Origin of the sequence: Actinomadura madurae (genome assembly GCF_900115095.1) — a bacterium.
In the GTDB taxonomy this organism is placed as follows: domain Bacteria; phylum Actinomycetota; class Actinomycetes; order Streptosporangiales; family Streptosporangiaceae; genus Spirillospora; species Spirillospora madurae.
This window is the reverse complement of sequence record NZ_FOVH01000008.1, coordinates 224,872-339,105: the sequence shown is the minus strand read 5'-3', so window position 1 is coordinate 339,105 and position 114,234 is coordinate 224,872. Positions and strand designations below refer to the sequence as shown.

103 protein-coding genes, 2 tRNA genes and 1 pseudogene (2 of these 106 cut by a window edge) are annotated in these 114,234 nt (G+C 72.5%); 66 read left to right on the top strand and 40 right to left on the bottom strand.

Annotated features, from left to right (window positions below):
• From BM339_RS50015 to BM339_RS23605, 7 genes are all read left to right on the top strand, one after another.
• On the top strand, positions 1–143 hold the final stretch of the coding sequence (locus tag BM339_RS50015; protein ID WP_256255427.1) for a hypothetical protein. 817 nt of this gene lie to the left of the window's left edge; the window shows 143 of its 960 coding nt (coding positions 818–960); its start codon lies beyond the left edge, outside the window; the stop codon is at positions 141–143.
• Positions 137–1,516 (top strand): S8 family serine peptidase, encoded by a 1,380-nt coding sequence (locus BM339_RS23635; protein ID WP_075022221.1) that lies wholly within the window; start codon positions 137–139, stop codon positions 1,514–1,516. Before BM339_RS50015 ends, BM339_RS23635 begins: the two co-directional genes overlap by 7 nt.
• 71 nt (positions 1,517–1,587) lie before the next feature.
• Positions 1,588–1,899: an MGMT family protein gene (locus tag BM339_RS23630; RefSeq protein WP_021599197.1), complete on the top strand. Its 312-nt coding sequence runs from the start codon at positions 1,588–1,590 to the stop codon at positions 1,897–1,899.
• A gap of 82 nt (positions 1,900–1,981) precedes the next feature.
• Entirely contained in the window at positions 1,982–5,155 is a 3,174-nt protein-coding gene (locus BM339_RS23625; protein WP_075022220.1) for an ATP-dependent helicase, read from the top strand.
• Between the two features lie 20 nt (positions 5,156–5,175).
• Complete coding sequence (locus BM339_RS51600) at positions 5,176–8,859, top strand: ATP-dependent helicase (protein WP_256255426.1); 3,684 nt, start codon at positions 5,176–5,178, stop codon at positions 8,857–8,859.
• 72 nt (positions 8,860–8,931) lie between these two features.
• Positions 8,932–9,711, top strand: coding sequence for a class I SAM-dependent methyltransferase (locus tag BM339_RS23610; RefSeq protein WP_075022219.1), 780 nt, complete (start codon positions 8,932–8,934; stop codon positions 9,709–9,711).
• 54 nt (positions 9,712–9,765) lie between these two features.
• Entirely contained in the window at positions 9,766–10,071 is a 306-nt protein-coding gene (locus BM339_RS23605) for a hypothetical protein (protein ID WP_024935758.1), read from the top strand.
• Positions 10,072–10,123: 52 nt separating this feature from the next.
• Here the strand turns inward: BM339_RS23605 and BM339_RS23600 are convergent, their stop codons facing one another.
• Positions 10,124–11,725 (bottom strand): AMP-binding protein, encoded by a 1,602-nt coding sequence (locus tag BM339_RS23600; protein ID WP_256255425.1) that lies wholly within the window; start codon positions 11,723–11,725, stop codon positions 10,124–10,126.
• A gap of 81 nt (positions 11,726–11,806) precedes the next feature.
• Complete coding sequence (locus BM339_RS23595; protein WP_075022218.1) at positions 11,807–12,391, bottom strand: chloramphenicol phosphotransferase CPT family protein; 585 nt, start codon at positions 12,389–12,391, stop codon at positions 11,807–11,809.
• A gap of 66 nt (positions 12,392–12,457) precedes the next feature.
• Between BM339_RS23595 and BM339_RS23590 the strand changes: the two genes are divergently transcribed.
• Complete coding sequence (locus tag BM339_RS23590; RefSeq protein WP_075022217.1) at positions 12,458–13,096, top strand: maleylpyruvate isomerase N-terminal domain-containing protein; 639 nt, start codon at positions 12,458–12,460, stop codon at positions 13,094–13,096.
• A gap of 12 nt (positions 13,097–13,108) precedes the next feature.
• Here the strand turns inward: BM339_RS23590 and BM339_RS23585 are convergent, their stop codons facing one another.
• The 4 genes from BM339_RS23585 to BM339_RS23570 are packed head-to-tail and all read right to left on the bottom strand — an operon-like array spanning position 13,109 to position 18,508.
• Complete coding sequence (locus BM339_RS23585) at positions 13,109–14,194, bottom strand: alanine racemase (RefSeq protein ID WP_075022216.1); 1,086 nt, start codon at positions 14,192–14,194, stop codon at positions 13,109–13,111.
• A complete protein-coding gene (locus tag BM339_RS23580) occupies positions 14,191–15,807 on the bottom strand; it encodes an IucA/IucC family protein (protein WP_075022215.1) in 1,617 nt (538 codons plus the stop codon). Before BM339_RS23580 ends, BM339_RS23585 begins: the two co-directional genes overlap by 4 nt.
• Positions 15,798–17,372: an IucA/IucC family protein gene (locus tag BM339_RS23575; RefSeq protein WP_075022214.1), complete on the bottom strand. Its 1,575-nt coding sequence runs from the start codon at positions 17,370–17,372 to the stop codon at positions 15,798–15,800. The genes BM339_RS23580 and BM339_RS23575 overlap by 10 nt, the downstream gene beginning before the upstream one ends.
• Positions 17,369–18,508, bottom strand: coding sequence for an ATP-grasp domain-containing protein (locus BM339_RS23570; protein ID WP_021595745.1), 1,140 nt, complete (start codon positions 18,506–18,508; stop codon positions 17,369–17,371). The genes BM339_RS23575 and BM339_RS23570 overlap by 4 nt, the downstream gene beginning before the upstream one ends.
• A gap of 186 nt (positions 18,509–18,694) precedes the next feature.
• Between BM339_RS23570 and BM339_RS23565 the strand changes: the two genes are divergently transcribed.
• A complete protein-coding gene (locus BM339_RS23565) occupies positions 18,695–19,303 on the top strand; it encodes an HD domain-containing protein (protein ID WP_021595744.1) in 609 nt (202 codons plus the stop codon).
• Here the strand turns inward: BM339_RS23565 and BM339_RS23560 are convergent.
• On the bottom strand, positions 19,300–19,569 hold the full coding sequence (locus BM339_RS23560; protein ID WP_075022275.1) for a DUF4031 domain-containing protein: 270 nt from the start codon (positions 19,567–19,569) through the stop codon (positions 19,300–19,302). The two genes, BM339_RS23565 and BM339_RS23560, sit on opposite strands and share 4 nt — an antisense overlap.
• 169 nt (positions 19,570–19,738) lie before the next feature.
• Between BM339_RS23560 and BM339_RS23555 the strand changes: the two genes are divergently transcribed.
• Positions 19,739–21,130, top strand: coding sequence for a dipeptidase (locus tag BM339_RS23555; RefSeq protein WP_021595742.1), 1,392 nt, complete (start codon positions 19,739–19,741; stop codon positions 21,128–21,130).
• 22 nt (positions 21,131–21,152) lie between these two features.
• Positions 21,153–22,064 (top strand): NAD(+) diphosphatase, encoded by a 912-nt coding sequence (gene nudC, locus BM339_RS23550; RefSeq protein ID WP_021595741.1) that lies wholly within the window; start codon positions 21,153–21,155, stop codon positions 22,062–22,064.
• Between the two features lie 47 nt (positions 22,065–22,111).
• Here the strand turns inward: nudC and BM339_RS23545 are convergent, their stop codons facing one another.
• On the bottom strand, positions 22,112–22,393 hold the full coding sequence (locus BM339_RS23545; protein ID WP_075022213.1) for a mycoredoxin: 282 nt from the start codon (positions 22,391–22,393) through the stop codon (positions 22,112–22,114).
• Positions 22,394–22,528: 135 nt separating this feature from the next.
• Between BM339_RS23545 and BM339_RS23540 the strand changes: the two genes are divergently transcribed.
• From BM339_RS23540 to BM339_RS23520, 5 genes are all read left to right on the top strand, one after another.
• Positions 22,529–24,595 (top strand): ATP-dependent DNA helicase UvrD2, encoded by a 2,067-nt coding sequence (locus BM339_RS23540; RefSeq protein ID WP_075022212.1) that lies wholly within the window; start codon positions 22,529–22,531, stop codon positions 24,593–24,595.
• A gap of 64 nt (positions 24,596–24,659) precedes the next feature.
• Entirely contained in the window at positions 24,660–25,529 is an 870-nt protein-coding gene (gene tesB, locus BM339_RS23535; RefSeq protein WP_021595738.1) for an acyl-CoA thioesterase II, read from the top strand.
• Positions 25,530–25,752: 223 nt separating this feature from the next.
• A complete protein-coding gene (locus tag BM339_RS23530; RefSeq protein WP_143118567.1) occupies positions 25,753–26,073 on the top strand; it encodes a hypothetical protein in 321 nt (106 codons plus the stop codon).
• A gap of 120 nt (positions 26,074–26,193) precedes the next feature.
• Positions 26,194–26,472 (top strand): WhiB family transcriptional regulator, encoded by a 279-nt coding sequence (locus BM339_RS23525; protein ID WP_052357680.1) that lies wholly within the window; start codon positions 26,194–26,196, stop codon positions 26,470–26,472.
• 95 nt (positions 26,473–26,567) lie between these two features.
• Positions 26,568–26,765, top strand: a complete 198-nt coding sequence (locus BM339_RS23520; RefSeq protein ID WP_143118566.1) for a hypothetical protein — start codon at positions 26,568–26,570, stop codon at positions 26,763–26,765.
• A 177-nt stretch (positions 26,766–26,942) separates the two neighbouring features.
• On the opposite strand, the gene BM339_RS23515 is transcribed toward BM339_RS23520, so the two are convergent.
• On the bottom strand, positions 26,943–28,274 hold the full coding sequence (locus BM339_RS23515) for an ABC1 kinase family protein (protein ID WP_075022274.1): 1,332 nt from the start codon (positions 28,272–28,274) through the stop codon (positions 26,943–26,945).
• 171 nt (positions 28,275–28,445) lie between these two features.
• On the opposite strand from BM339_RS23515, the gene BM339_RS23510 reads away from it, so the two are divergent.
• From BM339_RS23510 to BM339_RS23500, 3 genes are all read left to right on the top strand, one after another.
• Entirely contained in the window at positions 28,446–29,246 is an 801-nt protein-coding gene (locus BM339_RS23510; RefSeq protein WP_021600291.1) for an enoyl-CoA hydratase/isomerase family protein, read from the top strand.
• 182 nt (positions 29,247–29,428) lie between these two features.
• Positions 29,429–29,974 carry a M48 metallopeptidase family protein gene (locus BM339_RS23505; protein ID WP_021600290.1) on the top strand — a complete coding sequence of 182 codons (546 nt, stop codon included), beginning with the start codon at positions 29,429–29,431 and terminating at the stop codon, positions 29,972–29,974.
• Entirely contained in the window at positions 29,971–30,633 is a 663-nt protein-coding gene (locus tag BM339_RS23500) for a hypothetical protein (protein ID WP_256255424.1), read from the top strand. The genes BM339_RS23505 and BM339_RS23500 overlap by 4 nt, the downstream gene beginning before the upstream one ends.
• Before the next feature lie 30 nt (positions 30,634–30,663).
• Here BM339_RS23500 and BM339_RS23495 read toward each other — a convergent pair whose 3' ends face one another.
• From BM339_RS23495 to BM339_RS23490, 3 genes are all read right to left on the bottom strand, one after another.
• On the bottom strand, positions 30,664–31,215 hold the full coding sequence (locus BM339_RS23495) for an NUDIX hydrolase (protein WP_052357685.1): 552 nt from the start codon (positions 31,213–31,215) through the stop codon (positions 30,664–30,666).
• A gap of 233 nt (positions 31,216–31,448) precedes the next feature.
• The gene (locus BM339_RS50010) at positions 31,449–31,625 is read right to left on the bottom strand and encodes a hypothetical protein (RefSeq protein WP_161791035.1); all 177 of its coding nucleotides are present in this window, start codon (positions 31,623–31,625) and stop codon (positions 31,449–31,451) included.
• Positions 31,622–33,055: a zinc-dependent metalloprotease gene (locus tag BM339_RS23490; RefSeq protein WP_075022210.1), complete on the bottom strand. Its 1,434-nt coding sequence runs from the start codon at positions 33,053–33,055 to the stop codon at positions 31,622–31,624. The genes BM339_RS50010 and BM339_RS23490 overlap by 4 nt, the downstream gene beginning before the upstream one ends.
• Positions 33,056–33,144: 89 nt before the next feature.
• Between BM339_RS23490 and BM339_RS23485 the strand changes: the two genes are divergently transcribed.
• Positions 33,145–34,227 (top strand): NAD-dependent epimerase/dehydratase family protein, encoded by a 1,083-nt coding sequence (locus tag BM339_RS23485; protein WP_021593930.1) that lies wholly within the window; start codon positions 33,145–33,147, stop codon positions 34,225–34,227.
• Between the two features lie 26 nt (positions 34,228–34,253).
• Here BM339_RS23485 and BM339_RS23480 read toward each other — a convergent pair whose 3' ends face one another.
• Complete coding sequence (locus BM339_RS23480) at positions 34,254–37,172, bottom strand: UPF0182 family membrane protein (protein ID WP_075022209.1); 2,919 nt, start codon at positions 37,170–37,172, stop codon at positions 34,254–34,256.
• Positions 37,173–37,290: 118 nt separating this feature from the next.
• Here BM339_RS23480 and BM339_RS23475 point away from each other — a divergent pair, with 118 nt between their 5' ends.
• The 5 genes from BM339_RS23475 (at position 37,291) to BM339_RS23455 (ending at position 41,397) form a co-directional block, all read left to right on the top strand.
• On the top strand, positions 37,291–37,827 hold the full coding sequence (locus BM339_RS23475; protein ID WP_075022208.1) for a PPA1309 family protein: 537 nt from the start codon (positions 37,291–37,293) through the stop codon (positions 37,825–37,827).
• A 26-nt stretch (positions 37,828–37,853) separates the two neighbouring features.
• Complete coding sequence (locus tag BM339_RS23470) at positions 37,854–38,303, top strand: molybdenum cofactor biosynthesis protein MoaE (RefSeq protein WP_177287760.1); 450 nt, start codon at positions 37,854–37,856, stop codon at positions 38,301–38,303.
• Between the two features lie 27 nt (positions 38,304–38,330).
• Positions 38,331–39,380: a YlbL family protein gene (locus tag BM339_RS23465; RefSeq protein ID WP_024935771.1), complete on the top strand. Its 1,050-nt coding sequence runs from the start codon at positions 38,331–38,333 to the stop codon at positions 39,378–39,380.
• A gap of 51 nt (positions 39,381–39,431) precedes the next feature.
• Positions 39,432–39,505, top strand: a tRNA-Met gene (locus BM339_RS23460).
• A gap of 317 nt (positions 39,506–39,822) precedes the next feature.
• Positions 39,823–41,397, top strand: coding sequence for an acyl-CoA synthetase (locus BM339_RS23455; RefSeq protein ID WP_075022206.1), 1,575 nt, complete (start codon positions 39,823–39,825; stop codon positions 41,395–41,397).
• A 23-nt stretch (positions 41,398–41,420) separates the two neighbouring features.
• Here BM339_RS23455 and BM339_RS23450 read toward each other — a convergent pair whose 3' ends face one another.
• Positions 41,421–42,512, bottom strand: coding sequence for a PucR family transcriptional regulator (locus tag BM339_RS23450; protein ID WP_075022205.1), 1,092 nt, complete (start codon positions 42,510–42,512; stop codon positions 41,421–41,423).
• Between the two features lie 115 nt (positions 42,513–42,627).
• Between BM339_RS23450 and BM339_RS23445 the strand changes: the two genes are divergently transcribed.
• Together BM339_RS23445 and pruA are read left to right on the top strand one after the other, a co-directional pair.
• Positions 42,628–43,536 carry a proline dehydrogenase family protein gene (locus tag BM339_RS23445; protein WP_024935772.1) on the top strand — a complete coding sequence of 303 codons (909 nt, stop codon included), beginning with the start codon at positions 42,628–42,630 and terminating at the stop codon, positions 43,534–43,536.
• Positions 43,537–43,551: 15 nt separating this feature from the next.
• The gene (pruA, locus tag BM339_RS23440; RefSeq protein ID WP_075022204.1) at positions 43,552–45,183 is read left to right on the top strand and encodes an L-glutamate gamma-semialdehyde dehydrogenase; all 1,632 of its coding nucleotides are present in this window, start codon (positions 43,552–43,554) and stop codon (positions 45,181–45,183) included.
• A 7-nt stretch (positions 45,184–45,190) separates the two neighbouring features.
• On the opposite strand, the gene BM339_RS23435 is transcribed toward pruA, so the two are convergent.
• Positions 45,191–46,396, bottom strand: a complete 1,206-nt coding sequence (locus BM339_RS23435) for a cytochrome P450 (protein WP_075022203.1) — start codon at positions 46,394–46,396, stop codon at positions 45,191–45,193.
• A gap of 58 nt (positions 46,397–46,454) precedes the next feature.
• Here BM339_RS23435 and BM339_RS52335 point away from each other — a divergent pair, with 58 nt between their 5' ends.
• From BM339_RS52335 to BM339_RS23415, 4 genes are all read left to right on the top strand, one after another.
• Positions 46,455–47,147, top strand: coding sequence for a TetR family transcriptional regulator (locus BM339_RS52335; RefSeq protein ID WP_075022202.1), 693 nt, complete (start codon positions 46,455–46,457; stop codon positions 47,145–47,147).
• Positions 47,125–47,198 (top strand) — tRNA-Met (locus BM339_RS23425). The genes BM339_RS52335 and BM339_RS23425 overlap by 23 nt, the downstream gene beginning before the upstream one ends.
• A gap of 248 nt (positions 47,199–47,446) precedes the next feature.
• Positions 47,447–49,492 carry an AAA family ATPase gene (locus BM339_RS23420; protein WP_075022201.1) on the top strand — a complete coding sequence of 682 codons (2,046 nt, stop codon included), beginning with the start codon at positions 47,447–47,449 and terminating at the stop codon, positions 49,490–49,492.
• A gap of 48 nt (positions 49,493–49,540) precedes the next feature.
• A complete protein-coding gene (locus BM339_RS23415; protein ID WP_075022200.1) occupies positions 49,541–50,860 on the top strand; it encodes an FAD-dependent oxidoreductase in 1,320 nt (439 codons plus the stop codon).
• Between the two features lie 145 nt (positions 50,861–51,005).
• Here the strand turns inward: BM339_RS23415 and BM339_RS23410 are convergent, their stop codons facing one another.
• From BM339_RS23410 to BM339_RS23400, 3 genes are read right to left on the bottom strand one after another with little or no spacing between them, the layout of a single operon-like run.
• Positions 51,006–53,045, bottom strand: coding sequence for a hydantoinase/oxoprolinase family protein (locus tag BM339_RS23410; RefSeq protein ID WP_075022199.1), 2,040 nt, complete (start codon positions 53,043–53,045; stop codon positions 51,006–51,008).
• Positions 53,042–54,670 carry a hydantoinase B/oxoprolinase family protein gene (locus tag BM339_RS23405; RefSeq protein WP_075022198.1) on the bottom strand — a complete coding sequence of 543 codons (1,629 nt, stop codon included), beginning with the start codon at positions 54,668–54,670 and terminating at the stop codon, positions 53,042–53,044. Before BM339_RS23405 ends, BM339_RS23410 begins: the two co-directional genes overlap by 4 nt.
• On the bottom strand, positions 54,667–55,758 hold the full coding sequence (locus BM339_RS23400) for a tartrate dehydrogenase (RefSeq protein ID WP_024935776.1): 1,092 nt from the start codon (positions 55,756–55,758) through the stop codon (positions 54,667–54,669). The genes BM339_RS23405 and BM339_RS23400 overlap by 4 nt, the downstream gene beginning before the upstream one ends.
• 140 nt (positions 55,759–55,898) lie before the next feature.
• Here BM339_RS23400 and BM339_RS23395 point away from each other — a divergent pair, with 140 nt between their 5' ends.
• The 13 genes from BM339_RS23395 to BM339_RS23340 all read left to right on the top strand — a co-directional run bounded on the left by BM339_RS23395 (position 55,899) and on the right by BM339_RS23340 (position 71,360).
• Entirely contained in the window at positions 55,899–56,828 is a 930-nt protein-coding gene (locus BM339_RS23395; RefSeq protein ID WP_021593915.1) for a LysR family transcriptional regulator, read from the top strand.
• Positions 56,829–56,890: 62 nt separating this feature from the next.
• Complete coding sequence (locus BM339_RS23390) at positions 56,891–57,880, top strand: phosphoglycerate dehydrogenase (protein ID WP_218163730.1); 990 nt, start codon at positions 56,891–56,893, stop codon at positions 57,878–57,880.
• A 1-nt stretch (position 57,881) separates the two neighbouring features.
• Entirely contained in the window at positions 57,882–58,019 is a 138-nt protein-coding gene (locus BM339_RS50005; RefSeq protein WP_021593913.1) for a hypothetical protein, read from the top strand.
• Positions 58,020–58,159: 140 nt separating this feature from the next.
• Positions 58,160–59,278 carry an ABC transporter substrate-binding protein gene (locus BM339_RS23385; protein WP_021593912.1) on the top strand — a complete coding sequence of 373 codons (1,119 nt, stop codon included), beginning with the start codon at positions 58,160–58,162 and terminating at the stop codon, positions 59,276–59,278.
• A complete protein-coding gene (locus tag BM339_RS23380) occupies positions 59,275–61,029 on the top strand; it encodes an ABC transporter permease (RefSeq protein ID WP_021593911.1) in 1,755 nt (584 codons plus the stop codon). The genes BM339_RS23385 and BM339_RS23380 overlap by 4 nt, the downstream gene beginning before the upstream one ends.
• A complete protein-coding gene (locus tag BM339_RS23375) occupies positions 61,022–62,125 on the top strand; it encodes an ABC transporter ATP-binding protein (protein WP_075022197.1) in 1,104 nt (367 codons plus the stop codon). Before BM339_RS23380 ends, BM339_RS23375 begins: the two co-directional genes overlap by 8 nt.
• Positions 62,118–63,473: an acyclic terpene utilization AtuA family protein gene (locus BM339_RS23370; RefSeq protein WP_021593909.1), complete on the top strand. Its 1,356-nt coding sequence runs from the start codon at positions 62,118–62,120 to the stop codon at positions 63,471–63,473. Before BM339_RS23375 ends, BM339_RS23370 begins: the two co-directional genes overlap by 8 nt.
• 9 nt (positions 63,474–63,482) lie before the next feature.
• The gene (locus BM339_RS23365; protein WP_075022196.1) at positions 63,483–63,833 is read left to right on the top strand and encodes a DUF4387 domain-containing protein; all 351 of its coding nucleotides are present in this window, start codon (positions 63,483–63,485) and stop codon (positions 63,831–63,833) included.
• Positions 63,834–63,916: 83 nt separating this feature from the next.
• Positions 63,917–64,282, top strand: a complete 366-nt coding sequence (locus BM339_RS23360) for a DUF3054 domain-containing protein (protein ID WP_075022195.1) — start codon at positions 63,917–63,919, stop codon at positions 64,280–64,282.
• A gap of 106 nt (positions 64,283–64,388) precedes the next feature.
• Positions 64,389–66,038, top strand: a complete 1,650-nt coding sequence (locus tag BM339_RS23355) for an AMP-binding protein (RefSeq protein WP_075022271.1) — start codon at positions 64,389–64,391, stop codon at positions 66,036–66,038.
• Between the two features lie 73 nt (positions 66,039–66,111).
• A complete protein-coding gene (locus BM339_RS23350) occupies positions 66,112–69,069 on the top strand; it encodes an AMP-binding protein (RefSeq protein WP_075022194.1) in 2,958 nt (985 codons plus the stop codon).
• 100 nt (positions 69,070–69,169) lie between these two features.
• Positions 69,170–70,525 carry a cytochrome P450 gene (locus tag BM339_RS23345; protein ID WP_075022193.1) on the top strand — a complete coding sequence of 452 codons (1,356 nt, stop codon included), beginning with the start codon at positions 69,170–69,172 and terminating at the stop codon, positions 70,523–70,525.
• 13 nt (positions 70,526–70,538) lie between these two features.
• The gene (locus BM339_RS23340; RefSeq protein ID WP_075022192.1) at positions 70,539–71,360 is read left to right on the top strand and encodes an SDR family oxidoreductase; all 822 of its coding nucleotides are present in this window, start codon (positions 70,539–70,541) and stop codon (positions 71,358–71,360) included.
• On the opposite strand, the gene BM339_RS23335 is transcribed toward BM339_RS23340, so the two are convergent.
• Positions 71,357–72,220, bottom strand: coding sequence for an oxygenase MpaB family protein (locus tag BM339_RS23335; protein ID WP_256255423.1), 864 nt, complete (start codon positions 72,218–72,220; stop codon positions 71,357–71,359). The two genes, BM339_RS23340 and BM339_RS23335, sit on opposite strands and share 4 nt — an antisense overlap.
• A gap of 122 nt (positions 72,221–72,342) precedes the next feature.
• On the opposite strand from BM339_RS23335, the gene BM339_RS23330 reads away from it, so the two are divergent.
• Both BM339_RS23330 and BM339_RS23325 read left to right on the top strand, forming a co-directional pair.
• A complete protein-coding gene (locus BM339_RS23330; protein ID WP_021597466.1) occupies positions 72,343–72,963 on the top strand; it encodes a TetR/AcrR family transcriptional regulator in 621 nt (206 codons plus the stop codon).
• Positions 72,964–73,039: 76 nt separating this feature from the next.
• Complete coding sequence (locus BM339_RS23325; protein WP_075022270.1) at positions 73,040–74,500, top strand: carboxylesterase/lipase family protein; 1,461 nt, start codon at positions 73,040–73,042, stop codon at positions 74,498–74,500.
• A gap of 58 nt (positions 74,501–74,558) precedes the next feature.
• On the opposite strand, the gene BM339_RS23320 is transcribed toward BM339_RS23325, so the two are convergent.
• Together BM339_RS23320 and hisN are read right to left on the bottom strand one after the other, a co-directional pair.
• A complete protein-coding gene (locus BM339_RS23320) occupies positions 74,559–74,750 on the bottom strand; it encodes a hypothetical protein (protein WP_021597464.1) in 192 nt (63 codons plus the stop codon).
• A gap of 132 nt (positions 74,751–74,882) precedes the next feature.
• Positions 74,883–75,686 (bottom strand): histidinol-phosphatase, encoded by an 804-nt coding sequence (gene hisN, locus BM339_RS23315; protein ID WP_024935782.1) that lies wholly within the window; start codon positions 75,684–75,686, stop codon positions 74,883–74,885.
• Positions 75,687–75,820: 134 nt separating this feature from the next.
• Between hisN and BM339_RS23310 the strand changes: the two genes are divergently transcribed.
• Positions 75,821–76,669 carry a hypothetical protein gene (locus tag BM339_RS23310; protein WP_021597462.1) on the top strand — a complete coding sequence of 283 codons (849 nt, stop codon included), beginning with the start codon at positions 75,821–75,823 and terminating at the stop codon, positions 76,667–76,669.
• Positions 76,670–76,691: 22 nt separating this feature from the next.
• On the opposite strand, the gene BM339_RS23305 is transcribed toward BM339_RS23310, so the two are convergent.
• From BM339_RS23305 to BM339_RS47820, 7 genes are all read right to left on the bottom strand, one after another.
• On the bottom strand, positions 76,692–78,185 hold the full coding sequence (locus BM339_RS23305; protein WP_075022190.1) for an FAD-binding oxidoreductase: 1,494 nt from the start codon (positions 78,183–78,185) through the stop codon (positions 76,692–76,694).
• A gap of 50 nt (positions 78,186–78,235) precedes the next feature.
• Positions 78,236–79,780, bottom strand: coding sequence for a serine/threonine-protein kinase (locus BM339_RS23300; RefSeq protein WP_075022189.1), 1,545 nt, complete (start codon positions 79,778–79,780; stop codon positions 78,236–78,238).
• Between the two features lie 60 nt (positions 79,781–79,840).
• Complete coding sequence (rsgA, locus tag BM339_RS23295; protein WP_024935783.1) at positions 79,841–80,911, bottom strand: ribosome small subunit-dependent GTPase A; 1,071 nt, start codon at positions 80,909–80,911, stop codon at positions 79,841–79,843.
• Between the two features lie 17 nt (positions 80,912–80,928).
• Entirely contained in the window at positions 80,929–82,200 is a 1,272-nt protein-coding gene (aroA, locus tag BM339_RS23290) for a 3-phosphoshikimate 1-carboxyvinyltransferase (protein WP_033332554.1), read from the bottom strand.
• A gap of 27 nt (positions 82,201–82,227) precedes the next feature.
• On the bottom strand, positions 82,228–82,941 hold the full coding sequence (locus BM339_RS23285) for an anti-sigma factor family protein (RefSeq protein ID WP_021600279.1): 714 nt from the start codon (positions 82,939–82,941) through the stop codon (positions 82,228–82,230).
• A complete protein-coding gene (locus BM339_RS23280) occupies positions 82,938–83,543 on the bottom strand; it encodes a sigma-70 family RNA polymerase sigma factor (RefSeq protein ID WP_075022187.1) in 606 nt (201 codons plus the stop codon). The genes BM339_RS23285 and BM339_RS23280 overlap by 4 nt, the downstream gene beginning before the upstream one ends.
• Positions 83,544–83,653: 110 nt before the next feature.
• Positions 83,654–84,508, bottom strand: coding sequence for a DoxX family protein (locus BM339_RS47820; protein ID WP_235206467.1), 855 nt, complete (start codon positions 84,506–84,508; stop codon positions 83,654–83,656).
• Between BM339_RS47820 and BM339_RS23265 the strand changes: the two genes are divergently transcribed.
• Positions 84,507–85,292: an SOS response-associated peptidase gene (locus BM339_RS23265; protein WP_075022186.1), complete on the top strand. Its 786-nt coding sequence runs from the start codon at positions 84,507–84,509 to the stop codon at positions 85,290–85,292. The two genes, BM339_RS47820 and BM339_RS23265, sit on opposite strands and share 2 nt — an antisense overlap.
• Before the next feature lie 33 nt (positions 85,293–85,325).
• Entirely contained in the window at positions 85,326–85,652 is a 327-nt protein-coding gene (locus BM339_RS23260) for a TraR/DksA family transcriptional regulator (protein ID WP_021599859.1), read from the top strand.
• 247 nt (positions 85,653–85,899) lie between these two features.
• Here the strand turns inward: BM339_RS23260 and BM339_RS23255 are convergent, their stop codons facing one another.
• Positions 85,900–86,700, bottom strand: a complete 801-nt coding sequence (locus tag BM339_RS23255; RefSeq protein WP_021599860.1) for a class I SAM-dependent methyltransferase — start codon at positions 86,698–86,700, stop codon at positions 85,900–85,902.
• A 338-nt stretch (positions 86,701–87,038) separates the two neighbouring features.
• Between BM339_RS23255 and BM339_RS23250 the strand changes: the two genes are divergently transcribed.
• From BM339_RS23250 to BM339_RS51590, 5 genes are all read left to right on the top strand, one after another.
• Complete coding sequence (locus BM339_RS23250; protein ID WP_021599861.1) at positions 87,039–87,665, top strand: sigma-70 family RNA polymerase sigma factor; 627 nt, start codon at positions 87,039–87,041, stop codon at positions 87,663–87,665.
• Positions 87,662–87,958, top strand: a complete 297-nt coding sequence (gene rsrA / locus BM339_RS23245) for a mycothiol system anti-sigma-R factor (protein WP_075022185.1) — start codon at positions 87,662–87,664, stop codon at positions 87,956–87,958. Before BM339_RS23250 ends, rsrA begins: the two co-directional genes overlap by 4 nt.
• Before the next feature lie 19 nt (positions 87,959–87,977).
• Positions 87,978–88,907, top strand: a complete 930-nt coding sequence (locus BM339_RS23240) for an NAD-dependent epimerase/dehydratase family protein (RefSeq protein WP_024935787.1) — start codon at positions 87,978–87,980, stop codon at positions 88,905–88,907.
• Between the two features lie 548 nt (positions 88,908–89,455).
• Entirely contained in the window at positions 89,456–90,805 is a 1,350-nt protein-coding gene (locus tag BM339_RS23235; protein WP_075022184.1) for an HD-GYP domain-containing protein, read from the top strand.
• A gap of 10 nt (positions 90,806–90,815) precedes the next feature.
• Positions 90,816–92,144 carry an HD-GYP domain-containing protein gene (locus BM339_RS51590; protein ID WP_075022183.1) on the top strand — a complete coding sequence of 443 codons (1,329 nt, stop codon included), beginning with the start codon at positions 90,816–90,818 and terminating at the stop codon, positions 92,142–92,144.
• Positions 92,145–92,191: 47 nt separating this feature from the next.
• On the opposite strand, the pseudogene BM339_RS23225 reads toward BM339_RS51590, so the two are convergent.
• Positions 92,192–93,532, bottom strand: a pseudogene (locus BM339_RS23225) (bifunctional copper resistance protein CopD/cytochrome c oxidase assembly protein); the annotation flags it as partial.
• A gap of 483 nt (positions 93,533–94,015) precedes the next feature.
• On the opposite strand from BM339_RS23225, the gene BM339_RS23220 reads away from it, so the two are divergent.
• Complete coding sequence (locus BM339_RS23220) at positions 94,016–95,425, top strand: SPFH domain-containing protein (protein ID WP_024935790.1); 1,410 nt, start codon at positions 94,016–94,018, stop codon at positions 95,423–95,425.
• 55 nt (positions 95,426–95,480) lie between these two features.
• Here BM339_RS23220 and BM339_RS23215 read toward each other — a convergent pair whose 3' ends face one another.
• From BM339_RS23215 to BM339_RS23195, 5 genes are read right to left on the bottom strand one after another with little or no spacing between them, the layout of a single operon-like run.
• A complete protein-coding gene (locus BM339_RS23215; RefSeq protein WP_021597398.1) occupies positions 95,481–96,683 on the bottom strand; it encodes a cytochrome P450 in 1,203 nt (400 codons plus the stop codon).
• A complete protein-coding gene (locus BM339_RS23210; protein ID WP_021597397.1) occupies positions 96,680–97,273 on the bottom strand; it encodes a GTP-binding protein in 594 nt (197 codons plus the stop codon). Before BM339_RS23210 ends, BM339_RS23215 begins: the two co-directional genes overlap by 4 nt.
• The gene (locus tag BM339_RS23205; RefSeq protein ID WP_021597396.1) at positions 97,251–97,607 is read right to left on the bottom strand and encodes a DUF742 domain-containing protein; all 357 of its coding nucleotides are present in this window, start codon (positions 97,605–97,607) and stop codon (positions 97,251–97,253) included. Before BM339_RS23205 ends, BM339_RS23210 begins: the two co-directional genes overlap by 23 nt.
• Positions 97,604–98,038, bottom strand: a complete 435-nt coding sequence (locus tag BM339_RS23200; protein WP_021597395.1) for a roadblock/LC7 domain-containing protein — start codon at positions 98,036–98,038, stop codon at positions 97,604–97,606. The genes BM339_RS23205 and BM339_RS23200 overlap by 4 nt, the downstream gene beginning before the upstream one ends.
• The gene (locus BM339_RS23195; protein ID WP_021597394.1) at positions 98,035–99,354 is read right to left on the bottom strand and encodes an ATP-binding protein; all 1,320 of its coding nucleotides are present in this window, start codon (positions 99,352–99,354) and stop codon (positions 98,035–98,037) included. The genes BM339_RS23200 and BM339_RS23195 overlap by 4 nt, the downstream gene beginning before the upstream one ends.
• 330 nt (positions 99,355–99,684) lie before the next feature.
• Between BM339_RS23195 and BM339_RS23190 the strand changes: the two genes are divergently transcribed.
• The 5 genes from BM339_RS23190 to BM339_RS23170 all read left to right on the top strand — a co-directional run bounded on the left by BM339_RS23190 (position 99,685) and on the right by BM339_RS23170 (position 104,136).
• Entirely contained in the window at positions 99,685–100,500 is an 816-nt protein-coding gene (locus tag BM339_RS23190; protein ID WP_021597393.1) for a helix-turn-helix domain-containing protein, read from the top strand.
• Positions 100,501–100,550: 50 nt separating this feature from the next.
• Positions 100,551–101,276: a hypothetical protein gene (locus tag BM339_RS50000; RefSeq protein WP_177287759.1), complete on the top strand. Its 726-nt coding sequence runs from the start codon at positions 100,551–100,553 to the stop codon at positions 101,274–101,276.
• Between the two features lie 73 nt (positions 101,277–101,349).
• Positions 101,350–101,745 (top strand): hypothetical protein, encoded by a 396-nt coding sequence (locus tag BM339_RS23180; protein WP_075022180.1) that lies wholly within the window; start codon positions 101,350–101,352, stop codon positions 101,743–101,745.
• Between the two features lie 440 nt (positions 101,746–102,185).
• Entirely contained in the window at positions 102,186–102,515 is a 330-nt protein-coding gene (locus tag BM339_RS23175; protein WP_075022179.1) for a hypothetical protein, read from the top strand.
• A gap of 364 nt (positions 102,516–102,879) precedes the next feature.
• Positions 102,880–104,136 carry an FAD-binding protein gene (locus BM339_RS23170; protein WP_075022178.1) on the top strand — a complete coding sequence of 419 codons (1,257 nt, stop codon included), beginning with the start codon at positions 102,880–102,882 and terminating at the stop codon, positions 104,134–104,136.
• Here BM339_RS23170 and BM339_RS52330 read toward each other — a convergent pair.
• Positions 104,024–105,304 carry a sensor histidine kinase gene (locus tag BM339_RS52330; protein WP_075022177.1) on the bottom strand — a complete coding sequence of 427 codons (1,281 nt, stop codon included), beginning with the start codon at positions 105,302–105,304 and terminating at the stop codon, positions 104,024–104,026. The two genes, BM339_RS23170 and BM339_RS52330, sit on opposite strands and share 113 nt — an antisense overlap.
• Positions 105,301–105,957 (bottom strand): response regulator transcription factor, encoded by a 657-nt coding sequence (locus BM339_RS23160; protein ID WP_075022176.1) that lies wholly within the window; start codon positions 105,955–105,957, stop codon positions 105,301–105,303. Before BM339_RS23160 ends, BM339_RS52330 begins: the two co-directional genes overlap by 4 nt.
• Before the next feature lie 163 nt (positions 105,958–106,120).
• On the opposite strand from BM339_RS23160, the gene BM339_RS23155 reads away from it, so the two are divergent.
• The 5 genes from BM339_RS23155 (at position 106,121) to BM339_RS23135 (ending at position 110,371) form a co-directional block, all read left to right on the top strand.
• Complete coding sequence (locus BM339_RS23155; RefSeq protein ID WP_021598971.1) at positions 106,121–106,636, top strand: hypothetical protein; 516 nt, start codon at positions 106,121–106,123, stop codon at positions 106,634–106,636.
• Positions 106,636–107,766: a peptidoglycan-binding protein gene (locus tag BM339_RS23150; protein WP_083597842.1), complete on the top strand. Its 1,131-nt coding sequence runs from the start codon at positions 106,636–106,638 to the stop codon at positions 107,764–107,766. The genes BM339_RS23155 and BM339_RS23150 overlap by 1 nt, the downstream gene beginning before the upstream one ends.
• Entirely contained in the window at positions 107,763–108,467 is a 705-nt protein-coding gene (locus BM339_RS23145) for an ABC transporter ATP-binding protein (RefSeq protein WP_021598973.1), read from the top strand. Before BM339_RS23150 ends, BM339_RS23145 begins: the two co-directional genes overlap by 4 nt.
• Positions 108,464–109,669: an ABC transporter permease gene (locus BM339_RS23140; RefSeq protein WP_024935394.1), complete on the top strand. Its 1,206-nt coding sequence runs from the start codon at positions 108,464–108,466 to the stop codon at positions 109,667–109,669. Before BM339_RS23145 ends, BM339_RS23140 begins: the two co-directional genes overlap by 4 nt.
• A 126-nt stretch (positions 109,670–109,795) precedes the next feature.
• Complete coding sequence (locus tag BM339_RS23135) at positions 109,796–110,371, top strand: antibiotic biosynthesis monooxygenase (RefSeq protein WP_075022175.1); 576 nt, start codon at positions 109,796–109,798, stop codon at positions 110,369–110,371.
• Here BM339_RS23135 and BM339_RS23130 read toward each other — a convergent pair whose 3' ends face one another.
• The 3 genes from BM339_RS23130 to BM339_RS23120 are packed head-to-tail and all read right to left on the bottom strand — an operon-like array spanning position 110,372 to position 113,905.
• Positions 110,372–112,165: a choline/carnitine O-acyltransferase gene (locus BM339_RS23130; protein ID WP_083597841.1), complete on the bottom strand. Its 1,794-nt coding sequence runs from the start codon at positions 112,163–112,165 to the stop codon at positions 110,372–110,374.
• Positions 112,166–112,221: 56 nt separating this feature from the next.
• Positions 112,222–113,031, bottom strand: a complete 810-nt coding sequence (locus BM339_RS23125; RefSeq protein ID WP_075022174.1) for a methyltransferase type 12 — start codon at positions 113,029–113,031, stop codon at positions 112,222–112,224.
• Between the two features lie 10 nt (positions 113,032–113,041).
• Positions 113,042–113,905: a HalD/BesD family halogenase gene (locus tag BM339_RS23120; protein ID WP_024935395.1), complete on the bottom strand. Its 864-nt coding sequence runs from the start codon at positions 113,903–113,905 to the stop codon at positions 113,042–113,044.
• Between the two features lie 299 nt (positions 113,906–114,204).
• On the opposite strand from BM339_RS23120, the gene BM339_RS50765 reads away from it, so the two are divergent.
• Positions 114,205–114,234 carry the start of a serine/threonine-protein kinase gene (locus BM339_RS50765; RefSeq protein ID WP_075022173.1) on the top strand. 1,779 nt of this gene lie beyond the right edge of the window, so the window shows 30 of its 1,809 coding nt (coding positions 1–30); the start codon lies at positions 114,205–114,207; its stop codon lies off the right edge, out of view.

Below are 114,234 nucleotides of genomic sequence, written 5' to 3'. Positions count from 1 at the left end.
CCGACGGGCGCCCCGCGTCCGCCGTCACCAAGCGCCGGCCGGGCGAGCCGTTCGCGCCGGCCCCGCAGATCGGCCACGCCATCGCGCGGACCATGGCGGCCAAGGCGCTGCCCGACTGCGACCAGCCGGAGTGGCGATGCTGACGGGGGAGCGGGCGCGGCGGCGCGGCCTGGCGGCGGGCGTGGGCGCGGCGATGCTGGCCGGGAGCTGGCTCATGCCCGTCCATGCGCACGCCGACGAGGTCAGGGACCGGCAGCAGCCGATCTTCGGCATCCTCGGCATGGAGGCCGCCTGGAAGGTCACCAGGGGCGCCGGCGTGACCGTCGCGGTCGTCGACTCCGGCGTCGACCCGGAGCAGGCGGACCTGCGCGGCAAGGTCACCACCGGCCCCAACATGCTCGCCGAGGTCGACGCCGGGACGCAGCCCAAGCGGCTGCACGGCACGGGGATGGCCTCGCTGATCGCCGGCCAGGGCCACGGCCCCGGCGGCGGCTCCGGCGTCATGGGGATGGCGCCGCAGGCCCGCATTCTCGCGATCCGCGCGATCGGCGAGAAGGAGGACGCCAGCTACATCCGCTACCGGACGTCCGAGAAGGCCGACGAGGCGGTCGCCCGCGGCATCCGCTACGCCGCCGACCACGGCGCCGACGTCATCAACCTCTCGCTGGGCAAGAACGAGGAGGTGCCGGCGGAGCGCGCGGCCATCGGCTACGCCATCGGCAAGGGCGTCGTGGTGGTCTCGGCGGTCGGCAACGACGGCGAGGACGCGGGCGCCCTGGACGGCGACGGGTTCGCGCCGTACTCCTACCCGGCGTCCTACCCGGGCGTCATCGCGGTGGCGGCGACGGAGCCGGGCCACACCCGCGCGTCGTTCTCCAACCGGAACTACTCGGTGGTGCTGTCCGCGCCGGGCGCGGGCCTGCCCGTCGCCGGCCCGAACGGGCAGTACTTCGTCAGCAGCGGCACCAGCGACTCCAGCGCGCTCGTCTCCGGTGTCGCCGCGCTGATCCGCTCGAAGCACCCGAAGATGGCGCCCGCGCTGGTGTCGCAGGCGCTGCTGCAGAGCGCCCGGAGCGGCCCCTCGGGCGGCTACGACCCGGAGATCGGGTTCGGCGAGGTGCACGCGGCCCGCGCGCTGTCGGCGGCGGACTCGCTGGCCTCGGCGCGGCCGGGCCCGGCGCAGGCCAAGCCCGCCGAGAAGCGGTTCGGCGAGGAGGACCCCGGCCCGGTGGAGGTCATCGAGCGGCCGATGTGGGTCCGCCCGGTGATCACCGTGCTGCTGCTGCTCGGCATCGGCGGGACGATCGCCGCGGCCGGGATCGCGATCACGTTCCGCCGCCGCCACCCCAAGCACCCGGCGGGACCGGGTCCCGGCGGGCCGCCGATGGGCGCTCCCGCCCCGGCCGGGCCGCCGCTGGGCGGGCACCCGGCGGGGCCTCCCGCGGGCAGGCCGCCGATGGGCGGACCCCCGGCGGGCGGCTCCCGGCCGGACGGGCCGCCGGGCCCCCCGTCCTGACCCAGGGTGGGCTCCGCCGGCGGGCGCCGCGGTGTACCTGCGCGGTGCGCCGGGTTCGGGAGAATGATCGGATGTGGTCCGAACCTGACGAGTACGCCGAGGCCGTGCTGGACGCGGTGGAGCGGATCCCGCCGGGCCGCGTCCTGTCCTACGGCGACGTGGCCGAGCTGGTGGGGCGGGGCGGGCCGCGGCAGGTCGGGCGGGTGATGTCGCTGTACGGGGGCGCCGTCCCGTGGTGGCGGGTGATCCGGGCGGACGGCAACCCGCCGAGCGGCCTGGAGATCGAGGCCCGCGAGAACTACCGCGCCGAGGGGACGCCCCTGCGCCCGGACGGGCGCCGCGTCGACATGGGCCGCGCCCGGTGGACGGGTCCCGCGACCTGACGCCGCGGCGTTGGTTTTCTCCTGCGCGACATGCGTGCGTTGTGGTCAGAACAGCCCCGGCGATCTGTTCCAATGAACTGTTGTGCCATCTGCCTCCTACCGTCTCGTGCGCCGCGCGGGCCCCGCGCGGACCGTCCCGCCCGTGCTCGACGAGCAGCAGCGGCGGGTGGTCGAGCATGCCGGCGGGCCGATGCTGGTGCTGGCGGGGCCGGGCACGGGCAAGACGACGACGATCGTGGAGGCGGTCGTCGACCGCATCGAGAACCGCGGCGCCGACCCGGAGCGCGTCCTCGTCCTGACGTTCAGCCGGAAGGCGGCGGGCGAGCTGCGGGAGCGCATCACCGGCCGCCTCCACCGGACCACGCGGACGCCGCTCGCGCTCACGTTCCACAGCTACGCCTACGCGCTGATCCGGCGGGACGCGGTGCTGCACGAGGAGCCGGCACCGCGCCTGCTGTCCGGGCCGGAGCAGCTGCTCGAAGTGCGGCGGCTGCTGGAGGGGGAGCTGGCGGACGGCGCGCGCGACTGGCCGGAGCGGCTCCGGGCGGCCCTGGCCACGCGCGGGTTCGCCGAGGAACTGCGCGACTTCACCCTGCGCGCGGTCGAGCGGCAGTACGTCGCGGAAGACCTCGTTGCCCTCGGGCGGATGAGGGGCCGTGACGACTGGGCCGCCATCGGCGGGTTCATGGAGCGGTATGTGGACCGCTTCCTGCTCGACCCCGTCCCCACCTACGACTACGGCGAGCTGATCCACATGGCCGCCGGCATGCTGGCGGACGAGGAGGTGCGGATCCGCGAACGCGACGCCTACGACGTCGTCTTCGTGGACGAGTACCAGGACACCGACCCCGCGCAGGAGGCGCTGCTGCACCACCTGGCGGGGGAGGGGCGCGACCTCGTCGTCGTCGGCGACCCGGACCAGTCCATCTACGGGTTCCGGGGCGCCGACGTGCGCGGCATCCAGGAGTTCCCGAACCGGTTCCCGACGCTGGACGGCGACCCCGCGCCCGTGGTCGCGCTCCGGACGTGCCGCCGGATGGGCCCCGAGATCCTCGCCGCGTCGCGCCGGATCGCGCGCCGCCTGCCCGCCGGGTCGGCCGGGGCCGCCGAGCACCGCGCGCTGCGGCCCGTGGAGGACCTGGACGAGGGCGAGGTGCGCGCGGTGATCGCCGACTCCGAGAGCCAGGAGTCCGCCCTGGTCGCCGACGAGCTGCGGCGGGCCCACCTGCTCGACGGCGTGCCGTGGTCGCGCATGGCGGTCCTCGTGCGCAGCGCCGTCCGGCAGGTTCCGGTGCTGCGCCGCGCCCTCGCCCAGGCGGGCGTGCCGGTCGTCGTCGCGGGCGACGAGGTCCCGCTGATCGCCGAGCCCGCCGTCCGCCCGTTCCTCGTCCTGCTGCGCGCGGCGCTGAAGAAGGGCTTCCTGGACGAGGTCGTCGCGGAAGACCTGCTCACGGGGCCGCTGGGCGGCGCCGACGCGCTGGCCATGCGCCGCCTCAAGCGCGCCCTGCGCGACCTGGAGGAGCTGTCGGGCGGGCAGCGGCCCCTGGGCGAGCTCCTGGTGGCGGCGGTGAACGACCCGCGCGAGCTGATCCTCGTCCACGAGAGGGTCCGCGCGCCGGCCGAGCGGATCGCGCACCTGATCGAGGTGGCGCGGCGCAGCGTCCACGAGGGCGGCACCGCCGAGGACGTCCTGTGGGCCGTGTGGCAGGAGAGCGGGCAGGGCGACGTGCTGCTGGAGCAGAGCGTCAAGGGCGGGACGCGAGGCGCGGCGGCCGACCGCGACCTCGACGCCGTGGTGGCGCTGTTCGACCATGCCGCGCGGTTCGTCGACCGGCTCCCCCAGGCGGGCCCCGAGCTGTTCGTCGACAACATCGCCGCGCAGGAGATCGCGGGCGACACGCTGGCCGAGCAGGCGCCCGCGGGCGAGGCCGTCCGGATCCTCACCGCGCACCGCTCCAAGGGGCTGGAGTGGGACGTGGTCGTCGTCGCGGGCGTCCAGGAGGGCGTCTGGCCGGACGTGCGCCTGCGCGGCTCCCTGCTCGGCGTCGAGGAGCTGATGGAGCACGCGGCCGGGGCCGAACCGGACGGGGACGCCGCGGCCGGCGCCTCCCTGGCCGCCAAGATGCTGGACGAGGAACGCCGCCTGTTCTACGTGGCGGTGACGCGGGCGCGCAAGCGCCTCGTCGTGACCGCGGTCGGCGGCGACGACACGGAGGAGCGGCCGTCCCGGTTCCTGAACGAGCTGCTCCCGGGCGCGATCGAGCAGTCGCAACTGGACGAGAAGACCCGGTGGCTGTCCCTGTCCGCGCTGGTGGCCGACCTGCGTTCGGCGGTCGCGGACCCGTCCCGTCCCGAGCCGCTGCGCCGCGCCGCCGCCGCCCACCTCGCCCGCCTGGCGCGCGCGGGCGTGCGCGGCGCGAAACCCGAGAACTGGTACGCCATCACCGCGCTGTCCGACGAGGGGCCCGCGTTCGCCGAGGACGAGCCCATCACGATCTCGCCGTCCCAGGTCGAGGCGTTCACCACGTGCGGGCTGCGCTGGCTGCTCGCCTCCGCGGTCGGCGCCCAGGAGGGCGGGCCGAACGAGTACAGCACGATGGGCAAGGTCGTCCACGCGGTCGCCGAGATGGCCGGCGCCGACGACGGCATCGACGAGGTCCACGTCGCCGAGCGGCTCGACGAGATCTGGAACGACCTGGAGTTCCGCAGCTCCTGGTACTCCGACAAGCAGCGCGACCAGGCCGCGCGGATGGTCGACAGGTTCCTCGCCTGGCACCGCGACAACCCCAACGAGGTCGTCGCCCTGGAGGAGTCGTTCAAGGTCGACCTCGGCCGCGTCGTCATCAAGGGCCGCATCGACCGCGCCGAACGCGACGAGCAGGGCCGCGCGGTCATCATCGACATCAAGACGTCCTCCACCGCCGTCCCGAAGGACGACCTCGCCCGGCATCCGCAGCTCGGCGTGTACCAGTACGCGGTGATGCTCGGCGCGTTCGAGCGGCACGGGCTGATCGAGCCGGGCGGCGCCAAGCTCGTCCAGGTCGGGAAGGCCGCGTTCACGGCGAAGGCGCGGGAGCAGGAGCAGCCGCCGCCCGCCGAGGACGCCGACCCCGAGTGGCCGAAGAAGCTCATCGAGATCGTCGCGACCGGGATGGCCGGCGACGTCTTCCAGGCGCGGGCGAACGACAAGTGTCGCACCTGTCCCGTACGCTCCTGCTGTCCCGTGCACGACGAAGGCGGGCAGGTCGGCGACTGAACTAGCTCGGGGGGAGTGGGGTGATCACGCCGGGAGAGCTCGCCCGGCTGCTGGAGATCCCGGAGCCGACGGACGAGCAGGCCCGGGTGATCGAGGCGCCCATGGCGCCGATGGCGGTGATCGCCGGTGCCGGGTCGGGCAAGAGCGAGACGATGGCCGCACGGGTCGTGTGGCTGGTCGCGAACGGCTTCGTGCGCCCGGAGCGCGTCCTCGGCCTGACGTTCACCCGCAAGGCCGCGGCGGAGCTCGGCGTGCGCGTGCGCAAGCGCCTCGACACGCTGCGCGAGGTCCTGCCGGGCGACGAGCTGGAGCGCCTCGGCGGCGAGGCCCTGTTCGACGGCGAGCCGATGGTCTCCACGTACCACTCGTACGCGGCGCGGCTCTTCGGCGACCACGCCCTGCGCGAGGCGCTCGAACCGACGATGCGGCTGATCTCGCCGGCCGTCGCCTGGCAGATCTGCTCGCGGGTCGTCGACGCCTACAACGGCCCCATGGACCACATCGACTGGCAGCCCGACACGGTCACGAAGGCCGTCATGGAACTGGCCGGCGACCTGTCGGAGCACCTGCGGACGGCCGAGGACGTCCGCAGGGTCGGGGCCTGGCTGGACGAGCGGTTCGCCGCCGTGAGGAAGCCGCTCAAGGCGCAGCGCGACATCCTCGCCAAGCACGCGGTCCGCGAGCAGCTCATGCCGCTGATCGACGCGTACGCGCGCGCCAAGGCCGACCGGGAGGTCATCGACCACGGCGACCAGATGGCCCTCGCCGCCCGCATCGCCCACCGGCATCCCGAGGTCGGGATGATCGAGCGGTCCCGGTTCTCCGTCGTCCTGCTCGACGAGTACCAGGACACCAGCCAGGCGCAGCTCGTCCTGCTGCGGTCATTGTTCGCCGGCGGGCATCCGGTGACCGCGGTCGGCGACCCGTGCCAGTCGATCTACGGGTGGCGCGGCGCGAGCGCCGGGAACCTGCTGCGGTTCGCCCACGACTTCCCGCTGCGGCCGGCGGTCGGCGGGGGGCGCCCGGTCCCGGCGCCGGTCGTCCAGCTCAGCCGGTCGTTCCGGAACGGGGAGCAGATCCTGGAGGCCGCGGCCAAGATCCAGGAGGAGCTGCGGGCCGAGACGAAGGCCGTCCCGCGCCTCGTCCCCGGCGCCGGGCGCGAGGGGCGCGGACGCGTCGAGTGCGCGCTCTTCCCCACCGTCGAGGACGAGGCCGACCGCATCGCCGCGCGCATCGCCGGCCTCATGGCCGCCGACCCCGGCACCGCGCCCGACGGCGGGCCCCAGCCCGAGCCCCTCCAGTACTCCGACGTCGCCGTGCTCGCCCGGAAGCGGTCGCAGTTCCCGCTGGTCCGGCGGGCACTGGAGGCGCGCGGGATCCCGGTCGAGGTGGTCGGCCTCGGCGGGCTCCTCACCGTCCCGGAGGTGCAGGACGTCGTCGCCACCCTGCGCGCCGTCCACGACCCCACCGCCGGCGCGTCCCTCGCCCGTCTCCTCACCGGCCCGCGCTGGCGCCTCGGCCCCCGCGACCTCGTCGCGCTCGGGCGCCGGGCCCGCGCGCTCGCCCAGGAGGCCGCCCGCGACGTCACCCCACCCCCAGCCACCCCACCCGCCCTCAACTCCGGCACCGCGGGTGAACCCGGCGCCGCGGAGAAAACCGGCGCCGCGGGTGGTTCCGGTGCCGCGGGTGGTTTTGGCGCCGCGGGGGAGCCCGGTGCCGCGGGTGTTTCTGGTGCCGGGGGTGTTTCTGGTGCCGGGGGTGGATCCGGCGCCGCGGGGAAAATCGGCGCCGCGGGGGAGCCCGGCGCCGTGAGCGAATCCGGCGCCGCGAGCGAACCTGGTGCCGTGAGTGAATCTGGCGCCGCGGGGAAGTCCCGCGCTGCGGAAGAGTCCGGCGCTGCGGGGGAATTCGGCGCCGGCGACCGGGGGGACGCGGGTCGGGGGGAAAACGGCGCGGGGGAGTCCGCCGGGGAGGATCCGCTCCGGCAGCTCGTCAGCGAGCTGAACCAGGAGACCGGCAGCCTCGTCGACGCGCTCGACGACCTCGGCGACCCGGAGGCGTACTCGCCGGAGGGGTACCGGCGGCTCCGGCGGCTCCGCGACGAGCTGCGGTCGCTGCGCTCCCAGGTCGGCCTGCCGCTTCCCGACCTCGTCAGCGAGGTGGAGCGCGCCCTCGGCCTCGACATCGAGGTCGCCGCCCGGTCGGGGCTCGACCCGGTGACCGCGCGCGCCGACCTGGACGCCTTCATCGACGCCGCCGCCACGTTCGCCGGCGACGCCGAGGACCCGACGCTCGGCGCCTTCCTCGCCTACCTCAAGGCCGCCGAGACCGAGGAGTTCGGGCTGGAGGCCGGGCGGGTCGGCGAGACCAACAGCGTGAAGCTCCTCACCGTCCACGCGTCCAAGGGGCTGGAGTGGCCGGTGGTCGTCGTGCCCGGCCTGTCGTTCGTCCCGCAGAAGAACGGCGGCCCGGCCAAGGGATCGATCTTCCCGTCGCCGCCGCAGAACGCGACCCGCTGGACGGCGAACCCGCGCGTCCTGCCGTTCATGCTGCGCGGCGACCGCGCCGACCTGCCCGCGCTCACCGGCCTGGAGAAGGACGACCTCGCCGCGTTCGACCAGGCCTGCTCCGAACGTGACCTGCGGGAGGAGCGGCGGCTCGCCTACGTCGCGGTCACGCGCGCCTCCAGCCTGCTCATCACCACCGGCTACTGGTGGGGCGCGTCCGGCCGCCCGCTCGGCCCGTCGCCGTTCCTGGAAGAGGTGCGGTCGGTGTGCGGCGCCGGGGCCGGGACGGTGCCGGTGTGGGCCGAGCCGCCGGAAGAGGGCGCCGAGAACCCGCTGCTCGCCGACCCCGACGAGGCGCAGTGGCCCGTCGCCCCCGGCGAGCGCGGCCGGTCCGACCTCTCCGCCCGCGCCCGGTACGAGGCGGTCGTGGAGGCCGCTCGCATGGTCGGGGACGAGATCGCCGGGCGGACGCGCCACTGGGCGGGGGACGCCGGGCTGTCCGCCGCCGACCGGGCGCGCATGACCGCGTGGGCGCGCGACGTCGAGCTGCTCCTCGCCGAACGCGACCGGGGGCGCGGCGGCGACGGGCTCCTGGTCGAGCTGCCCGCCCACCTGTCGGTGTCGTCGCTGGTGTCGCTGGCCCGCGACCCGGCCGCGCTGGCCCGCCAGATCCGCCGCCCCATGCCGCGCCCGCCCGCCCCGTACGCGCGCCGCGGCACCGCGTTCCACGCCTGGCTGGAGAGCCGCTGGGGGCAGCAGCGCCTCCTCGACCCCGACGAGCTGCCCGGCGCGGCCGACGAGGGCGCCGCCGACGACGCGCACCTCGCGCGGCTGCGCGACCGCTTCGAGGAGTCGGAGTGGGCGGCGCGGGAACCGCTCGACATCGAGGTGCCGTTCGAGACGATCATCGGCGACCGGCTGGTCCGGGGCCGGATGGACGCGGTGTTCCGGTCCCGGGACGGCGGCTACGAGGTGGTCGACTGGAAGACCGGCGCGCCGCCGTCCGGGGACGAGGCCCGGTTCGCCGCGGTCCAGCTCGCCGCCTACCGGCTGGCCTGGGCGGAGCTGGCCGGGGTGGACGTCGCGCGGGTCAGCGCGGCGTTCCACTACGTCGCCGCCAACGTGACCGTCCGGCCTGCGGACCTGCTGGACGCCCGCGGCCTCGCCGCTCTCCTGGAGGACGTCCCCGCCGCGTGAGGAGTCTCACCGCCCCCTGTTCACAATGGGTGGTTTCGGGGATGATCCGTGCAACCATCCCGAGGAGGCGACGTGACGGTGACCCATGAAGAGAAGGTCGTACGGGAGTTCTCCAAGCAGGCGGCGGGGTTCGCCGACCCGGAGCTGAACGTCGCGTTCACCCGCCATCTGGACCGGCTCGTGCGCTTCATGGACCCCGAGATCGACCAGGACGACGTCGTGCTGGAGGTCGCGGCCGGCACCGGGCTGGTGTCCCGCGCGATCGCCCGCCGCGTCCGGCACGTCACCGCGCTCGACCTCACGCCCGCGATGCTCGCCGAGGGGAAGCGGGCCGCCGACCACACCGGCCTCATGAACGTCACCTTCGCGCACGGCGACGCCACCGCCCTGCCCTACCTCGACCGGTCGTTCACGCTGGTCGTCACCCGCTTCTCGCTCCACCAGGTCGCCGACCCGGAGGCGGTGGTGAAGGAGATGGCCCGCGTCAGCCGGCCCGGCGCCGCGCTGATCATCGCCGACCTCGTCCGGCCGGCGGACCTGGAGGGGGACCTCGACCGCGTCGAGCGGCTGCGCGACCCCTCCCACGGGGTGACGCTCACCGAGGCGCGGATCGCGGAACTCCTCACGGCGGCGGGGGCCGAGGTGAAGCGCGCGGAAACCTTCGACGTCTCGCGCCCGCTCGACCCGTGGCTGGAGTTCTCCCACACCCCGGCCGACGTCGCGGAGCAGATCAGGGACGCGCTGCGGGACGAGCTGGCGGGCGGGCCGGCCACCGGCATGCGCCCGAGCTCCGTCGACGGCGTCCTGCACTTCACGCACTCGTATCTCTTCCAGCAGGCGATCGCCGGGTAACGTTTTCGACCAAGTGTTCGACGCGTGTCGCTCGTGTGTTCTATGTTGTCGAACATGGGTTCTAGTAACGTGCGCTCCCTCGATCGCGAGCCGGCCGCGCTGGCGATGCGCATCGGCGTCGTCGCGGCCGAGGCCGCCCTCGCCACCTTCGCCCGCCACCTCGACCTGGACGACCTCGAGGACGGCGTCGACTTCCAGGGCGCCATCGGGCCCGCCGAGTGGCCCGTGTTCTCCCTGGTCATCGACACGCTCGCGGAGGCGGGCCCCGGCGACCGGCGGAGCCTGGACGAGCGCCGCGCGGACGCCCTCAACGACCTCGCCCGCATCTGCATGGCCGCCAAGAACCGCGGCGCCGCCTGACCCCGGGCCGGGCACGCCCGGGGCCCCGCGGCCTTGGGCCCGGGCGCTGCCCTCAGCGGGCCGTCAGGGCCGCGCCCTTGACCTTGCCGGTGCTGGTGCGCGGGAGTTCGCGGACGAACCGGACGTCCCGCGGCACCTTGAAGCGGGCCAGGTGCTTCTTCACGTATTCCCTGACGTCGTCCTCGGTGAGGTCGGCGTCCGCGGCGCGCACGACGTAGGCGGCGAGCCGCTGGCCGAACCGCTCGTCGTCCACCCCGACCACCGACGCCTCCGCGATGTCCGGATGCTCGCCGAGCAGGCTTTCCACCTCGCCGGGGAACACGTTCTCCCCGCCCGAGACGATCATGTCGTCGGCGCGGCCGTCGATGAACAGCCGTCCCGCCTCGTCGACGTGCCCGAGGTCGCCGGTGCTCGTCAGGCCGTCCCGCACGCTCTTGCCGCCGCCCCCGGTGTACCCGGCGAACCGCAGGCCCCCGCCGGTGTGGATCTCGCCGGTCTGGCCGGCGGGCAGTTCCCGCCCGTCCGTGCCGAGGATCCTGATCGTGATCCCGAGCGACGGCCTGCCCACCGTGCCCGGGGCCTCCCGCAGATCCCGCGGGGTCGCGATCGTCGCCCAGCCGGTCTCCGTGGCGCCGTAGACGTTGACGAGCACGTCGCCGAACGCGTCCATGAACGCGTCCGACAGGTGCGGATGCAGCGCGGAGCCGCCGCACATGACCGCTCGCAGGGACGGAGTCCGCGGCGCGCCCTCCACCTCCAGGACGCGCTGGAGCATGACCGGGACCGCGACCAGCGCCTCCGCCCGGCAGTCCGCGATGGTCTCCAGCGTTGCCCGCGCGTCGAAGCGGCGGGACAGGACGAGCGGCATGCCCATCCCGAGCCCGACCGTCATGTAGGCGAAGCCGAGGATGTGGAAGAGCGGCGGCGCGACGACGACCGGCGCCCCCGACCGGACGGGGACCCGCATCAGATGGGTGAGCGCCGCCGGCAGGACCGACGAGAGCGACAGGTCGTGGCGGGCGCCCTTCGGCGTGCCGGTCGTCCCCGACGTCATCACGACGATGTGGCTGGTTCGCTCCGGCCGTATGGTCTCGGGTTCGGTGGTGGCGACCAGCGTGTCGATCGTCTCGCCGTCGCCGTCCTCCGTCCAGGCGAGCAGCCTCTTTCCAGAGAAGCCCGATTCGTCGACGGCCGCGCCGAACTCGTCGTCGTGGACGAGGAGCTCGATGCCTTCCCGTTCGGCGACCTGGCCGAGCTGCGTGCCGGAGAAGTCGGTGTTCAGCAGCACGACGTCGTTGCCCAGGCGGGACGCGGCGAGAACCGTCTCGACGAAGCCGCGGTGGTTCCGGCACAGAACGCCGACCTTGCCGTCGTCCACGCGGTTCTTCATGGCGGTGGCCAGCGCCGACGCCCGCCCTTCGAGGTCCGCGCAGGACAGCGCGCCGCGTTCGTCGATCAGGGCCGTCCGATCGGGGAAGCGCAGCGCGGACAACGCCCCGATCGTCGCCGGAACCGGACCGAACCGCGCGTAGGGGAACAGCATCCGCACGGCCCGGTCGGGCCGGACGGGCCGCAACGCGCCGGCGTCCCGCACGGCACGCGTCGCTCTGACACCAAGGCTCACGACGTGGCGCACCCGGTCAAGCACCTGCACGCATCTCCTGTCCGGGATTCTGGGGGCTGGGGTGGACGAGTCAGGCATACCCGGGTCAGGACGAGATATCTGTCCCGGGATTCAGGGGCGGAGAAGGTTGTCGCGGAGGGCGGTGAAGGCGGCCGGGCGGGGGCGGGCTTCCAGTGCTTCGCGGATCTGGACGGCGCATTGGCGTGCGCTGAGAGTGTCCGTGTCGACGTCCAGGTCGTGCAGCTCGTGGGAGTGGACCTCGGGGAACTGCCGGGCCGCCAGGCCGGGCTCGCGGTCGCCGCGTTCGGCCTCGCGGCGTTCCAGCACCGGGAGGGGGCAGCGGACGCCGACCAGGAGGGTGTCGTCGGGGACGAGCAGGTCGAGGAGGTCGAGCAGCCGCCAGCGCCGGCTCAGCGGATAGTCGGCGACCAGGTTGTTCCCGGCCGCGGCCATCCCGGCGACGGCGCGGTGGAAGCCCTTCGCCGTGCGGTCGATCTCGGCCTGGAGGGCGTCGCCGGCGAGGGGACGCTCGTTGCGCATCGCGTGGAAGGCGTCGATCGGCATGTGGAACCAGCTGCCGTCGAGGAGGTCGAGCAGTTCCAGGGCGATGCTGCTCTTGCCGGAACTGGACGGGCCGTTGAGCAGGATGACCGTGCCGCCGGGGCCTGTGTCAGGGATCGCGTCGCTGGAATCCACCCGGACAGTAGACCAAGGGCCGCTAGGCCGCCGGGCCGCTCATGGCGTGTCGAGTAACGTCGTGCCATGCCCGACTCGATCGCCGCGGTGACCGCCGATGACCTCGACCTGGCCGTCAGGCTCGCCGTCGCCGCGTTGCGGGAGGCTCCCGCGGATGCCTGGGACGCCAAGGCCGGGTCGCTCGAATGGACGTGCTGGGAGACGGTCGAGCACCTCGGCGACGATCTCTTCGCCTACGCGGCGCAACTGGCACCGTCCACGCCGCCCATGGACGGCGAGGTGCCGTTCGTCTGGGAGAGCCGCCGGCCCGGCGGTCCCGCGAACGCGATCCACGCCGACCGGGACGCGGGGCCCGCGGGCCTGCTCCAGGTGCTGGAAGCGTGCGGCGGGATGCTCTCCGCAATGGTTCGGACGGTCGCTCCCGACGTCCGCGCCCACCACGTCTTCGGCGCAGCGGACGGCGAGGGCTTCGCGGCGATGGGGATCCTGGAGACCGTCGTCCACACCTACGACTTGGCGGACGGCCTCGGGCTGCTCTGGGAGCCGCCCGCCGACCTCTGCGCACGCGTCCTGGGCCGCCTGTTCCCGGAGGCGCCGACCGACACCGAGCCCTGGCCGACGCTGCTCTGGGCCACGGGACGTGGAGAGCTTCCCGGCCGTCCGCGCCTCACGTCGTGGCGCTGGTACGGGAGCCCCCGCCCATAAGCGCCTGACGGGTCAGCGCAGGTAGTGGAAGGCCGGTTTCGGGTGCATGAGGAAATCGTGGTGGGAGATGTTCCACGCGTAGGCGCCGGCCATGGTGAAGGCGATGATGTCGCCGGGGATCAAAGGCGGGACCAGGCAGTCGCGGGCGAAGACGTCCTTCGGCGTGCACAGCTGGCCGACCAGGGTGGCGGGGCTTTCTGGACCGTTCGCGGTGAGGACCTTGAAGGGATGGTCATGGCCTTTCGCCGCCGGAGTTCTCAGGTGGTGGGTGCCGCCTCTGAGGATGACGTAGGTCTCGCCTCGCGTGGTTTTCACGTCCAGGACGTCGGTGACGTACCAGCCGTGATAGGCGGTCATGGATCGGCCGGGCTCTACGCGGACTTTTGCCGGGATGGTGCTCAGGCCGTTTCCGTAGGTTCCCCAGTCGAAGCGGCTTTCCGGTGACGTGTAGTCGACGCCCATACCGCCGCCCACGTTGAGTTCGGGTTCCTCCACTCCACGGGCCTTCAGCCAGGGGAGCGCCCATTCGGCTATTTCGTAGGCCACATCGAGAAGGGTGGGGGCGTCCAGGCCGGAGGCCAGGTGAGCGTGGATGCCCCGAAGGTTGAGGTGGGGGTTCTCGGCCAGAAGGCGGGCGCAGTCATCGAGGGCGTCCTCGTCCATGCCGAAGGGGCCGCTCATGGTGAGGACGGCGTTCGGAATGTGCACGGGGAGGTTCGCGCGAAGAAGGACGTCGGCAGGCCCCTGGGCGGCCAAGCGGGCGAGCTCGGTGGGGCTCTCCACGTGAATCCTGTCCGCCTTGAACGTGCGGGCCAGATGTAGCTCTTCGTCTGTCTTGCCTGGGCCGCCGAAGGCCAGGGATATGCCGGGCACCGTCTCCCGGACGTGGGTCAGTTCCCCTCCGGAGGAGACTTCCATGCCGTCGACGTGAGGGGCGAGCGTGCGGAGGATCTCGGCGTCCGGATTGGCCTTGGCGGCGTAGAAGAGTTCCGTGCCCGGCAGGCTGGCGCGGATGTCGCGGACGTGGGTTTCCAAGCCGGTCAGGTTGTAGAGATAGGCCGGATAACCGTCGAGGTTCCGGGCGAAATCGGTGTTCATAGCGGTCGAGGTGCGGCCAGCGGGTTGGGGACGGGGACATAGGTCGCTCCGCGGTCGGCAGTGCGAGACCAGCGGGCGCGAAGGTTCGCCTTTGCGGGCAGCGGCACTCCGGCGAGGAGGGCCCTTATCTGAGGGTGGTCGTCGTGGGCGTGGAAATGCTTCCTGGCCGTCCGCCAGAGGGTTCGTTCCAGGGACGGGTGAAGGTCGGCCACCGCGGCGGCCATCTCCGTCAGATGGTTGACGAGGAGGCAATAGACGACGCGGTTCCAGCCCCAGTCGGGCTCGTAGGTAAGGCCTTCGGCCACGCGGGAGGGGAGGTGCGTCAGGTCCCAGCGCCCCGCGGTCAGTTTCGTCCCCTCCAGGTCTCGGAACGCGGCATGGACCGGCATACCCGTGGAGTCGACGCAGATGAGGACGTTCTGCAGGTGCGGCTCCAGCACAACGCCGTGGTCGAGGTACGCGGCGAGTACGGGTGGTGCCACCTGGGCGACGTAGGCGTCCCACCAGGCTTCGGCGCCGTCCGGGGTCGAAAGGACGGGCAGATCTGCAAGCCACCTGTTGTACGGGTCGGCCAGGGCGCCTGCCAGTAAAGGCGTTCCGGGGAGGGACTTGACGCCTTGGCGCAGGATCACGCCGAGGCCCTCGTACAGGCGGCGGTCCGGGAGAGCGATGCTGCGGTAGGCGGGCTCTGCGAGGAACGTGGCGTCCAGCTTTTCGAGAATGGGCGGCAGAAGGTCGTTGAGGGCGATCGCTCCGGTCAGCTCGTACCAGGCGTTCTTGCGGACGCAGTTGGTGATGCGCACGTCCAGGCTGAACTTGCAGAACACGTCGGCGTCCGGCAGGTACGCGGTGCGGACGGACGATGTGGGCACCGCTTCGGTGTCCGATGGGCCGAGGTTGAGCAGCAAGCCGTCCGCCAGGGCCTTCTGCAGGAGGGGGTTACCCGCCAGCAGCGAGAACTGCCAGGGATGGACGGGGAGAAGCCGCCGGCCCGGTGGCGCCGGAGGGCCGTAGGTCTCCAGGGTTTCGAAGGCCTCCGGTGTGCCTTCTTCGGCGATGAGGTGTTCCGGGACGGCCAGCCAGAGCGGACGGAAACGCGCCCGAGTCTCCGGCGCGTAGCGCAGCCAGTCGGACGGGGACCCCTGCCGGGCCTTGGGGGACGGGTGGAAACGATGCCCCGCGACGAGGGACTGCTCGGAGTCGATGTAGGCGTCCCCCGAGGGCTCGCCACGGGCGGCGATGATGGCGGTGAGCGCTCTGTGACTGTCGGCCGCCTGCGCGAGGAACTCGGGGTTCGGACGGCCCGTCGCGAGCTCCAGTTCACCGGCGACCAGGTTCGCCAGCCTGTCCCAGGGCGCCGGTGCCCATTCGTCCCCCCGGCGCTCCTCGTACGGCGGCACGAGCCGGTAGGCGGCGCCGGCCGGGGGACGGGCCAGGCCCATGCGCAGCACGACCCCGGCGCGGGGCAGCCGGACGAGGAGGTGAGCACCGCCGGGGTGCACGCCGTCCGGCCAGACCTGCTGCTCGGGCGCGCACACCTCCCGGACCAGGCAGTTGAGGAGCGCGGTCGCGGTGGCGTCGTCAGCCGAGAGGACCGGTTCTGTCAGCAGCACGTCGAGTCCCGTAGGTAGTTGGGCCCCGGTGGGCCGTAATGCTTGTTGATGTCCGCCGCGCCGGTCCGCGCCTTGTCGACAAGGGTTCCGGCGGTGACCATGGCCTTGCCCGGCAGCGTGTCGGCGTCCAGCGTGCGGGAGCGCAGGAACGCCTCGTCCCGCCCGAGCGCCTCGTCGAGCCGCTCCCGGATCATCCGCAGGCCGGTGCCCCACGGGAGCAGGCCCAGCTTGGACAGCCCCAGGGCGGGCGCGGCCGCGCACAGGTGCAGCGTGATGGTGACGAAGACGCGGGCGAGCGCCTCCGGATCCGACGTCGCCATGCGGTGGTCGACCAGGTCGCGGGGGTCGGTGCCCGGGGACGGCGGCCCCAGACGTTCGCGGAGCCGGGACGGGTCGATCAGCGCGCCGTCGTTGTCCTTGACGAGGAGGCGGAGCGGTGCCTCGTCCAAGACGAGGGCGACGTTCTGCTGATGCGCCTCCAGCGCGATGCCGTAGCGGAACAGCGTGACGTTCCAGGAGAACAGCGCCGCCAGGTAGGCGTCGAACAGGGCCTCGACGTCCCAGCGTTCGATCACATGGCCCTCGTCCGGTGCTTCGGCGAGCAGCGCCGCCACCGGGACGATGTGCGAGCGCGCGATATCGGGTGGGAAGCGCCGCACCAGATAGGCGAGAAGGGGATCGTCGGCGTGGCCGTAGGTCTGCTCGTCCGCGAGCACGACCGGTAGCACCGGTTCGTGGAGGAGCACCTGGCGCAGGATGCGTTCGACCAGGGCGCCGTCCGCCAGCGTGCCGGGCTTGATGGTGCGCGTGTTGCGGAGCCCGAGGGTGCTGGTCGGGAGCGGCGCCTTCACGTGGGCGAGCGGCGCCGCGGCCACGGTCCGCATGGACAGTGTGGGCGTGACCTGGAGGAACGCGTCGGGCGCGAGAACCGCGCCGGGCCGGTCGCGCACCTGCCGGGCCGCCAGCGGGTGGACGGGGAAGAGCGCCTCGGCCGAGGTCAGGCCCACGTCGGCGGGGGCCGGCCACCAGCCGGGAAGCGTCCCGGCGAGGGCGGGGTTCCGCACCGCCGCCCAGCGCAGCGGGAACGACGGCGCGAACTCGGGTGCGTAGCGGCTCAGATCGGCCAGGGACAGCCCGGCGCGGCTCCGGCCTGTCGGATGTACCGGGTGGTCGTTGTAGGCCGCCAGCGTCTCGTAGAACGCGCCGGGACCCGTCCGCAGCTCGTCCGGGAGGCGGCCGAGCCGCCGGTGGACGGCAGGACGCGCGTCGCCGTGCAGCTTGGCGGTCGCCAGAGCGTCCAGGCACTCGCGTTCGAAGGCCGCCGTGTCGTCGCGCGGGTCGGCCACCGTGCGGACGGCGTGGAAGGCGTCCCGGAGCGTCAGGCCCTGCCCGGGCTCCACGACGAGGTCGGAGAGGAAGGCGGGGCGTGCCTCGACCAAGCGCACCCGGCGGCCGGGAAGCTCCAGCACACCGTTCCGGACGAACCGTCGCAGGCCCGCGTAGTCCTCCCGTAGCAGCGCGTCGAGTACACGGGTGGCGAGCAGGTCTTCGTCGTCGGCGGTCACGCGATCGTCCAGTCGTGCGATGCACGGAACCGCGCCAGGGCCGCGTTGACCTCGTCCGGTCCGGGACCGATCGCGCGGACCGTGCCCAGGTAGTCGCGGTTGGTGCGGGTCACCGCGACGGAGTCGCCCACCGCGCGCTGCGGACGGTAGGCGAGCCGCACCGGGCCGTCGTCCAGGGTCAGGGGCCCCGGCGCCGCGGTGAGCGTGCCCGACCGGTCCGCGATGACCGGCTCCGCGATGGCGTGCCTCGGCCGGGGAACCCGGCGGCCCGGCAACCCCGCGCCCAGGTGGACCTGAAGGATGTGCTCGAAGAGCGGGACGCCCAGGAGATCGGCCAGCAGGAAGTCGCAGTGGTCCCCGATGAGCCTGTAGTTGACCTCGATGATGCGGGCGCGGCCCTCGTGCACGACGAACTCGGTGTGACAGGCCCCGAACCCGATTCCCAGAGCTTCCAGTTGGCGCAGTACCTGTGGCGTCTCCGGGGGAGGGGCCGTCCACTCAAGGCGCTCTTCGACGAAGAAGGGTGGCGGGGAGAGCGTCGTACGGAACGACCCCAGTACGCGTAGTTCCCGCCCGTCCCCGAGCGTCTCCAGAGTGTGGAGGTGCCCCGGCAGGTACTCCTCCGCGACAAGGGGGTCGCTCCGGCGCGCGGCGATCTCCTCCACGCGCGCCGCGAGTTCTCCTGCGTCCTGGACGAGGAACACGTCCTCGCTGGCCACCCCTTCCCGAGGCTTGACCACCAGCGGAAAGGGCGCGTCGGCCGGTACCTGGAAGGCGTCCGCGGAGAAGACCGGGTCGATGGACGCGAGATGCCGCCGCAGGAGCGCCTTGTTCTTCGCGCGGGTCGCGGCGCGCCAGTCCTTGGCGGGCAGCCCGAAGTACGCGGCGGCCAGGGCGGCGGGCGCCTGGAGGAAGTCGCTGTTGGAGAAGACGGCCGCGGGCTCCCCGTCGATGCGGGCGATGATGTCCCGGAAGTCGGAGACGTCGCACTCGACGACCGGTCCGCCGAACGGATGGGCGCCGGGACGGTCGGTGAGAAGCGTCACATCGAGGCCGAGGCGCGCGGCGGCGGGCAGGAACCCGTGCGTCACCGAGTCGGTCGCCTTGCCGGCGACCAGGTAGAGAGAGGCGGCCACGACCGGCCTTTCCAATCCGCCAATGAGTGTGCAAGCCCGTGGGTGATGACGCGAGCGCGACGGCCTCGTGGTGAGGTAAGCCTTGCCTAACTCGCGGTGATCACCATAGTGGCCGGGGGGCCGGTCGCATGCAAGAACGGTGACATCGCGTGTCCCGGCCGCCCGGCGATCCGCCACGATGGGGCCATGGACCTTGTCGACCGGTGGGTCGCACTGGCGGGACCTCACACCAGACATATCGGGACGGAACTGGACGAGCGCTACGGGGAGCCGCACCGCCGGTACCACACCCGCGAGCACCTCGCCGCCGTCCTCGACCTCGTGGACGAGCTGGCCGGGCACGCGGCCGATCCCGACCTCGTCCGGCTCGCCGCCTGGTTCCACGACGCCGTCTACGACCCCGAACGCGCCGACAACGAGGAGCGCAGCGCCCGCCTCGCGGCCCGCATGCTGGCCGACACCGACCTCGGGCGGCGGGACGTGGACCAGGTCGTCCGGCTCGTCGAGCTGACCACCACGCACGCGCCGGACGAGGACGACGCGGACGGGCAGGTCCTCTGCGACGCCGACCTCGCGATCCTCGGGGCCGAGCCCGACAGGTACGCCGCCTACGCCGCCGCGGTACGCGAGGAGTACGCGTTCGTCCCCGACGAGCTCTTCAAGGCTGGACGAGCCGAAGTCCTCAACGGGCTGCTCGCGCTGCCCAGGCTCTTCCACACGCCGGCCGCGCACGACCGCTTCGAGGAACGGGCGCGCACCAACATCCGCACGGAACTGATGCTGCTCGGCGCCTAGACCCGCGGCTGGCGAACCTTGCGGCGACGCAGACCGGCCTTCGTCAGCCGCAGGAGCAACTCCTGGCACCCCACCGCCTCCGCCCCCTGACGCACCGCCGCCTCGTACAGCTCGGACGGGACGTCGTAATGGTCGCGGTCGAACGCCCGCACCGGCATCCTCAGCTCCGCCGCGAACGCGTGCAGCTCCTCGTACGACACGTCGCTCACCATGTGGGACCACACGCGGCCGCGGGCGGGCCACAGGGGCGGGTCGATGAGGATCAAAGCCACTCCCAGGAACCAGGCAACGGGATCCCTTACTGTGAGTTTCCTGTCTTCGGGAATCCCGTGACGCGGGGGGCGGACGGAAAGCCGGGACGGAAGAGACTCAGCCTGACATTACGACATGCGCTGACATCACGGCATGCGCTGTCATCACAACGTACGGAGGGGCATGCAGGTGAACGACATAGCCGCCTACATCCGGGCCGACCGGGACCGGTTCGTCGCCGACCTCAAGGAGTGGCTGGCGATCCCGTCCGTCTCGGGTGACCCCGCGCACACCGACGACGTGCACAGGTCCGCGAAGTGGCTGACCCGGTACCTGCGCGACCAGGGGTTCCCGATCGTCGAGGTCTGGGAGACCGGCGGGCACCCCGCCGTCTACGCCGAATGGCCCGCCGACGACCCGGACGCCCCCGCCGTCGTCGTGTACGGCCACCACGACGTCCAGCCGGTCGAGCCGCTGGACGAATGGGACACCGACCCCTTCACGCCCGTCGAGAAGGGCGACCGGCTCATCGGGCGGGGCGCGTCCGACGACAAGGGGCAGGTCTTCTTCCACACCCTCGGCATCCGCGCGCTGCTGGCCGCGTCCGGGCGGCAGGCCCCGCCGGTCACCGTCAAGCTCCTGGTCGAGGGCGAGGAGGAGTCGGGGTCGGTGCACTTCGCCGACCTGCTCCGCACCCACCGCGACCGGCTCGCCTGCGACGCCGTCGTCATCAGCGACACCACGATGTGGGCGGAGGACGTCCCGTCCATGTGCACCGGCATGCGCGGCCTCACCGAGGCCGAGGTCACCCTGCGCGGCCCGGACGGCGACCTGCACTCCGGCTCGTTCGGCGGCGCCGTCCCCAACCCGCTGCACGCGATGGCCGAGCTGCTCGCCTCGCTGCACGACGCGGACGGCCGCGTCACCCTCCCCGGCTTCTACGACGACGTCGTCCCGCTGACCGACGAGGAGCGCGAGCTGTTCGCGCGGCTCCCGTTCGACGAGGACGAGTGGCTGCGCACCGCCGGCAACAGCCGCGCCGCCCACGGCGAGAAGGGCTACACGACCCTCGAACGCGTCTGGGCGCGGCCGACCGCCGAGATCAACGGCATGTGGGGCGGGCACACCGGGCCGGGCGGCAAGACGATCGTCCCCCGCGAGGCGCACGCCAAGATCTCGTTCCGGCTCGCCGCCGGGCAGGACCCGGGCACGGTCCAGGACCAGTTCCGCAGGTGGGTCGCCGAACGGACCCCGCACGGGGTCGAGGCCGAGGTCCGCATCCCAGGCGGCGGCGTCCGCCCCTGCTTCTCCCCGATCGGCTCGCCCGGCGTCAAGGCGGCGCGGCGCGCCATGGAACGGGCCTTCGGCACCGAGGTGCTGTTCACCCGCGAAGGCGGCAGCGGCCCCGAGGCCGACCTCGCCGACATCCTGGAGGCCCCGCTGATCTTCGTCGCGGTCGGGCTGGACGGCGACCGCATCCACGCCCCCAACGAGAAGGTCGAGATCCCGCTGCTCCTCAAGGGCGCCGAGGCAGCCGCGTACCTGTGGGAAGAACTCGCCGCCGCGCTGCGCTGAAACCGCCTGGAAGGGAGCACACGTGACCAACGCCCCACTGGAGTGGCTGGCGCTCGCGCGCGGGACGCTCGACCGCGTCGCGCTCAACCGCCGCGACGACGCGTGGCTGGAGAACGCCTGGGCCGAGCCGAAGACGCGCGTGCTGGTCGTCCACGACGGACGGTCGCTCGTCACCTACGAGCCCAGCGCCGCGCTGGTCCTCGTCCCGCCGGAGCAGGCACCGGACGGGGACCGCTGGCTCCTCGGCGTGGACGACGGCGGCGCCGCCTACTTCGGCGTGTCCGGCCCGCTGCCCGCCATCGAGGGGACCGAGCCCGCCGGGCTGCGCCGCGTCGGCGCCCTCCTCGGCGACCAGGACTCCGGGCTGCTCACCCACGCCGTCGCGTTGGAGCACTGGCACAGCACCAACCGGCACTGCCCCCGCTGCGGCGCCGAGACGCGGGTGACGTCCGCCGGGCACGTGCGCGTCTGCCCCGAGGACGGGTCGCAGCACTTCCCGCGCGTCGACCCCGCGGTGATCATGCTCGTGACGGACGAGGCCGACCGGATCCTGCTCGCCCGCGGCCCGCAGTGGCCCGCCGACCGCCGCTCGATCCTCGCCGGGTTCGTCGAACCGGGCGAGTCGCTGGAGCAGGCCGTCGCGCGGGAGGTGAACGAGGAGGTCGGGCTGCCCGTCCGGGACGTCCGCTACCTCGGGAGCCAGCCGTGGCCGCTGCCGCAGAGCCTCATGCTCGGCTTCACCGCCCGCACGGACGGCGGCCTCCCGCTGCGTCCCGACCCCGAGGAGATCCTGGACGCCGCCTGGTACACCCGCGACGAGCTGCGCGCCGCCATCGACGGCGGCGAGATCGTCGCCCCGGGCCCGCTGTCCATCGCCGCCCAGCTCATCATGCGCTGGTACGGCGGCGACCTGCCGAAGATGCAGCCGTTCTGACATGCGCGAGCCCGGCGTCCGCGGCGGACGCCGGGCTCGTCGCGAGGTCAGGCGAGGGAGGCGAGCTTCACCTTGACCGCCTTGGCGCTGGGGTTGGTCGCGGCCGTGCCGTCGGGGAAGACGATCGTCGGAACCGTCTGGTTTCCGCCGTTGACGCTCATCACGAACTCGGCGGCCTTCGGATCGCGCTCGATGTCGACCTCGACCATCTCGATCCCGTCGCGGGCCAGCTGGTTCTTCAGGCGGCGGCAGAATCCGCACCAGGACGTCGTGTACATGGTGAGCTGGCCGGCCGCGCCCTTGGGCTGGTCGGTCGTCGGCGTCGCCATCGCTTCCGCGTCTCCCTCGTTCGTTCGGACGATCCGTGCCCTCGCATGAACAGTGAACCAGGGGCGCGCATTCCGCGGTTGTCCACAGGTGGCGTGCCGGGTGATACGGGTGGGGCGGGCTGCGAGTATGGAGGGATGTCAGCAGAGTCGGTGCTGGAGGGACTCGACCCCGAGCAGCGGGCGGTCGCCGAAGCGGTCAAGGGCCCGGTGTGCGTGCTCGCGGGCGCCGGGACGGGCAAGACCAGGGCCATCACCCACCGGATCGCCTACGCCACCCTGACCGGTGTCGTGACGCCGCAGCGGGTGCTCGCCGTGACGTTCACCACACGCGCGGCCGGGGAGCTGCGCAGCCGGCTGCGGCAGCTCGGCGCGCCCGGCGTGCAGGCCCGCACCTTCCACGCGGCGGCGCTGCGGCAGCTCACCTACTTCTGGCCGCGCGTCGTCGGCGGCGAACCGCCCAGGATCATCGACTCGAAGATCGGCCTCGTCGCGGACGCGGCGCGGGCCTGCCGGCTCTCCCTCGGGCGGACGGAGCTGCGCGACGTCGCGAGCGAGATCGAATGGGCGAAGGTCACCCAGAACCGACCCGAGGACTACCCCGCCGCGGTCGCCGAGGCGGGGCGCAGGCCGCCCGCCGAGGTCGTCGACGTCGCCCGGGTCTACGCCATGTACGAGCAGCTCAGGCGCGAGCGCAACCTGCTCGACTTCGAGGGGATGCTGGAGCTGACCGCGGCCGTCCTCACCGAGCACCGGGAGGTCGCCGGGCAGGTCCGCGAGCAGTACCGGTACTTCGTCGTGGACGAGTTCCAGGACGTCAACCCGCTGCAGAAGATGCTGCTCGACACCTGGCTCGGCGACCGCGACGACCTGTGCGTCGTCGGCGACCCCAACCAGACGATCTACTCGTTCACCGGCGCGTCCCCGTCCCACCTGCTCGACTTCACCCGCGAGCACCCGGGCGCGAAGGTCGTCCGGCTCGTCCGCGACTACCGCTCGACGCCGCAGGTCGTCCGGCTGGCGAACGGGGTGATCGGGCAGGCGAAGGGCGTCCGGCACCGGCTGGAGCTGCGCGCCCAGCGCGACAACGGGCCCGAGCCGGTGTTCAACGAGTACGACGACGAGGTCGCCGAGGCCGACGACGCGGCGCGCCGTGCCCGCAAGCTGATCGAGGAGGGCGTCCCCGCGCGGGAGATCGCGGTCCTGTACCGGATCAACGCGCAGTCCGAGACGTACGAGTCGGCGCTGGCCGCGGTGGGCGTCCCGTACGTGCTGCGCGGTGCGGAGCGGTTCTTCGAGCGGCCCGAGGTTCGCGAGGCCGTGGTGCGCCTGCGCGGCGCGGCGCGGGCGGGCGGCGACGCCGAGACCGACGGTATGGGACTGATCCAGACCGTCCGGCACGTCCTGTCCGGGGCCGGGTTCTCCGACCGGCCGCCCGAGGGCGCGGGCGCGGCCCGCGCACGCTGGGAGTCCCTCGCGGCCCTGGCCCAGCTCGCCGAGGACATGGCCGCGGACAACCCCAAGGCCGGCCTCCCCGACTTCGTCGGCGAACTGGAGGAGCGCGCCGCCGCGCAGCACGCGCCGCCCCTGGAGGGCGTCACGCTCGCGTCCCTGCACGCCGCCAAGGGCCTTGAATGGGACGCGGTGTTCCTCGTGGGGCTCGCCGAAGGCAAGCTGCCCATCGTCTACGCCAAGACACCCGAGCAGATCGAGGAGGAGCGGCGTCTGCTCTATGTAGGTGTGACCCGCGCCCGCGTGCACCTCAACCTGTCCTGGGCGCTGTCGCGCTCTCCCGGCGGCACGCAGATGCGCCGCCCGTCCCGGTTCCTGGACGGCCTCACGGGCAAGACCACCACGCACGTGCCCGCCCGCGTCGACCGGTCGAAACGGCGTCCGACCAAGGGGCCGCAACCGTGCCGGGTGTGCGGCCGGCCGCTCACCGCCGCCGTCGAACGCAAGCTCGGCCGCTGCGAAGACTGTCCCTCCGAGCTCAACGAGGAACTCCTCCTCGCCCTCAAGGACTGGCGTGCCCAGGTCTCCGCCGACCAGAAGATCCCCGCCTACGTCGTCTTCACGGACGCGACGCTCCAGGCGATCGCCGAGCGCTGCCCCGAGTCGATGGACGAGCTGGCCCGCATCCCCGGCGTGGGCAAGGTCAAGCTCGACCGCTACGGCGACGCCGTTCTGACCCTTTGTGGCCATTGACGCCGTTTCGCGCGTTCTGGGGTGAGATCCGGCTCACTGGAGGCGATAGGGAAGACTGGCGGCCGTGAAGCAATCGCTGAAGGAACTGCTGGACCTGCTCGACCTGGAGCAGATCGAGAACGACATCTTCCGCGGCCGCAGCCCCGAGGAGCGGCGGCAGCGCGTCTTCGGCGGGCAGGTGGCGGGGCAGGCGCTCGTCGCCGCTGGGCGCACCGTCCCGGCGAACCGGCCCGTGCACTCCCTGCACGCCTACTTCATCCGGCCCGGCGACCCGCTGGTCCCGCTCGTCTACACCGTCGACCGGGTCCGGGACGGGCGGTCCTTCACCACCCGCCGCGTCACCGCCGTCCAGCACGGCAAGGCGATCTTCACGCTGTCCGCCTCGTTCCAGATCACCGAGGACGGGCCGTCCCACCAGGCGCCGATGCCGGACGCGCCCGAGCCCGGGACGCTGCCGGACGGGCTGACGCGCCTCACCCCGCTGTTCGGCGAGGTCGGCGCCCGCGAGTTCGTCAACCGCCGCCCGTTCGACATCCGGCACGCGACGCCGCTGACGTGGGAGGCGGCGAAGGACCCGTCCCTCGCCACCCCCGAGTCCAAGGTGTGGCTGAAGGTGGACGGCGAGCTGCCGGACGACCCGCTGCTGCACGTGTGCCTCATGACCTACGCCTCGGACATGACGCTGCTCGACACCGTCCTGCTCAACCACGGCCTGGCCTGGGGCGACCAGCGGACGATGGGGGCCAGCCTCGACCACGCCATGTGGTTCCACCGGCCGTTCCGCGCCGACGACTGGCTGCTGTACTACCAGGACACGCCGTTCGCCGGAGGCGCGCGGGGCCTCGCCCGCGGCCAGGTGTTCACCCACTCCGGGGAGCTGGTCGTCTCGGTCATGCAGGAGGGCCTGATCCGGGTCTCCGACACCCGCCCGTGAGATGATCGCTCCATATGGGGCTCCCGGGAGGGTTCGACGCTCGGCGGGCGCCTCCGGTTCTGCGGAACGAGGGTGAACTGACCCACAAAACCGCAGGTCAAAAATATCTTGTTGATTTCGCGGGATCCCCGTACGCTCGTCGCGAGCAATCAACCGGCCGACCGGTGTGGATCTTGGATCCGCCGGCCCGGCCCGAGGTACCAGAGAGGTGGTGTGCAGTCCGGTGAGCAACACGTTGATGAAACTCGGGTCTTCCTGGACCGCCGCATGCCCTGGTGCCTCGATCTCCCGCGCCCTGATGACGCGCGTCTCGGAGCCCGGCCTGCCCGCCTACGGCGCGGCGTACGGCACGCGACTGCGTGACCAGCGCGGCACGAATTGGCGCGAGCAGCGCTTTGAGCAGCGAATCCAGGATGACCTGGGGCGGAGTGTCTTCGAACACCTTCTCGAGGACATGAGCGTCCCGGCTCCGGCCACGGCCCACGTGGGCGTCACCGCCAAGGGTGGCGTGTCGGGTCCGTACCCCTGGAGGCGACCGGTTTAGCACGACGACCGGCAAGCCCCCAGGCCGCGGATCCAGACCGGATCCGCGGCCTTCTTCTTTGCCCAGACAACCCACCGACACGCCCGTTGAGATCCAACGAGAGGAACAAGGGTGACTGTGATGCAGGGGGCTCTCGCAGTGAGCGAGGAGGACCTCACGCTTCCGTGCCGGACCGACCCGGAGCTGTTCTTCGCCGAGGCTCCCGCCGACGTCGAGCTCGCCAAGGCGCTGTGCCTGGAGTGCCCGCTCCGCAAGGAGTGCCTCGCCGGCGCGCTCGAGCGCAAGGAGCCCTGGGGCGTCTGGGGCGGCGAGCTCTTCGTCCGCGGAGTGATCGTCCCGCGCAAGCGGCCGCGCGGCCGCCCGCGCAAGCACCCGCGCCCGGACGAAGTGGCGGTGTGAGGCACCTGATGCCCGCCACGACACTCGACCGGACCGACCCCGGAGGCGCGGCCCCCGTGCGGGGACCGCGCCTCCGGGCCGCCAGGGAGAACGAGATGACATTGCTCAGCCAGGACCTGTCCCGGGAGCGAATACCGGCGACCGTGCCCGACGAGCTGGCCGCCCGCGTCCGCGCGCTGCGGCGGGCCCGCCGGCAGGCCCGCACGAGGGCGTCGCGCGTGACCCGCGTCCTGCTCGCGCCGACCACGGGGGAGGCGTACGCGCAGGTGCCGGCGCCGCGGCACCGCCACTGAAGCCGACGGCCCGCCCGGTCGCAGGCCGCCGTCCGTCCTTTCTTGGATGGTTTGGCGGACGGCACGCCTCCCGGCGGGCACATGGAGCGCGTCCGGTGGCCCACTCACCGGTCGCGCGAAAGCCGAGGCCCCGCGCACCCCACCAGTGCGCGGGGCCTCGCTACGAGCGGAGGCCGCCTAACTGGTGATCAGTTCGCCGTCTTCGTCGTCGGCGAAGCCCGGGACCCACTTCAGGGACTCGGCGCGGGCGGGGATCTCGCATTCCAGCTGGCACAGGACGCCGGTGCCCGCCGACAGGACGCGGTGGATGATCACGTACTCGGGTGGCAGGTTCAGCTGCCGGACGACGTTGGAGGGGCGGAGGTCGGTGACCCGCGCGGCCATGTCGCGCAGCCACTCCCGGCTGAACTTGAAGGTCTCGTTGATGAACGGCTCGGTGATCGGGGCGAGGAACGCCTGCAGCGACTCGGCGTCGATCTGCACGCCCTCACGGATGAAGTCCTCCCGGCGCAGGGCCTCCTCGACCTCGTCGATGTCGGCCATCGTGCCGATGCGCAGCAGCAGCCCGAGCCGCCGCTGGAAGCCGCCGGGGATGCGGTCGACGGCGCCGAAGTCGAGGACGCCGAGCCGGCCGTCGTCCAGCAGCCGGAAGTTGCCGGGATGCGGGTCGCCGTGCAGCATCCCGGAGCGCTTCGGCCCGGAGAGCAGGAACCGGCAGTACAGCAGGGCCGCGTGGTCGCGGGTCTCCTGGTCGCCCGCACTGATGATCTTGGAGAGGGCGGTGCCGTCCATCCACTCGGTGATCAGGATGTCGCCGGACTGCGCGATGACCTCGGGGATGTAGAAGTCGGGGTCGTCCAGGTAGGCGTCCCGGAAGAGCCGCTGGGACTCGGCCTCGATCGTGTAGTCGAGCTCCTCGGCCACCCGCTCCTTGAGTTCGGCGAGCATCGCCTTGACGTCCAGGCCGGGCATCAGCACGCCGAAGAGCCGGCCGAGCCGGGCGAGCTGGTTGAAGTCGCTGATCAGCGCCTTGCCGGCGCCCGGGTACTGCACCTTCACCGCGACGGCCCGGCCGTCGTGCCAGACGGCGCGGTGCACCTGCCCGATGGACGCCGCCGCGGCCGGCTGGTCGTCGAACGACTCGAAGTAGTCGCGCCAGTCCTCGCCGAGGAACTGCTCCAGCACCGTGTGGACGGTCGCCGCGGGCAGCGGGGGAGCGGCCTCCTGCAGCCTGGTCAGCGTGGCGCGGTACGGCCCGGCGATCTCCGGCGGCAGCGCCGCCTCGAAGATCGAGAGCATCTGGCCGAGCTTCATCGCCCCGCCCTTGAGCTCGCCGAGCACCGTGAACAGCTGCTCGGCGGTCCGGGTCTGGATCTCCATCGCCACGGCCTCGGCCGATCGCCCGAAGGTGCGCTTCCCCATGCCGAGGGCGGTGCGCCCCGCGAAGCCGATGGGGAGGGACGCCAGCTTTGCTGACCGCGTCACCGCGCGGCGGGGAAGATCGCTCACGCCGACCATTGTCGGTGATGCACTGTCGTTCACGCCACAACCAAGCGCAAGTATCGCCGTTGTCAAACCGTGCGAACCGCTGTGACCTGGACGAACGCTGTAAGTGTGCGCTTTCTCACGCGGCCGGGGGCGGGCGGCGCGGGGCAGGGCGGGCACGATACGGTGCCAGCCATGTCCGAAACGCCTGCCGACGCGCTGCTGGTCGAGCGCCGGTCCGACGGGGTCGCCGTCCTCACGCTCAACGATCCCGATCGCCGCAACGCGATGTCGGACGAGCTGACCGCCGCGTGGAAGCGGACCATCGCGGAGCTGCGCGCCGACACCGGGCTGCGGTGCGTCGTGGTGACCGGCGCGGGGAGCGCGTTCAGCTCCGGGGGCGACCTGTCCTGGCTCGCCGACACCGGGGCCGTCGCCGTCCCGCCGCTGCGCGACCGGATGCTGGGGTTCTACCGGACGTGGCTGGCGATCCGCGACCTTGAGGTTCCGACGATCGCCGCCGTCAACGGGCACGCCGTCGGCGCCGGCCTGTGCCTCGCGCTGGCCTGCGACCTGCGGTACGCGGCGGACGACGCCAAGCTGCTCGCCCCGTTCACCGCGCTCGGCCTGCACCCCGGCATGGCCGCGACCTGGCTGTTCCCCGAGGTCGCCGGGCTGCCGCTGGCCCGCGAGATGCTGCTGGCCGGACGCGTCCTCACCGGCGCCGAGGCGGCCGAGCAGGGCCTGGTCAACCGGGCCTTCCCGCGCGCCGGCGTGCTCGCCGAGACGATCGGCGTCGCCGAGCGGATCGCCGGGCAGGCGCCGATCGCGACCCGGCTCACCAAGGTCGCGCTGTCGAACGGCGGCCACCCCGACATGGAGTCGGCGCTGCGCTGGGAGTCGCTCGCGCAGCCGGTCACCATGTCGTCCCGGGACATGTTGGAGGGGCTCGCCGCGCAGCGCGAGAAGCGCAGCCCGAATTTCACCGGCGACTAAAGCCGGGCATGCCGATCACGTCCTCTGCCGGGTTTGTGGAAACCCTCGAAGAACTGTCAAAAACATAGGGGTTGACCTGCGGTAACGTCAAACACCCCCTGTGGAGGACGCAAATTTTCGAGTACGGTTCTGGCGTGCCCCCAAACGTTGAGGTCCGCCGCAGCGCCAGACGGCGGCGAACCGTGTCCGCCTACCGTGACGGTGACAAGGTGGTGGTGATGGTTCCGTCCAGGCTGAGCAAGGCCGAAGAGGAACAGTGGATCGCGACCATCCTGAACCGGCTGGAAGAGCGGGAACGCCGCCGGCGGCCGTCCGACGCCGACCTTGAGGCCCGTGCCCGCGAGCTGTCCCGCCGCTACCTGGACGGCCGCGCCGACCCGGTCAGCGTCCGCTGGGTCGCCAACCAGCGCGCCCGCTGGGGATCGTGCACGCCCGACGACGGCACCATCCGGCTGTCCACCCGGCTGCGCGGCATGCCCGGCTGGGTCGTCGACTACGTCCTGGTCCACGAGCTGGCGCACCTGCTCATCCCCGGGCACGGCGCCGACTTCTGGGAGCTGGTCGGCAACTACCCGAAGGCCGACCGCGCCCGCGGCTACCTGGAGGGCGTCGCCGCCGCCGCGCACCTGCCCCTCGAAGCCGACAGCCACGAGGACGACGTCACCGGCATCCACCACGGCGACGGCCTGCACCCCGGCGACGAGTTCCCGCACGAGGCCGCCGGGTGACCGAGGCCCCCGGCCCCACGGCGCGTTTCGCCGCGGTGTTCGCCAGGCCCGCCCCGGAAGGGGCCCGCCCGGTGCCGCCCGGGATCGACCCGGAGGAGTTCCGGCTCGCGCTGCTGGAGGACACCTACGAGGTCGTCGCCGGGCTCGAACTGGTGACGTCCGCCCTTGTCCTGGACCCGCCCGACCAGCCGGACGCCGAGGCGGTCACCTGGCCCGGTACGCCGATCCTCCGCGAGCCCTCCCCGGCCGGAGCGTTCGCGGCCCTGCACGCCCTCGGCGCCGGCGCCGCCGCGCTGGTCGCGCCGGACGCCCCCGACCTGCCGCCGCTGCTGATCGGCAAGCTCTTCCGCGCGCTCGGCTCCGCCCCGGCCGCCGCCTGCCGGGCCGAAGGCGCCCTCGCCGGGGGGCACGGCCTGGTCGCCCTCGCCGCTCGCCTCCCGCTGCCCGGATGGCTGGTCACCGCCCTGCGGGACGTCGACCTCGACACCCCCGACGCGCTCACCCGGCTCCGCGCCGCCGCCCCCCGCCCCGGCCTGGTGCCGCAGGGGCCCGCCTGGCATCGCCTCCGCACCCTCGACGACCTGCGGCTTCTCGATCCCGGGCTGGAAGGGTGGGAGAACACCCGTGCCCTCCTGGAAGGGCATCCGCTCGGCCGCTGACGACGGCCCTCGACGGACGGGGCGAACGCCTCAGCCGCTCTGCGGCACCGCTCTCGCCACCAGCCGCCGGACGGCCTCGTCGGCGGACTCGGGCAGCTCGTCCACCGGGAACCAGCGAAGATCGTCCGACTCGTCCGACAGCGCGTGCCGGGCCCCGGGCGGGGCGACCGCGACGTACTGGACGTCCAGGTGCCAGGTGCCCTGCGGATGGCAGCGCACCTCGTGCCGGTCCAGCTGGACGGGCTCGGGCAGCAGCCGCAGGCCCGGGATGCCGGACTCCTCGGTGGCCTCCCGCAGCGCCGCGCCCGCGAGCGACAGGTCGCCGGGCTCGCAGTGCCCGCCGAGCTGGAGCCACGCCCTGACCTTCGAGTGCAGGGTCAGCAGCACCCGGGTGCGGGACGCGTCGAGGACGGCGGTGCTGGCCGTGATGTGCCCGTCCGCGCACTCGCGCCACAGGCCGTCCGCGGGATGCTCCTCCAGGTGGCGCAGGAACCGGAGCCGCAGCCGCTCCTGCGGGTCGTCCGGCGCCTCCCAGGACGACAGCACCCGCACGGCGTCCCTGTACAGGAACCCCGGCGTCAGCGACCACGATCCGGACGCGTCCGGCGACCGGAGCACGGCGCCCGCGTCGGGCTCCGCGGACGGCTCGCCCGGTTGCCGCCGGGCACCGGGCGCCGCCGCGGGCGGCTCCGCGTCCGGAGTGCGGCGGACGGGGCCCGCGGCCGGCGAACCGGCGCCGGGCAGCCCGGAGGCCGGAGGCTGCGGGTCCGGCGGCCGCGCGTCCGATCGCTTGCGGCCCCTCCGCGACACGCGCCTCATGCGCGGCCGATACGCGGGTAGCGGGAGTTGTCGGGACGGCGGCGGCGGCGCTCCTGGTCGATCGGCCGCTGCCAGCACAGGCTCGCGCGCGCGATCCGCCGCCTGATCACGTTCGTGGACGAGCCCGGCTCGTACCGGCAGCCGTTCACGCGCGACGGACGGGACCTGCTCATGCGCGCGGCCCGCCGTCGCCGTCCGGGCCCCCGGCGTCGTCGTCGGGCTTGGCGTCGTCGTCAGGCTTGGCGTCGTCGTCAGGCTTCGCGTCGTCAGCCGGCTCGGCGTCGTCAGCGGGCTTCGCGTCGTCGCCCGGCTCCTTGGTCAGCTTGGACAGGTCGAGGTCCGACAGGCCCTCGATCTCGTCGTGCCCGTGGACGAACCCCTCGGGATCGTCGAGGTCGGACGCCGTCGGGAGCAGGTCGGGATGGTCCCAGACCGCGTCTCGGCCCTGGGTGCCGCGCGCCTCGGTCAGCGACCGCCACAGCGCCGCCGCCTCCCGCAGCCGGCGCGGCCGCAACTCCAGGCCGACCAGCGTCGCGAACGTCCGCTCCGCCGGGCCGCCGGTCGCGCGGCGCCGCCGCACCGCCTCCGCCAGCTTCACCGATCCGGGCAGCCGGCCCTCCGCGGCCTCGTTCACGACCGTGTCGACCCAGCCCTCGACCAGCGCGAGCGTGGTCTCCAGGCGCGCCAGCGCCGCCTTCTGCCGCGGCGTCTCCTCAGGCTGCAGCTGGATCTCGCCGCCGAGCGCCTCCTGGATCGCCTCCGGGTTGCTGAGGTCGAGCCCCTGGACGGCCTGCTCGATGCCCGACAGGTCGACGGTGATGCCCCGCGCGTACTCCTCGACCGCGCCCAGCAGGTGCGAGCGCAGCCACGGGACGTGGGCGAACAGCCGCTGGTGCGCCGCCTCGCGCAGCGCCAGGTACAGCCGCACCTCGTCGCCGGAGACCTCCAGCCCCTCGCCGAACGCCTCGACGCCGGCGGGCAGCAGCGCGCCGACGCCGTCCGGCGCGAGCGGCAGCCCCACGTCGGCGGAGCCGGTCACCTCGCGGGCCAGCGCGCCGAGCGCCTGCCCGGCCTGGCCGCCGACCATCGCCCCGGCCATCTGCTTGACCATCCCGATCAGCGGGCCCGCCATCGCCTGCACGTCGGCGGGGATCTCGCCGCCGCCGAGCGCGCCGCCCATCGACTCGACCATGCGGGACGCGATCGGGTCGCACACCTTCGCCCACACCGGCAGCGTCTGCTCGATCCACTCCGACCGGCTCCACGCCTGCGGCGTCCGGATGCCGGCCGGCAGCGTCGTGCGCTCGTCCAGCCACAGCTCGGCCAGGCGCAGCGCCTCCTCGACCTGGCGGCGCTCGGTGTCCACCACCGAGGGGTCGCCCTGCTCCACCACCGAGTGCCGGGCGATGTTCTTGGCCAGATCCCAGTTCAGGGGGCCGCCACCCGCGCCGCCCGCACCCTGCGCGCCGATCATGTCGGCGAACCGGTGCAGCATGTCGGCGAACTGCGCCATGTCGCCGCCCATGCCCTTGAATGGATCCTGGGGCCGGTCGTCGTCGTCACCGTTGCCGGGACGGTTGAAGCCGAACGGAGTGTCACTCATCGGTTTGCCCCTGGGATGCATGATGGGCTCATATCCGCAACGTTAGCCGGTCCCGGCAAGGTCGCGTACACAAGGAAGGGGGCACCTCCGTGGCAACGGGCAAGGTTCGCCCTCGGCGTAGCAAGGGCCCGGTCGTCGCCGTCACCGGCGCGGCCACCGGCGCGGGGCGGCTGCTGGCCGCCCGGCTCGCCGAACGGGAAGAGATCCGCAAGGTCGTCGCCATCGACGGGCACCGCGGCGACGTGCCCGGAGTCACATGGCGTGTCGTCGACATCCGCGACCCGCTGCTGTCGGGACGGCTCTCCGACGTGGACGTGATCGTCAACCTCGACATCGAGCACTCTCCGGACGTGGACCCCAAGGAGCGCCGCACCCACAACGTCCGCGGCGCGCAGACCGTCGTCACCGCCGCGGCCGCCGCCCGCGTCCGCCGGGTCGTGCTCGTGACCTCCGCGATGGTGTACGGGGCGGGTCCCGCAAACGAGGTGCCGCTCGACGAGGACGCGCCGCTGCTCGCCGAGGCCAGCACCTCCATCGCCGGCGACCACCTGGAGATCGAGGAGCTGGCCGCCGCCGCGCCGCTCACCCACCCGGGGCTGGACGTCACCGTCGTGCGCCCCGCCGCGCTCGCCGGGCCCGGCGTCGACACCGTCATCACCCGGCACTTCGAGTCGCCCCGGCTGCTGTCGGTCAAGGGCAGCACGCCCGGCTGGCAGTTCTGCCACGTCGAGGACCTCGCGTCCGCCCTCGACGTCGTCGTCACCGGCGAGGTGACCGGGCCGGTCGCGGTCGGCTGCGAGGGCTGGCTCGGCCCCGAGGAGGTCGGCGAGATCACCGGCAAGCGGCCCATCGAGCTGCCCGCGGCGCTGACGTTCGGGATGGCGCAGCGGCTGCACCGGCTCGGCATGACCCCCGCCCCCGCCACCGACCTGCACTATGTCGCCTACCCGTGGGCCGTGGACTGCGCGCGGCTGCGGGCCGCCGGCTGGAAGCCGATGTACGACAACGCCGCCGCGCTCCGCGCCGTGATGGAGGAGACCGCCGGACGGCACGCCGTCGTCGGGCGCCGCGTCGGCGGCAAGGAGGCCACCATGGCGACCGCCGCGGGCGCGACCGTCGCCGCGATCGGCGCCGCCGCCGCGATCCGGCGCGCCCGCAAGCGCCGCCGGTAGGCCGGGCCGGTCGGGCCCGTGCCCGCTCAGTCCGACGGCGGCGTCGCGCTCGGCGAACCTGACGGGGACGGCGAACCCGACGGGGACGGCGAACCGGACGGGCTCGGCGACGGGCTGGGCGCGGCCTTGCCCGCGGCCGCCAGCGCCGCCTGCGCCTCCTTGATCCGCTTCCAGGCGTCGCCCATGCCGGGATAGTCGCCCTTCTTCTGGGCGTTCTCGTAGTCCGTCACGGCCTTCTGCAGATCGCCGATCGCCTTCTGCGCCTCCGCGCTCAGCTGCTGCCCGGACGGCGGCGCCGTCGGGTTGGCCGGCGCCGCGCTCGCCCCGCCGAGGACCTGCTTCAGCGCGTCCTCCAGCGTGTCGGCCGCGGCGATGCTCTCCCCGTAGCGCACCAGGATCTTGCCGAGGATCGGGTACGGCTGCTGCTCGGAACCGCCCGCCGCCTTCGTGTACATCGGCTCGACGTACAGCAGGCTCCCCCCGAAGGGGATCGTCAGCAGGTTGCCCGGGACGGTCTTCGTCCCGCCCTGTCTCAGGTAGAACAGGTCGTTCTTCACCTTCGAGTCCGTCTCGAACGAGTTCTGCACCTGCCCCGGGCCCGCCGGCTGCGCGTTCCGCGGCATCTGCAGGATCTCGATCTGCCCGTAGTCGCTCCCCGGCGTCGACCCGACCGCCATGAAGGCCGCCAGTTGGGGGTTGCCCCGCGGGTTGAACACCGTCGTCAGCGAGAACGCCGCGGCGTCCTGGCCCGGCATCCGGAGGCTCTGGTAGTAGGGCGGCTGCCGCTTGCCCTTGGCGCTCGGGTCCTGCGGGACCTCCCAGAAGCCCTCGCCGTTGTAGAACGCCGACGGGTCCGTCACGTGGTACTTCGTGAGGATCTTCCGCTGCACCTTGAACTGGTCCTGCGGGTAGCGGAAGTGCGACTCCAGCTCCGGCGGGATCGACGAGCGCGGCTGCACCGTCCCGTCGAACACCTTCATCCACGTCTTGGTGATCGGGTCGTTCTCGTCCCACTGGTACAGGTGGACGGTGCCGTCGTAGGCGTCCACCGTGGCCTTCACCGAGTTCCGCAGGTAGTTGATGTGGTCGTCGGCCTGCCGCGCCACCGCCGACCGCGTGTCGGTGATCGTGTCGCGGGTGGCCTCGCCGAGGCTCATCTCCTCCGAGTACGGGTAGCTGTTGGACGTCGTGTAGCCGTCCACGATCCACAGGATGCGGCCGTTCACCACCGCCGGGTACGGGTCGCCGTCCAGCGTCAGCCACGGCGCGGCCTTCTGCACCATCTCCCGCGGCGACCGGTCGTAGAGGATCTTGGCGTTCTTGTTGATCGCCCCCGACAGCAGCAGGTTCTTGTCCCCGAACTTCGCCGAGTACAGCAGCTTGTGCATGAACGAGTCGATGGGGACGCCGCCCTGCCCGTCATAGGTGTTGCTCTGCTGCCCCGACTGGCTGTTGTCCGGGTAGTTCAGCTCCTGCTGGCCGCGCCCGCCGACCACCGAGTACCGCGGCGACCGCTCCCCGAAGTAGATCTCCGGCTGCGCCACCCTGATCCCCTGGTTCGGGGACGCGGGCATGTCCCGCGTGATGAAGCTCGGCTCCCGGGACGCGAACCGGTCCCCGAAGGCGGACACGAACCCGTAGCCGTGCGTGTAGACCATGTGGTCCTTCACCCAGCTGCGCTGCCCCGCCGGAGCACCGGACAGCTCGCGCAGCGCCACCACCGTGTCGACCGGCTTGCCGTCCACCTGGTAGCGGTCCACGTCCAGCGTGTCGGGGAACCGGTAGAACGGGCGGATCCGCTGCAGCTGCTGGAACGTCTCGCCCACGACGTTCGGGTCGAGGACGCGCACGCCGCCCAGGCTGTCGGCCTCCTTCTGCAGCTTCGTCTTGTCGGTCACCGGCTGCGACCCGTACGGGACGACCCGCGCCCCGTCCACCCCGTAGGCCATCCGGGTGTACTTGATGTTCCGCTCGATGTACCGGCGCTCCTTGGCCAGCTGGTCCGGCTTCACCTGGAACTGCTCGATCAGCAGCGGGTACACCCCGCCCAGCAGGATCGCCGACAGGACCAGCAGCGTGAACCCGACCCCGGGCAGCATCATGCCGCGCCGCAGCAGGTTGCCGAAGAACATCGCCGCGCACAGCAGCGCGATCACGAACAGGATCGTCTTCGCCGGCAGCAGCGCGTTCACGTCGGTGTAGGCCGCGCCCGTCGCCACGCCCCGCTCGGAATGCACCAGCCCGTACCGGTCGAACCAGTACGCGACCGCCTTCAGCAGGATGAACACGCCGAACAGCACCGACAGATGCGCCCGCGCGGGCGGGCTCGCCTTGTCGCCCGGCCCCTGCAGCCGCAGCCCCCCGTACAGGTAGTGCACCATCACCGCGGCGATGATCGACAAGATCACCGTCGCGAAGACCACCCCGAGGACGAGGCGCAGGAACGGGTACGTGAAGACGTAGAACGACACGTCCTTGTGGAACTGCGGATCCTCCACGCCGAACGGCGTCCGGTTCAGGAACGCCAGCCACACCGGCCACTGGCCCGCCACCGACGAGCCGGTCAGCACCCCGAGCAGGCCGAGGAGCGCGCCCGAGATCAGGCGCCGCCGCGGATCGATCACAGCCCGGTACCGCTCCAGGCCCTGCTGCTCGACCGACAGCGGCCGGTACGCCGGGCGCAGCCGGTACGCGACCAGCACGTTCGCGCCCACCACCACCGTCATCAGCAGCCCGGCGCCGAAGAAGAGGACGAGTTTGGCCTGCAACTGCGTCGTGTAGACCGACGAGAAACCGATCGACCGATACCAGAGCAGATCCGTGTACATGGCCGTGAGGACCATGAAAGCGACCAGCAGCACGGCAAGCGCCACCAGAACCGGCAGCGCGAGCCGGGTACGTCCGGAACCGAGCCGGCGCCCGAAACCGGGAGTCCGGAAGGTCAAGAGGCCCCTCCGATCGAGATCTCGCCCACCGGCCTCCCGCCGGTGCTGTAGATGCAACTTACCGACTGGCACGGGGGTTCCCGCATTCCTCCCGCCCGGAAGGGGGAAAGATGGGCCCGTGAGTCTTCTGGAAGAAGTCGTGCTGGACCTGGAACGTCATTCGGCTCAGGAGGGCTGGGACACCGCCCCCCGCCTCTACGCCCTCGTCCGCAGCACCGAACTGCGCCGCGCCGAACCCGACCTCGCCGACCAGCTCGGCCTGCACCCCGACGCTGACACGCTCGCCGCGCTCGAACAACCCGCCCTCCCCGACCGGGACACCGTCGAGGACGCCCTCGCCACCATCGCCTGGCCCGACGCCGTCGAAGGCTGCGCCCTCGTCCTGGAACGCGTCGTCCTGCCGCCCGGCGCCGAGGACGAGATCCCCGAGGACGAGGACGAGGCCGCCGCCTACGCCGCGTCCCACCCCGGACGCGAGGACGTGCGCATGGTCGTCGGCGTCCTGCGCGGCGGCGCCCGGCACTCCGCCCTCAGGCTCCGCCGCCACGACACCGACGACGAGGTCCTCACCGGCCCCGACCTCGTCCCGGCCCTCGCCGAAGCCCTCGCCGCCACCCTCGAACCCGACGAACCCGGCACGCACCCGCAGGAGTAGCCCCGCCGGGAGGTAGCCTGCGGGACGTGAGCCACAGCGCCCCGCAGACCGGCGGAGACGTCATCAAGCTGATCGGCGTCCGGGACACCCCGCTGTCCGTCGACGAGGTCTACGCCGCCGTCGGCGCCCCCGGCGCCGGCGGCACCGCCGTGTTCGTCGGCACCGTCCGCGACACCGACCACGCCCGCGCCGTCACCGCCCTTTTCTACAGCGCCCACCCCACCGTCGAACGCGAACTCCGCGCCGTCATGGAGAAGGTCGCCGCCGACTTCCCCGTCCTCGGGCTCGCCGCCCTCCACCGCGTCGGCGACCTGGACATCGGCGACATCGCCGTCGTCGTCGCCGCGTCCTGCCCCCACCGGGGCGAGGCGTTCGCCGCCTGCCGGCGCCTCATCGACGACCTCAAGGCGACCGTCCCCATCTGGAAGCACCAGACCTTCGCCGACGGCGGCGACGAGTGGGTCGGAGCCTGCTGAGCGCCCGAACCGCATAGAGTTTCCGGCATGTCTCGTCGTGCCACCACGCTCAGCGTCGCGAGCGTGCTCGTCCTTCTCCTCGCCGTCATCGGCTCCGTCATGCGCGTCCCCTACGTCGCGCTGATGCCCGGACCGACGCGCAACACCCTCGGCACCGACGACAAGGGACAGCCCCTCATCAGGATCGAAGGCCGGCGGACCTACCCGGTCGAGGGGAACCTCAACTTCACCACCGTCACCTACCGCGGCGGCCCCGGCGGCCGCATCGACCTGTTCACCGCCCTCCGCGGCTGGATCGCCGGCGACACCGCCATCGTCCCCGAAGAGACGATCTTCCCCAAGGACGAGTCGCCCAAGCAGGTCGACCAGGAGAACACCCAGGCGATGCAGGACTCCCAGCAGAGCGCCGAAGCCGCCGCCCTCCACCAGCTCCGCATCCCCGTCACCACCCGCGCCGTCGTCGACGGCGTCCAGAAGGGACGCCCCGCCGACGGCGTCCTCAAACCCGGCGACGAGATCACCGCACTCGACGGGGCCAAGGTCACCAGCGTCTCCCAGATCACCGGCGCCATGGCCAAGCACAAGATCGGCGACAGCGTCCAGGTCACCTACAAGCGCGCCGGCACGGAGCAGAAGGCCACCATCAAGACCGCCGCCGACCCCACCGGCAAGCGCGCCGTCGTCGGCATCGTCCTGTCCGACCAGTACAAGTTCCCCTTCAAGATCGACATCAGCATCGGCGACATCGGCGGCCCCTCCGCCGGCCTCATGTTCTCCCTCGCCATCGTCGACAAACTCACCGAAGGCCCCCTCACCCGCGGCGCCTTCATCGCCGGCACCGGAACCATCACCCCCGAAGGCCAGGTCGGCCCCATCGGCGGCATCCAGCAGAAGATGATCGCCGCCCGCCAGGCCGGCGCCACCGTCTTCCTCACCCCCAAGGACAACTGCGCCGACGCCATGAACGCCCGCCCCGACGGCCTCCGCCTCGTCCGCGCCGACACCCTCGACACCACCCTCAAGGCCATCGACGCCCTCAACACCGGCCAAGGCGCCGTCCCCGCCTGCACCAAATGACCCGCACCCGTCCCGACCACTCCGCCCCATGCCATAGACTCGAACCATCACCGCGGGGTGGAGCAGTTCGGTAGCTCGCTGGGCTCATAACCCAGAGGTCGCAGGTTCAAATCCTGCCCCCGCTACTGGTCCTGGGGTCCGTGTGGTCGCCGCTTTGCGGCTTCCCCGCGGGCCCTTCGCATTTCGCCCGGGGGACGATCCCCCGGAGCCCCCTGTGCCTCCGCCATCCCCCACCCGCCCGCCCCCGGGGGCCCCGCCCCCTGTCCCCCCGGGGCTTCGCCTCCTGTCCCCCCGGGGGCCCGCCCCCTGTCCCCTGGGGCTTCGCCGCCTTCTCTCGCCGGTCGGGGTCCCCCTTTTCGGGGGTGTCTCGAAGGTCGGGGGTGTGGTTAGGATCTACCCTCTTGGCCCCTCACCTGGGGGTTTGTGGGGAAGGTGGGTCTTTATGGCGGACGCGGTCGGGCGTGCTCGGCAGCACTCGGTGGGGGATCTGCTGCATCGGACGGCGCGGCGGTATCCGGGGAAGGTGGCCGTTGTCAGCGGGGACCTCCGGGTCACCTACGCCGAGTTCGACGTCGCCGTGAACCGGGCCGCGCACGCGCTGGCGGCGCGGGGGCTGCGGAAAGGGGACCGGCTCGCGCTGCTCGGCCACAACTGCTGGCAGTACGCGGTGCTCACCTTCGCCACCGCCCGGCTCGGCGTGGTGCTCGTCCCCGTGAACTTCATGCTGAACGCCGACGAGATCGCCTACATCCTCGGGCACTCCGGAGCGTCCGGGATCGTCGCGGAGGACGCGCTCGCCTCGACAGCGGAGAAGGCGCTGGCCATCGCGGGGATCGAAGGTGGTGCGCGTGGATGGATCTCGTTGTCGGGGGCGGCACCTGCTCGGGGGTGGGAGGACGTTGACGCCTGGTGGTCCGAAGGAGCTGACGCGGCTCCGGACGTCCTCGTGGGGGACGATGATCCGCTGCGGCTCATGTACACGTCCGGCACCGAGTCGCGGCCCAAGGGCGTGATGCTGTCGAGCCGGTCGCTGATCAGCCAGTACGTGAGCTGCGTGATCGACGGGGAGATGAGCCCGGACGACATCGAGGTGCACACCCTGCCGATGTACCACTGCGCGCAGCTCGACTGCTTCTTCTCGGTCGACGTGTACCTGGGGGCGACCAGCATCATCCTGCCCGGGCCCGACCCCGCGGTGCTGCTGGAGACGATCGAGCGGGAGAAGGTGACCAAGCTCTTCTGCCCGCCCACCGTCTGGATCTCGCTGCTGCGGCATCCCGACTTCGACAAGCGGGATCTGTCGAGCCTGCGGAAGGGGTACTACGGGGCCTCGCCCATGCCCGTCGAGGTGCTGCGGGAGATGATGCGGCGCCTGCCGGACGTGCGGCTGTGGAACTTCTACGGGCAGACGGAGATGGCGCCGCTCGCGACGATCCTGCGCCCGCACGAGCAACTGGAGCGGGCGGGCAGCGCGGGACGCGCCGCGATCAACGTCGAGACCATGCTCGTCGACGACTCCGGCGAGCCCGTTCCGGCGGGTCAGGTCGGCGAGATCGTCCACCGGAGCCCGCACGCCGCCCTGGGGTACTACCGCGACGAGGAGAAGACCGCCGAGGCGTTCCGCGGCGGATGGTTCCACTCCGGCGACCTCGGCGTCATGACCGAGGACGGCCACCTTTCGGTGGTCGACCGGAAGAAGGACATGATCAAGACCGGTGGCGAGAACGTCGCCAGCCGCGAGGTCGAAGAGGCTATCTATGAGCTGGACGGCGTGGCCGAGGTCGCCGTCTTCGGCATCAGCCACCCGCACTGGATCGAGGCCGTCACCGCCGTGGTCGTCCCGAAGGCCGGTGTGTTGTTGAGCGTTGATGACGTCCACGCGCACACGCGCGAGCGGCTGGCGCCGTACAAGCGGCCCAAGTACGTCGTGTTCGCCGACTCCCTGCCGAAGAACCCCAGCGGCAAAATCCTCAAGCGCGACCTCCGCACGCGGCATGCGGGGCTTGCCGAGACCTGATCTATGGCGTTGGTGCTTTCCGGTCAGTCGATGTGGGGGGAGAGGGTTAGGGCCAGGTGGAGGGTCAGGCGGTCTTGGCCGTTGGTGAGGGTGAGGTTCGTCAGGGCTTCTATGCGGCGTAGGCGGTGGTAGAGGGTTTGGCGGTGGATGTTCAGGGCTTTGGCTGTTTGCTGGACGTTGCCTGCTAGGTCCAGGTACGTGCGGGCCGTTTTGGTGAGGTCCTGGTTGTGGAGAAGGCGTTTTGTGCCTTCGGTTTGGGTGGTTTGTGTCAGGGCCTCGTCGCCTGCGGTGTGGAGGAGGCGGAGGACGCCTAGGGACGTCCAGTCGCGGGTCTCGCCCGGGGCGGCGGTGCGGGCGGCCACGCGGGCCCGGAGCCAGCCCTCGTTGACGTCGTCCAAGGTGGGGCAGGGGGAGTACAGGCCCGCCTGGACGGGGGCGTGGCGCTCCTCCAGGAGGCGGCGGGCCCTGGTGAGGGTGGTCGCGGTGTTCGTCGAGGCCGGGATGAGCAGGACGTGGTCGCGCTGCCAGACCGTGGTCAGGACCGAGTGGGGGAGCAGCCACGGGTTGAGGGGCTCGGGGCTCGGGGTTCGCAGGACGGCCACCGTGAGGGGCGGGTCGGCCGCCTTCGCGTCGGTGAGGTCGTCGGCCGCCTGGGTGCGGACGTCGGCATGGGCGGAGAGCAGGTCCGCCACCTTGTAGCCGAGGTCGTCGCGCTCCCGGACCTGGCGGGCCATGAGGAGGCCGGCGCGCTCGCAGAGGGGCATGGCCTCCGCCGCCTGGTCGCCGGTGATGCGCTCTTCGTCGTCCAGGAGCCAGAGGTAGCCGTAGGTGACGTTGTTCCAGCGGGCGGGCAGGCACAGGCGGCCGAGCTGGCCGAGGGACGTGTCGGCCGGGATGCGGACCGGGCCCGTCGCGCGGGCGATGCCGTGGCGTTCGAAGCGGGCGCGGACGGCCTCGGTGGCGCGGCGGTGCAGGATCGAGGCCGTCCGGACGGGGTCGATCGTGTCGCCGTGGGCGGCGTAGGCGACCAGGTGGAAGTCGCGGTCCTCCAGGGTCGCGGGTGCGCGGAGGAGGTCGGCCGCCTGTTCCACGATCTCCTGAAGGTCGGGTGCCATCGGTTCCTTCTTACGTTTGTATGAAGATGGTGGCTGATGAAAGTGGCATTTGACTATAGGGGGTTGGGGGTGCTGCTCCTAACGTGCGAGGTGTTCCTCGGCGTTGGAGGCCTTCATGCTCGGTTCTGTGCTTCTGGTCGCGGCGCGCAGCGAGCGGATGCGCGATCTCGTCACCTCGGTGCCCCTGACCAGGGGGGTCGTCGACCGGTTCGTCGCGGGCGATGATCTGGGCGCCGCGCTGGAGGTGGTGCGGGGGCTTTCGGGCGATGGTCTCGCCGTGACCCTTGATCATCTGGGGGAGCACACCCGGGAGGCCGCCCAGGCCGTTGCCACGCGGGACGCCTACCTGCGGCTGTTCTCGGCGTTCGAGGAGCAGGGGCTCGCGGCGGGCGCGGACGCGTCGGTGAAGCTCTCGGCGCTGGGGCAGGCGCTGCCGGGAGATCTCGCTCTCGACCACGCGCGGGAGATCTGCGCCGCGGCGGGACGGGTCGGCATGACCGTCACGCTGGACATGGAGGACCACACGACCGTCGACTCGACGCTGGAGATCCTCGGCAAGCTCCGCGGCGACTTCCCGTGGGTGGGGGTCGCCATCCAGGCGATGCTGCGGCGCACCGAGGGGGACCTGCGGGAGCTGGCGGGCGAGGGCTCGCGTGTGCGGCTCGTGAAGGGCGCCTACGCGGAGCCCTCCTCGGTGGCCTTCCAGAGCCGGCGGGAGATCGACCGCGCCTACGTGCGGGCGCTCCGGGTTCTGATGCGGGGGAACGGATACCCGATGGTCGGGAGCCACGACCCGCGGATCATCGAGATCGCCCAGGTGCTCGCGGCCGGGAGGTCGCCCTCTTCTTACGAGTTCCAGATGCTCTATGGGATCCGGGCCGCCGAGCAGCGGCGGCTGGCCCAGGACCACCGGATGCGCGTCTACGTCCCGTACGGGGCCGACTGGTACGGGTACTTCATGCGGCGGCTCGCCGAACGGCCCGCCAACCTCGCCTTCTTTCTCCGTTCGTTCGTCTCCCGCTAAGGAGGGTTTCCTTTCATGGACGCCGTGACCAACGTGCCCACGCCGGTGAACGAGCCGGTGCGCGGATATGCGCCCGGCAGCGCCGAGCGGGCCCGGCTGGAGGCCCGGCTCGCCGAGCTGACCGCCGAGGCGCCGATCGACCTGCCCATGACGATCGGGGGCGAGCGGCGGCTCGGCGGCGGGACCAAGGTCGCCGTCGTGCGGCCGCACCGGCACGCGTCCGTCCTCGGGACGTTCGGCACCGCCACGCGGGACGACGCGCGGGACGCCATCGCCGCGGCGCTCCAGGCCGCACCGGCCTGGCGGGCGCTGTCGTTCGACGACCGGGCTGCGATCTTCCTGCGGGCCGCCGACCTGCTGGCCGGGCCGTGGCGGGAGACGCTGCTCGCCGCGACGATGCTCGGGCAGTCCAAGACCGTCCAGCAGGCGGAGATCGACAGCCCGTGCGAGCTGGTCGACTTCTGGCGGTTCAACGTGCACTTCGCCCGCCGGATCCTCGCCGAGCAGCCGATCAGCGGCGACGGCGTCTGGAACCGGTCCGACCACCGGCCGCTGGAGGGGTTCGTCTACGCGATCACCCCGTTCAACTTCACCGCGATCGCCGGGAACCTGCCGACGGCGCCCGCGCTGATGGGCAACGTGGTGGTGTGGAAGCCGTCGCCCACCCAGACCTACTCGGCCGTCCTGCTGATGAGGCTGCTGGAGGAGGCCGGGCTGCCGGACGGCGTCATCAACCTCGTGACCGGTGACGGGCTCGCGGTGTCGGACGTGGCGCTCCAGCACCCCGATCTGGCGGGGATCCACTTCACGGGCTCCACCGCGACGTTCCGGCACCTGTGGAAGACGGTCGGGAACAACATCGAGAAGTTCCGGGGCTACCCGCGGATCGTGGGGGAGACGGGCGGCAAGGACTTCGTCGTCGCGCACCCGTCCGCGGACCGGGCCGTCCTCAAGACCGCGCTCGTGCGGGGCGCGTTCGAATACCAGGGGCAGAAGTGCTCCGCCGCGTCCCGGGCCTACGTCCCGCGGTCCATCTGGGACGGTGGGTTGAGGGAGGAACTGGCTGCCGAGGTCGACGCGCTCAGCATGGGGGACGTCGCCGACCTGTCCAACTTCATGGGTGCCGTGATCGACGAGCGGGCGTTCGCCAAGAGCAAGGCGGCGATCGACCGGGCCCACGCCGACCCGGACGTCGAGGTCGTCGCGGGCGGGACCTACGACGACTCCGTCGGATACTTCGTCCGGCCGACCGTGCTCGTCTCCGGCGACCCCGAGAACGAGATGTTCAGGGACGAGTACTTCGGGCCCATCCTCGGCGTGCACGTCTACGAGGACGACCGGTACGAGGAGATGCTCGCGCAGATGGAGTCCGTCGCCGCGTACGCGCTGACCGGCGCCGTCATCGCCACCGACCGGGCCGCCGCCGCACGCACGGCCGAGGCGCTCCGATTCGCGGCCGGCAACTTCTACATCAACGACAAGCCCACCGGCGCCGTCGTCGGGCAGCAGCCGTTCGGCGGCGCGCGGGCGTCCGGCACCAACGACAAGGCCGGATCGGTGTTCAACCTGCTCCGCTGGACGTCGCCGCGCTCGATCAAGGAGACGTTCGTCCCGCCGACCGACTACCGGTACCCCCACATGGGGTAGGCGCCCGTCAAGCCCCGATGCCCGTGGCCGGGAGCGAGACCCAGCCGCGGGTGAAGGGGGAGGAGATCCGCCGCGCGTTCTCCAGGTCGACGCCCGCGCGCGGATGCGCGCCCAGCAGTTCTTCGAGCGCGACGCGGGCCTGGAGCTTCGCCAGGTGCGAGCCGATGCAGAAGTGCACGCCGCTGGAGAAGCCCAGGTGACGCGGGATCTCCCGGGTGACGTCCAGCTCGCCGGCGGACGGGCCGAACTCGCGCTCGTCCCTGTTCGCCGACCCGAACAGCATCATCACCTTCTCGCCCTCCGGGATCTCCCTGCCGTGGAGCGTCACGGGACGCGTCGTGGTGCGGGCGAGCGCCTGCACCGATGCCTCCAGGCGGAGGAACTCCACCAGCGCGTTCGGGATCAGGGACGGGTCGGCCGCCAGCCGCTCGCGCTGGACGTGGTCGCCGTCGAGAAGCGCCACGCCGTGCGAGATCAGGTTGCCGGTCGTGTCGTTGCCGCCCGCGACCATGACGAAGCAGAACCCGAGGACGTCCCAATCGGTCAGGCGCTCCCCGTCCACCTCCGCGGTCGTCAGCGCGCTGATCAGATCGTCGGACGGATCGGCGCGGCGCGCGGCGATCACGTCGGAGAAGTAGGCGAACATCTCCGCCACGGCCGCCGTCGCGTCGTCCCTCAGCGCCGTGAGGCCGAACCCGTCGTCCTGCAGGGTCGTCAGCGCGCTCACCCACGGATCGAATCGCGCGCGGTCCGCCTCGGGGACGCCCAGCAGGTGGGCCAGTGCGAAGGTCGGGACGGGCGACGAGAAGTCACGGTGCAGGTCAGGGGTATCGCCCTCGGCCGCCTTGCTCTCCATCAGCCTGATCCTGGAGCGGGCGAACTCGCGGAGAAGGTCCTCCAGGGCGGCGATCCGGCGCGGGGTGAAACCGTGGCTGATCAGGCGCCGCAGGACGGTGTGCCGCGGCGGATCCAGCATCACGATCGTGGGGGCGAGGCCCAGCGTGCCGATCTCGTCCGGATAGAACGTCAGACCCTGCGCGGACGAGAACGCGTCCGCGTCTCGCGTCGCCGCCCAGATGTCCTCGAACCGGGACAACGCCCAGAACGGCGGATCGTCGTGGTGATGGACCGGGTCGTCGTCCCGGAGCCGCCGGTACGCGGGATACGGGTCGGCCTGGAAGCCGGGATCGAACGGGTCGTAGACGTCCGCCATGGCGCGGCCTCCGTACTAACGGGAAGCGTTATTAACGCATTCCGTTAGTATCATCGGCATGCCGAAAGACGCAAGAGCCACCCGCGACGCCCTCATCCGCGCCGGAGCCCGGCTCTTCGCCGCCCACGGCATCGACGCGGCCCGCACCCGAGACATCGTCGCCCAAGCCGGACAGGGCAACGACTCCGCCATCACCTACCACTTCGGCTCCCGCGCCGGCCTCCTCGACGCCATCCTCCACGCCGGCATCACCCGCATGGAACCCGCCCGCGCCGCCACCCTCCCCGGCCTCCACACCCGCGACCTCCACGCCATCGTCGCCGCCATCGTCCACCCCACCGCCGACGAACTCCGCACCGAACACGGCCGCGACTTCCTCCGCATCACCGCACAACTCGCCGGACGCGCCGGAATCCGCGACCACCGCACCCCGCCCCTCATCGAAGGCATCGCCCTCCGCGAACAACTCCACCTCCTCGAAACCGCCTGCCGCGCCACCCTCCCCGAACCCCTCGCCCTCGAACGCATCTCCCTCTTCATCGCCTTCCTCACCGCCGCCCTCGCCGACCGCACCGGACGCATCGACCCGACCGGCCACGACCACACCCTCCTCACCCACGACACCTTCGTCACCGACCTCACCGCCATGCTCACCGCGGCCCTCCACGCCGCCCCGCCCGAAACCGGTTTGCCTAAGCCACCCCCGCCCAATACAGTTAAGACATCACCGCGGGGTGGAGCAGTTCGGTAGCTCGCTGGGCTCATAACCCAGAGGTCGCAGGTTCAAATCCTGCCCCCGCTACTGGTCCTGGGGTCCGTGTGGTCGCCGCTTTGCGGCTTCCCCGCGGGCCCTTCGCATTTCGCCCGGGGGACGATCCCCCGGAGCCCCCTGTGCCTCCGCCATCCCCCACCCGCCCGCCCCCGGGGGCCCGCCCCCTGTCCCCCCGGGCTTCGCCCCTGGCCCCCCGGGGCTTCGTCCCCTGCCCCTCGGGTGGTGGGGGGTTCTCTTGCCGGTTACGTTGGGGCATCGGGTTCTTTTGGGAGATTCCATTGGAGCGGACGGTCGGGGATCGGCTTCGGCGGGCTCGGCGGCGGCGGTTCGTTGGGCGGGGCGGGGAGATCGAGCTGTTCCGGACGGCGCTCGCTGACGGGGACTTCTCCGTCCTGTTCCTGCACGGGCCCGGTGGTGTCGGGAAGAGCGCGCTGCTGGGGGAGATGGCGGAGGCCGCTCGGGAGGCCGGTGTCGTGCCCGTGACGGTGGACGCGCGGACCCTGACGCCCGAGCCCGCGGCGTTCCTGCGGGCCGTCGAGGCGCCCCGGGAACGGCACGCGATCCTCATCGACACCTACGAGCTGCTCGCCCCGCTGGACGACTGGGTGCGGGAGCGCTTCATCCCGGGGCTGCCCGCCGACACCGTCGTCGTCATCGCCGGAAGGGACGCGCCGCCCGCCCGGTGGGTCGCCGACGCGGGATGGCACGAGCTGCTCCGGGTCGTGTCGCTGCGCAACCTCAGCCCCGAGGACACCCGCTCCTACCTGCGGGTCGAGGGTGTCCCCGCCGAGCTGCACGAGCGCGTCCTGCGGCTGGCGCACGGGCATCCGCTCACGCTCTCGCTGCTCGTCGACCTCATCCGGCGGCGGCAGGACGTGCCGGGGGCGCTGAGCGGTGTGCCGGACGTCGTGCGCGCGCTGCTCGGGCGGCTGGTCGAGGACGTGCCGGGAGCGCGGCACCGGGAGGCGCTGCAGATCTGCGCGCACGCCCGGTTCACCACCGAGGATCTGCTGCGGGAGATGGTGGGTGAGGACGCCGGGCCGCTGTTCCGGTGGCTGCGGACCCTGTCGTTCGTCGAGGAACGCGAGTTCGGGGTCTTCCCTCACGACGTCGTCCGCGACATCCTCGACGCCGACCTCCGCTGGCGCGATCCCGAACGGTACGCGGAGCTGCACCGGGGGCTGCGGGCCCGCTTCGTCGAGCGTGCGCGGACGGTCCGGGACGACGATCAGGTCCGGCACCAGGCCGTCGCCGACATCATGTTCCTCAGCCGCCACCATCCGGTCGTCCTGGGCTACTGGCGGCTCGCCGGGCTCGGGCACGTGTCCGTCTCCAGGCTCCGGGAGGGGGACGTCGGAACCGTCGTCGCCATGACCCGCAAGGAACAGGGGGAGGAGCAGGCCGCGTACGCGGCGCGGTGGGCCGAGCGGCAGCCGGGGGCGTTCGGGGTGTTCCGCGACGAGGCGGGCGAAGCCTTCGGGTATGCCGCCTACCTGGCCCTGCACGAGGCCGACGAGGAGGACCTCCGGGCCGACCCGGGGACCGCGGCGATGTGGGGCCACGTCCACCGGCACGCGCCGCCCCGGCCCGGAGAGGGCGTGCTGGCCTGGCGGTTCTTCGTGGACGCCGAGCCTGAGCAGCGGCCCTCCCGGTCGGAGACCATGATCCGGCTCTGGCACGGGCAGGAGATCATCACCCGCTCCGGCCAGGCGTGGGACCTCGTCACCGTCCCGTCCGAGCGGGACTACTGGGACCCGCTGCTGTCCTTCTTCGACTTCCACCACGCGCCCGAGGCGTCCTACCGGGTGGGCGGACGGCTCTACGACGTGTACGCGCACGACTGGCGCGTGCTCGGCGTCGACGACTGGCTCGCGCTCACCGCCGAGCGGGAGCTGGGCGCGCCCGTCACCGCCGCCACGGTCGCCGCGCCCGAGCTCGTGCTGTCGCAGCAGGAGTTCGCCGACGCCGTCCGCGGCGCGCTCCGCGACTTGCACCGCCCCGCCCGGCTGCTGGACAACCCTCTGGCCCGGTCGAGGCTCGTCCGGTCGGACGACGATCCCGCCGCGTCGCTGCGGAGGCTGATCGAAGAGGCCGCCGGGGTGCTGCGGGAGGATCCGCGGGAGGAATCGCTGTACCGGGTCGTCGACCGCACGTTCCTGCGGCCGGCCGCCACCCAGGAACGGGCCGCCGAGATGCTCGGGCTGCCGTTCAGCACCTACCGGAGGCACCGCAACCGGGCCGTCGAACGGATCGTCGCGGTCCTGTGGGAGCGGGAGGTCTACGGAACCGGCCACCAGGTGGACAGCAGCCGGCCTGGTGAGTGAACAGCGGGCCGCCGCATCGTCGCCTCATCGGACAACGGGAGGCACGAGATGCGAAGCATCGGAGAACACGCGGTGGTGCTCGGAGCCGGAATGGCGGGGCTGCTCGCGGCCCGCGTCCTGGCCGGGGCCTATGAACGGGTCACGCTGGTGGAACGCGACCAGAGCGCGGCGGGAGCCTGCCGCAGGGGAGTCCCGCAGGGCAGGCACGCCCACATCCTGCTGCCGCGCGGGCAGCGGGTCCTGGAGGACCTCCTGCCCGGCGTCGAGGCGGAGCTCATCGGCCGCGGCGCCGTCGTCGCCGACCCCGGCGTCGACCACCGCTTCACCCTCGGCGGGCACGCCCTCACCCGGCGCCCCGGCGCGGAGCGGGCGGTCCAGGCGAGCCGGCCGCTGCTGGAGGGCGTCGTCCGCGAGCGGGTCGAGGCGCTGCCCGGCGTCCGGGTCGCCGAGGGGCGCGACGTCGTCGGGCTGCTCACCGCGCCGCCGGGCCGCGTCACCGGCGTCCAGGTGATGCCGCGGACGCCCGGCGCCGCCGCCGAGGAGATCCGCGCCGACCTGGTCGTCGACGCGATGGGACGGGCCGGGCGCGCCCGGCACTGGCTGGAGCGGCTCGGGCACGGGCCCGTCCCGCGGGAGGAGATCAAGGTCGGGGTCGCCTACGCCACCCGGCCCGTCCGGCTCCCGCTGGACACCGTCGCCGCGGGCAAGGCCGTCGTCGTCGGCCCGCGGCCCGGCCGGCCGCGCGGCATGGCGATGGTCGCCGTCGAGGGCGACCGGCACCTGCTCACCGTCGCGGGGCTGGACGGCGCGAACCGGCCGCCCACGGACGAGGAGGGCTTCCTGGCCTTCGTGCGGACCCTCGCGCCGCCGGAGGTGTTCGAGGCGATCCGCGCCGCGGAGCCGCTCGGCGGGATCGCCGCGCACCGGTACCCGTCCGACCTGCGCAACCGCTACGAACGCGTGCGGCGACTGCCCGCCGGCCTGGTCGCCGTCGGGGACGCCCTGTGCAGCTTCAACCCCATCTACGCGCAGGGCATGACCGTGGCCTGCCTGGAGGCGCTGGTGCTGCGCCGCTGCCTGGAGGACGGACCGCGCGGGCTGACCAGGCGGTACTTCCGGGCCGTCGGCAAGGCGCTGAACGACCCGTGGCGCATGGCCGTCGCCGCCGACCTGTCCATGCCGGAGGTCGAGGGGCGGCGCACCCCCGCGATCCGCGTCATGAACGCCTACGTCGACCGCGTCCAGGCGGCGGCCGCGCGGGACGCCGACGTCGCCGAGCGGTTCTTCCGCGTCATCGGACTGCTCGACCCGCCGCCCGCGCTGATGCGCCCGTCCGTCATGGCGCGGGCGCTGCGCCCGGCCGCCTGACCCAGAGGTCGCAGGTTCAAATCCTGCCCCCCGCTACTGGTCTGGGGTCCGTGTGGTCGCCGCTTGCGGCTTCCCCGCGGACCCTTCGCTTTGCCTGGGTCCCGTTGGGGCTTCGCGCCTGAACCCCTGACTCCCTCGGGCCTTCCTAGGGCAGCGTGACGATCAGGGTGAGGTCGTCGTCCACCCGCGTCGTGGCATCGGGGCCTACGGCACACGACGACTCCCGTTCCTCGAATACGGCCGGTCCTGTGATCACGGTGCGCGGGGTCAGCGCGTACCGGTCGTAGACGGTCGCTTCGACCGCACCGAGATCCGGCAGGTGGACGGTTCGCGTGCCACGCACGGGATCGTCACCGGACGGCTCCGCTCCGAGACGGACGTCGTGGCTCGGCGATGTCGCAGTCAGCCGCCAGCGCACCACCTCTGCCTGGCCGTTCTCGACGACGCGGCCGAAGATCGAGGCGTACGTGCCGGTGAACGACTGCTGGATCGATGGCACGTGCCATGCGGGGACGGGTACCTCTATCTCGAAGCCCTGACCGACGTAGCGCATGTCGGCCGTCCGGGCGAACGTGATCTCGGCGTCCGGCTCCAGGACGCGCCGGGCTTGATCCTCCATCTCGGCGTACAGCGCACCGACATGGTCCCAGTCGACGTCGGACAGGGCCGCGTGGTGGCTGCGCACCTCGTTGACCATCGGCGGGGCGACGAGGAAGCCGTAGGCGGACATCACTCCGGCTCGCATCGGGACGACCAGCTGTGAGATCTTGAGTGACTTGGCGAGCGCGTACGCGTGGACCGGGCCCGCGCCGCCGAAGGCGATCAGAGCATGGTCGCCCGGATCGAGCCCCTTCTCGGCGAGATGCATGCGGGTCGCCGCCGCCATGCTCGCGGTGACGACGCGCTCGATGCCCATGGCCGTGGCGACGGCGTCCAGGCCGAGCCGGGCACCCAGGTCGTCGCGCAGGCACGCGTCGACGCCGTCGAGGTCGAGCTGCATCTCACCGCCGAGGAACCCGCCCGGGTCGAGCAGCCCGAGACGGGTGTCCGCATCGGTGACCGTCGCTTCGGTGCCGCCGCGACCGTAGGCGACGGGACCGGGGACCGAACCGGCGCTCCGGGGCCCGACCTTCAGCAGGCCGAGCGGGTCGCGCCGGGCGATGGAGCCGCCGCCGGAGCCGATCTCGATCATGTCGACGACCGTCAACCGCACCGGCAGGCCGGACCCCGGCTTGAACCTGTCGACCCGCCCCGCTTCGAACTCGTGCTTGACCCGCGCCTTGCCGCCGTGGACCACCGCCATCTTCGCCGTCGTTCCGCCCATGTCGAACGAGATGACGCGCTCAAGGCCGACCGCGCGGGCGACGGCCGAGGCCGCGATCGCGCCCGCGGCGGGCCCCGACTCCAGCAGCCTGATCGGGAAGGCCTTGGCCTGTTCGAGTGTCGTGATGCCACCGCCCGACAGCATGATGCGCAGCGGTGCCGTCACGCCCATCCGCGTGAGCTCGATCCGCAGGGCGTCCAGGTAGGCCGCCATCAGCGGCCGCACGTACGCGTTCAAGCACGCGGTGTTGCCTCGTTCGTACTCGCGCATGACGGGCGCGACCTCCGATGACAGGGTCACCGGCAGGTCCGGCAGTACCTTGGTGACCAGGTCGCGGACCCGCAGTTCGTGCGAGGGGTCGACGTAGGCGTGCATCAGGCACACGGCGAGCGTCTCCGCGCCGAGATCGTTCAGCTCCCTGGCCCGGGCCAGCACCTCGGCGTCGTCGATCGGCTCTATCTCTGAGCCGTCGGCCGCCAGCCGGCCGCCGATCTCGAGCCGCATATCGCGCGGGACCAGCGGGAGCGCGGGCCGCGCGAACAGGTCTGTCGTGTCGAACCGGATCTCCTGTCCCATCTCCAGCACGTCGCGGAAACCGCGGGTGGTCAGGAAGCCCACGCGGGCGCCGGTTCGCTCGATCACGGTGTTGGTGACCAGCGTCGTGCCGTGCACGACGCCGGTCACCTCCTCGGGCCGCGTTCCCGTCTCGCGCAGGATCCGGGCGATGCCCTCGGCGATCGCCTCGTGGGGCGCGTGCGGAGTGGTGGGCAGCTTGCCGGTCCAGGTGATGTCACGGTCGGGATCGTGCAGGAACAGGTCGGTGAACGTTCCGCCCACGTCCACGCCGATGCGGGTGCTCATCGGCTCACCCCGCTGACGTAGCCCATCGCCACGTCATGCGCGTGGGCCGCGGGGTCGCGCAACGCCGGGTCGCCATAGCCGCCTCCCCCGGGGAAGGAGATCGTGATGCTCTCGCCCGGCGGCAGCGTCGTCACGGTCTTCAACGGCACGATCTCGCCGGAGCCGAGCACGGCGGACGCGGTCGCGCCATCACCGCCGCCCAGCACACCGCGGGCCGCCTGGGTCTGCCGGTCGCCGAGCAGACCGACCTGCACCGGACGTGACGTGGGGTTGGCGACCTCGACCACCTGCCCGAGTCCGCCCCGGTACATCCCGGGACCGCCGGAGTCGCGGCGCAACCCCTTGCGGACGATCCGCAAGGGAGCCGCGGCCTCCATCGCCTCGATGCTCCCGGTGCCGGAGTTGGTGGGGAAAGCCGTGGTCGACAGGCCGTCGGTGTGCGCCGAGGCGCCCATGCCGGCGTTCGCGAACAGCATCAGTGCCCACGGGCGGCCGTCGTCGTCCTGGCCGGTGAACCTGACGCGAAGGGCCGGTGCGCCGCCGCTGTCGGCGATGACCTGGTCCGGCAGCACGGGGGCCAGGGCGCGGTAGATCGCGCACGACAGCAGGTGCCCGGTCAGATGCCGGGCGATCACCGGGACGGGAAAGCGCGGGTTGACGATCGTGCCCTCCGGGGCGACGAGCGACATCGCCAGATACGAGCCGTGGTTGGTGCGGGTGGCGGGATCGAGAACCAGCTTCAGCGGGTACATCGAATAGGCGCGCGTGTAGTTGAGCGTGCAGTTGGTCGGGAAGTCGACCTGAGCCGAGGTACCGGTGTAGTCGATCGTGATCGAGTCGCCGGCCACGGTCACCGCACACGCGATGTGCGTCGGCCGGCCCGGCAGGCCGTCGGCATCGACCGTCGACGTGTACCTGCCGTCGGGGATCGCCCGCACCGCGGCGCGCATGGCGTCGTCCGTCAGCGTGTGCACCGCGGCCGCGAACCGCTCGAAGTCGGGCTCGCCGAACTCCTCCAGGAACTCCAGCGCGCGACGACGGCACACGGCATGCGCCGTCGCCTGGGCCTGCAGGTCGCCCCACACCTGGTCGGGCATTCTGACGTTGGCGAGCAGCAGGTCCTTGACCCCGCTCTGCACCTCTCCGGCCCGGTAGAGGTGGAGCGGCGGGATGAGCACGCCCTCGCCGATCAGGTCGGTGCTCAGGCCTCCGGTGCCGCCGATGTCGGGCAGATGGGCGGCGCTACCGGTGAACCCGACCAGCCGGCCGCGGTGGAACAACGGCGCGATCATCGAGACGTCGGGCAGGTGGCCGGTCGCGATCCACGGGTCGTTGGTGATCACGCAGTCGCCGTCCCGCCAGGTCCCGGCGGGCATCCGTTCGAGCAGCAACCGGGTCAACGATCCGACGAGTCCCGCGAAGGCGGGGATGCCCGCCCGGGTCTCGGCCATCGTGCGGCCGCGCCGGTCCATGACGACGACGGTGTAGTCGTTCGACTCGCGGATGATGGTCGAGAACGCCGACCGCAGCATCGCGTACGCCGCCTCGTCGGTCGCCGCCGACAGCCGGTCCCACTGCACCTCCAGCCGGACGGGATCGAGGGAAGGTGCCGCCGCCGCGGTCACGCCACGACCGCCGGGGCCGTGATGCGGTCGGTGATCGCGCGGCCGAGCTGGACGGTGGTCGCGTCGCCACCGAGGTCGGGAGTCTTCGCCACCGTGTCGTCGACGAGCGCCGACTCCATGGCGCGGACGAGCGACTCCGCGGCCGGGTGCTCGCCGAAGTGGTCGAGCATCATGGCGGCGCTCCAGATCTGGCCGACCGGGTTGGCGATGCCCTGGCCCGCGATGTCCGGCGCGGACCCGTGGACCGGCTCGAACAGGCTGGGGAACGTCCTGTCTGGATTGATGTTGGCGCTCGGCGCTATGCCGATCGTGCCGGCGCAGGCCGGGCCCAGGTCCGACAGGATGTCGCCGAACAGGTTGCTGGCTACCACCACGTCGAACAAGTCGGGCTTGAGTACGAAGTTCGCGGTCAGGATGTCGATGTGGTACTTGTCCGCGCGGATGTCGGGGTACTGGGCGGCCATCGCCTCGGCGCGCTCGTCCCAGTACGGCATCGAGATCGAGATGCCGTTGCTCTTGGTCGCCCACGTCAGGTGCTTCTTGTCCCGACGGCGGGCGAGGTCGAACGCGTACCGCAGCACGCGGTCCACCCCGGTGCGGGTCATCACGGTCTCCTGGAGCACGGTCTCGCGATCGGTGCCGTCGAAGATGCGGCCGCCGATGCTGGAGTACTCGCCTTCGGTGTTCTCGCGCACGACGTAGAAGTCGATGTCGGCCGGGAGGCGGTCGCGCAGCGGGCTGACGACGCCTTCGAGCAGGCGGACCGGGCGAAGGTTGATGTACTGGTCGAACTCGCGGCGGAACTTCAGCAGGCTTCCCCACAGTGAGACGTGGTCGGGCACGACGTCAGGCCAGCCGACGGCACCGAAGAAGATGGCGTCGAATCCGCTCAATGTCTCCTTCCAGTCCGGGGGGAGCATGTCGCTGTGGGCGAGGTAGTAGTCGGCGCTGGCGAACCCGAACGTCTCGGTCTCGACCGTGAAGCCGAAGAGATCGGCGGCCCGGTGCAGGGCACGCAGACCCTCGGGTACGACCTCGACGCCGATGCCGTCGCCGGGGATCACCGCGACGCGGTATGTGCCTGTCACCTGTAGCCCACCTTCGCTGACCGGGGCGGCCGGAGCGGATGGTCCGACCGGAACGGCCTCACCGTACGGAGAGACGCACCGGGGGCCTAGTCGATTCGCGGCAAGATAGGCTTTCGCCCCAAGAAAGGTGGAGGTGCGGCGTGGTCCATGTCGCCGGATCGGTCGACGAGCTGCGGTTCTTCGCGGTGGTCGCCGCGAGCGAGACGTTGACGGCGGCGTCGCGCGAGCTCGGCTGCTCGTTGCCCGTCGTCAGCAAGCGCCTCGCAGCGATGGAGCGACGGCTCGGCGTGCACCTGGTCCACCGCGGCACCCGCAAGCTGGTCCTCACCCCTGAGGGAGCCGTCCTGGCCAAGGGGATCACCCCGATCCTGGTCGACGTCCAGGCGCTTGAGGACGAGATCACGGGCCAGTCGGCCGAGTTGCGGGGCTCGCTCGTGGTCGAGTCGACCCTCGGTCTGGGGCGGGCGCACATCGGCCCGCTGCTGGGCGAGTTCGGTGCTCTGCACCCGCGGCTCGACGTCCAGTTGACGACGACCCCCCTGCCGTTGAGCCCGCACCGTCGTGAGTTCGACGTGGCGATCCACGTCGGGGCACCGCACGACTCGACGCTGCGCATGCGTCGTCTGGCGGAGAACCGCCGCGTGGTCTGCGCGTCGCCGCGGTACCTGGCCGAGCACGGACGACCGTCGTCGGTCGACGAGCTCGTCGACCACAACTGCATCGTGCTGCGGGAGAACTACAGCGACTACGCGCTCTGGCGGTTCGGCGACGGACCCGACGAGTTCCGCATGCGGGTGGACGGCTCTTTGTCGAGCAATGACGGCGACGTCGTGACGCAGTGGGCGATCGAGGGGCGAGGACTCATCATGCGATCGATGTGGCAGGTCGCAAGCCTCCTGGCGGAGGGATCGCTGGTCCGTGTGCTGGAGGACGTGCCGACCCCGGGTGCGGACGTCTACGCATTGCATGCCGACGTCCACCACGTGCCGGTACGGATCACGGCGGTGATCGATTACCTGGCCGAAGAGCTTCCGCGCCGCCTGGGTCGAGTTTCTCTGCGCGAAAGGTGACCTTTCGCGAAGCCCGGTTAACGTGACCTGCGTCGTCGCCTACGTTATGTGGCTGCCGCCACATGACGACCACGGAGGACCCGGCGATGGCCCGCATCCTGATCACGACCGACTACCTGCGTCCCGGCGACGCGGTGGACGGGTACCTGCGTGACCACGGGCACACGACGGTGCACGAACCTCTGGAGGGGCACCGCTCCGTGGACGAGCTGGTGCGCCTCCTCGACGGGGTCGAGGGGGCCTTGATCGCCAACGAGCCCATGACGGCCCAGGTGCTGGAGCGGGCGCCGGCCCTGAAGGCCGTCGTCCGGACCGGTGTCGGATACGACTCGGTCGACGTCGAGGCCGCGTCCCGCCTGGGCATCAGCGTCAGCAACCTGCCGGGGATCAACGCCAACGCGGTCGCCGAGTACACGATCGGCCTGATGCTCGACGCGTCGCGCCACCTCGTCGACCTCGCGGTCGGCGTGTCCGAAGGGCGCTGGCCCCGGACGGACGGTCACGAGCTGCGGGGATCCACCCTCGGCCTGGTCGGGTTCGGGGCCTCCGCGCGGGCGGTCGTCCCGCTGGCACGGGCGTTCGGCATGACCGTGCTGAGTCACACCAACGTCGGCGCGGACCTGCGCTCGCGGTTCCCCGACGTGGAGTTCGTCACCCTCGACGACCTCCTCGGGCGCTCCGACGTCGTGTCGATCCACGCCGCCTCGACACCCGCGACGCGCGGGCTCATCGGCGACCGGGCGCTCGGGCTGATGAAGCCGAACGCTCTGCTGGTCAACACCGCCCGGGGCCAGATGGTCGACGAGCAGGCGCTCGCGACGGCGGTCCGCTCAGGCATGATCGCCGGAGCCGCGCTCGACGTCACCGAGGTCGAGCCGCTCCCGGCGGACAGCGTCCTGAGGTGCGTCGAGGGGATAACCGTCTACTCGCACATGGCGGGACAGACCGCCGAGGCTCGCGAAGCCGCCGGGCGTGAAGGGGCCGCCGAACTCGTCGCGGCACTCTCGGGGCGGCCGGCCTTCCAGGTCAACGGCCCCGGGCGGGCGGCCTGACGTGCGAGTCGTCATCGTCGACGGGTTCCGCGGCACCGCGTCACAGGCAGCGCTGTCGGAGGTGATCACCGGGGCCGGGCAGGGAGCCGCCGTCGCGTCCCTCCCGACCTCCGCCGGCGGGTTCCGGAGCGGCGGATGACGGACTTACAGCGCGCTTGAGGGACCTTCCCCCGGGGGACGCCTCTCCGGCCGAGTGGCCGGTCGCGTGGCGCAGGCCGTCGCATGAGCCCCGGATCACCTCGCCACAGCCCACCCGACAGCACGAAGCAAGGAGTTCTCATGCGGTTTCCCCAGCGCCTGTCCGCCGCCGTCGCGGCGCTCAGCGTCCTCACCCTCGCAGCCTGCGGCGGCTCGTCCGACGAGCCCGCGGCGGCCGGGCCGACGTCCACGGCCGACCCCGGTAAGGCTTCGGCGGTCACCCCGGTCAGCGATGACATCATCGCGGCGGCCGAGAAGGAGGGGTCGGTGCTGATGTACTCCAACGCCAACTCCGAAATCATGAAACCGCTCGCCACGGCGTTCATGAAGAAGTATCCGAAGATCCAGATCAAGAACCTCGACCTGGAGGACACCCAGATCGTCGAGCGCTACAAGAGCGAGGCGGCGACCGGTGCGCGCACCGCGGACCTGGTGATGATGTCGAACCAACCGGTCATGTCGAGGTTCGCCGGCGACGGCCACATCACCGACTACAAGGACCCGAACGTCGCGAACCTGCCCGCCCACGCGCGGTTGGCGCCGGGAGTCGTGGCGATGTCGCAGGACCCGGTCGTCGCGCTGTTCAACAAGTCCCTCCTGCCGAAGGACGAGCAGCCCACCTCGATGGGCGAGTTCGCCGAGATGGCGCCCAAGCTCAAGGGCAAAATCGGTGTCGTCGACATCACCAATGCGATCGGTTACTACGCGACCGCGTCGTACATCAAGCGCGCGGGTGAGGACGGCTGGAAGAACCTGGAGGCACTCGGACCGTCGTCCGGCGTGGAGAACGGTGCGGGCAACATCGCGCAGAAGATGCTCCAGGGCGGGTACAGCGCCTCCTTCTTCGTCCTCGGGTCGGTCCGTCCGCTGATCACCGGGGACGCGGCGAAGGTGCTCAACTACGCCTACCTGACCGACGGCACACCGCTGGTGCCGCGGGCGATCGGCATCACGGCCAAGGCCCAGCACCCCAACGCGGCGAAGGTGTTCCTGAACTACGCCCTGTCGGTCGAGGGGCAGCAGGAGGCCTGCAAGGGCGGCTTCTCGCCGTACCGCGCCGGCGTCAAGTGCCCGTACGGCCTGGCCGCGATCGAGGACGCCGTCGGAAAGGACAACGTGATCATCGACGGCTGGGCCCCGGAGTTCGTGACCGGCCAGGCCGCGACCGTCAAGCGGTGGAATGAGGTCTTCGGCCGATGACCGGCCTCACCACGCCCGCGCGGCCCCCCGTCGAGGGGGCGCGCGGGGCGCGCGGGCGCCGCCGTCGACGGCTCGACTCCACGACCGTGTCCCACTATGTGATCTGGGCGCTCGCGGTCCTAGTGATCGTCGGGCCGATCGTGCCGGTGGCCGTTGCCTCCTTGTGGACGACGCCGCTGTACGAGTCCGGTGGCGAGCCGACGCTGCAGAACTATCGCGACCTGCTCACCGACGACGCGTGGTGGAGCGCGGTGTCCAACAGCGTGGTCTTCGCGACGATCATGACGGCCGGATCGGTCGTGCTCGGCGTCGGGGCGGCGGTGCTGTTCACCCGGACCAACCTGCCGGGCCGGGGGATCCTCGCGACGATCTTCCTGCTGCCGGTGATGCTGCCGGGCATCGTGCTGGTGCTCGGCTGGGGCCTGATGTGGTCGCAGGCCGGATTCGCCACGACGTGGCTGCGGACGAACACCTTCCTCGGCATGCCGATCGATCTGTACAGCATCCCCGGGATGGCGCTGGTGGGCATCAGCGTGGCGGCCCCGGTCATCTTCCTGTTCTGCCGCAACACCCTGGCCGCGATCGACCCCGCGCTCGAGGACGCGGCTCGCATGGCGGGTGCCGGGCCGGTTCGCGTCCTCGCGACGGTGAGCGTGCGGTTGCTGCGTCCCGCGATCCTGAACTCCACGCTGCTGGTGTTCGCGATCGCCCTGGAGGTCCTCGGCCTGCCGCTGGTGCTCGGCTACTCCAGCGACATCGACATGATCTCGACGTACCTGTACAACAACTGGACCAACGTCTCGCCGCCGCGGCACGGACTGGTCTCGGCCGGCGCCGTGCTGATGCTGGTGACCGTCTCGGCCCTGCTCGTGCTGCGCAACAAGCTGGTGGGAGACGTCGGGCGGTTCGCCGCGGTAACGGGCAAGCCGACGGGGAGCCGGGCGCTCGAACTCGGCCCCGTCCGGTGGCTCGCTTCGGCGGGCATGCTGATCGTTCTGCTGGTGCTCGTGCTCGTCCCGCTGGCCGGTGTCGTCATGTCGGCGTTCACGACCGTGTTCACGCCGTTCGTCTCACCGTGGGAGTCGCTGTCGACGATCAACTTCGAGAACGTCTTCGCCAATCCGGTCTTCACCAAGGCCCTCGTCAACAGCCTGCTGATCGCCTCGGTCGGCGGCCTGCTGACCACGCTCGCGATCGCCATGCTCTCGGTCATCGCGCACCGGTCGGACTTCCGGCTGCGCGGGTCGCTGCAGCAGGCGATGATGTGGCCCCGGATGATCCCCGGGCTCGTGACCGGCATGGCCTTCTTCTGGTCGCTCGTGATCCTCGATCCGAGCGGCTCGATCCGCTCCACACTGTGGGGAATGGGCCTGGCGTTCGCGGTCCGCAGCCTCGCGCTCGGCTACAGCGCGTTCTACCCGGCCCTCGCGGCCGTCGGCCGGGATCTCGACCTGGCGGCCCGGACCTCGGGTGCGACCTGGTGGACCGCGATGCGCACGATCGTGCTGCGCCTCGTCATGCCGGCGATGGCGGCCAGCTTCATCCTGCTCTTCGTCGCGATGCTCAACGACGCCGAGCCGGCCGTCTTCCTCGTCACCGACGGCACGCCCGTGCTCGGTCTGACCATGCTGCAACTCGCGGCGACCAACATCGGCGGCAGCGTCGCCGCGCTAGGAGTCATCCAGATGGTGATCACGCTCGCCGTCCTCGGCATCGGCCGCGGCCTGTTCGGGGTGCGTCCCCGTGCCTGAACTCGAGATCCGGAACCTGCACAAGTCGTTCGGCGACCACGCGGTCCTGCGCGACATGTCGCTGACCGTCCCGGACGCCCAGATCACCACGCTGCTGGGACCGAGCGGGTGCGGCAAGTCCACGACCCTGTGGTCGATCGCGGGCCTGCACCGGCCGGACTCCGGCCGGATCAGCTTCGGTGGCCGCGTGGTGTTCGACGGCGACCGGATCGATGTCCCGCCGGAGCGACGGAACTGCGGCGTCGTGTTCCAGTCCTACGCGGTGTGGCCTCACATGACGGTGTTCGACAACGTCGCGTACCCGCTCAAGCTCCGCAAGGTGAGGGGGCGCGAGCGCAAGGAACGGGTCATGGAGGTGCTCGACCTGGTGGAGCTGGCGGGGCAGGTCGATCGCTACCCGCACCAGTTGTCGGGTGGCCAGCAGCAGAGGGTCGCCCTGGCTCGCGCGCTGGCGCACCCGCCGGACATGTTGCTGCTGGACGAGCCGTTCTCGAACCTCGACGCCAAGCTGCGCGACCGTTCCCGTGACTGGCTGCGGTCGTTGCAGCGGCGGGTCGCCGTCACGACCGTGTTCGTGACCCACGACCAGGACGAGGCGCTGTCGATGAGCGACCAGGTGGTCGTGATGGAGCACGGGGTCATCCGGCAGATCGGTACCCCCCGCGAGGTGTACGAGAACCCGGCCGACCTGTTCGTGGCCGACTTCGTGGGCACCGCCAACATCCTCGACGCGACGGTGGTCACGGCCGACGGCACCCACGCGATGGTCCGTCTCGACGGGCTCGCCGACCCTCTGCGTGTTCCCTATGCGGGCCGCCGCACGGGTCGCGTGAGCCTGACCATCCGCCCCGAGGCGGTGCACATCCAGCGCGAAGGCGAGTCCGGCCGCCCGAACTCGGTCACGGCCAAGGTCACGAGCTCTTCGTACCTCGGTGATCACTACCGCTACGTGCTGCAGGTGGGCGCGGCGCGGCTGACCGTCACCACGACCCGCTCGGTCGACACCGCCGAGCTCACGGTGGGGCTGGCGCCCGACGACCTGCGGCTCTTCGAGCCCGCCGACCGACTCGACCAGGTGGAGGACGACGATGCGTGAGACCCGTGTGGGCGTGCTGACACCGAGCGGGATGCTCGGCGCGGGGATCCACGAGGAGGCCGTGCGGCGCGGCCTGGCCCTCGGTGCCGACGTGATCACGGTCGACGGCGGCTCCACCGACTCCGGCCCGTACTACCTGGGATCCGGAACGGCGAAGACGGCGCCGGCGGCGGTCCGCCGCGACCTTCGCATCCTGCTGAGGGCGTCGGCGGCGGCGGGCATCCCTCTGCTGATCGGGTCCTGCGGGACCTCGGGCACCGACTCGGGGGTCGACTGGGTCGCCGGCATGGTCGACGAGGTCATGGCGGAGGAGGGACTGTCGCTCAAGGTCACCCGTATCTACAGCGAGCAGTCCGCCGCAACGCTCAAGGAGCGGCTGGACGCCGGGCGGATTCATCCGTTGCCGCCCCTGGGCGATCTCGACGCCGGGACGCTGGAGTCGTGCTCCCACATCGTGGGGGTCATGGGTCACGAACCGTTCGCGGCCGCGCTCGAGGCCGGCGCCCAGGTGGTGCTCGGCGGGCGGGCCACCGACACCGCGGTCGCGGCGTGCGTGCCGATCATGCGGGGCATGCCCGACGGCCCGGCGTGGCACGCGGCCAAGATCGTGGAGTGCGGCGGGCAGTGCACCACCAACCCGAAGTCGGGCGGGGTGATCGCCTGGGTCGACGAAGACGGCTTCGAGATCGAGCCGCTCGACGAGGACAACGCCTGCACACCCACGTCGGTCGCGGCGCACATGCTCTACGAGACCGCCGATCCGTTCGAGCTGCGAGAGCCGCGCGGCACGCTCGACGTGTCGGCGGCGACCTACGTGCCCGTCGACGACCGGCGCGTCCGGGTCGAAGGTTCGCGGTTCCACGTGGCCGACCAGATCACGATCAAGCTCGAAGGGGCCAGGCCGGCCGGCTACGAGACGATCTCGTTCGTCGCGATCCGTGACCCTCTGATCGTGGCGCGCATCGACGAGTGGGCCGGCTTCATGCGGCGGATCCTGACTGGACGTGTCGAGGAGACCCTCGGTCTGCGGCCGGACGAGTACGCCTTCGACCTGCGCCTCTACGGCCACGACGCGGTACTCGGGGCATTGGAGACGGAGCGGTCGGCCACCCACGAGGTCGCCGTGATGCTGCGCGTGAGAGCCTCCGACCAGGCCACCGCAACGGCGGTCGCGAAGGTCGCCAACCCGCTGATGCTCCACCTGCCATTGCCCGACATGTCGTACCTGCCGAGCTTCGCGTTCGCGACGTCGCCGGCAGAGATGGAACGGGGCGCGACGTACGAGTTCGTGCTCAACCACGTCGTCGATGTCGACGACTCCACGTCCCTGTTCCGCACTGTCGCCTGAAGGAGCGTCATGACCACTCCTGCACCCGTCCTGTCCGACTTCGCGCACGAGATCCGGTCGAAGAACGCCGGGCCGTTCTGGACGACGTTCGAGGCCTTCATGCTCGACGCGACCGGGTACGCGATCGCCGCGGACCCCGACTTCCTCAACGAGGCGGTGATCGCCGAACTGTACGACGTCGACGCCGGCGATGTGCTGCTGTTCCGCATCCCGTCGCTGAACGTCGTGAAGATCTCGTTTCCCCGCAAGGTCCCGGCGGGGGGACTGCTCGACCGCGACCTGCACTGCGGCCAGCAGCACGTGCCGCTGGCGACGTTGCCGGTGCCTGACCGGCTGCTCGCCGCGCTGGAGACGGCGTGACCGGCCACTCCCACAACTCGCGGGGGTGCGGCGCCCGGCCGCGATCGAGCCCACGCTGTCCGCACCGCCCTTAACCTGGGAGCATGCGGAACTCCCTGGCCGGCCTGGTCGATGTCTGTTGTGTGCTGGTCTTCGTGGCGATCGGGCGGGCTTCGCAAGATGAGGCCGCGAGCCTGGCGGGGTTCGCGGGCACCGCGTGGCCGTTTCTCGGCGGGCTCGCCGCCGGGTGGGTCCTGTGGCGGGTCTGGCGCGGGCCGGAGGCGCTGGTGCCGTCGGGGGTCGGTGTCTGGGTGACGACCGTGGCCGTGGGAATGGCGCTGCGCGCCGTCTCCGGGCAGGGGACGGCCGCCGCCTTCGTGATCGTCGCCTCGGTGTTCCTGGGGGCGGCACTGGTCGGGTGGCGGCTCGTCCGGACGGTCACGGTACGACGTGACGCGCCCGCCGAATGACCGGCCGGTCCGTTCGATGATCGCGACGGTTGACGGGAACGCGCCGCCCTGGTGAAGTTACCGGCGAGTCACGTGGGTGACCGGGACCGACGCCGAAGGGGAGACGATGGCATCTGCGCTGCGCGGATGGCTGGAGAAGCCGAACACTTCACGCGGCGTCCACCTGGCGGCCGACGACGGCGGCTGGGACTACCGCGACTACGGTGAGCTGGCCTCCGGCGCGCGACGCACCGCCGGGGCGCTGATCGCGGAGGGCGTCCGGCCGGGCGACGTGGTGTGCCTGGTGCTGCCCACGGACTTCACCTGCATCGAGACCTACTTCGCGGTCTGGGCCGCGGGCGCGACCGTGTGCTTGATCACACCGCCGCTGTTCCAGGACGGGGACGACTACGTCGCGCACGTCGCGGCGATCCTGCGGCAGGCGTCCCCGGCGCTGGTCGTGGCGTCCGACGGCCTGGCGGAGTACGCGGGCCGGGCCATGGCCGACGCGGGGCTGGACGGCGAGCCGTGGCGGCCCCGGCAGGCCGCCGAGGAGGCCGAGATGCGACCGGTCGGCGAGCTGGCGCTGCTGCAGTTCACGTCCGGGTCCAGCGGCGCGCCGCGCGGCGTCATGGTCACCTGGGCGAACCTGGAGGCCAACAGCGAGCTGATCGGGCGGATGGCCGGGTACGAGGACGGCGACGTCGTGGCGTCCTGGCTGCCGCTCTACCACGACATGGGGCTGATCGGCTGCTTCCTCACCCCGATCACCCGGCAGGGCACCCTCAAGCTGATGCGGCCCGACCACTTCATCCGCGACCCCGCGCGGTGGATCCGCTGCTTCGCCGAGGCCGCGCTCACGGCCGCGCCGCCGTTCGCCTACGCGTACTGCGCGCGGCGGGTCAAGCCGGAGCAGCTGGAGGGCCTCGACGTGTCCGGCTGGAAGATGGCGCTGATCGGCGCCGAGCCCATCGACCCGCACGCCCTGGAGGTGTTCGCGCAGCTCACCGAGCCGTTCGGGTTCTCCCGGACGATGTTCAAGCCCGCCTACGGCATGGCCGAGACCACGCTGCTGGTCACCATGGACAACGCGCCGCGCGACCCGCTGGCCGTCCGCCCCGATCCGGAGACGCTGTCGTTCGGGCAGCCGGTCCGGATCCTCGAACAGCACACGCTGGGACCGCGGTCGCTCGGCGCCAAGGCCGGCTGGATCGTCGGGTGCGGGACGCCCGAGGACGACGTGCCCGTGACCATCGTGGACGATGACGGCGACGAGCTCGCCGACGGGCTCCTCGGCGAGATCGTGGTGGGCGGTCCTTCCGCCTGCCCCGGGTACTTCGCCGGCGCCGAGGCCAAGTCGACGCGGTTCATGGACGGGAAGGTCTACACCGGCGACGCCGGCTTCTTCCACGAGGGGCAGCTGTTCGTCCTCGGCCGGATGGGCGACAGCATCAAGGTGCGCGGCCGCTCGGTGTACGTCGAGGACCTCGAATCCAAGATCGCCGAGGTGAGCGGACTCGGGAAGGGCCGGATCGTCGTCGTCGGCGTCCCCGGCGCCGGGCGGAAGGGGCTCGCCCTGTTCGCCGAGACGCAGGACGAGTCGTGGGTCGCCGCCGTCCGCGAGACGCTGCGCCGCCGCGTCGGCGACGACGTCGAGCTGACGATCGTCGTCGGCACCGGGCTGATCCAGCGGACGTCCAGCGGCAAGCCCCGCCGCCGCTACATGTGGGAGCGCCTCCAGGCGGGCCACATGGACGGCGCACGCGTCGTCGGCTGAGCACCGCACCGGCGTAATTGCTAAAGCCAGTGATAACAGGACAACATGGCGTTGACGCTGCGAGAGGTCGACGATGCCTGTTGCCAAAACCCTGTTCCGCCTAGGTGCCCGCCTGGGCTCAACCGCCCAGAACGCCTTGGAGGTCGCCCGGTTCGGGGGCTTCGACACCGAGGAGGACGCCTCCCCGTGCGAGGTGGTGACCGAGCAGCGGGTGTACCGGCTGCGGCACTACTTCCCGGACGCGCCGTCCGGCGACGGGCCCGTGATGCTGCTCGTCCCGCCGCTGATGATCACCGCCGAGGTGTACGACATCTCCTCGCGGGTCAGCGCGGTGAAGGTGCTGCGCGACCGCGGCGTCGACCCGTGGGTGGTGGACTTCGGCGCGCCCGAGCGCGAGCCCGGCGGGCTGGAGCGCACCGTCACCGACCACGTCCTCGCCGTCAGCGACGCGATCGACCGGATCCGCAAGGCCACCGGGCGGGACGTCCACCTCGCCGGGTACTCGCAGGGCGGCATGTTCGTCTACCAGGCCGCCGCGTACCGGCGCAGCGAGGGCGTCGCGTCGGTGGTGACGTTCGGCAGCCCGGCCGACACGAGCGTCGGCCTGCCGTTCGGGCTGCCCGGCTGGCTCGCCTCCGAGGGCGTGGAGCGCGTCCCCGACTGGCTGCTCGGCGGGTTCGCCGTGCCCGGCTGGGTGACGCGGCTCGGGTTCCAGCTGCTCAGCCCGGTCAAGTCGGTCCGCTCCCGCGTCGACTTCATCCTGCAGCTGCACGACCGGGAGCGGCTCGCGCAGCGCGAGCGGCAGCGGCGGTTCCTGGAACGGGAGGGCTGGGTGTCGTGGCCCGGCCCGGCGCTCGCCGAGTTCATCCGCCAGTTCATCCAGCACAACCGGATGCTGACCGGCGGCTTCGTCATCGGCGACCGGCTCGTCACGCTCGCCGACATCACCTGCCCCGTCCTGACGTTCGTCGGCGAGGTCGACGAGATCGCGCCGCCGCCGATGGTGCGCGGCATCCGGCGGGCCGCGCCGCGCGCCCAGGTGTACGAGGCGGCCCTGCGCGCCGGGCACTTCGGGCTCGTCGTCGGCGGCCTCGCGATCGCGCGGACGTGGCCGGCCGTCGCCGCGTGGGCGCGCTGGCGCGAGGGCGAGGACGACCTGCCGGAGATCGTCGCGCCCGTCACCGGCGACGAGGAGGCCGAACCGGCCGGCCTGCCCGGCGGACCCGCCGGGTACGCGCTCCAGCTCGCGGGCGGCATCGGGACGAGCGCCGCCCGGTCGGCCTACCGGACCGCGTCCCGGGCGGTGCACGGGACACGGCAGCTCTCCGGAGAGGCCGCGCAGAACCTGCCGCGGCTCGCCCGCCTGGAGCGCATCCAGTCCGACACCCGCATGTCGATGGGACTGCTGCTGGACGAGCAGGCCGCCCGCAGGCCCGGCGAGGTGTTCTTCCTCTACCGGGGACGGCCGTACACGCACGCGGCGGCCAAGCACCGCATCGACGCCGTCGTCCGCGGGCTGATCCACATCGGGGTGCGGCGCGGCGACCCGGTCGGCGTGCTGATGGGCACCCGGCCCACCGCGCTCGCGCTGGTCGCCGCGCTCAGCCGGCTCGGCGCGGTCGCGGTGCTGCTGCGCCCCGACGGCGACCCGGCGGCGGAGGCGCGCCTCGGCCGGGTGACCCGGGTGATCGCCGACCCCGAGCACGCCGCGCGGGCCGCGAAGCTGGACGGCGTCCAGGCGTACCTGCTCGGCGGCGCCGGGCGCGGCGACCGCGGCCCGCTGACGGACATGGAGGCCATCGACCCGGAGCGGGTCGAGCCGCCCGGCTGGTACCGGCCGAACCCCGGACGGGCCGGCGACCTGGCGTTCGTGGTGTTCCGGGGCGACGGCGAGCAGCTGCGGGCCAGCCGGATCACCAACCGGCGGTGGGCGCTGTCGGCGTTCGGGACCGCGTCGTCGGCGGCGCTGTCGCCGTCCGACACCGTCTACAGCATCACGCCGCTCCAGCACCCGTCCGCGCTGCTGATGAGCCTCGGCGGCGCCGTCGCGGGCGGCGCCCGGCTCGCGCTCGCCAGCTCCTACGATCCCGAGACGTTCTGGGACGAGGCGCGCCGCTACGGCGTGACCGTCGCGTCCTACACCTGGACCTCGCTGGGCGACCTCGTGAACGCGCCGCCCAACCCGGCGGAGCGGCACCACGCCGTCCGGCTGTTCATCGGCTCCGGCATGCCGCGCAACCTCTGGCGGCGCGTCGAGGAGCGGTTCGCCCCGGCGCGCGTGCTGGAGTTCTACGCCTCGACCGAGGGCGAGTCCGTCCTGGTGAACCTGAGCGGCAAGAAGCCCGGCTCGCTGGGACGCCCGCTGCCGGGCAGCGCCGAGGTGCGGCCGGCGCGCTACGACCTGGAGAAGGGCCGCCTGGCCGAGGGGCCGGACGGGTTCGCGATCGAGTGCGAGCCCGGCGAGATCGGCATGCTGCTCGCCCGCGTCCGGCTCGCCGCCATCGGCTCGGCGGCGCGCCCCGTGCGCGGCGTCTTCCGGCCCGAGGACGCCTGGACGATCACCGGGGACCTGTTCCGCCGGGACGCCGCCGGCGACTTCTGGCTGGTCGGCCGGGAGACGGAGCTGATCCGCACGGCCGACGGCATCGTCCCGCCCGGCCCGATCCGGGACGCGCTCGGCGACATCCCCTGCATCGACACCGTCGCGGTCTACGGGATCCCGGTGGGGGACGCGGAACTGGCCGCGGCGGCCGTCAGCCTGCGGGACCCGGCCGAGCTGAGGCCGCTCGACCTGTCCGAGGCGCTGCTGCGGGTGGAGCCGGCGCTGCGGCCCGCGATCGTCCGGATCGTGGACGAGGTGCCGGTCACGGCGGGGCGGCGGCTGCGGACGGCGCCGTTGCGCTACGAGGGCGTCCCGCCCGCGGGCGACGGGCGCGCCTACTACCGCGACAGGGCGGGCGCGTACCGGCCGCTGACGGAGGCGGCCCGGCGGCGCCTCTTGAAGGCGCCGCCCGCCCGGGAGGCCCGCTGACGCCCGGATCACGTGCCGTAAGCCTGGACTTACCGGCGTCCGCTACGTTAGAACAAAGCAACAGAATCTGCGTTTTTGTTGCACGCGTCCGGAGGGATCCATGGCCAGCGTCCTCGCACCGCCGCCGGAGGGCAGCGACCTGAAACCGGTCCCCGGCGTGCCCGGCGTCCCGTACATCGGCAGCACGCTCGCCGTCATGCGCGACCCCATCGGCATCGCCAGGAAGCGGTACGACGAGTACGGCCCCGTCGCGTGGGGATGGCTGCTCGGCCAGCGGACGGTCACCGTGCACGGCCCCGAGGCCGCCGAGACCGTCCTGGTCAACCGGGACAAGGCCTTCGCCAACGGGCCCGCGTGGAGCTACTTCATCGGCCCGTTCTTCAACCGCGGCATCATGCTGCTGGACTTCGAGGAGCACCTGCACCACCGGCGCATCATGCAGCAGGCCTTCACCCGGCCCCGGCTGCGCGCCTACATGGACGCGATGGCGCCCGGCATCGTCACGGGCGTCGAGTCGTGGGAGCCCGGCCAGGGCTTCAAGGTCTACGACCACTTCAAGAAGCTCACCCTCGACCTCGCCGCGGACGTCTTCATGGGCGTCGAGCTGGACGACGCCGAACGCGCACGGGTCAACGGCGCGTTCATCGACGCCGTCCGGGCGGGGACCGCCTACGTCCGGTTCGCCGTCCCCGGGCTGCGCTGGCACCGCGGCCTGCGGGCCCGGCGGGTGCTGGAGGACTTCTTCCGCCGGCACCTGCCCGCCAAGCGCCGCGACGGGGGAGACGACCTGTTCGCGGCGCTCTGCCAGGCCGAGACCGACGACGGCGAGCGGTTCACCGACGAGGACGTCGTCAACCACATGATCTTCGCGCTGATGGCCGCGCACGACACCACCACCATCACGCTGACGACGATGGCGTACTACCTGGCCAAGTACCCCGAATGGCAGGAGCGCCTCCGCGAGGAGTCGCTGGCGCTCGGCGCGGCCCCGCCCGGCTACGACGACCTGGACGCCTTCACCGGCATCGACATGGTGATGAAGGAGTCGCTGCGGATGGTCACGCCCGTCCCGGCGCTGCCGCGCAAGGTCGTCAAGGACACCTCCATCCTCGGCTTCCACGTCCCCGCCGGCACGACCGTCGTCGTGCCGATGCTCAGCAACCACCACATGGCCGAGTGGTGGACGGACCCCGACCGGTTCGACCCCGGCCGGTTCTCCCCGGAACGCCGCGAGGACAAGGCGCACAAGTACGCGTGGGCGCCGTTCGGCGGCGGCGCGCACAAGTGCATCGGGCTGTACTTCGCCGGGATGCAGGTGAAGACGATCATGCACCAGGTGCTGCGGAGGTACCGCTGGAGCGTCCCCGCGCGCTACGAGTGGCCGCTTGACACCACGTCGCTCCCTTCGCCCAAGGACGGGCTGCCCGTCCGCCTCGACCACCTGGAGTCCCGATGAGCCTGGAGTCCGCATGAGCAAGGTCGTCGTGATCACCGGGGCCGCCCGCGGGATCGGCCTCGCCACCGCCCGCGCCCTCAAGGCCAGGGGCGCCACCGTCGTCATCGGCGACATCGACGGGACCGCCGTCAAGGAGGCCGCGGAGTCGCTCGGCGTCACCGGGCTGACCGTGGACGTCACGTCCCGCGAGTCGTTCACCGCGTTCCTCGACGCCGCCGAGGAGGCCGCCGGGCCCGCCGACGTCCTGATCAACAATGCGGGGATCATGCCGATCGGGCCGGTCACGGGCGAGAGTGACGCCGACGCCCGCCGGTGCGTCGACATCAACCTGCACGGCGTGATGCTCGGCACCAAGCTCGCTCTCGGCCGGATGCTGCCGCGCGGTTCGGGCCACGTGATCAACATGGCCTCGGTCGCCGGCGTCATGTTCACCCCCGGCCTCGCGCTCTACAACGCCGGCAAGGCGGCCGTCCTGGCGTTCACGGAGGCCACCCGGCTGGAGGTGCGGGACCGGGGCGTGCACGTCAGCGCCGTCCTGCCCACGTTCACCAACACCGAACTGGTCGCCGGGACGCGCAGCCCGAAGGGGCAGCGCAACTGCGAGCCCGAGGACGTCGCCGCCGCCGTCGCCGGGCTGATCGCCCGCCCCCGCCCGCAGGTCGTCGTCCCCGCGAAGCTCGGCCGGCAGCTCAGGCTGAGCGCGCTGCTCCCCGACCGGGCCAGGCGGGCGATCTCCCGCCGCCTCGGCCTCGACACGATCTTCCTGGAGTACGACCCCGGCGCCCGCAAGGCCTACGACGCCCGGATCCGGTCGGCTCCCGGGGCGGAGCGCTAGCGGGCGCGGCGGTCGCGGCGGGCCCGGCGGAAGGCGCGGCGGGCCTGCGGCAGGTAGCGGACGGCCTCGGGCAGCAGCGGCCACACCCGGTTCCCCGCCCGGACGGCCGCCGCGAACCGCCGGTAGCGGCGCTCGTCGGCGGTGCTCCACGGCAGGTCCAGCAGCTCCCGCATGCGCGGATGGAGCCCGCCGACCGTGATGAACCGGGCCACCGCGTCGAGCGGCGGCGACACCGCCCGCCACAGCGGCGCCGGGACCCTCGGCGGCGCGGGCAGGCCCTTGGTGACGTAGCCGACGCCGTACCGGGCGGTCCGGTGCGGGACGATCACCTCGTCCAGCATCCGCTTCCAGTACGCCTGGAACGCCTCCCAGTCGTCCGGCATGGCCCGGTCGCTGACCCCGTACATCCGGAACCAGGTCTTGGACTCCTCGTAGACGCGGCGCTTCTCGGCCTCGGTCAGCGGCCGGATGAACGTCTCGACGCAGTACAGCATGGTGTCGAGGAAGGTCGCGTGCGCCCAGTAGTAGGTCTCGGGATCGAGCGCGTGGTAGCGGGAGCCGTCCGGCATCGTCCCCTTGATGCCGCGGTGGTAGTCGCGCACCTTCCGGCCCGTCTCGGCGGACCGCTCCCCGCCGTACACGGTGTTCAGGATCGGCCCGGCGGACCGCTTCACCCGCGCGAACGTCTCGCTGAAGAACACCGAGTGGTCGAGGACGCCCTGGCCCAGCTCGGGGAGCATGTTCTGCAGGACGGCGGCCCGCGGCCCGACCAGCAGCATCCGGGTGTCGCCGAAGTATCGCCAGGTCAGCGAGCCGGGCCCGAGGGGGCCGCCGGGGGGTGTGGGGGGGCGTCCCCCCACAGGAGACAAGCCTGTCATGTGCACCGCCGGGAGAACGCAACAGAACTACAGAACGACGATTATTGTAACTGTGTAGCGCCCGGGAGGCGGAGGCCGGGCCCCGAGCCGGTTAGGGTGCGGCTATGACCTTGGACGCGACACTGCGGGAGCGGCTGGCGGCGCCGGAGGCGGACGCCGGCGGCCTCGACGCGCGCATCCTGGACGCCGCGCTCGCCGAGTTCGAGAGCTACGGGCTGCGCCGCGTCAGCGTGGAGGACGTCGCCAAGCGGGCCGGGGTCGCGCGCACCACCATCTACCGGCGCTTCGCCGGGAAGGACCAGCTGCTCCAGGCCGTGATCCTGCGCGAGTGCCGCCGGTTCCTCACCGCGATCGCCGAGGCCACGGAGGGCCTGCCCTCTCCAGAGGACGCCGTCGTCGAGGGGTTCGTGGTGGGGCTGCGCAGCGCCCGCGCGCACCCGCTGCTGGCGCGCGTCCTGGAGAGCGAGCCGGAGGCGTTCCTGCCGCAGCTCAGCATGAACGGCGGCGCGGTGATGCTCGCCGCCCGCGACATCCTCGCCGACCGGCTGCGCCGCGCCCGCCCCGGCGACGCCGAGGACCACGACACCGTGGCCGAGGTGCTGCTGCGGGTCGCGGTCTCGCTGCTGCTCGTCCCGGGCGGCGGTCTCGCGCTGGACGGCGAGGACGCGATCCGCCGGTTCGCCCGCGACTACCTCACCCGGATGCTGCGTCCCGGCAACGGCTGACGGGCCGTTCCGCCGCGTCCGCCCGTCCCGTACCCTCGGATTCGTCGAACATCGTTCTAAAATGGGAGGCGGCGGCATGATGGCGGTCGTTCGGACGTCCTCGGGCAAGGTGCGCGGCACGGCTCGGGACGGCGTCACCGCGTTCCTCGGCATCCCCTACGCCGCGCCCCCGTTCGGGCCGGACCGCTTCCGGCCGCCGCGCCCGCCCGAACCGTGGGACGGCGTCCGCGACACCGTCGAGTACGGCCCGACCGTCCCCAAGCCCGTCTACCCGCGGCCTTTCGACATGCTCCTGGACGAGCCGGTGATCCCGGGCGACGACTGCCTGAACCTCAACGTCTGGACGCCCGGAGGCTCGGGCCTGCCGGTCATGGTGTGGATCCACGGCGGCGCCTTCCGGAACGGGTCGGGCGCGATCCCCGTCTACAGCGGGCACACCTTCGCGCGCGACGGCGTCGTCTGCGTGACGATCAACTACCGGCTCGGCGTGGAGGGGTTCGCCGAGCTGCCCGGGGCGCCGTCCAACCGGGGGATGCTCGACCAGATCGCCGCGCTGGAGTGGGTCCGCGACAACATCGCGGGCTTCGGCGGCGACCCGTCCCGGGTCACCGTCTTCGGCGAGTCGGCCGGCGCCATGAGCGTCACCACCCTGCTCTCCCTCGACCTCGGGCTCTTCCACCGCGCGATCGCGCAGAGCGGCGCCGGCAACATCGCCCAGGACCCCGAGGACGCCCTGCTCGTCACCAAGGAGATGGCCGCGCGGCTCGGCGTCGAGCCGACCGCCGAGGCGTTCGCGGCGCTCGATCCCGCCGAGATCATCCCGGTGCAGAGCGCCGTCGCCGCCGAGGTGTCCATGGTGCCCGACCCCGGGCGCTGGGGCGCCACCACGGCCGCGGGCGGGATGTCCCTGATGCCGGTGCTGGACGGCGAGCTGCTCGCCCGCCGCCCCGAGGTCGCGATCGCCGCCGGCGCCGGGCGGGACGTGGACCTGCTCCTCGGCTACACGTCCGAGGAGTTCCGGTTCTTCCTGATGCCGACCGGGCTCGCCCCGAGCCTCACCGAGGAACTGGTCGCCGCCACGACGGCCGGCATGGGCATCCCCCGGGGCCTGCCCGCCGCCTACCGCGACCACCACCCGGACCTGACGCCCGGGGAGCTGCTGGCGACGATCACCACCGACAGCCAGTTCCGCATCCCGGCCCACCGCACGGCCGCCGGGCACGCCTCGTCGGGCGGCGCGACATGGATGTACGAGTTCGCGTGGCGGTCGCCCAACCACGACCTGGGCGCCTGCCACGCGCTCGAGCTGGGCTTCGTCTTCGACAACCTGGGCGCCGCGGGCGAGCCCATGACCGGCCCGAACCCGCCGCAGGCGCTCGCCGACCGGATGCACCGCGCGTGGGTGGACTTCGCCGCCGGCGGCGACCCCGGCTGGGAGCGGTTCGACCCGTCCACGCGGGCGGTGCGAACGTTCGACGACCCGGCGGACAAGGTCGTCCACGATCCGCACGCCGAGGACCGCGAGCTCTGGGACTAGACGCCGGAGACCTCCGCCCCGCGGCACTCCGCGGGGCGGAACGCGTCTCCGGCGGCGCTCAGCTGCCCAGCCGCTTGCGGCCCTGCGCGCGGACCCGCTTGCGCTGTGACGGGTCGAGCATCATGTACCCGACGACCGGTGCGCCGAGGACCCCGAGGATGATCAGCGCGCTGAGCCACCAGGGGAACACGAACAGGGTGAGGAAGCCGACGACGACGCCGCCGATCACGAGCTTGGTCTGGGTCGACATCTGGTACCTCCGTTTACGGGCCGCCCATCATGTCAACGGCCGTCCCGCGACCGCTGTTCCACGATATGTCGCGAGTCTGGCGGAAGGCCATGATGATCTGGCCTCGCGGAGGGTATTCCCCGTCCGCCGCGGTCAGATGCGCAGCGAGAGCTGCCCGCCGCCCAGGGTGCGCAGGACGTCGGCGTGCAGCTTGCCGTTCGTGCACACGACGCTGCCGCCGTCCGGCCCGGGCACGCCGGACAGGTCGGTGAACATCCCGCCGGCCTCCTCCACGATGACCTGGAGCGCGGCGAGGTCCCACAGCGACACCTCGGGCTCGGCGGAGATGTCGACGGCGCCCTCGGCGACCATCATGTGCGACCAGAAGTCGCCGAACGCGCGCGTCCGCCACACCGACCGCGTCAGGTCGAGGAAGCGGGGGAGGCGGCCCTGCTCCTCCCAGCCGCTCAGGCTGGAGAACGACAGGGAGGCGTCGGACAGGTCGGTCACGGACGACACGGTCATCCGGGTCGCCCGGGTCAGGCTGCGGCCGGTCCACGCGCCGCCGCCCCGGGCGCCCCACCAGCGGCGGTTCAGCGCGGGCGCCGACACCACGCCGACGACGATCTCGTCGTTCTCCATCAGCGCGATCAGCGTCGCCCACACCGGCACGCCGCGGACGAAGTTCTTCGTCGCGTCGATCGGGTCGATGATCCAGCAGCGGTTGCCGTAGCCGGTCTTGCCGTACTCCTCGCCGAGCACCGCGTCCCGCGGCCGGGCCCGCTTCAGCGTCCCGCGGATCTGCTCCTCGACGCTGCGGTCGGCGTCGCTGACCGGGGTCAGGTCCGGCTTGGTCTCGATGGCGAGATCGAGGGCGCGGAAACGCTTGGTCGTGATGTCGTCGGCCCCGTCCGCCAGCACATGTGCGAGACGCAGGTCATCGGAATAGCCCGCCACGGCGTGCCACGCTACCCTGATCACCGCGCGTCCAGACACACTTACCCGGCCCGATCCGGCTTTTCGGTCCCGCGCCGGGGCGCGCCGGGCCGCGAACACCGGTTTCCGGGGCCGTGTGGTGGCAGCATGGGGCCATGCCGCACGACCTTCCCGCGTGGGTGGCCGAGCTGACCGACCCGCGCCGGGCCGAGACGCTCGACGAGCTCGCCGACCGCCTCGTCCCCCTCGCCGAGCACGCCATCGACGTCTCCCGCCGGCTGCAGGCGCAGCTCAACGAGCTCAACGACCCGTTCAAGCGCGAGGCGCTGTACGGGCGCGTGGAGCGCCTGAAGGCGCGCGCCGGCGAGGCCCTGGAGGAGATCACCTCCGAGATCGCCGCGTCGGGGGAGGAGCGCATCGAACGGGTCTGGGCCGAATGGGCCGGGCAGGCGGGCCCCGGCGGGCGCGGTCCGCAGGAGCGCGAACTCCGGCGCGTCCTCGACCGCGAGATCGTGCCGGTCCTGTCCCGGCAGCAGCAGGAGGTCGCCGCGCGGGTCGCCGAGCGCACTTCCACGGCCCTGGAGGCCGCGACGCAGAAGCTGCTGACGCGGGTGGAGGAGCTGGCCAAGGCCGTCACCGACCTGATCCACGACGTGCTGCCGCTGGCGCGCGAGGGCCTGGCCCTGGCCAGCCGCATCTCGACCCTGTCCGGCCACGCGCGCAAGACCGGGCGCGGCCCGGTCCCGGACGAGCTGAAGGACGCGGGAGCCGAGACGTCCCGGGCGTTCGACGAGGCCGTCGCGCGGCTGGAGCTGGAGTGGGCCGCGCTCGGCGCCCGCTCCGCGACCGTCCGGGCGGCGCTACGGGGCGCGGAGGAGAGCGCGTTCAGCCAGGTCACCGAGGAGATGACCCGCTGCGTGGAGGAGCTCGCGCCCCGGCACGTCCAGGCGCTGAACGAGGCCGAGGCCAAGGCGCGCAGCCTGTTCGAGGAGGCGCGGGGCTAGGGCGCACGGCTAGGGCGCGGGGCTAGACGGCCTGCGGGAAGCGGAACAGCCGCCCGGGGTCGTGGGCCGCCTTCACCTTCCTGAGACGGTCGACGTTGGGGCCGTAGTAGGCGTTCGCCCAGTCCTTGAGTCCCGCGTCGATGTAGTTCACGTAGGCGGCGCCGCCCAGGTAGGGCTCCATGGCGCCATGGGTGGCGGACAGCCACGCGTCGTCGGGCGCGAGGTACTGGACGCAGAAGAGCGCCTTCCGGTGCGGGAAGGCGGTGGCGCCGGGCGAGAGGCGGGTGATCGCGGCGCCCATCGCGTCCATCAGCACCGACCTGTTCCGGACGTCGTTGCCCTCCTCGAAGCGGCTGGTGAGGGCGCGGATCGCGTCGTCGGTGAGGGGCTTGTAGGCGATGTGCGACTTCCCGGAGTAGTCGGTCCGGGGGAAGGAGCCCTCGACGCGCTGGCCGGGAAGCGTGCCCTGCGCGTGGCACTGGTCCGTGCTCTGCCCCGCGCAACCGCCCATGAACTTCATCGCGTCCAGGTAGGGGCGGCTCTGGGCGGTGGACGAGACCGGGTCCGCCCCCGTCGCGGCCGTCAGCCGGCTCATGTGGCCGTCCGCGCCGGCGAGCGCCAGCCCGGTGACCTCGACGGTGGGGGTGCCCTGGTCGGGTTCGGTGTCGAGGTGCAGGCTCGTCCAGACCTCGGCGTCGGCCGCGGGCGCCCAGCGCTGCCAGCCGCGGATCACGTCGGGGGCCTTCGACCACGGCCAGCGCAGGCTGAACGGCGTGACGTCGCTCGTCTCGTGCGTCCGGAAGGTGAACGACACCGCGACGCCGAAGTTGCCGCCGCCTCCACCCCGGCACGCCCAGAACAGGTCCGCGTTCTGGTGCGGGTCGCAGGTCAGGACGCGCCCGCCGGCCGTGACGACCTGGACCGACTCCAGGACGTCGCACGACAGCCCGTACGCGCGGGACGTCACGCCCAGCCCGCCGCCGAGCGTCAGACCCGCCACGCCCACGGTCGGGCAGCTTCCCGAGGGGACGCTCACCCCGTCCTCGGCGAGCCTGCCGTACAGGTCGATCAGACGGGTGCCGGCGCCCACGACGGCGTGCTCCCCGTCGCGCCGCACGCCGTCCATGGGGGACACGTCGATCACGAGGCCCGGGCCCGTCGACCAGCCCGCGTAGCTGTGCCCGCCGCAGCGCACCGCGACCGGCATCCGCCTCAGCGTCGCGAACGCCAGGCACTCCGAGACGTCCTGCGGGGTCTCGCAGTAGGCGATCCCCGCCGGGCGGACCCGGTCGAAGCGCGGGATGTAGAGGTGCCGGGCCTCCGGATAGGCGGCGTCGGACGGCCGGATCAGCTTCCCGTCGAGACCGCGCTCCAGCGCGCCCCAGTCGGCCGGGCCGGTCGGGCGGGCGCGGGACGGCGAGGGCGGACGCCCGCGCGAGGCCGGTCTCTCCTCCGAGCATCCCGCGGCCACCAGCGTGCCGAGGACGGTCGCCTTGAGCACCGCGCGCCGCTCCATGCCGCCATTGTCGCGGCGATCACTCGCACGCGTGTGGAAGTCCGCCTTTTTCAGGACGGCGCCCGCCACGTCCGGAGGAACGTCTCGAAGTGCGCGACGCCGGCCTGCCAGTCCTTCTGCGCGGTGATCAGGATGGCCTGGTAGAACCCGCCGCCGAACTCGAAGGCGCGGACCCGGGCGCGTCCCGGCGTGCCCCCCTTCGTGAAGGTGAACTGGACCTCGGCCGCCTGCCCGCCCTGGTAGGGGATGTTCCGGGTGAAGCTCTCCTGCTTGAAGCCGGGGAACTGACCGGGCTCGTTCTTCATGTCGTCGATCGCGGAGGCGAGGCCGTCCCCGGGGTCGCCCGACCCGGCCGCCGCGACGCGCTGGACCCCGATCCCCCGCCGCACGCCCCGGGCGGGATCGGTGAACGTCACGTCGTCACCGGACGGCTCCGTCTTCCAGCCCTTGGGGACGGCCGCCTCGAAGGCCGACCCCCGGTACGGCTCGTACCCTCCGGGCACCCACGCCCGCGGGCGCGACGAGGGCGACTGGCCGCCGCTCGGCGCCTCGCTCCCGTTGTCGACGAACACCACGATCGCGAGGACGGCGGCGACGAGCGCGGCCGTGAAGATACCCCCGGGCACCACCAGCCACCACGGCACGCGCCGCTTGCGGCGCGGCGGAGTCACGGGCGTCGCGACGGTGGGCGCGGCCGGAGACTGCAACGTCACGTCATGCGGCGGCGCGGAGGACGGAGCCGCCGACGGAGCCGCCGACGGAGCCGCCGACGGGGGCGCCCACCGCTGGCCGCCCTGCGCGATCTGGCGGAGCAGCCGGCCGGCCTCGTCGGGCCCCATCCGCTGCCCGGCGTCCTTGCGCAGCAGCCCGTGCAGGACCGGGGTGAGCGGCCCGGCGTGCTGGAGCGGGTCGGGGTCGTCCGCGAGGACGGCCGCCATCACCCCCCACACGTCCGGGCGCTGGTACGGGGGGCGGCCCTCCACCGCCGCGTACAGGGTGCCGCCCAGCGACCACAGGTCGGACGCCGGCGTGGCCTTCTGGTACCGCGCCTGCTCGGGTGCCAGATACGCGGGCGACCCGACGATGGCGCCCGCCTGGGTGAGCGTCTCGTCGCCCGCGACCGTCGCGATCCCGAAGTCGGTGAGGACGGCCCGGCCGTCCGGCAGGAGCACGTTGCCGGGCTTGACGTCCCGGTGCACCACCCCGGCGGAGTGCGCGGCGCCGAGCGCGTCCAGCAGGTCCAGCCCGATCGACGCGACCCGGTCCGGCGGCAGCCGCCCCTCGCGCGCGATGGCCCTGTCGAGCCCCTCCGCGCGGACGAGCTGCATCACGATCCACGGCCGCCCGTCCTCCTCGACCACGTCGTAGACCGTCACGATGCGGGGATGGTCGAGCCGCGCCGCCGACCGCGCCTCCCGGAACGTCCGCGCGTGGATGCGCTCGACCTGCTCGTCGTCCAGGCCCTGCGGCGGCGACATCTCCTTGATCGCCACCTCGCGGTCGAGCGTGCGGTCGAGCGCCCGCCACACGGCCCCCATCCCGCCGCGCCCCAGCACCTCCACGAGCTCGTAACGCCCTGCGATCGTCCCCGGCATGAGGCGCACCTTACCGACGCGAACCGGGCGCCCGCAGCGGCATGGCGGCACCCCGCACGGTCAGGCGGGACCGTGCCGCGAGGACCGACCGGGGCGCGACTCGGGTTCCACGGGCTCGTCCCCCGGGGACAGGGCGCCCCCGAGGGCCAGCAGCAGCCGGCGGAGGGAGTCGAGGCGGGCGCGGGACGCGTGGCCGTCCTCGACCCAGCCGTCCAGGCCGCAGTCCTCCTGGAGGTGGTCGCAGTGCGGCGGGCAGCGTTCGGCGGCGCCCTCGGCGAGGTCCTCGAACGCGTTGAGCACATGCTCCGGATCGACGTGCGCCAGGCCGAAGCTCCGCACGCCGGGGGTGTCGATGATCCAGCCGTCCCCGCCGGGCAGCTCCAGCGCGATCGCCGACGAGGAGGTGTGCCGGCCGCGCCCGGTGACCGCGTTGACGTGGCTGACCGCCCGCTCGGCGTCCGGGACGAGCGCGTTCACCAGCGTCGACTTGCCGACGCCCGAATGGCCGACCAGGACGCTCGTCCGGCCGGACAGGTGCTCGCGCAGCCCGCCGAGGTCGCCGCCGCGCCGCGTCACCACGTACGGGACGCCGAGCGGCGCGTACTCGGCGATCAGCCCGTCCGGATCGGCGAGGTCGGCCTTGGTGAGGCAGAGCAGCGGGTCCATCCCGGCGTCGTAGGCGGCGACGAGCTGCCGGTCGATCATCCGGGGGCGCGGCTCGGGATGGGCGAGCGCCGTCACGATGACAAGCCGGTCGGCGTTCGCGACGATGATCCGCTCGAACGGGTCGGTGTCGTCGGCGGTGCGGCGCAGCGCCGACGTGCGCGGCTCGACCCGGACGATCCGGGCCAGGGTGTCCTGGTCGCCGGAGACGTCCCCGACCAGCGCCACGCGGTCGCCCACGACGACGCCCTTGCGGCCCAGCTCGCGGGCCCGCATCGCGGTGACGGCGCGCTCGCGGTCGGTGCCGGGGTCGGCGAGGCAGCGGTACCGGCCCCGGTCCACCGCGGTCACGAACCCGGGGGAGGCGTCCTCGTGCGCGGGGCGGCGGCGGGTGCGCGGGCGCGACCCGCGGCGGCCGGGCCGCACCCGGACGTCGTCCTCGTCGTAGTCGTGCGCTCGTCGTGCCAGTGGTCCGGTCCCTGCTGTCAGGCGGGCGCCAGCATGGACGCCCACTGCCGGGTGAAGTCCGGAAGAGTCTTGCCCACGGTGCCCGGATTCTCCACTTCGATGCCGGGAACGGCCAGTCCGAGAACGGCCGCCGCCATCACCATCCGGTGGTCGTCGTAGGTGCGGAACACGCCGCCGCGCAGCGGCCGCGGCCGGATCGCCAGGCCGTCCGGCAGCTCGGCGACGTCGCCGCCCAGCCCGTTGATCTCGGCGGCGAGCGCGGCGAGCCGGTCGGTCTCGTGGCCGCGCAGGTGGGCGATGCCGGTGAGCCTGGACGGCGAGTCCGCGAGCGCGCAGAGGGCCGCGAGCACCGGCGTCAGCTCGCCGACCTCGTGCAGGTCGGCGTCCAGCCCGGCGAGACCGCCGGGGCCGCGCACGGTCAGGCCGTCCGGGCCGCGGGTCACCTCGGCGCCCATCGCGGCGAGCAGCCCGCGCAGCGCGTCGCCGGGCTGCGTCGTGTCCGCCGGCCAGTCCGGCACCGTGACGCGCCCGCCGGTGACCAGCGCGGCGCCGAGGAACTGCGCCGCGTTCGACAGGTCGGGCTCGATCACCCGGTCGCCGCCCCGCAGCGGGCCCGGCGCGACCCGCCAGACGTCGTGCTCGGTCTCGACCTCCGCGCCCGCGTCCCGCAGCATCCGGACGGTCATCGCCAGGTGCGGCGCGGACGGCACCGGCGGCCCCTCGTGCCTGACCTCCACGCCCTTCGCGAACCGCGGCGCGGCCAGCAGCAGCCCCGACACCAGCTGGGACGACGCCGACGCGTCGATCGTCACGCGCCCGCCGGCCACCGAGCCCGTCCCGCGGACCGTGAACGGCAGCGCCCCCCGGCCGCCGTCGTCGATGTCCGCGCCGAGGGCCCGCAGCGCCGTGACGATCGGGCCCATCGGCCGCTCGCGGGCGCGCGGGTCGCCGTCCACGAACACCTCGCCGCTCGCCAGCGCGGCGACCGGCGGCAGGAACCTCATCACCGTCCCCGCGAGGCCGACGTCGACGCGGGCCGGGCCCTTGAGCGGCTCCGGCATCACCTGCCAGTCGGCGGCGTCCTCCCCGATGCTCGTGCCGAGGTCGCGGAGCGCGTCCGCCATCAGCTCGGTGTCGCGGCTGTGCAGCGGCCGGGTGATGCAGACCGGCGCCTCGGCCAGCGCGGCGAGGACGAGCGCCCGGTTCGTCATCGACTTCGAGCCGGGCAGCGGCACGGTGGCGTCCACCGGGGCGCGGGCGACCGGGGCGGACCAGTGCGGAGCGGACATGCCCCCAGGCTATCGGGCCGGAACCCGTCAGAGCGGAATCGTCAGCAGCGTCCCGCCGCCGTCGAGCCGGACCTCGAACCGGCTGATCTCCTGGCGGGTCAGCCCCGTCCCACCCTGCATGGTCAGCGGCTTCGGCTGCCCCGGCACCCCGTACCCCTTGTCCGGGACGCGCCAGCCGGCGACGACGCTGCGCTCGCCGTCCCGCGCCACGGCCTCCAGGTGGCACCGCAGCGGCCCCTTGATGCCGCGCAGCTCCAGGCTGACCTGCGTCCCCCACCCCTTGTCGACCAGGCCGACGGTGCCGGACGCGCCCGTGCCCGCGTTCGTCGCCTGGAAACGCTCGCCGGTGAGGGCCTGCACGGGCGGTTGCTTGGCGGGGGTCCCCTCGTCGTCGAGCACCGTCCCGAGCCCGACTCCGGCGGCCAGGGCCACGCCCGCCGCGGCGGCGCCGATGACGTACGCGCCGCGCCGCAGTCGCCGGTCGTGCCGGCGCTTGCGGCGCATCATGTCGATCACCGGCGCCGGAGGTGCGGACGGCTCGTCCTCACCCGCCTCCGGTCCGGCCGCGCCGGGCCCGCCGCCGAGCTCGAAGAGGGCGCCCGCCGTCCCCGACAGCGCCCTCAGCTCGGCCTGGCACGCTCCGCAGCCGCGCAGGTGCGCCTCGAACGCCCGCCGGTCGCCGGGTTCGAGGAGGCCGAGCGCGTACGCGCCGACGTCGGTGTGCTCCACCTGGGAACTCATGAGGTCACCCCCCTCTCCTCCAAGGCGACGCGCAGGGCGCGCAGGGCGTAGTACACGCGGGACTTGACCGTCCCCACCGGGATGCCGAGGTACTCGGCGGCCTGGTTCACCGTCCGGTCGCGCAGCACCGTCTCCGTCAGCGCCTGCCGGTGCGCCGGCGACAGCGATTCGAGCGCCTCGGTCACGACGACCTTGCGCAGCAGGCCGTCCATCTCGTCCGCCATCGGCAGGTTCTCCAGGGGGCCGTCGCCGACCTCCGGCGGCCTCACCTCGCGCTGCCGCCGGTTGTCGATCACGATACGCCGGGAGACCGTGGCCAGCCACGGCATCAGCGAGGACGTCCGGTCGTCGAGCCGGTCCGCGCTGCGCCATGCCCGGATCATGGTCTCCTGCACCACGTCCTCGGCCCACTGGCGGTCACCGCCGGTCAGCCGCAGGACGAACGCGAGGAGTGGCCGATGGTACTCGCGATACAGCGCGGCCACCATGTCCTCGTCGCGCACGGGCGCGTCATGGGGCTGGACGGGCCGCGCCGTGCCGGGGCGGCGGAGAAGGCTCCGCAACCCGCCGCTCTGGCGACCGGTCGATCCGGGAAGTGCCATGGCCGGGGCGTCTCCGTCGGGGAATCGAAGGGCGGTCACCAGGCAGTACGGAACCACCCCGGCCCGCGGTTCAATCCTCTTGAGCCTCTTTTAAGGTTCTCTTCGGGAAGTCAGCGCTTCGCCGCGTGCAGCACCTTGCCGGCCTGCGCCGTCGTGCCCGCCTTCACGGCCTGCCCGGCCCGCGCCGCCTTCCCCGGCTTGGACGCCCGCCCGAGCTTGAACACGCCGCCCTTCTTGCGGGACCTGCCCGCCTTGGCGCCCTTCAGCGCACCGGCCGCCTTGCCGAACTGGAGTGCCCCACCGGCCTTGGCGCTCTTCGCGCGCTTCGTCGCCTTCGCGGACTGCCTGGCCGCCGTCCGCGCGCCCTCGGCGCGGGCGGCGCGCACCTGCCGGGCCGCCTCCCGGCGCGCCTCCCGCAGCGTGGCGGCGGCCTCCCGGCGCAGTGCCTTGGCCTCGGCGCCGCCCTTGATCTGCGTCTCGCGGGCCGCGCGGCGCAGTTCGGCCGTGCGCGGCCTGCGGCGCGGCTCGGTCGCCACCATGAGCAGCGCGCCGAACATGCCGGCGTTCTTCAGCAGGTGCGAGCGTTCACCGGCGCGGCGCTCGGGGTCCTCCTCGGTCCAGAAGCGGTGCTCGGTGGCGAGCGCCGGGACCATCTGCGCCGCGAGCAGCAGTGTCGTCAGCCGCCGGAACCTGCCGGTCAGCAGCAGAGCGCCGGTGCCGAGGCTCAGCGCACCCTGCATGCGGACGAGGGTCTCCGGGTCCTTCGGCAGCCAGTCGATCCGGTCGGTGACCGGCTTGACCGCGGGTCCGACCCGCTCGGCGCGTTCCCGCGGATCCCGGACGGCCTCCAGGCCGGTCATGATGAAGGGCGCCGCCACGAACGGGCGGGCCAGGGTCGTGAAGGGTCGCATGACCCGCTTCATGCCCAGCGCGCCGCGCCTCAAGCGCGGCAGGATGGGACCCATGTGCGGACGCTATGCCACCACCCGCGCGCGTCAGGAGCTGCTGGACGAGTTCCAGGTGCAGCTCGACGCGGTCGACGGGGACATCCAGCCCGACTACAACGTCGCTCCGACCAAGCAGGTCCCGGTCGTCCTGAACCGGCGGCCCAGGGACGAGCCCGACGAGGCGCCCGCCGTGCGCCAGCTCCGCACGGTCCGGTGGGGCCTCGTCCCGTCCTGGGCCAAGGACGTCTCGATCGGCTCCCGGATGATCAACGCGCGGTTCGAGACGGTGCACGAGAAGCCGTCGTTCCGCCGCGCGTTCGCCAGGCGGCGCTGCCTGCTGCCCGCCGACGGGTACTTCGAGTGGTACACGCTCCAGGACCAGGGCGATCCGGCCGAGGGCGAGAAGAAGGCCAAGAAGAAGCCGCAGAAGCAGCCCTACTTCATCCACCCGAACGACGGCGCGGTCATGGCCATGGCGGGGCTCTACGAGCTGTGGAAGTCGCCCGAGGACGAGTGGCTGTGGACGTGCACCGTGATCACCACCAACGCGCCCGACGACCTCGGCCGGATCCACGACCGGATGCCGATGATCGTCGAACGGGAACGCTGGGACGCGTGGCTGGACCCCGCGCTCACCGAGACCGAGCAGGTGCGCGGCCTGCTGGTCCCGGCGATGGCCGGGACAATGGAGGCCTACCCGGTGTCAAAGGCCGTCAACAGCGTGCGAAACAACGGACCCGAACTCATAGAACCGGCGAATTCTGGGGATAGTTCCGGCAACCATTCCGACAGTTTGTTCTGACACGGGGGCTCACCGGGAGGAGTTCGCAGCACCGTGGACACCGCCGTCGCCCGTGCCCGCCTTGAGGCCATGCTCGAAGACCTGGACCGTTCCATCGCCATTCTGCGCGGGGAGGCCCCCGAGCGCGACAATTCCGCCGCCGACGCCGGGTCCGGCCTCACCGACCACCACCGCGTGGAGGCCGCGCTGGAGTCGCTCCAACGCCACCGCGGCGGCGTGGCCGCGGCCCTGGACCGGATAGGCGCCGGCACCTACGGCCGGTGCGTCGGCTGCGGCCACCCGGTCCCCGAGGGCCGCCTGGAAGCCCGCCCGGACGCCGCCCGCTGCATCCCCTGCCAGACCAAACACGACCGCCGCTAACCCCACCCGACCCCAGTGGGGTTCCCGCACCCGCCCCCTCTTGGGGGTACCCCCGCCCCACCCCTCTTGGGTTCGAAGCTCAGCCGGGATCACGGGCAGGCGCGTGGAGCGAGTGCAGCGAGCGGAGGGCGCATGCCCGTCGAGCCGGGCGACCGCAGCGACACGTCGCGAGCCCGCACGGTCACGGCGCACCCGCACCGTGGCGTGAGGATCGACCGGCTCGTAACGGGGGGTTCCAGGGGGGTCGCTACCCCTGGGTGAGCACAGCGCTCGCCAGGAGGTGGATGCCCAGGGATTCGTCGGGTTGTTGGGCGCTGAGTTCTGTGCGGACGAGGCGGGGGAGGGCGCGGGGGGATTCGGTGAGGACGTGTTCGACCGTTGAGGGGGAGAGCACGGTGCGGGGGCGGATCCACTCGACTTCCAGGCCGGCGTCGGCGAGCAGTTCGCGGAGCTGGTGGGAGGAGAAGGAGCGGGTGATCGTGCCGTCGGGCCAGGGGACGAGGACGACTTCGGCGCTCGGTACGTCCGATAGGTGGGCCCAGTAGTTCCGCTCGGCCAGGAGCGCCATGCCGAGGGTGAGGGAGTCGACGCAGAGCAGGACGCGTCCGCCGGGGCGCAGGACGCGGGCGATCTCCGCGATGGTGGTCTCGGTGGCGAGGTGGCGGGACAGCGCGCGGTTCTCGGCGATGACGGCGTCGAGGGAGGCGTCGGCGAGGTAGGGGAGGGTGCCGGAGTCGCCGATGAGCGGGGTGGTGCGTTCCCCATGGGCGGGGCGGGCGGGACTCGGGCGTCCGGGCCGTTCGGGGTCGCGGATCTCCAGGACGGCGTGTCCGGCGGCGGCGGCCTGGGCCGCGCTGAGGCCGTGGCCGCCCGAGACGTCCAGGACGCGGGACGGCCTGCGCGGCAGCCACCGGATGAGCTGGGCCTCCGCCACCGCCCTGTAGAACGTCCAGTAGTGCGCCAGGGAGTCTCCTGGGCCGCCTTCGGACGTCTCGCGCAGGCTCGCGATGGTGGGCTCGGACGATCGCGCCGAAGGCACCGAGTGCACCAATTGCTCCTGTTCTCTCCGTTATGTCAGTTCTTCCCCGTCTGCAGCCCCCATCACCCTGAGTGAAGGACGGGGCGGACGAGTCTTTGCCCGATACGTCCGGCCGCGGCCGGGAATCGCCGCGGGCGTTCCGGTGTTGCACCGTCTCACAAGCCCGGTAAGAGCCTCACATCCCAGCACACGGAGGTGCGAACCCGATGACGACGGCCGTCGCCGATCAGCAGCGGAGCGCCGGCACGGCGGCGTCCCGCGGGGCCGCGCGGGAGCCCGCCCGCGTGAGCAGGCCGCGCGGACCGATATCGTCTGGTGGACAAGGCGCCGCCGGCCCAGTCGCGGCCATGCGCGCCACAGCCGAGGAGGTGGTTCAGGTACCGGGCACCACGGAGACCGTGGAGCAGCGCCAGGAGCGCTTCCAGCGCGACGTGCTCCCCTTCTTGGACCAGCTGTACTCAGCCGCGCTGCGCATGACGCGCAACCCGGCGGACGCAGAGGACCTCGTCCAGGAGACCTTCGCCAAGGCGTTCGCGTCCTTCCACCAGTTCAAGGAAGGCACCAACCTCAAGGCGTGGCTCTACCGCATCCTGACCAACACGTTCATCAACTCCTACCGCAAGAAGCAGCGCCAGCCGCAGCAGGCCGCGACCGAGGACATCGAGGACTGGCAGATCGCCCGCGCCGAGTCGCACACCTCCAGCGGGCTGAAGTCCGCGGAGGCCGAGGCGCTGGAGCACCTCCCCGACTCCGACGTCAAGCGGGCGCTGCAGGACCTGCCGGAGGAGTTCCGCATCGCCGTCTACCTCGCCGACGTGGAGGGCTTCGCGTACAAGGAGATCGCCGAGATCATGGGCACGCCCATCGGCACGGTGATGTCCCGTTTGCACCGCGGCCGGCGGCAGTTGCGCGGCATGCTGGAGGACTACGCTGAAGAGCGCGGGCTCACCCGTGCGAGCAGGGGGTCATCATGAGCTGCGGCAACCATCACGAGACGCCATGCGACGAGGTCCTCGCCCGGGTCTACACCTATCTCGACGGCGAGCTCGACCAGGGCGGCTGCGGCGAGGTACGCCAGCACCTCGACGAGTGCGGCCCCTGCCTGCGCGAGTACGGGCTGGAAGAGGCCGTCAAGAAGATCGTGAACAAGTCCTGCGGCTCCGAGCAGGCCCCGACGGACCTGCGCGCGAAGGTGCTCGGCCGCATCGAGGAGATCTGCGGCGAGATCAAGACCTCCGCCGACGCCGGCACGACCGAGAGCGCCTGAACCCCGGTATCTTGCTCGGGTGCTCGCACTCGTCACCGGCGCGGCCGGATTCATCGGATCCCATCTCGTCGACCGGCTCGTCGCGGACGGCCACGAGGTCGTCGGCGTGGACAACATGGCGACGGGCGCGAACGTCCGCCCGGACGTCGAGATGTGGGAGATGGACGTCGCCGACCCGGCGCTCGCCGAGCGGGCGGCGGCCCGCCGCCCCGAGGTGATCTGCCATCTCGCCGCGCAGGTCAGCGTCCGGCACAGCGTCGCCGACCCCGTGGCCGACGCCCGCGTCAACGTGACCGGGACGGCCAACGTGCTGGAGGCGGCGCGGGCGGCCGGCGGGCGCAAGGTCGTCTTCACCTCCAGCTGCGCGGTCTACGGGGTGCCGGACGCGCTGCCCGTCCCGGCGGACGCCGAGCTGCGGCCCGCCTCCCCGTACGCGGCCTCGAAGGTCTCCGGCGAGGTCTACGCCGGGATGTACCGGCGGCTGCACGGCATCGACTTCACGACCCTGACGCTGGCGAACGTCTACGGGCCGCGGCAGACGCCCGACGGCGAGGCCGGGGTCATCTCGATCTTCACGGACGCGCTGCTGTCCGGCCGTCCGACCAAGGTGTTCGGCGACGGCGGCCAGACGCGCGACTACGTCTACGTGCTGGACGTCGTGGACGCGTTCGCCCGCGCGGCGGGGGACGCGGGCGGCGGGCGCCGCTTCAACGTGGGCACCGGGGTGCAGACCACCGACCGCGACCTGCACGCGCTCGTCGCCGAGGCGGCGGGCGCGCCGGACGACCCGGAGTTCGCGCCGGCGCGGCTCGGCGACCTGCCCGCGATCGCCGTCGACCCGCGCGAGACGCGCGAGGTCCTCGGCTGGGAGCCGGAGGTCGCGCTGCGGGACGGCATCGCCGAGACGGTCGCCTGGGCGCGCGGGCGCGGCGCGGCGGCCTCCGGCTGACCGCGCCGCGGACCGGGATGCGTCCAATGGTCCGCTTGTACTAATCCCCGGAGATGACCTTTTGCGGCTCTTTCCTGGGGTTATTGCGGAGCATTCCAGGATGCACGTGCATTCTGGTTGTGCAGAGGGTTTGTGCCCGCCACCGGGGGCCCATTCTGCAGGGACAATTGATCACAACAGGTGACGATTCGTTCACGCTTAGCTCACATTTTCTCGCATGCCTGTGTGACCTGGGCAGTTCGCGTTAGGCTTGTGCCGAAATCAGCGACGGGAGCATGTGCGCACCGGTCAATTCGGGGGTATGTGCTCGCCCGGGAAACCTGGACCGCACTGGTCCCGGCGGCCGGCCGCCACGGCCGGGCGGCCCGGTTCGGCGGGGGGAGGCAAGGAGCCATGCTCAAGCGCGTGATGCCGGTGGGGAACGACCGGCGACCGAGCGCCTCGGCGTCGTCGCTGATGATGACCAGGGGCGTGTCCTGGGTCTAGGTGCCGGCAGGCACGTCTGAGCCCGGCGGCGCCCGCCATTCGTCACTCCACGAGGGGCGGCAATGCGTGGACTACCTCTCGCTGCCTGGGCGTACGTCTGTGGTGTGGTCGCCCTGGCGGCGGGCCTCATCGCGACGTCGTCCTTCGCGGAGCTCGACTGGGGCCAGCTGGCCGTCCTGGCCCTGCTGTTCCTCGTCTGCGACTCGGCGCCCGCGCGGCTGAACATCACGCGGGCCAGGGTGTCGCTCAGCTTCGCCGCGAGCCTGGCCTCGGTCGTACTGCTCGGCCCGGTCGGCGCCGCGCTGCTCGGGCTGTGCGCCGTCGTCACCGGCCAGCGGTTCTTCGCCCCCGTCAAGCGGATCTTCAACGGCGCGCAGTTCGCGCTCAGCGGGTTCATCGCCGGGACGGTCTTCGAGCTCCTCGGCGGCGACCGCTTCCACCCCGAGCAGGCCCGCTGGGTGGAGAACGTCATCGGGCCCTTCCTCGGCGCGCTGTTCACCTTCGTCCTGGTGAACCTGGCGCTGACCGCCGGGGTGCTGGTGCTCAGCCGGCAGGCCACGCCGCGCGAGCTGCTGCACGAGAGCGGTCAGCTCGCCGTCGGCTGCCTCGGCTACGGCATGGTCGGGCTGCTGATCGCCGGGCTGTGGCCGCGCGTCGGGCCGTTCGCCGCCGTGCTCGTCCTGCTCCCGCTGTTCATCGCCCGCTGGGCCATGGACCAGGCGTACGCGCAGCAGCAGGCGCACGCCGCGACCCTCGCCGCGCTCTGCCAGGCGGTCGAGACCAAGGACTTCTACACCCGCGGCCACTCCGAGCGCGTGTCCCGCGGCTCGGTGATGATCGCGCAGGAGATCGGGATGCGCGCCGACCGGGTCGAGGCGATCCGCTACGCGGGCATGCTGCACGACGTCGGCAAGCTCGGCGTCCCCACCAAGGTGCTGCAGAAGAACGGGCCCATGACCGAGGAGGAGTTCGCCGCGATCCAGCTGCACCCGATGCGCGGGCTGGAGATCGTCCGGGAGATCGGCTTCCTGGACGAGGCGCTCGCCGGCATCATGCACCACCACGAGAAGATGAACGGCCGCGGCTACCCGATGGGCCTCGCGGGCGACGAGATCCCGGAGTTCGCCCGGGTCATCTCCGTCGCGGACGCGTTCGACTCGATGACCTCGACCCGCTCCTACCGGGCGGCCCGCAGCCTCGACGAGGCCGTGCAGGAGCTGCGCCGGGGGATGGGCGACCACTTCGACCCGGCGATGGTCGAGGCGTTCCTGCGGGCGCTCGACCGCGACGGCTGGCACCCGCCCGACCCGGTCGTCCTGCCGGACGACGACGTCGTCGAGACCACCCAGCAGGACCACGACGACCCGAGCACCCCCCTGCGGATCGCCGACGGCGGCGAGGTGCGCCGGTGACGGGACGCCCATGAGCGGCCAGACCCGCGCCCGAGAGCGGGCGGCCTGGCAGACCATCGACTCCGGCCAGCTGCTGCTGATCGCCACGGCCGGCCTGTTCGTCATCGTCGCGATCACCCAGGTCGCCGCGACCGGCCTGCGGCAGCCCGACATCGCGATCATCTTCGGCGTGCTGATCGCGCTCGGCGAGCTGTTCCGCATGGTGATGCCCGGGAACCGGGAGGTCGCGCCGGTCGCCGGCGCGGGCGCCACCGGCTACGCGCTGCTCGTCGGCATCGGCCCCGAGGGCGCCCCGCCGGGCGCGCCGCTCGGCGTGGTCGCGGCCGAGCACTCCGCGCTGCAGGTCGTCGCCGTCACCGCGGTCGCCATGCTGGTCGGCTCGCTGCCGCACATCGCGGTCGGCCGGACCCCGCGGCCGGACGCGATGGCGCGCCGGCTGTTCACCGTCGCGGTCGTCGCGCTGTGCTTCCGGCCGCTGCTCGACCTCGGCCTGCCCTGGCCGCTGCTGCTGGCCGTGATGTGCGTCGTGGTGGTCCTGTCGTGCTTCACCGACGTGCTGATCGCCGCGATGATCCGGGCGGAGGCCGTCCGGGCCCGGTTCGGCATCGCGCTGCGGGACGAGATCGACGCGAAGGCGGCGCTGTGCGCGGCGACCAGCGCCACCGCGGTGCTGATCGCCGTGGCGACGACCGCGATGGGCGAGGCCGCGCTGCTGATCTTCACGGTGCCGATCCTGGTGACGCAGTTCGCGTTCCGCCGGTACGCCGGCATCCGCGCCACGTACCTGCAGACCGTCCGGGCGCTGTCCCGCGTCACCGAGGTCGGCGGCTACGTGGAGACGGGGCACTCGCGGCGCGTGTCCAGGCTCGCGGTGCGGATGGGGCGCGAACTCGGCATGTCCGAGGAGGAGCTGCTCGAACTGGAGTACGCGGCGCTGATGCACGACATCGGGCAGCTGTCGCTCGGCGACCCGATCCCCGGCGGCGCGACCGTGCTGGCGTCCCCGGCCGAGCAGCGCCGGATCGCCGAGCTGGGCGCCGAGGTGATCAAGCAGACCGGCGTCCTGGACCGCGTCGCGCACATCGTCCAGCTGTCCTCGCACCCCTACCGGACGGGCCGCGAGCCGTCCGGCGACCCGGGGGAGCGGCCCCTCCCGCCGCCGCTAGCCGGCCGCATCATCAAGGTCGCCAACGCCTACGACGACCTGGTCGGCGACTCCTCCGACCGCGACCGGGGCGCCGCCGTGCTGGAGCGGCTGCGGCTCGACTCGGCCGCCGAGTACGACCCGACCGTCGTGGAGGCGCTCAGCCGGGTCGTGGACCGGCGCCTGCGCCAGTAGACCTCGTGCGCCGCCGCGACCGCGAGGGTGATCGCGGCCGTGAGCGTCCAGAGGAGCAGCGCGCCGAGGCGCTGGTCGTCCAGCGGCGACGCCCCCCAGCGGCGGCCGAGGTGCTCGTACCAGCCGCCGAGGACGGTCCCGTTCCGCATCAGCGCGATCCCGGCGACGGCGTGCAGCGGCAGGACGGCGAACGGCATCGGCGTCCCCGTCGTCCCGTGGAAGTACGCCAGGCCGATGACGAGGAAGGCGGCCATCGCGAGCGAGTGCAGGGCGTGGTTGCCGAGGGACGGCGCGAACAGCGGCGACACGTACCACGCGTAGAGGGCGAGCAGGAGCAGCGGCGACGAGACGGCCGGATGGGCGAGCAGCCGCAGCGCCCGGCTCGCGCCCGCGGCGGCGACGAGTGACCGCCCCTCCCCGCGCATCGCCGTGAGCGCCAGCCGGAGCGGCGCCCCGTAGAGCAGCAGGGCCGGTGCCAGCACCCCGACGAGGACGTGCTGGAGGGCGTGCGCGCTGAACAGGACCATGCTGTACCGGGAGATCCCGCTCGCGGTGGCGAGCAGTACGACGAGGAGCCCGGCGGCCCACGACGCGGTCCGCGGCAACGGCCAGTCACGCACCCGCGCGACGCCCAGCCCGTACAGGGCGGCCCCGGCCAGGACCAGCACGAAGAACAGCGGGTCGATCCACCAGTCGAGCAGGTAGGGGCCCGGCCCGGCGGGGCCCGGCAGCGGGAAGCCGAGGTTCAGCGCGACGACGTCGAGGGTGTCCGGCGGATTCTCCGGCGGGGGCGTGCGGGACAGCCCGGTGGCGAGCGCCATCGTCGCCGTCATGATGAGGAGCTCGACCGTACCGAGGCGGAGGAACGGCCGCGCGCCCGTCCCGTCCCGCAGGGCGGGGATGGTGGCGCGGCGGTGCCACCAGCCCATCGCGCCGAGGGCGGCGAGCGCCGCGCACTTCGCGACGACGAGCGCCCCGTACCTCGACCCGAGGTCGAGGCCGCCGAGCCGCACCCAGGCGTTCACCGCGCCGCTGAGCCCGACGACGGCGAACGACGCGAGCGCCAGCCCGCTGTACCGTCCGACGATCTCGGGAAGCCGGTCGCGGACGTGCGGCGCGGCGGTGACGAGGGCGACCAGCCCGCCGACCCACAGCGAGACGCCGAGCACGTGGAAGGCCAGGCTGTAGACGGCGAGCGCGTGGTTCGAGGCGCTCGCCGCGTGCCCGGTGAACAGCGGCGGGAGGAGCCCGGCGAGCGCGCCCGCGAGCAGGTACCCGGCGCCGCCGGCGGCGCGGGGCAGGCTCGCCGCGACCGCCACCGCGACCGCGGCGCCGAGGACGAGCAGCAGCGCCCGCCCCTGCGGCAGATCGAGCAGGAGCGTCCGCATCATGTCGCCGGTGACCCCGGTGACGCCGATGCCGAACAGGTCCAGGACGGTGAACACGATCAGCGCCAGCGTGCACGCCGCCCACGCCATCGCCGCCAGCGCCGCGGCGCGCAGGCAGCGGCGCCCGGCGGGGGAGGCCGCCGGGACGAACACGGCGGCGACGAGCAGCCAGCCGACCGTGAGGACCGCGGCGACGTCGCCGCCGAGCTTGGCCACCGACAGGCCCACCTTGCTCAGGGCCCCGGCCTGCGACAGTCCCGGCGCGGCGGTGGCGCTCAGCGCGCCGCCCAGCCTGATCACGAGTGCGAGGACGACCAGCGCGATCGCCGCGGCGCCGATGACGAGCATCGGCCCGTCGGCCCGGGGCACCCGAGCCGCCTCCGACCCCGGGGTCGCCTCACGTGTCGTCACGCGCAGAAATACGCACACACGCGGGTGAAGGGTTCATTAAGGTATCGGCCAAACCGAGCCCCGAGGAGCGAGATGAGCGCCCCCGACCAGGGAAACACCTATCTGGAGAAGGTCGTCGCGCAGCAGGCGGTTCTGGAGGACGACCTGCGGGCCAGGCGCTCCCCTCCGGCCGTGCCCGGGATGCCCGCCGCGGCCCCGCCGGCGGGCCCGCTGGCCAAGCGCGAACGGGCCCTCGGCGCCGGGCCCGGTGCGGACCGGTCCGGGCCCGGCCCGGTGGACGTGCGGATCAGCGGGTTCTGGCGGTGGAAGAACGTGCTCGTCCCGCCGAACGCGTTCGTCGTGCACACCCGGCGCGGGCGGACCGAGCCGCTGCACATCGGGCTCGGGGTGTCGTTCCGGTTCAATCCGTCCACCGACTCGTTCCTGGTCGTGCCGGGCGCGACGCAGACGATCCTGATCAACGCGTACTGCATCTGCCGGGAGCTGCAGGGCGTCCTCGTCCAGGGCTACGTGCAGTGGATCATCCAGGACTTCGGCACCGCGTACCGCAAGCTCGACTTCGGCGACTCCGACGACCCGATGCGGGTGGTGAACCTCCAGCTCCGCGAGCAGGCCGAGGCGGCGATCAAGGACAAGGTCGCCACGATGGGGGTGCGGGACGTCCTCAGCGACAAGCAGCCGATCATCGAGGAGCTGACCGCCCGGCTCCGCGCGGTCGCCGAGGGCGAGGAGAGCGGCGACCAGGGCCTCGGGCTGCGCATCGTCACGGTGCAGATCAAGGAGGCCGTGGTCAGCTCGTCCCGGCTCTGGGAGAACCTGCAGAAGCCGTACCGGTCCGAGCAGGGGCAGATCGCGCGGCTCGCCGAGCTGGAGGCGGAGGAGGCGGTCGCGCAGCGGGAGATGGCCGCCGCCCGGGTCAAGGAGACGCAGCGGCTGGAGCACGAGCGGGAGATCGCCGAGCTGCGCGCCCGCAACGAGTCGCAGCTGTTCGACACCGAGGCGGCCGAGAAGCTCCGCCGCACCCGCCGCGAGCACGACGACTCCCGCGAGGTCGCCGAGCTGCAGACCGAGACGACGCGGCACGCGCTGCGGATGGAGCGCGAGCGGCACGAGGAGGAGGCCGAGACGGGGCGGCTGCGCATCGAGCGCGACCACGACCTGGCCCGGCTCCGCGCCGAGGGCGAGCTGGCGCTCGCCGACATGCGCGCCCGGTCCCGGCACGAGCAGGCGCTGCTCGACCTGGAGCGGGAGGGCGCCCGCGCCGCGCTGGAGAACGACCGCTCGCCCGCGGCCGTCCAGACGCGGCTCATCGCCTCACTGCCGGAGATCATGGCCAAGCTGCCCAAGCCGGACGAGCTGCGCACCGTCACCGTCAACGGCGCCGACCAGACCAGCGTGGCCGGCCTCATCACGCAGCTGACCGCCGTCGTCGGCGCCCTCCGCGCCGCGACCGCGGACGGGGGGCCGAAGGCCGGAGCCTGACCGGACGCCCGCCCGGTCAGGCCGGGCGGGCATCCGTCTCAGAAGGGGTCCCGTCTCAGAAGGCGTCCTGCCCGGCCGGGGGGAAGACCACGGGCAGGGCCGTCATCGCGCGGTGGAACGGGCCGGGCCGCCATTCGAGCCGGTCCGCCGGGACGGCCAGCTCCACGTCCGGGAGGCGGTCGAGGAGCTGCTCGATCGCGACGGACGCGATGAGCCGGGAGTGGCTCTTGGCCGGGCAGTTGTGCGGCCCGCCGGCGTACGACAGGTGGGCGCGGTTGCCCTTCCGGTCGGCGGTCGCCCGTGACGGGTCGGTGTTCGCGGCGGCGTAGCTGACCAGCACGGGCTGGTGCGCGGGCAGCCGGTGCCCGTGGAAGTCGACGTCCTGGCGGGGGAACGTCGTCCCGTAGTTGGCCATCGGCGGGTCGGTCCACAGGATCTCGTCGAGCGCGTCCTCGACAGGCAGGCTGCCGCCGGACAGGTCGCCGCCGAACCGGTCGTCGGACAGCAGCAGCCCGATGCCGTTGGCGATGAGGTTCTGCTCCGGCTCCGTGCCGGCCCCGACCAGCAGGATGATCTGGTGGGCCATCTCGGTGTCGTCGAGGCCGGCGGGGTGGGCCATCATCCAGGACGTCATGTCCGCGCCCGGCCGCCGCCGCTTGGCCGCGACGAGCTCGGCGGTGGCCTCCATGAGCAGCGCGTTGCCCTCCTCGGCGGAGACGGTGTCGAAGATGGCGCTCATGCCCCGGACGAGCTTGGCGCCGATGTCCTCGGGGCAGCCGAACATCTCGTTGAACACCAGCAGCGGCAGGGCGCGGGCGTACTGCCCGATGAGGTCGGCCTTGCCGTCGGCCGCGAACCGGTCGATGAGGGAGTCGGCGTTGCTCGCGACGTACCCGCGCAGCGACACCGGGTCGACCCGCTCCAGGCTCTCGACGATCACCGACCGGAGCCGCGCGTGCACGGCGCCGTTGGTGAACAGGGCGCTGGGCCGCGTCATCATCATCGGCAGCACCGGGCACTCGGGGCCGACGGCCTCCTCCCACACCTCGCTGCAGCGCGGGAAGGTGCCGGGGTCGCGCAGGATCTCCAGCGCGGCGTCGTAGCCGAGGACGAGCGTCGCCGGGACGCCCGGCGACAGCTCGACGGGCGCGAGGTCGCCGTGCTCGGCGCGCATCCGGGCGTAGGCCGCGGCGGGGTCCCGGGCGAACTCCGGCCCGTAGATCGGGGTGCGCTCGGTTTCGGTGTGCTGCGTGGTCATGAGGTCTTTCCGAGGGTCAGCAGGTGGTCGACGAGGGAGATCAGCGCCTCGGTGGAGGAGCGGCGGTCGCGGGCGTCGCAGGTGACGAGCGGCGTGTCCGGCGCGAGGTCGAGGGCCTCGCGCACCTCGGCGTCCGGGAACACCGGCGCGCCCTCGAAGCGGTTGACGGCGACCGCGTACGGCAGGCCCTGCTTCTCCACGATGTCCATGACGGCGAACGACTCCTTGAGCCGTGCGGTGTCCACCAGGATCAGCGCGCCGAGCGCGCCGCGCGCCAGGTCGTCCCACAGCCGGGTGAAGCGTTGCTGCCCCGGCGCCCCGAACAGGTACAGGACGAGGTCGTCGCTGAGGGTGAGGCGGCCGAAGTCCATCGCGACCGTCGTGGTCGTCTTGTCCTTGATGCCGGCGAGGTCGTCCACCATGGCGCCGGCCTGCGTCATCCGCTCCTCGGTGCGCAGCGGGCGGATCTCCGACAGCGTCCCGACGTAGGTGGTCTTCCCGACGGCGAAATGCCCCACGATAAGGATCTTGACGGCGGTTCTGACGCTCTCCCGCAGATAGGGCGTGTCAGAGGCGAGCGCGGAGTCCATCGAGCACCTCCTGAAGGAGCCGGGCCTTCGACTGCTGGGCGGTGGGCGGGGTGGCCCGGGTGGTGAGGTGCCCGCTGTCGACGAGGTCGGAGAGCAGCACCTTGGTGACCCCGACGGGCAGGCGCAGATGCCCGGCGATCTCGACCACCGACAGCGCCCCGCCCCGGCACAGCTCGATGATCCGCAGCTTCTCGGGGGACAGCCCGGTGCGCGGCAGGTCGCCGGTGGCGATCACGAGCGTGACGAGGTCGAACACGTTGCGGGTGGGGTGCGCCCGCCCGCCGGTGACGACGTGCGGGCGGACGAGCGCGCGCTCGTTCCTGCGGGGGGTCATGCGGGACGGCCCGCGCCGGGGCGAGGCGGACTGGTCATCTCCTTGCCCAGCCGCTGCACCAGTTCCTGGAGCCGGAACGACACGGTCTCCATGTCCACGTGCTGCGTCGCCGACACCGCCAGGTACGCGCCGGGACCGGCGGCGACGAGGAACACGTACCCGTCGTCGAACTCGTTCACGGTCTGCCGCCACGTGGTGCCCGGATCCCCGCAGAACTCGGCGGTGCTGCGGGCGAGCGACTGGAGCCCGGCCATCCCCGCGGCCTGCCGCTCCGCCTCGTCCCGGCTGATCCGCTCGGAGTGCGCCATGAGCAGCCCGTCGGCCGACAGCAGGATCGCGTAGCGGGTCTCCGGCATCCGCAGCGCGTCGTCCAGCATCCAGCCGAGCCGGTTCGTACCGTCGTCCATCGCGCCGTTCCACCCCTCGTTCATGGCCGCAGGTCCTTGCTCTCGATGCTCGGGCCGTCCGCGCCGGGCGACGCGGCGGCACGGCCGGACCGGGTCCCGCGCTGCCAGGCGCCGAGGCCCGCGGCGGTCTCCCTGGCCGGCCTGGCGGGGGGCCGCTCTCCGGTGTCCGGCGGGCCGGCGGGCTCGTCCTCGCCGGCGGGCACGGCGGGCCGTTCGGCGACCGCGACGCGGCTCCGCTTGGGCAGGCCGCCGGGCGTGGCCGGCTCGTCCGCCGCGGTGCCGGGCGGTTTCTCCTCCGCGTGCAGGGACGCGGCGGACGGCTCCGGCGCCCGGTCCTGGACGGGGGCCAGCAGCGCGGACGGCACGAACACGACCGCCCGCACGCCGCCGTAGGGCGAGCGCGTGTCGACCGACACGCGGAACCCGTACCGGGCGGCGAGGACGCCCGCGACCGCGAACCCGACGCGGGGCGGGTCGCCGAGCCGGTGGATGTCGACCGACGCGTCGCCGGACAGCAGCTCGGTGGCGCGCTGCAGCTCGTCGGCGTCCATCGCCACGCCCGCGTCGTCGATCATGATCGCGACGCCGTTGTGCGTGGGCTGGAAGTTGACCTCGACGGTGGTGTCGGGCCGCGAGTGCCGGGCCGCGTTGTCCAGCAGCTCGGCGAGCGTCAGCACGATCGGCTCCACGGCCCGGCTGGTCACCGCGGAGTTCACCGGCCCCTGCAGGTTGACGCGCAGGTAGTCGCGGATGCGGGAGGTCGCGCCGCGCACCACGTCGGTCAGCGACGACGCCGAGCGCTGCTGGCCGGGCCACGACCCGCACAGCACGGCGGTGGCCTGGGCGCGCCGCCCGAGCTGGGCGTTCATGTGGTCGATGCGGAGCAGGCCCTCGAGGACGTCCGGGTCGTCGTGGCGTTCCTGCATGTGGGAGATGGCGAGCTGCTGCTCGTTGGCGAGGCTCTGCACGGCGCGCATCATCGCCCGCAGCGTCGACTTCGCCGACAGGTCGGCCCGTTCCCGGACGCGCGCGGCGGACCCGGCGAACAGGTCGATCACCGTCTGCAGCGCCTGCCCGTAGGCGGGGGCCTCGCGGCCGAGGTCGTGCAGCGGCCCGGCGACGTGCAGCCCCGGGTTGTGCAGGGACTCCATGAGCTCGGGCAGCCGGACGTCCGCCAGGTGCCGCAGCTCCTTCTCGCGCAGGTCCAGGCCGCGGGCCAGGACGGCGTTCTGCTCGCGGAGCTCGGCCGCCGCCTGCCGTTCGCGGACGAGCAGGACGGCGGCGGCGATGCCGGCGCCCGCCACGACGACGAACGCCGCAGCAAGGAGGAAGGGCTCCATCAGATCCTCGTGCAGGGGTCCGGGCGAGGGGACCGGCCGGTTTCACGGCACCCGGTCGACCGCCTCTTGGCTGGTGGGGGTTTCGGACGGCGCGGATACGCCGCAGTTTCGGCACCGTAGGACGGGTCCTGGGGTGCGCGCTTGTGCTCGCGCGCAGAGAAGTTGCCGCCGGGCGCATCGCATGATCACGTACCGTCTGAAACGCGTCACTTTCCGGTGGAATTTCCAGATTCAGGGGTGGCGGCCGTACTACTCTCACGCCGAAGCGATCTTCACGTCCGGGCCGGTGACGCGTCCGGCGGCGGCGCGGGACGGATCGGCGGAGGACCTGTGGACGACGTGCTCGGCGGGGCGGTCCGGCAGGGCGCCGCCTACCGGCTCGTCCTCTACCTCGCGGACCGGGCCGACTACGTCCGCACCGCCGGGCAGGCCCACCGCGACCGCGGCTACCGCTTCCTGCTGCCGCTGCACGGCGAGCTGCTGATGGAGCAGGACGGCCGCGAGGCGCGCCTGCGCCCCGGGACCGGCGGCCTCATCGCACCGGCGGCGCCGTTCCGCGTCGTCCAGCCCCGGCCCGCCCGCGCGCTCGTCATGACCATCCCCGCGCAGGAGATGGACGGCCGGCTGCCCGGCCCGTCCCTGCCGCTGACCGGCCTCGACCTGTCCACCGGCCTCGGCCGCGTCGTCGCCGACATGGTCCGCGCGGTCGGCGCCGAACGCGGCGCGCTCACCGCTCCGCAGTTCGACGCCGCCTGCGAGCGCATCACCGAGCTGCTCTGCCTCCTCGTCACCGGGCAGGAGCACCCGCCCGCGCCCGGCCACCTCGCCGAGGTGGAGGCGGTCGTGCGCCGCTACGTCCGCGAGCACGCCACCGACCCCGGCCTCACCGGCGCCGCGATGGCGCAGGACCTCGGCTGGTCGCTGCGCCAGATCCAGCTCGCCCTGCAGCGCGCCGGGACCACGCCGCGCGCGCTGATCCGCGAGGAGCGGCTCCGCCTCGTCCGCGACCGCCTGCGCAACCCCCGCGACCGGCACGTCACCATCACCGACATCGCGCACGCGACCGGCTTCTCCTCCGCCAGCGCCCTCAGCCACGCCTTCCGCCGCCGCTTCGGCGTGAGCCCCCGCGAGCTGCGGTCCCGGTGACTGTGTCGGACGACATGGACATCCGCCCGCCCGAAGCGTTCACTCGTTCCGTGGAAGCACCCTTGGAGCGCGCCGGCGCCCTCGCGACCTGGGCGGGCCTGAACTGCTCCGTCCTCTTCTGCGACATCGCCGGGTTCGGCGACCCGTCCCGCGACGACGACGACCGCCAGGTCGTCCGCGACGTCACCTACACCATCCTGCTCCAGGCGCTGGACGCGTCGGGCGTCCCGCCCTCGGACCTCTACCGCGAGGACCGCGGCGACGGCGCCCTCGTCATCGTCTCGCCCCGCGTCCCGACCGCGTCCCTGGTCGACCCGCTCGCCGGGCACCTGGCCCTCGCGCTCCGCCGGCACAACCACCGCGCGAGCGCCGCCGTCCGCGTCCAGCTCCGCGTCGCCCTGCACGTCGGCCCCGTCGCGCCCGACGCCGAGGGCGTCAACGGTCAGGTCATCATCCAGACGGCCCGCCTCCTGGAGGCCCCCGTCCTCAAGACCGCCATGGCCGAGACCGGCGCCGACCTGGGCTTCATCGTCTCGCCGTTCGTCTACGACGCGTTCGTGTCCCACCTGAAGGGCCCACTGGACCCCCGCGCCTTCGAACGCGTCACGCTCACGGTCAAGGAGACCACCACCGAAGCCTGGATGTATCTGACAGGCACGAACACCCCGGCCGCCCGGTCCCCTCACCCTAACCCCGAAGGCACCACCGTCTTCAGCAGCGACGTCCACGTGAAGGGCGACCTGGTTTTAGGCAACAAAATCATCCACAAGCACTAGGGAGCCGCGTCACTTGAAAAGACAAATAATCCACTTCGACGTACGCGCAGACACCGATGAGCACCCGGGACAAGTGGCCGCACAGGTCGGGCAAGCACTGGATTGCACCTTCACCGAAGGTGAGCACCTCGGCTGGTACGCACAGCTCGCATACGCCTTCGGACTCAAGCTCGTGCTGGTAGGCAGAGCAGGCATAGGTGGCAAGAAGGTCATCAAACTGACGTCGCAGCTGGCCACCGGCGATTTCCTCCGCACCCCAGACGGCAACGCCCGATACGAACAGGACCGGGTGGACATCAGCCCCTACATGACCGCCCTGCTAACCCTCCGCACCGGACGACGCTGGTACCAACCGACCCCCGAAGACCGCGCCGCCGAGAACAAGGCGGCCAGCAGGTTCGACGACTTCCTAGGCGGCGTAGGAACAAACCCGTGGACCACCGTCGAGGAGGAGTACTACGGCGACTGATAAGCCCACCCCCGGCGAAGGAGACCGGGTCGAGGCGTTCGTGGCGTACCCCGTGCGACCAGGTCGACCAGGTCGAGCACCGCCGCCCCCGCAACGTCCACGTCGAACTCGGCCAGCACGGAAACCACAAGTCGCGCTCCACGACAACCCGCCGCCGTGCTGCAAATCCTCCCAACCTCAGTCGCGCTGATCGCGAAGCTCGGCGACGCGGCTCCCGGCCGCCGCCCGAGCGTGAGACCACCACCCGCCCCCCGAGGCCGGCCGACGCGCGGCTCGCCGCGAACCCCGGCCGCCGACCCGCCCGGCCCAGCCACCGCCGACCCGGCGCCCACCCACTCACCGCCGACCGCGCCGCGGACGCGCCGGCCGCACCCTCCACCGGGCGGGCCGAGGCGCGGCCGACCGTCCGCGCTGATCTTCCCGGGGTCTCGGTCAGCGCGGTGATGCGCGCGTTGGGCCGCATGATGCACCGCGTCCTCGTGCGCGGCACCGCGTTGGCCGGGCGCGGCGTGGTGGTGTCGGCCGCGGGCGCCGCTGGGCGGGCCCAGGTACGCGGCCGTTCGCGCCGGTCTTCGCAGGTCGGATTGGTCAGCGTGGTGATGTGCGCGCGGCGCTTCACGATGAACAGCGTCCATGGCTGCGATGCCGAGCTTCCCGGGTGCGGCGTGCTGGCGCTGGCCGAGTTCGCCGCCGGGTGGGCCGAGGCGCGGGTGGCCATTCGGGCTGGTCTTCCGGTGGGCGTTGTGGCGTGCGCTTTGCGCTGCAGTTGAACCCGTGTTCTCGTGCGCATGTTGGTTGGCCGGGCGCTGTGCGGAGGTGCTTGCCGCGCTTGGGGCCGGGTGGGTTGGGGTGTGCGGCCGTCTGTGCTGGTCTTGGTGTGGGTCTGGGGCAGCGTTGTGGTGTGCGGGTCGTTCTTCATCATGAATCGTGTCCTCGTGTGCGGGGTTGCTCTCGTTGGGGTGGAGATGCGGTGGGGAGTACTTCGGGAGGCTTTGGTGCAAGGGGGGCGGAGGCGAGCGGTTATGGGGCCTGCGCTGCTGGTGCGGAGTTGGGCGGCGGGGCGTGGGGGGTTGCGGGGTTACGCTGGCGGCGGTTGGTGGGGTGTTGTGGTTTGGTGCTTGGAGGTTTGGGCGGGTGGTTGAGGGGCGGCTTCGTAACTGGGCGGGGAACGTTGTTTTCGGGGCCGGGCGGGTGCATCGGCCGGAGTCTGTGGACGAGTTGCGGCGGATCGTTGCTCGGGGGCGGCGGGTGCGGGCGCTGGGGAGCGGGCACTCGTTCAGTCTTGTCGCGGACAGCGATGGGGAGCTTGTCCGGCTGGACGGGTTGCCGCCCATGGTCGAGATCGACTCGGGGCGGTCCAGCGTGACCGTGGCGGCCGGGATGCGGTACGCGGATGTGGCCGCGGAGCTGTCTCGGAACGGGGTCGCGCTGCCGAACATGGCGTCGCTGCCGCACATCTCGGTGGCCGGGTCGTGCGCCACCGGTACCCATGGGTCAGGGGACGGCCTGCGCTGCCTGTCCGCGTCCGTCAGCGCGCTCGAACTCGTCGGGCCGGAGGGTGACCTTGTCGAACTTCGCCGGGAGGGCGGGGCTGACGTGTTCTCCGGTGTGGTTGTGGCGCTGGGGGCTCTGGGGGTTGTCACGCGGGTGACGTTGGACGTGGAGCCCGCGTTCGAGGTGGCGCAGCGTGTGCGGGTCGAGGTGCCGCTGGATGAGCTAGGGGCGGGGTTCGACGAGGTCTTCGGGGCGGCCTATAGCGTCAGTGCGTTCACCGACTGGCGGAGTGGGGTTGCGAGGGTTTGGCTGAAGTGCCGGACGGACGTGCCGGCGCCTGTTTGGGCGGGTGGGAGTGCGGCTTCGGAGCCGGTGCATCCCGTGCCGGGGATGGTTCCGGCGGCGTGCACCGTCCAGATGGGGGTGCCGGGGCCGTGGCATGAGCGCCTTCCGCACTTCCGGCCGGAGGTGACGCCGAGTGCCGGGCGGGAGCTCCAGTCCGAGTGGTTCCTGCCCAGGGACGCGGCGGCGGAGGCGTTCGGGGCGGTGCGGGCCATCGCGGATGCGGTCGCACCGGTGCTGCACATTTCTGAGGTGCGGACGGTGCGTGGTGACGATCTCTGGCTGAGTCCGGCGTACGGGCGGGACTCGGTGACGCTCCACTTCACCTGGCACGACGACCCGGCGGGGGTGCTGCCCGTGGTCGCGGAGCTTCAGGAGCGGCTCGTTCCGCTGGGGGCGCGCCCGCACTGGGGCAAGCTCAGCACCACGCCGGGGGAGGAGGTCATAGCGGGTTACGAGCGTGGCGATGATTTTGCTCGGCTGGCGAGGAAATTTGATCCCGGCGGGAAGTTCCGTAACGCGTTCGTGGACGCCCTTCTTCGCCCGGGAGGGTGACGGTCACGTGGAGGCCGCCGGTCTTGCGCGGGGCGGCGGTCACCGTGCCGTCGTGGGCCCGGACGATGGAGTGGACGATCGAGAGGCCCAGCCCGGCGCCCTTCGCGGTGACGATGCGGTCGGAGTCCATGCGGCGGAACGGTTCGAAGAGGGCCGGGATCTCGTAGGTCGGGATGGGCGGGCCCGAGTTGGTCACCTCCAGGACGGCGTGCCCGTTCTCGGTGCGGCACGCGACGCTGACCCACCCGGCTTCGGTGTTGTGGCGCAGGCCGTTCTCCAGGAGGTTCTGCACGACGCGTTCCAGCAGGAGGGCGTCGCCGGTGGTCATGGCCTCGGCGGCGCTGGTCTCGACGGTGATGCCGGTGTCCCTGGCTTCGAGGGCGGTCTGGGACGCGACGTGCCCGACGACGTCCGCCAGGTCGACGGGGGCGCGGGTGGTGATCTCGTTCTCGGAGCGGGCCAGCAGCAGGAGGCCGGTGATGAGGCGTTCGTGGCGCATGTTGATCTGCAGCAGGGTCTCGCCGAGCTGCCGGACGTCCGGGGACGCCGAGTCGCGGTGCATCGCGACCTCGACCAGGGCGCGGCCCAGGGTGAGCGGGGTGCGCAGCTCGTGGGAGGCGTTGGCGACGAAGCGGCGCTGGCCGTCGAAGGACCGGTCGAGGCGTTCGATCATCGAGTCGAAGGTGTCGGCGAGCTCCTTGACCTCGTCGTGCGGGCCGGGAAGGGCGATGCGCTCGTGCAGGCTGCGGTCGGCGGCGGGGGAGCCTGCGATGCGGCGGGCGGTCTCGGTGACGCGGTGCAGCGGGGTGAGGACCCGGCCCGCGATGAGCCAGCCGAAGCCGGCGGCGGCGCCGCCGACGACCAGCAGGGCGATGGAGCCCTGCGTGATCAGGGACGTGACCGCGGCGTCCCGCAGCTCGTCGTGCTGCTTCTTCATCCACCGCTCGGCGTCCGGGAACGGCTCCTCCCGCTGCACGGGCTGGGTGTTCTGCGGGACGGCGGAGGGCGCGGGGCGGGGGTTCAGCCGGGTCGCGACGACCTTGGTGGTGCCCGAGCGGGAGAGCTGCTGGTTGAACAGGGCGTAGGTGGCGCCGAGCAGGACCACGCCGGCGACGAGGAACAGGCCGGCGTAGGTGATGGTCAGCCGGGCGCGGAGCGACAGCCTCATGGGATCCGGTACCCCGCTCCCTTGACGGTCTCGACGACGGGCGGGTCGGCGAGCTTGCGGCGCAGCTTGAGGACCGTGAGCCGGACGGCGCCGGTGAACGGGTCGGCGTGCTCGTCCCAGACCTTCTCCAGGAGCTGCTCGGCGGACACGACGGCGCCGTCGGCGCGGAGCAGCTCGGCGAGGACGGCGAACTCCTTGCGCGCGAGCGGGACGTAGCGGCCGTCCCGGAACACCTCGCGGCGCGCCGGGTCGAGGGTGATGCCCGCGCGGTGCAGCGTGGGCGGCGCGGCGGGGCGGGCGCGGCGGCCGAGCGCGAGGACGCGGGCGGCCAGCTCGGGGAACGCGAACGGCTTGGTCAGGTAGTCGTCGGCTCCGAGCCCGAGGCCGTCGACGCGGTCGGTGATCTCGGCCGCGGCGGTGAGCATCAGGACCCGCGCCGTGGTCTCGCTCCGCACCATCTCCCGGCAGACGTCGTCGCCGTGGACGAGGGGGAGGTCGCGGTCCAGGACGACCACGTCGTAGTCGTTCACGCCCACGCGTTCCAGGGCGGCCGCCCCGTCGTAGGCGAGATCGACCGCGTGCGTCGCGTCCCGCAGCCATTCGGCGATCGCGTCGGCCAGCAGCCGTTCGTCCTCCACCACCAGCACCCGCATCCGTTCCTCCCTCGACGGTCCCGACCGAATGGTGCCCTAGGCGCTGTTTCGTTTCTGTTAGTGGACGGGTTCCGGAAGCGGAAACGAGGGGGAAACGCGCGGCCCGGTTTCATCACTCGTCAACCGGCCGGAATCGCTCCGGCCGCGGAGACGAGGAGACCAGATGCGCAAGCGAGTACTGGCGATACTGCCCCTGGCCCTGGCGTTGACCCTGACCGGATGCGGCGGGGACGACGGCGGCTCGCAGGTGGCCTCGGCGGGCGGCGCGAAGAAGGGCGCGGCCGGCGGCGAGCAGCTCAGCAAGGAGGAGATGGGCCTGAAGTTCGCCCAGTGCATGCGCGACCACGGCGTGGACATGGAGGACCCGAAGCCCGGCGAGGGCGTCCAGCTCAAGGTCAAGGGCGGTCCGGAGAAGCAGGAGGCCATGAAGAAGGCCATGGAGGCGTGCCGGCAGTACAGCCCGCAGGCGAACCGGACCGGGGCGCCGGACCCGAAGGCGCAGCAGCGCGCCCAGGAGTTCGCCGAGTGCATGCGCGAGAACGGCGTGAAGGACTTCCCGGACCCCGACCCGAACGAGCCGGGCATCCGGATCCAGCGGAAGAAGGGTGACGACGACGCCACGTTCGAGAAGGCGCAGCAGGCCTGCCAGAAGATCCTCCAGGGCGGACAGCAGAAGTGATGGGCGAGACCACCGTGGAGCGCACCCAGCCGAAGGAGGAGGGGCGTCCGCCGCGCCGCCGGCGCGGCCGGCCGCGCCTGAAGATCGCCCTTGCCGTCGGCGCTCTGGTCGCGATCGGCGGCGTCGCCACCGTCGCGGCGCTCGGGACCGGCGGGGACTCCGGCGGCGGGGCGGCGTCCGCGCTGCCGCCGAACACCACGAAGGTGGCCAAGCAGACGCTCCGTGACACCCTGAGCGAGGAGGGGCAGCTCGGCTATGGCCCGGTGTACACCGCGACGAGCCAGGTGAAGGGCACGCTGACCAAGCTGCCCGCGAGCGGCGACGAGATCACCCGCGGCCACGAGCTGTACGAGGTGGACGGCGACCCGGTCGTGCTGATGTACGGCTCGAAGCCCTCCTACCGCCCGTTGAAGACCGGTGACGAGGGTTCGGACGTCAAGCGGTTCGAGGCCAACCTCAGCGCGCTCGGCTACGACGGGTTCACCGTCGACGACGAGTACTCGTCCGAGACCGCCGCCGCCGTCCAGGAATGGCAGGACGACATCGGAGTGGAGGAGACCGGGATCGTGGAGCTCGGACGCGTCGCGTACGCGTCCGGGGCCGTCCGGGTGGACGGCGTCCAGGCGAACCCCGGCGAGCCCGCGGCGCCCGGCAAGAAGGTGCTCACCTACACCGGCACCGCCAAGGCGGTGACCGTCGAGCTGGACACCGCCGACCAGCGGATGGCGAAGAAGGGCGCCGCCGTCGAGGTGACGCTGCCGGAGAACGAGGAGGTCGCCGCGAAGATCGACGAGGTCACCACCGTGATCGATCCGGGCGAGCAGGGCGAGGACCCGACGACGAAGGTGGAGGTGACCATCTGGCTCGACTCCGGCAAGGCGAAGAAGGCCGCCGCCGGGTACGCGCTGGCCGCCGTCGACGTCACGTTCACCGCCGGCGAGCGCAAGGACGTGCTCACCGTGCCGGTGGCCGCGCTGGTGGCGCTGAGCGAGGGCGGGTTCGGCGTCGAGGTCGTCAACGGCGGCACGTCCTCCTTCGTCCCGGTCGAGACCGGCCTGTTCGCGGACGGGAAGGTGGAGGTCTCCGGGCCGGGGATCGCCGAGGGCACTGTGGTGGGGGTACCGAAATGATCACGTTGCGGGAGGTGACCAAGCTGTACGCCGGCGGCGTCCGCGCGCTCGACGGCGTGACGCTGCACATCGGCGCGGGCGAGATGGCCGCGATCGTCGGCCCGTCCGGCTCGGGGAAGTCGACCATGCTGAACATCCTCGGCACGCTGGACCGCCCCACCTCGGGCAGCGTCCACATCGCCGGGCACGACGTGGGGCGGCTGCCGGACGCGAAGCTGTCGGCGCTCCGGGCGAGCGGCATCGGGTTCGTCTTCCAGCACTTCCACCTGGCCGCGGGCACCCGGGCGATCGACAACGTGGCGGACGGCCTGCTGTACACGGGACTCCGCCCGGCGGCGCGGCGCCGGCGGGCCGCGGCGGCGCTGGAGCGGGTCGGCCTCGGCCACCGGCTGGACCACGAGCCGCACGAGCTGTCGGGCGGCGAGCGGCAGCGCGTCGCGATCGCGCGGGCGGTGGCGGGCGAGCCCGCGCTGCTCCTCGCGGACGAGCCGACGGGCGCGCTCGACTCGGCGTCGGGGGACGGGGTGATGGCGCTGCTCCGCGAGCTGCACGCGGCCGGGACCACCGTCCTGGTCATCACGCACGACCGGGAGATCGCGGCCGAACTGCCGCGCCAGGTCCGGATGCGCGACGGTCGCATCGTCCACGACACCGCGGCCGGCGACTCCGGGGCCGAGGCGTTCGCGGAGGCGGCGCGATGATGCCCGGGACGTTGCAACCTGCGCGGCTTTGGCCGGGGGACGTGGTGCGGGTCGGCGCGGTCGGCCTGCGAACCCGCCCGATGCGCGCGTTCCTGTCGGCGCTCGGCATCGCGATCGGCATCGCGGCGATGGTCGCGGTCGTCGGCGTCTCGTCGTCGTCGCGCGCCGACCTCGACCGCGCGCTCGCCGCCCTCGGCACGAACCTGCTGACCGTGTCGCCGGGCAGCACCATGACCGGCGAGGAGGCGCAGCTGCCCCTCGAAGCCGAGGCGATGGTGTCCCGGATCGCCCCGGTCCGGCAGGTGTCGGCGATCGGCCTGATGAACGAGGCGAAGGTCTACCGGACCGGCAAGATGCCCGAGAGCGAGACCAAGGGCATCGCCACCTACGCGGCCCGCACCGACCTGCGGGCCGCGACGGGCGCCGAGCTCGGCAACGGCGTCTGGCTGAACGCCGCGACCGGCAGCTTCCCGGCCGTGGTGCTCGGGTCGACCGCCGCGGAACGGCTCGGGATCGGCCACGCGGCCCCGGACGTCCAGGTGCTCATCGGCGGCCGGAAGTTCACCGTCATCGGCATCCTGAAGGCGGCGCCGCTGGCCCCCGAGCTGGACACCGCCGCGCTGGTCGGGTGGCCCGCCGCCCGGTCCGCGCTGGGCTTCGACGGGCACGCCACGACGATCTACACCCGGTCGCAGGACGCGAGCGTCGAGGACGTCCGGGACGTACTGGGCGCGACCGCGAACCCGGAGGCGCCGAACGAGGTGCAGGTGTCGCGCCCGTCGGACGCGCTGGCCGCCAAGAAGGCGGCCGGCGAGGCGTTCACCGGGCTGCTGCTCGGCCTCGGCGCGGTCGCGCTGCTCGTCGGCGGCGTCGGGGTGGCCAACACCATGGTCATCTCGGTTCTGGAGCGCCGGTCGGAGATCGGACTGCGCCGCTCCCTCGGCGCGACGCGCGGCCAGATCCGCACCCAGTTCCTCGCCGAGTCGCTGCTGCTGTCGGCCCTCGGCGGCGTCGGCGGCGCGCTCATCGGGACGATCGTCACCGCCATCTACGCCCTCTACCAGGGCTGGCCGGTCGTCATCCCGGCGTGGGCGCTGGCGGGCGGTGTGGCGGCGACGCTGCTCATCGGCGCGATGGCCGGCCTGTACCCGGCGATCAGGGCGTCCCGCCTCAGCCCCACCGAGGCGCTCGCCACCACCTGACGGGGCACGGCCCGCGGCGGGGCACCGGCCGGGGGCGCGCCGGCCGCGGACCGCGGGGGCGTGCCGCGGGCCGGCGCCCCGCGGGCCCGGCGGCATGGAACGGCACACGGCGGTGAGAGTGCGTGTATGGGGACAGCGGAGGCCGAGCCCGTCACGGTCGTGATCACCTGGGACGTCAAGCCCGGCCGGGAGCGCGACTTCGAGGAGTGGGCCGACGGGCTGCACGCGGTCGCGACCCGGTTCCCCGGGCACCTGGGCGCGACATGGCTGCGCGCCGACGGGTCGAGGCCCCGGTACTACACCGTGGTGAACTTCGCCGACCAGGCGAGCCTCGACGGCTGGATGGGCTCCGGCGAGCGCAAGGAGTGGATCGCCCGGGTCCGCGACGTCGCCGACGAGCACACGCAGGACACCACCGGGCTGGAGACATGGTTCAACCTGCCCGGCGAGTCGGTCCCGGCGCCGTCCAAGGCGAAAATGATCGTCGTGACGTTCTGCGCGGTCTACCCGCTCAGCCTCCTGCTGCAGGCGTTCGTGACACCGTCGGCGACGTCGTGGCCGCTGCCGCTGAAGGCCCTGGTCTTCCCCGTCATCGTGATCCCGCTGCTGACCCTGGTGATCATGCCGGCGCTGAGCCGGGCGCTCCGGCGCTGGCTGTACCCGATCGAGCGGGCGCACCGGCCGGCGCGGCCCGGCCGGTGATCAGGCGAGCAGCTCCCGCAGCTCGGCCACGGCCTCGCGGAGCTTCTCCGCGAACACCCCCATCGCCGCCGCGACCGGGCGCGGGGTGCTCAGGTAGACGTTGAAGCGGTCCGGGAGCAGGACGTAGGCGACGCCGATGCACTGCTCGCTGGTCGAGCCGAAGCCGAAGTACCGGATGTTGACCGACGGCGCCGAGCTGGTGCTCAGGTAGTCGTCCCGCATCGTCAGCCACCCCGGCGAGTCGAACAGGTGCAGCGGCTCGGTGACGCCCAGCTCGGCGCCGCGCCGCTTCTGGATCAGCTGGAGCTCCCAGAGGTGCTGCTCGGGCGCCTGCCCCGCCTGGCACTCCTTGGCCCGGCGGACGTGGGCGCCGGCGGCGGCGCGGAACGCGTCCCGGCGGAGCGCGGCGCCGGCCGCCGGGTCGTCCATGACCTCGGTGAAGCGGAGCACCTCGGGGGTGACGACGCGCATCGCCTCGGTGCGCCCGTGCCGGTACTGGCGGGTGGCGATCGACTCGTAGGTGGCGCCGACGTGGCCCTTCGCGCGCTTGTGGGCCAGCTGGTAGGCCATCTGGACGAACGCGTCCGGCGACGTCTTCAGCCGCTTGGCGTGGTCGGCTCCGAAGTCGTCGAACGACACGGTCGCCGTGGCGGTCGCGGCGCCGTAGGCGGCGAAGGCGGCCGCGGCGTCCTGGATGTCGCGCCGCAGGACGTCGTCGAGGACGAACTCGATCGGCTCGATGACCGGCAGGCCCTGCGACCTGGCGCCCGACCGCCGGGAGAGCTCCTCGGCGGGCGTGCCGAGCAGCGCGTCGACGAAGCTGAGGATCGTGGTGCCGTCCAGGCCGCAGTGCTCGACGTTGATCCCGGCGGTGCCGTCGCCGAACACGACGAAGGACACGGCCTTGTCGAACCAGCGGTTGCCGCTGTCGCCGTGGAGCAGGTGGTCGCAGGCCTCCACGGTGCTCGCGGGGGCGAAGTCCTCCAGGCAGACGCAGAACAGCGCGGTCTCGACGGTGTCGAGCGCGTCGTCGTTGCCGAGCGCGATGAGCGCCTCGCGGCTCGCCGCCCATTCGGCGCGGGCCTTGGTGGTGAGGTGCCCGGCGGACGGCTCCGGCGGGGCCTCCGCCTTCATGATGGCGGCGAGGCCCGCCGTCAGCTCGTCCAGCGTGTGCGGGCGCCCGTCGGGGCCGAGCACGTCCATCCGGGCCATGGTGCCGCGGAAGAACACCACGATGTGCCGGGCGCCGGACGGGCCGGGCCACTCGTCGGTGTAGGGGGCGCGGACGGTGTCCTGCTCGGCCCCGGGGATGCGCGTGGTGGAGAACAGGAACCTGTTCTGCGCCATCGACAGCGGGCGGCCGCGCTGGACGACCGGCGGGACGTCCTCCTCGTCCAGCCGCAGCTTGTAGTCCAGCGCCCCGGCGACGAGACCGGCCGCGCGCTCGACCTGCCCCTCGGGCGACTCCTTGAACAGGAAGAAGAAGTTGGCGTTCAACGCGATCCGGTCGCGGCGGCCCAGGTAGCGGTACGGCCAGAACGTGTCCAGCCAGCTGTGCACGCCCTCGCTCGCGTCGTAGCGTTCGAGCGCCGCGTGCAGCGCCCGGCCCGGCCCGTCCGGGCGCGCGAACGAGGCCAGCGCGGACTCCGTCCGGGCCCGCTCGTCGTCGGTCAGCAGCGGACCGCACCACTCCATGAACCGCTCGCATGTCGCGTCGAGCGTGGGCAGCGGCACCCGCGGCAGGCGCTCCTCGTTGCCGAAGGTGCGGGGCGACAGTTCTTCACCGGCGTTCAATGCGTTCCTCTTGTTGTTCCAGGTGGACCGCTTGTTCCAGGGTGGACCGCGCGGCGTCAGCCGGGCGGACGGGAGATGTACAGCTGCGCGTAGAGCCGGCCCTCGGTCTCCAGGCCGCTCGGATCGACGCCGACGTGCGAGAGGCGGTCCAGGACGAGCGCCTGCTCCTCCCGGGTCGCGAACTTCCGCTGCTGGAACACGCCGTCAACGCGGACGGTCTCGTATCCCGCGGCGGCGAGGGTCTCGGCGACCGGGTCGAAGGGGAACATGCGCAGCACGAAGTGCGCCATCCACGGCCGGCGGCCCGGGTCGGCGTCGATGACGCGGGAAATGGTGCGCTCGGTGATGTAGCCGAGGCAGCCCGTCGAGATGACCAGGTCCGTTCCGGCCAGCTGCGCGCGCTGCTCTTCGGTCGGGTCGCCGTTCTCCAGATCGGCGTGGACCGCTCCGTCGAGGAAACCGGCTTCGAGGGCATAGGAAAGGGCGTTCTCCGAGGCGTCCAGCCCGAGGAAACGCAGCCGGTCGGCCTGTTCCCGGGAACGGAGCAGCTCCCGGTCGCGGGCCAGCAGCGTGCCGCGGGTGTGCCGGCCCGCGTCGGGACCGGCATAGCGATCGTACAGCTCGCCCATCGTCACGTCGTATTTCACCAGGGCCGCGTTGATGCCGTAGGAGCAGCCGATGTCCAGAACGGTCGCGGACGGGAGCTCCCGTGCCTCCCGGATTTCGCCGATGAGCCGCTGGAAGTGCGGTTTGGCCTGCTGCGGGATGTCGTACTCGAGTCCGCGCAGCGTGCCGAAGTAGTCGCGGGGATCGGGCCGGGTGTAGATGTGGTCGAGCGAGATCTTCCCTGTGGTGTCCGTGCGCACGCACGCCCTCCTAGTCGAGCAGCCGGTCGACCCGGACGGCGCCGCCCGCCGCCGCCCGGTGCTCGGGCAGGACGCGGCCGAAGAGCTGCCTCGTGCGCGCGACGCTGCCGATCACCCCCGGGCGCTCGCTGTAGGCGAAGATCGCCGTGTGCCGCGCCGTGTTCCCCCGGACCCTGCCGACCCTGTGCAGCGAGTACCGCCCCTTGAACAGCTGCAGGTCGCCGGGGCGGAGGGTGAGGCCGCGGACGAGGTCGCCGCCGTTCCCGGTCAGCACCCGGCGCACGTCGGCGAAGTTCTCGGCCTCCGCCGACCTGATGTTCGGGCAGTACTCGAAGACGCCCCCGTCCTCCGGCTCCTGCGTCAGCAGGCTGACGGTGAACTCGTTGGTGTCGAAATGCCAGGGATGCTCCATCCCCGGGTTGACCACGTTGACGCACAGCCCCGACAGCGGGTCGGCGAGCTCGTGCACCCGCGGCAGCCCGAAGCAGCTCGCCACGAACCGCTGGAAGAGCTCGCTCGAATAGAGCCGGTGGACGATGAAGCCGCCGGGGATGTGGTCGCGGGCCACGAACGCGTTGCCCCGCTCGACGGTGATACGCCCGGGATGATCTTCCGGCAATGGGGTGGCGACGTCGATGTTGTAGGCGTTCACCGTTTCGACGTCGTAATGCGCGCGCGGCGCGATCTCCGCGCATTCCGCGCGGAGTGCGTCCTGCAATGCCGGGCGAATGAAGTCGGGCAGCACGCAGCACCCCGTTTTCGCCAGGTCCTTCCGGGTCAGGGAAACGACCGCGTCCCACCCGGCGCTCCCCGGCGCGGCCAGCGGATAGCGCTCCGTGTCGACCACCCGTCCGAGAGCCTCCGCTGCGCCCATGAACGATCCTTCCGCGTCGGCCGATCTCAGACGCGTTTTAGCACATTCCTTCCGTGAATTCATGGCTGTGCTTTTCCGGTGCGGTTTGTCAGAAAACTATAAGTGAGGGGCGTGACCTGTGCCTTCGACCGTTCCCGGGCTCGCGCGCCGTCCGGGGGAGGTGTGTCCCATCTCACCGCCCGCCTCCGGGCGGACGGCGCCCGGCGGGGGTGGCGCTCGTCGTGGCTTTCCGCGAACCTTTCGGCACGTGGCGGCGTCACCGTCCAGTGGAGCTTGATCGAAGAAGGGCGGAGCACGGGATGGACTGGCGGCTGACGGGGTTCACCGAG

Excerpts from the sequence above, each read along its gene's own strand:
- BM339_RS23635 (WP_075022221.1), top strand. The coding sequence starts at position 137 with ATGCTGACGGGGGAGCGGGCGCGGCGGCGCGGCCTGGCGGCGGGCGTG.
- BM339_RS23630 (WP_021599197.1), top strand. The coding sequence starts at position 1,588 with ATGTGGTCCGAACCTGACGAGTACGCCGAGGCCGTGCTGGACGCGGTG.
- BM339_RS23605 (WP_024935758.1), top strand. The coding sequence starts at position 9,766 with ATGGGTTCTAGTAACGTGCGCTCCCTCGATCGCGAGCCGGCCGCGCTG.
- BM339_RS23590 (WP_075022217.1), top strand. The coding sequence starts at position 12,458 with ATGCCCGACTCGATCGCCGCGGTGACCGCCGATGACCTCGACCTGGCC.
- BM339_RS23585 (WP_075022216.1), bottom strand. The coding sequence starts at position 14,194 with ATGAACACCGATTTCGCCCGGAACCTCGACGGTTATCCGGCCTATCTC.
- BM339_RS23565 (WP_021595744.1), top strand. The coding sequence starts at position 18,695 with ATGGACCTTGTCGACCGGTGGGTCGCACTGGCGGGACCTCACACCAGA.
- BM339_RS23555 (WP_021595742.1), top strand. The coding sequence starts at position 19,739 with ATGCAGGTGAACGACATAGCCGCCTACATCCGGGCCGACCGGGACCGG.
- BM339_RS23545 (WP_075022213.1), bottom strand. The coding sequence starts at position 22,393 with ATGGCGACGCCGACGACCGACCAGCCCAAGGGCGCGGCCGGCCAGCTC.
- BM339_RS23540 (WP_075022212.1), top strand. The coding sequence starts at position 22,529 with ATGTCAGCAGAGTCGGTGCTGGAGGGACTCGACCCCGAGCAGCGGGCG.
- BM339_RS23525 (WP_052357680.1), top strand. The coding sequence starts at position 26,194 with ATGCAGGGGGCTCTCGCAGTGAGCGAGGAGGACCTCACGCTTCCGTGC.
- BM339_RS23520 (WP_143118566.1), top strand. The coding sequence starts at position 26,568 with ATGACATTGCTCAGCCAGGACCTGTCCCGGGAGCGAATACCGGCGACC.
- BM339_RS23510 (WP_021600291.1), top strand. The coding sequence starts at position 28,446 with ATGTCCGAAACGCCTGCCGACGCGCTGCTGGTCGAGCGCCGGTCCGAC.
- BM339_RS50010 (WP_161791035.1), bottom strand. The coding sequence starts at position 31,625 with ATGAGCAGGTCCCGTCCGTCGCGCGTGAACGGCTGCCGGTACGAGCCG.
- BM339_RS23490 (WP_075022210.1), bottom strand. The coding sequence starts at position 33,055 with ATGAGTGACACTCCGTTCGGCTTCAACCGTCCCGGCAACGGTGACGAC.
- BM339_RS23465 (WP_024935771.1), top strand. The coding sequence starts at position 38,331 with ATGTCTCGTCGTGCCACCACGCTCAGCGTCGCGAGCGTGCTCGTCCTT.
- BM339_RS23455 (WP_075022206.1), top strand. The coding sequence starts at position 39,823 with ATGGCGGACGCGGTCGGGCGTGCTCGGCAGCACTCGGTGGGGGATCTG.
- BM339_RS23450 (WP_075022205.1), bottom strand. The coding sequence starts at position 42,512 with ATGGCACCCGACCTTCAGGAGATCGTGGAACAGGCGGCCGACCTCCTC.
- BM339_RS23445 (WP_024935772.1), top strand. The coding sequence starts at position 42,628 with ATGCTCGGTTCTGTGCTTCTGGTCGCGGCGCGCAGCGAGCGGATGCGC.
- pruA (WP_075022204.1), top strand. The coding sequence starts at position 43,552 with ATGGACGCCGTGACCAACGTGCCCACGCCGGTGAACGAGCCGGTGCGC.
- BM339_RS23435 (WP_075022203.1), bottom strand. The coding sequence starts at position 46,396 with ATGGCGGACGTCTACGACCCGTTCGATCCCGGCTTCCAGGCCGACCCG.
- BM339_RS52335 (WP_075022202.1), top strand. The coding sequence starts at position 46,455 with ATGCCGAAAGACGCAAGAGCCACCCGCGACGCCCTCATCCGCGCCGGA.
- BM339_RS23415 (WP_075022200.1), top strand. The coding sequence starts at position 49,541 with ATGCGAAGCATCGGAGAACACGCGGTGGTGCTCGGAGCCGGAATGGCG.
- BM339_RS23410 (WP_075022199.1), bottom strand. The coding sequence starts at position 53,045 with ATGAGCACCCGCATCGGCGTGGACGTGGGCGGAACGTTCACCGACCTG.
- BM339_RS23390 (WP_218163730.1), top strand. The coding sequence starts at position 56,891 with ATGACGACCACGGAGGACCCGGCGATGGCCCGCATCCTGATCACGACC.
- BM339_RS23385 (WP_021593912.1), top strand. The coding sequence starts at position 58,160 with ATGCGGTTTCCCCAGCGCCTGTCCGCCGCCGTCGCGGCGCTCAGCGTC.
- BM339_RS23380 (WP_021593911.1), top strand. The coding sequence starts at position 59,275 with ATGACCGGCCTCACCACGCCCGCGCGGCCCCCCGTCGAGGGGGCGCGC.
- BM339_RS23370 (WP_021593909.1), top strand. The coding sequence starts at position 62,118 with ATGCGTGAGACCCGTGTGGGCGTGCTGACACCGAGCGGGATGCTCGGC.
- BM339_RS23365 (WP_075022196.1), top strand. The coding sequence starts at position 63,483 with ATGACCACTCCTGCACCCGTCCTGTCCGACTTCGCGCACGAGATCCGG.
- BM339_RS23360 (WP_075022195.1), top strand. The coding sequence starts at position 63,917 with ATGCGGAACTCCCTGGCCGGCCTGGTCGATGTCTGTTGTGTGCTGGTC.
- BM339_RS23355 (WP_075022271.1), top strand. The coding sequence starts at position 64,389 with ATGGCATCTGCGCTGCGCGGATGGCTGGAGAAGCCGAACACTTCACGC.
- BM339_RS23350 (WP_075022194.1), top strand. The coding sequence starts at position 66,112 with ATGCCTGTTGCCAAAACCCTGTTCCGCCTAGGTGCCCGCCTGGGCTCA.
- BM339_RS23345 (WP_075022193.1), top strand. The coding sequence starts at position 69,170 with ATGGCCAGCGTCCTCGCACCGCCGCCGGAGGGCAGCGACCTGAAACCG.
- BM339_RS23340 (WP_075022192.1), top strand. The coding sequence starts at position 70,539 with ATGAGCAAGGTCGTCGTGATCACCGGGGCCGCCCGCGGGATCGGCCTC.
- BM339_RS23330 (WP_021597466.1), top strand. The coding sequence starts at position 72,343 with ATGACCTTGGACGCGACACTGCGGGAGCGGCTGGCGGCGCCGGAGGCG.
- BM339_RS23325 (WP_075022270.1), top strand. The coding sequence starts at position 73,040 with ATGATGGCGGTCGTTCGGACGTCCTCGGGCAAGGTGCGCGGCACGGCT.
- BM339_RS23320 (WP_021597464.1), bottom strand. The coding sequence starts at position 74,750 with ATGTCGACCCAGACCAAGCTCGTGATCGGCGGCGTCGTCGTCGGCTTC.
- BM339_RS23310 (WP_021597462.1), top strand. The coding sequence starts at position 75,821 with ATGCCGCACGACCTTCCCGCGTGGGTGGCCGAGCTGACCGACCCGCGC.
- BM339_RS23305 (WP_075022190.1), bottom strand. The coding sequence starts at position 78,185 with ATGGAGCGGCGCGCGGTGCTCAAGGCGACCGTCCTCGGCACGCTGGTG.
- BM339_RS23300 (WP_075022189.1), bottom strand. The coding sequence starts at position 79,780 with ATGCCGGGGACGATCGCAGGGCGTTACGAGCTCGTGGAGGTGCTGGGG.
- aroA (WP_033332554.1), bottom strand. The coding sequence starts at position 82,200 with ATGTCCGCTCCGCACTGGTCCGCCCCGGTCGCCCGCGCCCCGGTGGAC.
- BM339_RS23285 (WP_021600279.1), bottom strand. The coding sequence starts at position 82,941 with ATGAGTTCCCAGGTGGAGCACACCGACGTCGGCGCGTACGCGCTCGGC.
- BM339_RS23280 (WP_075022187.1), bottom strand. The coding sequence starts at position 83,543 with ATGGCACTTCCCGGATCGACCGGTCGCCAGAGCGGCGGGTTGCGGAGC.
- BM339_RS23265 (WP_075022186.1), top strand. The coding sequence starts at position 84,507 with ATGTGCGGACGCTATGCCACCACCCGCGCGCGTCAGGAGCTGCTGGAC.
- BM339_RS47820 (WP_235206467.1), bottom strand. The coding sequence starts at position 84,508 with ATGGGTCCCATCCTGCCGCGCTTGAGGCGCGGCGCGCTGGGCATGAAG.
- BM339_RS23250 (WP_021599861.1), top strand. The coding sequence starts at position 87,039 with ATGCGCGCCACAGCCGAGGAGGTGGTTCAGGTACCGGGCACCACGGAG.
- rsrA (WP_075022185.1), top strand. The coding sequence starts at position 87,662 with ATGAGCTGCGGCAACCATCACGAGACGCCATGCGACGAGGTCCTCGCC.
- BM339_RS23235 (WP_075022184.1), top strand. The coding sequence starts at position 89,456 with ATGCGTGGACTACCTCTCGCTGCCTGGGCGTACGTCTGTGGTGTGGTC.
- BM339_RS51590 (WP_075022183.1), top strand. The coding sequence starts at position 90,816 with ATGAGCGGCCAGACCCGCGCCCGAGAGCGGGCGGCCTGGCAGACCATC.
- BM339_RS23220 (WP_024935790.1), top strand. The coding sequence starts at position 94,016 with ATGAGCGCCCCCGACCAGGGAAACACCTATCTGGAGAAGGTCGTCGCG.
- BM339_RS23215 (WP_021597398.1), bottom strand. The coding sequence starts at position 96,683 with ATGACCACGCAGCACACCGAAACCGAGCGCACCCCGATCTACGGGCCG.
- BM339_RS23210 (WP_021597397.1), bottom strand. The coding sequence starts at position 97,273 with ATGGACTCCGCGCTCGCCTCTGACACGCCCTATCTGCGGGAGAGCGTC.
- BM339_RS23205 (WP_021597396.1), bottom strand. The coding sequence starts at position 97,607 with ATGACCCCCCGCAGGAACGAGCGCGCGCTCGTCCGCCCGCACGTCGTC.
- BM339_RS23200 (WP_021597395.1), bottom strand. The coding sequence starts at position 98,038 with ATGAACGAGGGGTGGAACGGCGCGATGGACGACGGTACGAACCGGCTC.
- BM339_RS23195 (WP_021597394.1), bottom strand. The coding sequence starts at position 99,354 with ATGGAGCCCTTCCTCCTTGCTGCGGCGTTCGTCGTCGTGGCGGGCGCC.
- BM339_RS52330 (WP_075022177.1), bottom strand. The coding sequence starts at position 105,304 with ATGAGGCTGTCGCTCCGCGCCCGGCTGACCATCACCTACGCCGGCCTG.
- BM339_RS23160 (WP_075022176.1), bottom strand. The coding sequence starts at position 105,957 with ATGCGGGTGCTGGTGGTGGAGGACGAACGGCTGCTGGCCGACGCGATC.
- BM339_RS23155 (WP_021598971.1), top strand. The coding sequence starts at position 106,121 with ATGCGCAAGCGAGTACTGGCGATACTGCCCCTGGCCCTGGCGTTGACC.
- BM339_RS23150 (WP_083597842.1), top strand. The coding sequence starts at position 106,636 with ATGGGCGAGACCACCGTGGAGCGCACCCAGCCGAAGGAGGAGGGGCGT.
- BM339_RS23145 (WP_021598973.1), top strand. The coding sequence starts at position 107,763 with ATGATCACGTTGCGGGAGGTGACCAAGCTGTACGCCGGCGGCGTCCGC.
- BM339_RS23140 (WP_024935394.1), top strand. The coding sequence starts at position 108,464 with ATGATGCCCGGGACGTTGCAACCTGCGCGGCTTTGGCCGGGGGACGTG.
- BM339_RS23135 (WP_075022175.1), top strand. The coding sequence starts at position 109,796 with ATGGGGACAGCGGAGGCCGAGCCCGTCACGGTCGTGATCACCTGGGAC.
- BM339_RS23120 (WP_024935395.1), bottom strand. The coding sequence starts at position 113,905 with ATGGGCGCAGCGGAGGCTCTCGGACGGGTGGTCGACACGGAGCGCTAT.